The organism is Hungatella hathewayi WAL-18680 (assembly GCF_000235505.1).
In the GTDB taxonomy this organism is placed as follows: Bacteria; Bacillota; Clostridia; order Lachnospirales; family Lachnospiraceae; genus Hungatella_A; species Hungatella_A hathewayi_A.
The window spans coordinates 504,849-620,191 of the sequence record NZ_JH379028.1 but is presented as its reverse complement, the minus strand read 5'-3'; the positions used below and the strand labels follow the sequence as shown (position 1 = coordinate 620,191).

112 protein-coding genes and 2 pseudogenes (1 of these 114 only partly in view) are annotated in these 115,343 nt (G+C 48.8%); 93 read left to right on the top strand and 21 right to left on the bottom strand.

Features of this window, described 5'->3' with window-relative positions; all coding sequences use genetic code 11:
* Positions 1–713: the 3' portion of an AraC family transcriptional regulator gene (locus HMPREF9473_RS18655; RefSeq protein ID WP_006781754.1), read on the top strand. The gene continues 175 nt to the left of window position 1, outside the view; 713 of the gene's 888 nt are visible here — the last part of the coding sequence; its start codon lies beyond the left edge, outside the window; it ends in the stop codon at positions 711–713.
* 2 nt (positions 714–715) lie between these two features.
* On the opposite strand, the gene HMPREF9473_RS18650 is transcribed toward HMPREF9473_RS18655, so the two are convergent.
* Together HMPREF9473_RS18650 and HMPREF9473_RS18645 are read right to left on the bottom strand one after the other, a co-directional pair.
* Positions 716–1,585 carry a TMEM164 family acyltransferase gene (locus HMPREF9473_RS18650; protein ID WP_006781753.1) on the bottom strand — a complete coding sequence of 290 codons (870 nt, stop codon included), beginning with the start codon at positions 1,583–1,585 and terminating at the stop codon, positions 716–718.
* A 42-nt stretch (positions 1,586–1,627) separates the two neighbouring features.
* Positions 1,628–2,239: a TetR/AcrR family transcriptional regulator gene (locus HMPREF9473_RS18645; protein ID WP_006781752.1), complete on the bottom strand. Its 612-nt coding sequence runs from the start codon at positions 2,237–2,239 to the stop codon at positions 1,628–1,630.
* A 293-nt stretch (positions 2,240–2,532) separates the two neighbouring features.
* On the opposite strand from HMPREF9473_RS18645, the gene HMPREF9473_RS18640 reads away from it, so the two are divergent.
* The 11 genes from HMPREF9473_RS18640 to bilS all read left to right on the top strand — a co-directional run bounded on the left by HMPREF9473_RS18640 (position 2,533) and on the right by bilS (position 12,026).
* Positions 2,533–3,045 (top strand): 4'-phosphopantetheinyl transferase family protein, encoded by a 513-nt coding sequence (locus HMPREF9473_RS18640; protein WP_207636804.1) that lies wholly within the window; start codon positions 2,533–2,535, stop codon positions 3,043–3,045.
* Entirely contained in the window at positions 3,023–3,355 is a 333-nt protein-coding gene (locus tag HMPREF9473_RS18635) for an SCP2 sterol-binding domain-containing protein (protein ID WP_006781750.1), read from the top strand. The genes HMPREF9473_RS18640 and HMPREF9473_RS18635 overlap by 23 nt, the downstream gene beginning before the upstream one ends.
* Before the next feature lie 16 nt (positions 3,356–3,371).
* Entirely contained in the window at positions 3,372–4,322 is a 951-nt protein-coding gene (locus tag HMPREF9473_RS18630) for an alpha/beta hydrolase (RefSeq protein WP_006781749.1), read from the top strand.
* Positions 4,323–4,326: 4 nt separating this feature from the next.
* Positions 4,327–5,730 (top strand): condensation domain-containing protein, encoded by a 1,404-nt coding sequence (locus HMPREF9473_RS18625; RefSeq protein WP_006781748.1) that lies wholly within the window; start codon positions 4,327–4,329, stop codon positions 5,728–5,730.
* Between the two features lie 44 nt (positions 5,731–5,774).
* Entirely contained in the window at positions 5,775–6,002 is a 228-nt protein-coding gene (locus HMPREF9473_RS18620) for an acyl carrier protein (protein WP_006781747.1), read from the top strand.
* 22 nt (positions 6,003–6,024) lie between these two features.
* Positions 6,025–7,524, top strand: coding sequence for an AMP-binding protein (locus HMPREF9473_RS18615; RefSeq protein ID WP_006781746.1), 1,500 nt, complete (start codon positions 6,025–6,027; stop codon positions 7,522–7,524).
* 84 nt (positions 7,525–7,608) lie between these two features.
* Positions 7,609–8,388, top strand: coding sequence for a basic amino acid ABC transporter substrate-binding protein (locus HMPREF9473_RS18610; protein WP_034859803.1), 780 nt, complete (start codon positions 7,609–7,611; stop codon positions 8,386–8,388).
* A gap of 70 nt (positions 8,389–8,458) precedes the next feature.
* The gene (locus HMPREF9473_RS18605) at positions 8,459–9,151 is read left to right on the top strand and encodes an amino acid ABC transporter permease (protein WP_006781744.1); all 693 of its coding nucleotides are present in this window, start codon (positions 8,459–8,461) and stop codon (positions 9,149–9,151) included.
* 7 nt (positions 9,152–9,158) lie between these two features.
* A complete protein-coding gene (locus HMPREF9473_RS18600; protein ID WP_034859802.1) occupies positions 9,159–9,896 on the top strand; it encodes an amino acid ABC transporter ATP-binding protein in 738 nt (245 codons plus the stop codon).
* Between the two features lie 139 nt (positions 9,897–10,035).
* On the top strand, positions 10,036–11,403 hold the full coding sequence (locus HMPREF9473_RS18595) for an MATE family efflux transporter (RefSeq protein WP_006781742.1): 1,368 nt from the start codon (positions 10,036–10,038) through the stop codon (positions 11,401–11,403).
* Between the two features lie 119 nt (positions 11,404–11,522).
* Positions 11,523–12,026, top strand: coding sequence for a flavodoxin family protein BilS (bilS, locus tag HMPREF9473_RS18590; protein WP_006781741.1), 504 nt, complete (start codon positions 11,523–11,525; stop codon positions 12,024–12,026).
* Positions 12,027–12,104: 78 nt separating this feature from the next.
* Here bilS and HMPREF9473_RS18585 read toward each other — a convergent pair whose 3' ends face one another.
* Entirely contained in the window at positions 12,105–12,326 is a 222-nt protein-coding gene (locus HMPREF9473_RS18585; protein WP_006781740.1) for a hypothetical protein, read from the bottom strand.
* Positions 12,327–12,738: 412 nt separating this feature from the next.
* Here HMPREF9473_RS18585 and HMPREF9473_RS18580 point away from each other — a divergent pair, with 412 nt between their 5' ends.
* The 15 genes from HMPREF9473_RS18580 (at position 12,739) to HMPREF9473_RS27960 (ending at position 32,111) form a co-directional block, all read left to right on the top strand.
* Complete coding sequence (locus HMPREF9473_RS18580; RefSeq protein WP_006781739.1) at positions 12,739–12,957, top strand: cation transporter; 219 nt, start codon at positions 12,739–12,741, stop codon at positions 12,955–12,957.
* 173 nt (positions 12,958–13,130) lie between these two features.
* Positions 13,131–13,964, top strand: coding sequence for a purine-nucleoside phosphorylase (locus HMPREF9473_RS18575; protein WP_006781738.1), 834 nt, complete (start codon positions 13,131–13,133; stop codon positions 13,962–13,964).
* Positions 13,965–13,998: 34 nt separating this feature from the next.
* Positions 13,999–14,619: a uridine kinase gene (gene udk, locus HMPREF9473_RS18570; RefSeq protein WP_006781737.1), complete on the top strand. Its 621-nt coding sequence runs from the start codon at positions 13,999–14,001 to the stop codon at positions 14,617–14,619.
* A 103-nt stretch (positions 14,620–14,722) separates the two neighbouring features.
* Positions 14,723–15,988 carry a BMP family ABC transporter substrate-binding protein gene (locus tag HMPREF9473_RS18565; RefSeq protein ID WP_006781736.1) on the top strand — a complete coding sequence of 422 codons (1,266 nt, stop codon included), beginning with the start codon at positions 14,723–14,725 and terminating at the stop codon, positions 15,986–15,988.
* 114 nt (positions 15,989–16,102) lie between these two features.
* Positions 16,103–17,641, top strand: coding sequence for an ABC transporter ATP-binding protein (locus tag HMPREF9473_RS18560; RefSeq protein WP_006781735.1), 1,539 nt, complete (start codon positions 16,103–16,105; stop codon positions 17,639–17,641).
* 43 nt (positions 17,642–17,684) lie between these two features.
* Entirely contained in the window at positions 17,685–18,782 is a 1,098-nt protein-coding gene (locus HMPREF9473_RS18555; protein ID WP_034859801.1) for an ABC transporter permease, read from the top strand.
* Between the two features lie 2 nt (positions 18,783–18,784).
* The gene (locus HMPREF9473_RS18550; protein ID WP_006781733.1) at positions 18,785–19,765 is read left to right on the top strand and encodes an ABC transporter permease; all 981 of its coding nucleotides are present in this window, start codon (positions 18,785–18,787) and stop codon (positions 19,763–19,765) included.
* Position 19,766: 1 nt separating this feature from the next.
* Positions 19,767–20,432 carry a Crp/Fnr family transcriptional regulator gene (locus HMPREF9473_RS26460; RefSeq protein WP_006781732.1) on the top strand — a complete coding sequence of 222 codons (666 nt, stop codon included), beginning with the start codon at positions 19,767–19,769 and terminating at the stop codon, positions 20,430–20,432.
* Positions 20,433–20,576: 144 nt separating this feature from the next.
* Positions 20,577–22,589: a flavocytochrome c gene (locus tag HMPREF9473_RS18540; protein ID WP_006781731.1), complete on the top strand. Its 2,013-nt coding sequence runs from the start codon at positions 20,577–20,579 to the stop codon at positions 22,587–22,589.
* Between the two features lie 208 nt (positions 22,590–22,797).
* Positions 22,798–23,520, top strand: coding sequence for a polyphosphate polymerase domain-containing protein (locus tag HMPREF9473_RS18535; protein ID WP_006781730.1), 723 nt, complete (start codon positions 22,798–22,800; stop codon positions 23,518–23,520).
* Positions 23,502–24,176 carry a DUF4956 domain-containing protein gene (locus HMPREF9473_RS18530; RefSeq protein ID WP_006781729.1) on the top strand — a complete coding sequence of 225 codons (675 nt, stop codon included), beginning with the start codon at positions 23,502–23,504 and terminating at the stop codon, positions 24,174–24,176. Before HMPREF9473_RS18535 ends, HMPREF9473_RS18530 begins: the two co-directional genes overlap by 19 nt.
* Positions 24,177–24,254: 78 nt before the next feature.
* Entirely contained in the window at positions 24,255–25,847 is a 1,593-nt protein-coding gene (locus HMPREF9473_RS18525) for a carbohydrate-binding domain-containing protein (protein ID WP_006781728.1), read from the top strand.
* A gap of 242 nt (positions 25,848–26,089) precedes the next feature.
* Positions 26,090–28,921: an excinuclease ABC subunit UvrA gene (gene uvrA / locus HMPREF9473_RS18520; RefSeq protein WP_006781727.1), complete on the top strand. Its 2,832-nt coding sequence runs from the start codon at positions 26,090–26,092 to the stop codon at positions 28,919–28,921.
* Positions 28,922–29,093: 172 nt separating this feature from the next.
* The gene (gene guaA, locus HMPREF9473_RS18515) at positions 29,094–30,638 is read left to right on the top strand and encodes a glutamine-hydrolyzing GMP synthase (RefSeq protein ID WP_006781726.1); all 1,545 of its coding nucleotides are present in this window, start codon (positions 29,094–29,096) and stop codon (positions 30,636–30,638) included.
* Between the two features lie 1,245 nt (positions 30,639–31,883).
* Positions 31,884–32,111, top strand: coding sequence for a hypothetical protein (locus HMPREF9473_RS27960; RefSeq protein ID WP_138669605.1), 228 nt, complete (start codon positions 31,884–31,886; stop codon positions 32,109–32,111).
* A gap of 27 nt (positions 32,112–32,138) precedes the next feature.
* Here the strand turns inward: HMPREF9473_RS27960 and HMPREF9473_RS27955 are convergent, their stop codons facing one another.
* The 3 genes from HMPREF9473_RS27955 to HMPREF9473_RS18500 form a co-directional block, all read right to left on the bottom strand.
* Positions 32,139–32,528, bottom strand: a complete 390-nt coding sequence (locus HMPREF9473_RS27955) for a hypothetical protein (RefSeq protein ID WP_207636803.1) — start codon at positions 32,526–32,528, stop codon at positions 32,139–32,141.
* 520 nt (positions 32,529–33,048) lie between these two features.
* Entirely contained in the window at positions 33,049–34,650 is a 1,602-nt protein-coding gene (locus tag HMPREF9473_RS18505; RefSeq protein WP_006781725.1) for an SIR2 family protein, read from the bottom strand.
* Between the two features lie 51 nt (positions 34,651–34,701).
* Complete coding sequence (locus HMPREF9473_RS18500) at positions 34,702–35,259, bottom strand: helix-turn-helix domain-containing protein (protein WP_006781724.1); 558 nt, start codon at positions 35,257–35,259, stop codon at positions 34,702–34,704.
* A gap of 399 nt (positions 35,260–35,658) precedes the next feature.
* Between HMPREF9473_RS18500 and HMPREF9473_RS26985 the strand changes: the two genes are divergently transcribed.
* The 4 genes and pseudogenes from HMPREF9473_RS26985 (at position 35,659) to HMPREF9473_RS18485 (ending at position 39,520) form a co-directional block, all read left to right on the top strand.
* A complete protein-coding gene (locus HMPREF9473_RS26985) occupies positions 35,659–35,844 on the top strand; it encodes an N-terminal phage integrase SAM-like domain-containing protein (RefSeq protein WP_242830864.1) in 186 nt (61 codons plus the stop codon).
* An 83-nt stretch (positions 35,845–35,927) separates the two neighbouring features.
* Positions 35,928–36,798 (top strand): annotated as a pseudogene (locus tag HMPREF9473_RS28785) (AAA family ATPase); the annotation flags it as partial.
* A 682-nt stretch (positions 36,799–37,480) separates the two neighbouring features.
* Positions 37,481–37,975 (top strand): type III toxin-antitoxin system CptIN family toxin, encoded by a 495-nt coding sequence (cptIN, locus tag HMPREF9473_RS18490; RefSeq protein WP_242830863.1) that lies wholly within the window; start codon positions 37,481–37,483, stop codon positions 37,973–37,975.
* 369 nt (positions 37,976–38,344) lie between these two features.
* Positions 38,345–39,520 (top strand): CD3324 family protein, encoded by a 1,176-nt coding sequence (locus HMPREF9473_RS18485; protein WP_006781721.1) that lies wholly within the window; start codon positions 38,345–38,347, stop codon positions 39,518–39,520.
* A 99-nt stretch (positions 39,521–39,619) separates the two neighbouring features.
* On the opposite strand, the gene HMPREF9473_RS18480 is transcribed toward HMPREF9473_RS18485, so the two are convergent.
* Positions 39,620–39,874 (bottom strand): helix-turn-helix domain-containing protein, encoded by a 255-nt coding sequence (locus HMPREF9473_RS18480; protein WP_006781720.1) that lies wholly within the window; start codon positions 39,872–39,874, stop codon positions 39,620–39,622.
* A 116-nt stretch (positions 39,875–39,990) separates the two neighbouring features.
* On the opposite strand from HMPREF9473_RS18480, the gene HMPREF9473_RS18475 reads away from it, so the two are divergent.
* The 7 genes from HMPREF9473_RS18475 to HMPREF9473_RS18445 all read left to right on the top strand — a co-directional run bounded on the left by HMPREF9473_RS18475 (position 39,991) and on the right by HMPREF9473_RS18445 (position 43,646).
* Positions 39,991–40,206, top strand: coding sequence for a sporulation initiation factor Spo0A C-terminal domain-containing protein (locus tag HMPREF9473_RS18475; protein WP_006781719.1), 216 nt, complete (start codon positions 39,991–39,993; stop codon positions 40,204–40,206).
* A gap of 154 nt (positions 40,207–40,360) precedes the next feature.
* On the top strand, positions 40,361–40,684 hold the full coding sequence (locus HMPREF9473_RS18470) for a helix-turn-helix domain-containing protein (protein WP_006781718.1): 324 nt from the start codon (positions 40,361–40,363) through the stop codon (positions 40,682–40,684).
* Positions 40,685–40,731: 47 nt separating this feature from the next.
* Positions 40,732–41,085 carry a hypothetical protein gene (locus HMPREF9473_RS18465; RefSeq protein WP_006781717.1) on the top strand — a complete coding sequence of 118 codons (354 nt, stop codon included), beginning with the start codon at positions 40,732–40,734 and terminating at the stop codon, positions 41,083–41,085.
* A 52-nt stretch (positions 41,086–41,137) separates the two neighbouring features.
* Complete coding sequence (locus HMPREF9473_RS18460) at positions 41,138–41,572, top strand: hypothetical protein (RefSeq protein WP_006781716.1); 435 nt, start codon at positions 41,138–41,140, stop codon at positions 41,570–41,572.
* Between the two features lie 89 nt (positions 41,573–41,661).
* A complete protein-coding gene (locus tag HMPREF9473_RS18455; RefSeq protein ID WP_207636802.1) occupies positions 41,662–42,171 on the top strand; it encodes a hypothetical protein in 510 nt (169 codons plus the stop codon).
* Positions 42,172–42,189: 18 nt separating this feature from the next.
* The gene (locus HMPREF9473_RS18450; RefSeq protein WP_006781714.1) at positions 42,190–43,179 is read left to right on the top strand and encodes a GNAT family N-acetyltransferase; all 990 of its coding nucleotides are present in this window, start codon (positions 42,190–42,192) and stop codon (positions 43,177–43,179) included.
* Between the two features lie 56 nt (positions 43,180–43,235).
* Entirely contained in the window at positions 43,236–43,646 is a 411-nt protein-coding gene (locus tag HMPREF9473_RS18445) for an SRPBCC family protein (RefSeq protein WP_006781713.1), read from the top strand.
* A 33-nt stretch (positions 43,647–43,679) separates the two neighbouring features.
* On the opposite strand, the gene HMPREF9473_RS27950 is transcribed toward HMPREF9473_RS18445, so the two are convergent.
* From HMPREF9473_RS27950 to HMPREF9473_RS18425, 5 genes and pseudogenes are all read right to left on the bottom strand, one after another.
* Positions 43,680–43,931 carry an alpha/beta fold hydrolase gene (locus HMPREF9473_RS27950; RefSeq protein WP_080568883.1) on the bottom strand — a complete coding sequence of 84 codons (252 nt, stop codon included), beginning with the start codon at positions 43,929–43,931 and terminating at the stop codon, positions 43,680–43,682.
* Positions 43,932–43,938: 7 nt separating this feature from the next.
* Positions 43,939–44,802, bottom strand: coding sequence for an alpha/beta fold hydrolase (locus tag HMPREF9473_RS18440; RefSeq protein WP_198138531.1), 864 nt, complete (start codon positions 44,800–44,802; stop codon positions 43,939–43,941).
* On the bottom strand, positions 44,777–45,439 hold the full coding sequence (locus HMPREF9473_RS18435) for a TetR/AcrR family transcriptional regulator (RefSeq protein ID WP_006781711.1): 663 nt from the start codon (positions 45,437–45,439) through the stop codon (positions 44,777–44,779). The genes HMPREF9473_RS18440 and HMPREF9473_RS18435 overlap by 26 nt, the downstream gene beginning before the upstream one ends.
* Positions 45,440–45,606: 167 nt before the next feature.
* On the bottom strand, positions 45,607–47,397 hold the full coding sequence (locus HMPREF9473_RS18430; RefSeq protein ID WP_006781710.1) for an ABC transporter ATP-binding protein: 1,791 nt from the start codon (positions 47,395–47,397) through the stop codon (positions 45,607–45,609).
* Positions 47,390–49,121: pseudogene (locus HMPREF9473_RS18425) on the bottom strand (ABC transporter ATP-binding protein). The gene HMPREF9473_RS18430 and the pseudogene HMPREF9473_RS18425 overlap by 8 nt, the downstream one beginning before the upstream one ends.
* A gap of 135 nt (positions 49,122–49,256) precedes the next feature.
* On the opposite strand from HMPREF9473_RS18425, the gene HMPREF9473_RS18420 reads away from it, so the two are divergent.
* The 6 genes from HMPREF9473_RS18420 (at position 49,257) to HMPREF9473_RS18395 (ending at position 57,380) form a co-directional block, all read left to right on the top strand.
* Positions 49,257–49,994 carry a MerR family transcriptional regulator gene (locus tag HMPREF9473_RS18420; RefSeq protein WP_006781707.1) on the top strand — a complete coding sequence of 246 codons (738 nt, stop codon included), beginning with the start codon at positions 49,257–49,259 and terminating at the stop codon, positions 49,992–49,994.
* A 93-nt stretch (positions 49,995–50,087) separates the two neighbouring features.
* On the top strand, positions 50,088–50,798 hold the full coding sequence (locus HMPREF9473_RS18415; protein ID WP_006781706.1) for a LytR/AlgR family response regulator transcription factor: 711 nt from the start codon (positions 50,088–50,090) through the stop codon (positions 50,796–50,798).
* Between the two features lie 3 nt (positions 50,799–50,801).
* Complete coding sequence (locus HMPREF9473_RS18410; RefSeq protein WP_006781705.1) at positions 50,802–52,103, top strand: sensor histidine kinase; 1,302 nt, start codon at positions 50,802–50,804, stop codon at positions 52,101–52,103.
* A 189-nt stretch (positions 52,104–52,292) separates the two neighbouring features.
* Complete coding sequence (locus HMPREF9473_RS18405; RefSeq protein ID WP_006781704.1) at positions 52,293–53,753, top strand: family 43 glycosylhydrolase; 1,461 nt, start codon at positions 52,293–52,295, stop codon at positions 53,751–53,753.
* Positions 53,753–56,806, top strand: a complete 3,054-nt coding sequence (locus HMPREF9473_RS18400) for a glycoside hydrolase family 3 protein (protein ID WP_006781703.1) — start codon at positions 53,753–53,755, stop codon at positions 56,804–56,806. The genes HMPREF9473_RS18405 and HMPREF9473_RS18400 overlap by 1 nt, the downstream gene beginning before the upstream one ends.
* Positions 56,796–57,380 (top strand): hypothetical protein, encoded by a 585-nt coding sequence (locus HMPREF9473_RS18395; protein ID WP_006781702.1) that lies wholly within the window; start codon positions 56,796–56,798, stop codon positions 57,378–57,380. Before HMPREF9473_RS18400 ends, HMPREF9473_RS18395 begins: the two co-directional genes overlap by 11 nt.
* An 84-nt stretch (positions 57,381–57,464) precedes the next feature.
* Here the strand turns inward: HMPREF9473_RS18395 and HMPREF9473_RS18390 are convergent, their stop codons facing one another.
* Together HMPREF9473_RS18390 and HMPREF9473_RS18385 are read right to left on the bottom strand one after the other, a co-directional pair.
* Complete coding sequence (locus tag HMPREF9473_RS18390; RefSeq protein WP_006781701.1) at positions 57,465–58,256, bottom strand: class I SAM-dependent methyltransferase; 792 nt, start codon at positions 58,254–58,256, stop codon at positions 57,465–57,467.
* Positions 58,257–58,319: 63 nt separating this feature from the next.
* On the bottom strand, positions 58,320–58,907 hold the full coding sequence (locus tag HMPREF9473_RS18385) for a TetR/AcrR family transcriptional regulator (protein ID WP_006781700.1): 588 nt from the start codon (positions 58,905–58,907) through the stop codon (positions 58,320–58,322).
* A 182-nt stretch (positions 58,908–59,089) separates the two neighbouring features.
* Here HMPREF9473_RS18385 and HMPREF9473_RS18380 point away from each other — a divergent pair, with 182 nt between their 5' ends.
* The 4 genes from HMPREF9473_RS18380 (at position 59,090) to HMPREF9473_RS27445 (ending at position 61,822) form a co-directional block, all read left to right on the top strand.
* Positions 59,090–59,431 carry an arsenate reductase family protein gene (locus HMPREF9473_RS18380; RefSeq protein ID WP_006781699.1) on the top strand — a complete coding sequence of 114 codons (342 nt, stop codon included), beginning with the start codon at positions 59,090–59,092 and terminating at the stop codon, positions 59,429–59,431.
* 96 nt (positions 59,432–59,527) lie between these two features.
* On the top strand, positions 59,528–61,267 hold the full coding sequence (locus HMPREF9473_RS18375; RefSeq protein WP_006781698.1) for a DUF2075 domain-containing protein: 1,740 nt from the start codon (positions 59,528–59,530) through the stop codon (positions 61,265–61,267).
* A gap of 21 nt (positions 61,268–61,288) precedes the next feature.
* A complete protein-coding gene (locus HMPREF9473_RS18370) occupies positions 61,289–61,648 on the top strand; it encodes a nucleotide pyrophosphohydrolase (protein ID WP_006781697.1) in 360 nt (119 codons plus the stop codon).
* A 12-nt stretch (positions 61,649–61,660) separates the two neighbouring features.
* A complete protein-coding gene (locus tag HMPREF9473_RS27445; protein ID WP_157140229.1) occupies positions 61,661–61,822 on the top strand; it encodes a hypothetical protein in 162 nt (53 codons plus the stop codon).
* A gap of 211 nt (positions 61,823–62,033) precedes the next feature.
* Here HMPREF9473_RS27445 and HMPREF9473_RS18365 read toward each other — a convergent pair whose 3' ends face one another.
* A complete protein-coding gene (locus tag HMPREF9473_RS18365; protein ID WP_006781696.1) occupies positions 62,034–62,321 on the bottom strand; it encodes a DUF6809 family protein in 288 nt (95 codons plus the stop codon).
* Between the two features lie 107 nt (positions 62,322–62,428).
* Here HMPREF9473_RS18365 and HMPREF9473_RS18360 point away from each other — a divergent pair, with 107 nt between their 5' ends.
* The 9 genes from HMPREF9473_RS18360 (at position 62,429) to HMPREF9473_RS18320 (ending at position 72,021) form a co-directional block, all read left to right on the top strand.
* On the top strand, positions 62,429–62,659 hold the full coding sequence (locus HMPREF9473_RS18360; protein WP_006781695.1) for a helix-turn-helix domain-containing protein: 231 nt from the start codon (positions 62,429–62,431) through the stop codon (positions 62,657–62,659).
* A gap of 31 nt (positions 62,660–62,690) precedes the next feature.
* A complete protein-coding gene (locus tag HMPREF9473_RS26455) occupies positions 62,691–64,661 on the top strand; it encodes an AAA family ATPase (RefSeq protein WP_006781694.1) in 1,971 nt (656 codons plus the stop codon).
* A gap of 22 nt (positions 64,662–64,683) precedes the next feature.
* Positions 64,684–66,669 carry an LlaJI family restriction endonuclease gene (locus tag HMPREF9473_RS18350; protein ID WP_006781693.1) on the top strand — a complete coding sequence of 662 codons (1,986 nt, stop codon included), beginning with the start codon at positions 64,684–64,686 and terminating at the stop codon, positions 66,667–66,669.
* Positions 66,670–66,761: 92 nt separating this feature from the next.
* Positions 66,762–67,145 (top strand): hypothetical protein, encoded by a 384-nt coding sequence (locus HMPREF9473_RS18345; RefSeq protein ID WP_006781692.1) that lies wholly within the window; start codon positions 66,762–66,764, stop codon positions 67,143–67,145.
* Positions 67,146–67,365: 220 nt separating this feature from the next.
* Entirely contained in the window at positions 67,366–68,589 is a 1,224-nt protein-coding gene (locus tag HMPREF9473_RS18340; RefSeq protein ID WP_148552385.1) for a hypothetical protein, read from the top strand.
* A gap of 61 nt (positions 68,590–68,650) precedes the next feature.
* A complete protein-coding gene (locus HMPREF9473_RS18335; RefSeq protein ID WP_006781690.1) occupies positions 68,651–68,860 on the top strand; it encodes a helix-turn-helix transcriptional regulator in 210 nt (69 codons plus the stop codon).
* On the top strand, positions 68,860–69,936 hold the full coding sequence (locus HMPREF9473_RS18330) for a DNA cytosine methyltransferase (RefSeq protein ID WP_006781689.1): 1,077 nt from the start codon (positions 68,860–68,862) through the stop codon (positions 69,934–69,936). The genes HMPREF9473_RS18335 and HMPREF9473_RS18330 overlap by 1 nt, the downstream gene beginning before the upstream one ends.
* 15 nt (positions 69,937–69,951) lie before the next feature.
* Positions 69,952–71,508 (top strand): restriction endonuclease FokI C-terminal domain-containing protein, encoded by a 1,557-nt coding sequence (locus tag HMPREF9473_RS18325; protein WP_006781688.1) that lies wholly within the window; start codon positions 69,952–69,954, stop codon positions 71,506–71,508.
* Positions 71,509–71,562: 54 nt separating this feature from the next.
* Entirely contained in the window at positions 71,563–72,021 is a 459-nt protein-coding gene (locus HMPREF9473_RS18320; protein WP_006781687.1) for a very short patch repair endonuclease, read from the top strand.
* A 76-nt stretch (positions 72,022–72,097) separates the two neighbouring features.
* Here HMPREF9473_RS18320 and HMPREF9473_RS18315 read toward each other — a convergent pair whose 3' ends face one another.
* Complete coding sequence (locus tag HMPREF9473_RS18315; RefSeq protein ID WP_034859619.1) at positions 72,098–72,313, bottom strand: hypothetical protein; 216 nt, start codon at positions 72,311–72,313, stop codon at positions 72,098–72,100.
* Positions 72,314–72,505: 192 nt separating this feature from the next.
* On the opposite strand from HMPREF9473_RS18315, the gene HMPREF9473_RS18310 reads away from it, so the two are divergent.
* The 7 genes from HMPREF9473_RS18310 (at position 72,506) to HMPREF9473_RS18280 (ending at position 78,060) form a co-directional block, all read left to right on the top strand.
* Positions 72,506–72,709 carry a helix-turn-helix domain-containing protein gene (locus HMPREF9473_RS18310; RefSeq protein WP_006781686.1) on the top strand — a complete coding sequence of 68 codons (204 nt, stop codon included), beginning with the start codon at positions 72,506–72,508 and terminating at the stop codon, positions 72,707–72,709.
* Positions 72,710–72,934, top strand: coding sequence for a helix-turn-helix domain-containing protein (locus HMPREF9473_RS18305; protein WP_006781685.1), 225 nt, complete (start codon positions 72,710–72,712; stop codon positions 72,932–72,934). It begins immediately after the preceding gene.
* 170 nt (positions 72,935–73,104) lie between these two features.
* The gene (locus HMPREF9473_RS18300; RefSeq protein ID WP_242830862.1) at positions 73,105–74,118 is read left to right on the top strand and encodes an HNH endonuclease domain-containing protein; all 1,014 of its coding nucleotides are present in this window, start codon (positions 73,105–73,107) and stop codon (positions 74,116–74,118) included.
* 125 nt (positions 74,119–74,243) lie between these two features.
* Complete coding sequence (locus HMPREF9473_RS18295; protein WP_006781683.1) at positions 74,244–75,692, top strand: DUF1266 domain-containing protein; 1,449 nt, start codon at positions 74,244–74,246, stop codon at positions 75,690–75,692.
* A gap of 28 nt (positions 75,693–75,720) precedes the next feature.
* Complete coding sequence (locus HMPREF9473_RS18290) at positions 75,721–76,257, top strand: tetratricopeptide repeat protein (protein ID WP_006781682.1); 537 nt, start codon at positions 75,721–75,723, stop codon at positions 76,255–76,257.
* 125 nt (positions 76,258–76,382) lie between these two features.
* A complete protein-coding gene (locus HMPREF9473_RS18285; RefSeq protein WP_006781681.1) occupies positions 76,383–77,480 on the top strand; it encodes a tetratricopeptide repeat protein in 1,098 nt (365 codons plus the stop codon).
* A gap of 40 nt (positions 77,481–77,520) precedes the next feature.
* Complete coding sequence (locus HMPREF9473_RS18280; RefSeq protein ID WP_006781680.1) at positions 77,521–78,060, top strand: metalloprotease family protein; 540 nt, start codon at positions 77,521–77,523, stop codon at positions 78,058–78,060.
* A gap of 43 nt (positions 78,061–78,103) precedes the next feature.
* Here HMPREF9473_RS18280 and HMPREF9473_RS18275 read toward each other — a convergent pair whose 3' ends face one another.
* A complete protein-coding gene (locus tag HMPREF9473_RS18275) occupies positions 78,104–78,877 on the bottom strand; it encodes a DeoR/GlpR family DNA-binding transcription regulator (protein ID WP_006781679.1) in 774 nt (257 codons plus the stop codon).
* 246 nt (positions 78,878–79,123) lie between these two features.
* Between HMPREF9473_RS18275 and HMPREF9473_RS18270 the strand changes: the two genes are divergently transcribed.
* From HMPREF9473_RS18270 to HMPREF9473_RS18210, 13 genes are all read left to right on the top strand, one after another.
* A complete protein-coding gene (locus HMPREF9473_RS18270; RefSeq protein WP_242830861.1) occupies positions 79,124–80,152 on the top strand; it encodes a hypothetical protein in 1,029 nt (342 codons plus the stop codon).
* A gap of 55 nt (positions 80,153–80,207) precedes the next feature.
* Positions 80,208–81,011 carry a BtpA/SgcQ family protein gene (locus tag HMPREF9473_RS18265; protein ID WP_006781677.1) on the top strand — a complete coding sequence of 268 codons (804 nt, stop codon included), beginning with the start codon at positions 80,208–80,210 and terminating at the stop codon, positions 81,009–81,011.
* 142 nt (positions 81,012–81,153) lie between these two features.
* A complete protein-coding gene (locus tag HMPREF9473_RS18260; protein ID WP_006781676.1) occupies positions 81,154–82,368 on the top strand; it encodes a BMP family lipoprotein in 1,215 nt (404 codons plus the stop codon).
* A gap of 81 nt (positions 82,369–82,449) precedes the next feature.
* Positions 82,450–84,000, top strand: a complete 1,551-nt coding sequence (locus tag HMPREF9473_RS18255; RefSeq protein ID WP_006781675.1) for an ABC transporter ATP-binding protein — start codon at positions 82,450–82,452, stop codon at positions 83,998–84,000.
* The gene (locus HMPREF9473_RS18250) at positions 83,997–85,100 is read left to right on the top strand and encodes an ABC transporter permease (protein WP_006781674.1); all 1,104 of its coding nucleotides are present in this window, start codon (positions 83,997–83,999) and stop codon (positions 85,098–85,100) included. The genes HMPREF9473_RS18255 and HMPREF9473_RS18250 overlap by 4 nt, the downstream gene beginning before the upstream one ends.
* Positions 85,097–86,065, top strand: coding sequence for an ABC transporter permease (locus HMPREF9473_RS18245; protein ID WP_006781673.1), 969 nt, complete (start codon positions 85,097–85,099; stop codon positions 86,063–86,065). The genes HMPREF9473_RS18250 and HMPREF9473_RS18245 overlap by 4 nt, the downstream gene beginning before the upstream one ends.
* 55 nt (positions 86,066–86,120) lie before the next feature.
* Positions 86,121–87,110: a carbohydrate kinase family protein gene (locus tag HMPREF9473_RS18240; protein ID WP_006781672.1), complete on the top strand. Its 990-nt coding sequence runs from the start codon at positions 86,121–86,123 to the stop codon at positions 87,108–87,110.
* Positions 87,091–87,504, top strand: a complete 414-nt coding sequence (locus HMPREF9473_RS18235) for a hypothetical protein (protein WP_006781671.1) — start codon at positions 87,091–87,093, stop codon at positions 87,502–87,504. The genes HMPREF9473_RS18240 and HMPREF9473_RS18235 overlap by 20 nt, the downstream gene beginning before the upstream one ends.
* The gene (locus HMPREF9473_RS18230) at positions 87,495–88,295 is read left to right on the top strand and encodes a hypothetical protein (RefSeq protein ID WP_006781670.1); all 801 of its coding nucleotides are present in this window, start codon (positions 87,495–87,497) and stop codon (positions 88,293–88,295) included. Before HMPREF9473_RS18235 ends, HMPREF9473_RS18230 begins: the two co-directional genes overlap by 10 nt.
* Before the next feature lie 15 nt (positions 88,296–88,310).
* Positions 88,311–89,114: a secondary thiamine-phosphate synthase enzyme YjbQ gene (locus HMPREF9473_RS26450; RefSeq protein ID WP_006781669.1), complete on the top strand. Its 804-nt coding sequence runs from the start codon at positions 88,311–88,313 to the stop codon at positions 89,112–89,114.
* Positions 89,115–89,138: 24 nt separating this feature from the next.
* Positions 89,139–90,299 (top strand): SIS domain-containing protein, encoded by a 1,161-nt coding sequence (locus HMPREF9473_RS18220; RefSeq protein ID WP_006781668.1) that lies wholly within the window; start codon positions 89,139–89,141, stop codon positions 90,297–90,299.
* Between the two features lie 12 nt (positions 90,300–90,311).
* Complete coding sequence (locus HMPREF9473_RS18215) at positions 90,312–90,740, top strand: YjbQ family protein (protein ID WP_006781667.1); 429 nt, start codon at positions 90,312–90,314, stop codon at positions 90,738–90,740.
* Between the two features lie 37 nt (positions 90,741–90,777).
* Positions 90,778–91,767, top strand: coding sequence for a hypothetical protein (locus tag HMPREF9473_RS18210; protein WP_006781666.1), 990 nt, complete (start codon positions 90,778–90,780; stop codon positions 91,765–91,767).
* An 86-nt stretch (positions 91,768–91,853) separates the two neighbouring features.
* Here the strand turns inward: HMPREF9473_RS18210 and HMPREF9473_RS18205 are convergent, their stop codons facing one another.
* Together HMPREF9473_RS18205 and HMPREF9473_RS18200 are read right to left on the bottom strand one after the other, a co-directional pair.
* Positions 91,854–92,594 (bottom strand): hypothetical protein, encoded by a 741-nt coding sequence (locus HMPREF9473_RS18205; protein ID WP_006781665.1) that lies wholly within the window; start codon positions 92,592–92,594, stop codon positions 91,854–91,856.
* Positions 92,595–92,634: 40 nt separating this feature from the next.
* Positions 92,635–94,581 (bottom strand): leucine-rich repeat domain-containing protein, encoded by a 1,947-nt coding sequence (locus HMPREF9473_RS18200; RefSeq protein WP_006781664.1) that lies wholly within the window; start codon positions 94,579–94,581, stop codon positions 92,635–92,637.
* A gap of 497 nt (positions 94,582–95,078) precedes the next feature.
* Between HMPREF9473_RS18200 and thrS the strand changes: the two genes are divergently transcribed.
* The 12 genes from thrS (at position 95,079) to HMPREF9473_RS18140 (ending at position 110,567) form a co-directional block, all read left to right on the top strand.
* Positions 95,079–97,013 carry a threonine--tRNA ligase gene (thrS, locus tag HMPREF9473_RS18195; RefSeq protein ID WP_006781663.1) on the top strand — a complete coding sequence of 645 codons (1,935 nt, stop codon included), beginning with the start codon at positions 95,079–95,081 and terminating at the stop codon, positions 97,011–97,013.
* 282 nt (positions 97,014–97,295) lie between these two features.
* Positions 97,296–98,936 (top strand): Na/Pi cotransporter family protein, encoded by a 1,641-nt coding sequence (locus HMPREF9473_RS18190; RefSeq protein WP_006781662.1) that lies wholly within the window; start codon positions 97,296–97,298, stop codon positions 98,934–98,936.
* A gap of 173 nt (positions 98,937–99,109) precedes the next feature.
* Entirely contained in the window at positions 99,110–99,952 is an 843-nt protein-coding gene (locus tag HMPREF9473_RS18185) for an RNA polymerase sigma factor (protein ID WP_006781661.1), read from the top strand.
* A gap of 13 nt (positions 99,953–99,965) precedes the next feature.
* Positions 99,966–100,649: a DUF2461 domain-containing protein gene (locus HMPREF9473_RS18180; protein ID WP_006781660.1), complete on the top strand. Its 684-nt coding sequence runs from the start codon at positions 99,966–99,968 to the stop codon at positions 100,647–100,649.
* 189 nt (positions 100,650–100,838) lie between these two features.
* Positions 100,839–102,749: an OPT family oligopeptide transporter gene (locus HMPREF9473_RS18175; RefSeq protein WP_006781659.1), complete on the top strand. Its 1,911-nt coding sequence runs from the start codon at positions 100,839–100,841 to the stop codon at positions 102,747–102,749.
* A 3-nt stretch (positions 102,750–102,752) separates the two neighbouring features.
* Entirely contained in the window at positions 102,753–103,109 is a 357-nt protein-coding gene (locus HMPREF9473_RS18170; RefSeq protein WP_347509283.1) for a PqqD family protein, read from the top strand.
* 168 nt (positions 103,110–103,277) lie between these two features.
* The gene (locus HMPREF9473_RS18165; protein WP_006781657.1) at positions 103,278–104,393 is read left to right on the top strand and encodes a C45 family autoproteolytic acyltransferase/hydolase; all 1,116 of its coding nucleotides are present in this window, start codon (positions 103,278–103,280) and stop codon (positions 104,391–104,393) included.
* A gap of 100 nt (positions 104,394–104,493) precedes the next feature.
* Positions 104,494–105,372: an AraC family transcriptional regulator gene (locus HMPREF9473_RS18160; RefSeq protein WP_006781656.1), complete on the top strand. Its 879-nt coding sequence runs from the start codon at positions 104,494–104,496 to the stop codon at positions 105,370–105,372.
* A 138-nt stretch (positions 105,373–105,510) separates the two neighbouring features.
* Complete coding sequence (locus HMPREF9473_RS18155; RefSeq protein WP_006781655.1) at positions 105,511–105,894, top strand: BlaI/MecI/CopY family transcriptional regulator; 384 nt, start codon at positions 105,511–105,513, stop codon at positions 105,892–105,894.
* Positions 105,887–107,203, top strand: coding sequence for a M56 family metallopeptidase (locus HMPREF9473_RS18150; protein WP_006781654.1), 1,317 nt, complete (start codon positions 105,887–105,889; stop codon positions 107,201–107,203). Before HMPREF9473_RS18155 ends, HMPREF9473_RS18150 begins: the two co-directional genes overlap by 8 nt.
* A 394-nt stretch (positions 107,204–107,597) precedes the next feature.
* The gene (locus HMPREF9473_RS18145; protein ID WP_034859613.1) at positions 107,598–109,559 is read left to right on the top strand and encodes an endonuclease MutS2; all 1,962 of its coding nucleotides are present in this window, start codon (positions 107,598–107,600) and stop codon (positions 109,557–109,559) included.
* A gap of 81 nt (positions 109,560–109,640) precedes the next feature.
* Complete coding sequence (locus HMPREF9473_RS18140; protein WP_006781652.1) at positions 109,641–110,567, top strand: helix-turn-helix domain-containing protein; 927 nt, start codon at positions 109,641–109,643, stop codon at positions 110,565–110,567.
* Positions 110,568–110,787: 220 nt separating this feature from the next.
* Here the strand turns inward: HMPREF9473_RS18140 and HMPREF9473_RS18135 are convergent, their stop codons facing one another.
* Both HMPREF9473_RS18135 and HMPREF9473_RS18130 read right to left on the bottom strand, forming a co-directional pair.
* On the bottom strand, positions 110,788–111,216 hold the full coding sequence (locus HMPREF9473_RS18135) for a PH domain-containing protein (RefSeq protein WP_006781650.1): 429 nt from the start codon (positions 111,214–111,216) through the stop codon (positions 110,788–110,790).
* Positions 111,217–111,274: 58 nt separating this feature from the next.
* Positions 111,275–111,592 (bottom strand): helix-turn-helix domain-containing protein, encoded by a 318-nt coding sequence (locus tag HMPREF9473_RS18130; protein ID WP_006781649.1) that lies wholly within the window; start codon positions 111,590–111,592, stop codon positions 111,275–111,277.
* 237 nt (positions 111,593–111,829) lie between these two features.
* Between HMPREF9473_RS18130 and HMPREF9473_RS18125 the strand changes: the two genes are divergently transcribed.
* The 4 genes from HMPREF9473_RS18125 to HMPREF9473_RS18110 all read left to right on the top strand — a co-directional run bounded on the left by HMPREF9473_RS18125 (position 111,830) and on the right by HMPREF9473_RS18110 (position 115,233).
* The gene (locus HMPREF9473_RS18125; protein WP_006781648.1) at positions 111,830–112,282 is read left to right on the top strand and encodes a hypothetical protein; all 453 of its coding nucleotides are present in this window, start codon (positions 111,830–111,832) and stop codon (positions 112,280–112,282) included.
* 99 nt (positions 112,283–112,381) lie between these two features.
* Positions 112,382–112,966 carry an HD domain-containing protein gene (locus tag HMPREF9473_RS18120; protein ID WP_006781647.1) on the top strand — a complete coding sequence of 195 codons (585 nt, stop codon included), beginning with the start codon at positions 112,382–112,384 and terminating at the stop codon, positions 112,964–112,966.
* A 110-nt stretch (positions 112,967–113,076) separates the two neighbouring features.
* The gene (locus HMPREF9473_RS18115; protein ID WP_006781646.1) at positions 113,077–113,817 is read left to right on the top strand and encodes an SH3 domain-containing protein; all 741 of its coding nucleotides are present in this window, start codon (positions 113,077–113,079) and stop codon (positions 113,815–113,817) included.
* A gap of 66 nt (positions 113,818–113,883) precedes the next feature.
* Positions 113,884–115,233 (top strand): MATE family efflux transporter, encoded by a 1,350-nt coding sequence (locus HMPREF9473_RS18110; RefSeq protein WP_006781645.1) that lies wholly within the window; start codon positions 113,884–113,886, stop codon positions 115,231–115,233.
* The last annotated feature ends 110 nt before the right edge of the window (positions 115,234–115,343 follow it).

The window sequence follows — 115,343 nt, the reverse complement described above, 5'->3', positions numbered from 1 at the left end:
ACTATTACGTGAACGGCGAGCATGTGGAATTGGGCAGGGGAGAGGGGATTTTCGTTAACTCCAGGGTTATGCATTACGGCTATGCGGCCCGGAATGAAAACTGCAGCTTTATCTGCCTGTTGTTCCACCCGTCCCTGCTGGCCTCCTGCCAAAAGGTGTTTCAGAGATATGTGGAGCCGGTTTTGGAGGAGAGGAGGACTTCCTATCTCTGCCTGAATCGGCAGGGGCAGGGGGACATCGTAAAGCGGATTTTAAATATATGGGAGATGAAGGAGCAGCAGGCTTCCTGCTACGAGATGGAGGTGATTGGCGCGCTGTATTCGCTGTGGCATTTGGTCAGTGACATGACCGGGCAGATGACGGGAAGTCCGGAACGGGAGCCGTCCGCGGATGTCACGGCGCTGCGGCGGATGGTTTCGTTTATCCGTCTGCATTTCCGGGAGGAGCTTTCGCTTCAGAATATTGCGAATGAGGGGAATGTCTGTAAGAGTAAATGCTGTAAGATATTTAAGGCGCAGTTAGAGCAGTCGCCGATTGATTACCTGAACAGTTACCGGCTGCATATCAGTGCGGATTTGCTGAAGTATACTTCCATGACGGTCTCGGATATTGCGCTGGAATGCGGATTTAATCATTTGAGCTACTATTCCAGGCTGTTTTCCAGAAGCTATGGCTGTACTCCGCGGGAATACCGCCGCGGGGAAATGACGTAGGCTCATGATTTTTTATGCTTCTGTGCCAGGAATTGGAGATATCCAAGTCCCATATGGCAGAGAAAGCCGCCGAGACAGATGCTGAGCAGATAGATGAAAATGCCGGCGCCGGTTCCGTACAGGATGGAAATTTTGTCAAACACGACCTGGGTCACCGGGTAGTAGGGCGAGATGTAGAACATGTCGGCGGCGCCGTGGGTCATGGTGTTGATGGCGGTGGCGATGAGGCAGAAGATGGCGAACAGCGGGAGCATCTGCAGATAGGCGGTCAGGCTGTGGGCAGAGGAAGCTGCGGCCGTGGCGGTTTCCGGTGGGGCAGAAATGTGACGATTGGGGGCCGGCGTGGCAGAGGCATGGCCGTCTGCGGCGGCGTCCGCGTCCGTGCTTTGGGCGAAGGTGATGAACAGGCTGATAAAAACCAGCATGATGTGCCACGATAGTCCGTGAAGAGTCAGGGTCCAGTAGGGGTGAAGAAGGCCGGATGGCTCAAGCAGGGCCATGACGCCGCCTAAGAGGCCGAAATCCTGGACGAAGGTGGTGAGTATCCTGCCGAATGCATTTCCACGGAAGAGGGGAATGAGGAGGCAGAGATACATGGGAAGGCTGCAGAGCTGGAAGGGAAAATACCACCAGTCGTAGCGTCCCTGACCGACGATGTAATAGATAAACAGCTGTTTGTACAGCTCGCTGAGGGCCAGTACCAGGCCGCACAGAAAGAGAATGCGGTAGTAGGAGCGCCGGTTTAAGCCCCGCAGGCTCCAGGCCAGGAGGACAGCGCAGAGAATCCCCGTAATGGCAAACACCACGTGAAAGGCCGAGTATGGCACCGGCGGTACCATGGGCCAGGCGGTTTTCAAAAGCCAGTTTTTCATCGGCGGATTCCTCCTTTCTCGTTCCGGTTGGCGGATATCTGTCTAAATCCGCAGAAATTCCAGATTCTCCGGGGCAATCTCCATGCTCTTTGCCTGCATCCAGGAAAAGGCCCGAAGCAGGTTCTGAATCTCCTCCGCGGAGGCGGGGCTTAGATGGTTGTCCAGCTTCACGGTCAGAATAATCAGGACGATTTCCGCTATCTCCTGGGGATACTCACAGGTCAGACTTCCCTCCTCCATTCCCTGGAGGATGATATCCGAGAGAATCGGTTTCAAATTCTTAATCAAAAAACTGATAAATTTCTGGTGGGTCAGGGCGCTCTGCTGCAGTTCCATAAAGCTGCTGCACTCCTCCTGACGCTTCAACTCCGAGGAAGCCTCAATACAGGCCCGGAAGATGATTTCCATTTTTTTGAAAGCAGAGATATTGGCTGTGGTTGCCAGTTCTTTGCTTTTTTCTATGGCCATGGAATAGGAACGCTCAATCACGGCCTCCATAATATCATTTTTGGACGGAAAGTAATAATAAATACTTCCCTTCCCAATTCCCGCCTTTCTGGCGATGTCGCTGACGGATATGGCGTTGCCGGAGGACTCGTTCATCAGCTCCTGCATGGCGTCCAGTATCATGTCGCGTTTTGTTTTCTCCTGCATTCGTTATTACCCCCATCATTTGCTGCCTGTTGTTTTTCGCTATAAATTATGAATACAGATAAGTATAGCAGAAATGGAGGGGAAAAACCATACTTGACTGGCGGTCGAAAACGTGATATCTTATGCGTATGATGGTTTTCGACCGATGGTCGAAAAGCGTCGGTTTCTGGAATGCCGAAGGAGAGGACGAAAAAGCCATGATTTATCTGACTGCTTATGCCGGAGAGGGACAACAGCTGGGACAGCAAAACAGAAGACAACGGGAGCATATACTTGGAAGAACACTGCTTAACATGGGGTTACAAAGAGAATATGCTCTTTTTTTGTCCCAATTAACCGTAAAAACAGGAAGATATGGAAAACCCTATCTGGAGGAGCGTCCGGAGATTCAGTTCAATATCAGCCACTGCGACGGCCTGGCTGCCTGTGCCTTACATAACCGGACGGTTGGTCTGGATGTGGAGGTGATACGGCCATTTTCAGAGCGGCTGGTGAAAAAGGTGCTGACGGAGGAGGAACTGGCCTCGCTGGGAGGCCGGGAGATGACGCCGGAATTGTTTTTCCGCTACTGGACCTTGAAGGAGAGTTATCTGAAGGCCAGGGGAACCGGTCTGGCGGCTTCCATGAGGGAGATATCATTTTCCTGGAAGGCGGACGGGAATGTGGAGAGCAGCAGCGAGGAGTATGTATTTTATCAGAAATGTCTCTGGGGGAAGTATCTGATTGCCGTGTGTACGGCCAGAGATTCGGACGGGGACGAGGAGGAAAAGGAGAGAACGAGTGATGACATACCAGGAGATTTTTGAGAAGGCAAAGAATATTTTTATGAAATCGGATGTGAGCGGGATTCAGGAGAAGCTGGCGTTTCAGTTTGATATTGTTGGCGAGGGCGAAGGCATTTTCTACGCGGAGGTGAAGGACGGCGTGCTGTCCGTGGAGCCATATGAGTATTACGACAGGGATGCGGTGTTTACCTGCACGGCGGAGGTGCTGTTCAAGATTGCGGAGGGAAAACTGGACCCGGTGATGGCGTTTACCCTTGGGAAGCTGAAGGTGGATGGGAGTATTGAGAAGGCATTGAAGATTAAAGATATGATTAGAAATGCAGAGGAATAAAAACAGGAGGAACCGGATGGGATTATGGAAATGGATTCTGGGGCTGGGAGTGATTGGCGCCGTGTCGGAGTACGGCATTGCCCGTTATTTTTTTAACAGAACGGTGCTGAGGAACAATGCAAAACGGGAGCGCACCACGAAGATGGCGGGGACCAACTGGGATGATTATATTCCCAATATCCGCGCCTGCCGGGAATGGCTGGAGGCGCGGGAGTGTGAGGATGTGTCCGTGGTGTCCGGGGATGGGCTGAAGCTGGTGGGGAGTTATTATCCGGCGGCTGGGGCCAGGCGCACTGTGCTGTGTTTTCACGGCTACACCAGCGAGGGGCGGAATGATTTTCCCTGCATCGCGAAATTCTATCTGGAGCAGGGGTACAATGTCCTGCTGGTGGACGAGCGGGCACATGGCAGAAGCGAGGGAATTTACATAGGATTTGGATGTCTGGACCGGTACGATGTGTTGACCTGGCTGGATTATCTTCTGGCAAGGTTTGGGACAGAGCAGGAGTTCATCCTCCATGGAATGTCCATGGGCGGGGCCACCGTGCTGATGAGCAGCGGCTTATCCCTGCCGCCCCAGGTAAAGGGAATCGTGTCCGACTGCGGATTTACTTCCGCCTGGGACGTCTTTACCTCAGTGCTTCACAACATGTACCACATGCCGGCATTTCCCATCATGCAGATATCGGACCGGATGGCGAGAGAGAAGGCTGGCTACGGGCTGGCGGAGTGCAATGCCGTGGAGGAAGTGAGAAAGGCCAAAGTCCCCATTCTGTTTATCCATGGGGATGCGGATACGTTCGTGCCAAGCCGGATGTGCCATGAGTTATATGACGCCTGCGCGTCGGGAAAGAGCATCCTGATTATCGAGGGGGCGGCTCACGCGGAAGCCTACCACAAAGATACCGAGGCATATGAGGGCGCATTGAAAAAGTTCCTAAACGAACTGGAAAAGAAGGAGGACTGACACCATGAGGAAGACGAGAAACGGCTATCAGGTATATCCCCTGACGGCGGCGCAGAAGCTGCACTACTATTGTCTGAAATACTGCCCCAAGAAGCAGGTGCTGAACATTGGAAGCAGCCTGACCATCGAACAGGATTTGGACTGGAACCTGCTGAAGGAGGCCATCTACCAGGCATATGACCGCTGTGAGTCCATGCGCCTTCGGTTTACCGAGGACAAGGAGGGCAATGTCTACCAGTACGTGGCGGACAGGGAAGAGCGGGACATCGAGCATTTTGATTTCACTGGCTGGCAGGAATGCCACGCCAGGGAGAAGCTGGAGGAGTGGACCCAGACGCCTTTCGACACTTACGACTGCCCCAGAAACCGGGTGGTGATGATAAAAATGCCGGATGGCTTCCAGGGCGTGTACCTGCTGGTGGACCATTTGACCATGGACGCCCAGTCCCTGATTGTATTTTTAAAGGACGTCATCGAGCTCTACTGCCACATGAAATATGAAGGAATCGACGAGCCGAAGCCCATGGCTTCCTATATCAAACAGCTGGAGAAGGATTTGGCCTACGAGGCTGGCTCCGACAGCCAGAAGCGGGATAGGGAATTCTTTGAAAAACGGATTGCCGCCTCGGAGCCGGTATTTGCGGATATCTTCGGGATGGAGAAATTGAAGGCGGAGCGAAAGGCCCTGAAGAATCCAAAGCTGCGGGCGGCCACCAACACCTCCGACAATGTGGAGGCCAATATCACCACCTTTCATCTGGAAGCGGAGCCATCCATGGAGCTGCTGGACTTCTGTGAGAAGAACCGGGTGTCCATGGTCTGCCTGCTGATGATGGGCCTTCGCACCTATTTGCAGAAGGAAAATCATGAGGACGACATTTCCATCACCACGACGATAGCCAGACGGGCCACATTGTCGGAGAAGAAGTGCGGCGGCTCCCGCATCCACTGCTTCCCCTTCCGCACCACGGTGCCGAGAGAGGACACCTTCTTGGAGGGCGTTCTGAAAATCCGGGATGAGCAGAACCAGTATTTCCGCCATGCCAACTATAACCCGGTGGATTACTATGGCTTCCGCCAGCAGCATTACGGGTTGAAAAACGGGCAGACCTATGAGGCGCTGAGCCTGACTTACCAGCCCATGAGCCTGAAGACCGACGGGCTGGAGCGTCTGGGGGACATCCGGTACCAGACGGAGCGCTACACCAACGGAGTCGCGGCCCACACCCTGTATCTGACTGTGATGCACCGGGCGTCGGATAACGGGCTGGATTTCAGCTTTGAGTATCAGACCGGTGTGGTGACACCGGAGAAACTGGAGTCCATTTACTATTATCTCTGCCGGATTCTGTTCTGCGGCGTCCGAGTACCGGAGGTCGCGGTGGGGACGATTATAGAGGAAATATAGAAGAGATACCGGAACCGATAGAACATACATAGAAGGAGAGAATTATGATAGAGAAATTAAAGGAAATCATTGTGGAATATGTGGATGTGGACTTGAATTCCATCACGGAGGAATCCCGGTTTATGGAGGATTTGGGTTTCAATTCCTACGACTTTATGGCCATGATTGGCGAGATTGAGGAGACCTTCGACATCGAAGTGGAGGAGCGGGAAGTGGTAAATGTGAAAACCGTCGGCGAAGCCGCCGCCTACATAGAGGCGCTTCAGGATTAACATAGAATGGGGAGGAATCGATATGCCAGTTGAGACAATGAAAGATATCATTGATTATGGGGCGAAGACCTACAAAGGCCAGTCCGCGTTCCGCTATAAAGTGAGAAAGGAAGTCATCAGCAAGACCTACGAGGATGTAAAGCGGGACAGCGAGTCCGTCAGCTGCATTCTGAAAAATATGGAAATGCTGGGGAAACACGTGGCTGTCATCGGCCCCACCAGCTATGAGTGGATTATCAGCTATTTCGGCATAGCAAACAGCGGCAGCGTGGTGGTGCCGGTGGATGTGCAGCTTCCGGCCGCCGATGTCTGTGAGCTGCTAAACCGGGCGGACGTGAGTGTACTGATTTACGATGAGCTGCGGGCGGATGTGGCGGACATGGCCAGGACGGCCTGCGAGGGCATCAAGTACATCATTTCCATGCAGAGCGAGCTGCCCAAACTGCTGACGGAGCAGGGGGGCAGCTTTGAGGAGAAGCCGGACAAGGACAAGCTCTGCGCCATTCTCTTCACGTCGGGGACTACCGGCAAGAGCAAGGGCGTGATGCTGACCCACAAAAACCTGACGGACAATGCCACCTGCCTGGACATGAAAATACCAGCGGGCTCCGTGTCCATGACCCTGCTTCCCATCCACCACGCTTACTGCTTTACCATGGACATTTTAAAGGGACTGTACATCGGCCTGACCATCTGCATCAACGATTCCATCATGCACGTGTCCAAAAACATGAAGCTGTTCAAGCCGGAAATCATCCTGCTGGTGCCCATGGTGATTGAATCCATCTACGGAAAACTGCGGGATTCCGGAGGACTTCTTCCCAAGAAAATGGTGGCGAAGGCGGCATTTGGCGGAAATCTTCACACCATCTGCAGCGGCGGCGCTTACCTTGACCCGGAGTACGTGGACCGGTTTCAGGAATACGGCATCACCGTGCTGCAGGGCTACGGCATGACGGAGTGTTCCCCGGTTATCAGCACCAATCTGGAGTGGAACTGCAAGAAGGAGTCTGTGGGGAAACTGCTGCCAAACTGCGAGGCGAAGGTGGTGGACGAGGAAATCTGGGTCCGCGGTTCCAGCGTGATGATGGGCTATTACAACATGCCGGAGGAGACCGCCGAGGCGCTGGAGGACGGCTGGCTGAAAACCGGAGATTTGGGGTATGTGGATGAGGACGGTTTCGTCTTCATTACCGGAAGGAAGAAGAACTTAATCATCCTGGCAAACGGGGAAAATGTCTCCCCGGAGGAGCTGGAAAACCAGCTGAGCCGGAGCCCTTTGGTGAAGGAAGTTTTAGTCTATGCCGGGGAGCGTGGAATCCAGGCGGAGATATTCCCGGATTTGGATTATGCAAAGAAAAAGCATGTGAAAGATTTAACAACTGCCCTCCAACATGTGGTGGACGACTACAACGCTTCGGTGCCTCCATTTAAGAAAATACTTCAAATGCTGGTAAGAGAGACAGAATTTGAGAAAACGCCTTCAAAAAAATCAAGAGGAATCAATCTAACACTTGATTAATTCCAAAAATCATTTATAATGTATAACTAGCGGTGTTGCATAATTATGCACCGCTAGTTCGTTTATATGAGGAGGAGAATTATGATGAAAAGAAAAGTAATGGCAATCGCAATGGCGGCATGTATGGCAGTGGCCATGACAGCATGCGGCAGTTCAAAGACAGATGAGACAACAGCGGCAGCGAACAACGAGGCGGCAGGCGGCGTCCTGACCATGGCTACCAACGCGGAGTTCCCGCCATATGAGTACCATGACGGCGGCGAGATTGTGGGAATCGACGTGGAGATTGCAAGAGCAATCGCTGAGAAGATGGGCATGACCCTGGAAGTGGAGGATATCGCTTTCGATTCCATCATCCCGGAGATTCAGTCCGGCAAGGCAGACATCGGCGTGGCCGGTATGACCGTTGACGAGGACCGTTTACAGAATGTAGATTTTTCTGACCCATACACAACATCATCCCAGGTTATTATCGTGCAGAACGACAGCGAGATTGCAGGTCCTGACGATCTGGCTGGCAAGGCAATCGGCGTTCAGCTGGGAACCACCGGCGACATCTACGCTTCCGACTATGAGGAGCAGGGTTCCACCGTTGAGCGTTACAGCAAGGGATTTGAGGCAGTTCAGGCGATGATGCAGGGCAAGATTGACGCCGTGGTTATCGACCAGGAGCCGGCCAAGGTTTTCGTATCCGAGAACGAGGGCATCAAGATTCTGGATGAAGCATTAACCGTGGAAGAGTATGCAATTGCCATCAAGAAGGGCAACACCGAGCTGGTGGAGAAGGTTAACTCCGCTCTTGCAGAGTTAAAGGATTCCGGTGAGCTTCAGAAGATTATTGACAAGTATATCTCTGCAAACTAATACACACCATAACAGATATTAAGGAAATCCACGCCTGCATGTGCAGACCTGGAAAGGTAGGAAGGGTAGTATGTTAGATAATTTTAAGGCTTCGTTTTATCAGAACTTTATTCAGGATGACCGATGGAAATACATCGTGGACGGCCTGGGTAATACATTAAAAATTACATTTTTTGCCGTGTTAATCGGTATTATTCTGGGCTTTCTCATCGCGGTGATTCGCTCCACCTATGACAAGACGCACAGACTGGGCTTTTTAAATGCCCTCTGCAAGATTTATCTGGCGGTAATCCGCGGAACTCCGGTTCTGATTCAGCTTTTGATTATCTATTTCGTGGTATTCGGCTCGATGAAGATTGACAAGATTCTGGTGGCGGTTATGGCCTTCGGCATCAACTCCGGCGCCTACGTGGCGGAGATCTTTCGAAGCGGCATCATGTCCATCGACAACGGTCAGTTTGAGGCGGGGCGGAGTCTGGGATTTAATTATACCCAGACCATGATTTACATTATCATGCCACAGGCGTTTAAGAACGTGCTGCCGGCGCTCTGTAACGAGTTTATCGTGCTGCTGAAGGAGACCTCCGTGGCCGGTTACATTGCCATCCAGGATTTGACCAAGGGCGCGGATATTATCCGAAGCAGGACGTACAGCGCTTTCATGCCGCTGATTGCGGCGGCCATCATCTACCTTGTGATGGTCATGATATTTACTTACTTTGTGCAGAAGCTGGAGAGGAGGTTGAGAAGCAGTGACCACTAATCGAATGATGGAAGGCGAGCCTTTAATCCGGGTTCAGCATCTGGGCAAGAAATTTGGCAGTATGGAAGTTTTGAAGGATATCAGTGTGGATATTTATAAGGGGGATGTGGTCTGTGTCATCGGGCCGTCCGGCTCCGGAAAAAGTACATTTTTGAGGTGCTTAAACCGGCTGGAGGAGGCCACGGACGGAAGCATTTTTTTCGAGGGCGTGGACATTGTCGACGCCAAGACGGATATCGACAAGCACCGTCAGAAGATGGGCATGGTGTTCCAGCAGTTTAACCTGTTTCCCCACATGACGATTATGAAGAATCTGACCATCGCTCCCGTGAAGCTTCAGGGCGTGTCCCAGAAGGATGCCGAGGCGGAAGCCATGCGGCTCTTGGAGCGGGTGGGACTGGCGGACCGGGCGGATGCCTATCCAAGCCAGCTGTCCGGCGGACAGAAACAGAGGATTGCCATCGTGCGCGCGCTGTGCATGAAACCGGATGTGATGCTCTTCGACGAGCCCACATCGGCCCTGGACCCGGAGATGGTTGGCGAGGTCCTCAATGTCATGAGGGACTTGGCCGACGAGAAGATGACCATGGTGGTTGTCACCCACGAGATGGGATTTGCCAGAGAGGTGGCGACCCGTGTGATGTTCATGGACGAAGGGTATTTCATGGAGGAAAATGCACCGGCGGAATTCTTTGAGAATCCGAAAAATGAGAGACTGAAGAACTTTTTGAGTAAGGTACTGTAACGTGTGAGTGCGGAAACTTATAGAAATTTAAGAATTCGAAGACAGACCAGAGGGTTTCAAATCCTCTGGTTTTGTTGTATACTGATAGAAGTGGGCTGCGAAAAGCGGCTCAGACGGATTAGAAAGAAGGGTTTTATGTATGGCTAATGACAAAGATAAACTGGGGACGGCGCCGATTGGCAAACTGATGTTCGAACTGGCGGTGCCCACCGTATTTGCGCAGATTGTAAATCTCCTCTACAACATGGTAGACAGAATTTACGTGGGAAGGATTCCGGGAACGGGCTCCATGGCCTTGGCCGGATTGGGAGTGGCGTTTCCTATTATTTTGCTCATATCGGCGTTTTCCGCGCTGGTAGGCATGGGCGGGGCTCCGCGGGCCTCCATCTGCATGGGGCAGAAGGATAACGAGGGCGCGGAGAGAATATTAGGAAGTTCCACTGCCTTTTTGATTGTGTTATCTATCGTGCTGAGCGCCATTTTCCTGATTGTGAAAGAACCTCTTTTGATGATGTTCGGCGCCAGCGAAAATACCATCGTCTATGCAAACCAGTATCTGGGAATATACCTGATTGGCACCATCTCGGTTCAGGCCGCGCTGGGATTAAACCAGTTCATCACCTGCCAGGGATTTGCCAAAACCGGTATGATGACCGTCCTGATTGGCGCCATCATCAACATTGTGCTGGACCCGATTCTGATATTCGGTTTCCACATGGGCGTGTCAGGAGCGGCGCTGGCCACGATTATCAGCCAGACGGTGTCAGCGATCTGGGTGGTGGTGTTCCTGTGCAGCAAAAAGAGTGTGTTAAAAATACGCAGAAAATATTTCAAACTGGACCGGGCTATCCTGGCGCCGGTGCTGCTGCTGGGGGTATCCCCGTTTATCATGCAGTCCACCGAGTGTCTGGTGCAGCTGACGTTCAATACCGGAATGCAGAAGTTTGGAAATGATTTCTATGTGGGGGCGATGACCATCATTTTCAGTCTCTCCCAGATGCTGTTTCTGCCAATCCAGGGGATTGCCCAGGGGGCGACGCCGATTATCAGCTACAATTATGGTGCGGGAAATGTGGAGCGGGTGAAGAAGGCGTTTCAGCATCTGCTAGCCGCCGCTATGGTGTTTACCGTTGTGGGCGCCGGAAGTTTCCTGCTGTTTCCGGGACTGTTTGTCTCGTTGTTCAGCAGTGACCCGGAGATTATCCGCGTGGCGTCCCACGGGATGCGCATCTATTTTCTGGGATTCACCATCTTTGGAGCCCAGATGGCCTGCCAGCAGACGTTTCTGGCTCTGGGGGAGGCGAAGATATCCGTATTCCTGGCCATGCTGCGTAAGATCGTGCTGTTGATCCCGCTGGCGATTATTCTGCCGAGACTGGGGCTTTCCACCACGGGACTGTTCCTGGCGGAGCCAATCTCCGACGTGCTGGCTGTTGTGACCACGGTTGTGATGTTTAAACTGAATTTCTCCAAAATTCTGGCGAAGGCCGGTGCTCAGAAGGCGTGAATCTAAAATTACTCTAAACATACATAAACATTTCGGGAGATGTATTGAATTATGCTTCTGATAGGTATAAAGTTAGGGTAGAGCGTAAAAAGAGCACAGATAGAAAGGAGGCCTCTTTTATGGATTATCTGGTTGTATATTCAAGCAAAACCGGAAATACAGAAAAAGTAGCGATGGCAATATTCAATGCTCTGCCGGGGAAGTCGAAGGACGTGCAGAGGGTTGAGGAATTGAAGGGGGAGGCTGATACGTATTTCGTTGGATTCTGGAATAACCGCGGAACCTGCAGTGGGGAGATTGTGGAACTGCTGTCCGGGCTGTCGGGAAAGAAAGTGGCTCTGTTTGGCACCTGCGGCATGGGCGGAAGCCAGGAGTATTTTGACACGGTGGTGAACCAGGTGGAAGCCTTTATACCGGATGACTGCGAGTACTTAGGTGCCTTCATGTGCGCTGGCAAGATGCCTCCGCAGATTCTGGAGAAATACAAACAGATGCAGAAGGTCAATGACAATCCCCAGGTGCGGATGATGATCAAAGCCTACGAGGAAGGGATGCTCCATCCCAACAACGATGATTTCAGACATGCCAGGGAGTTCGTGGAGCAGGTAATTGGGAAAGAATGATGAGAGAATCAGATAGATAGAAAGAAGGAGGAGGCCGATGGACTGCGGCCTCCTTTTGCGTACTATATGAAAGAATTATCAATTTGAAAATCCAAATTCCTGATACAACTGTTGTAGAAATTCAGGGTTTTCGGCTGCCCTTACGATATCATCCAGCCGCTGGCATTCTTTTAATTTCAGAATCAACTGGCTGTAGCGGGTGGCTTCCGCTTTCTTTCCTTCTTCGCTTCCCCGGGATTCGGCTCTCAGCTCCGCTTCCTGGATTTCATCTGCAAATATTTCTCTGATTGCGTCGCACATATATTTTCCCTCCTCCACTTCCTATTCCAGCTCAATCTGAAGAATGGCATAAAACCCCGGATGCCATTGCAGGTTCTTTTGCTCCATCCATCTCTCCTTTTATTATAAATAATTAGTCTGTAACTGGCAAGATTTTTTTCAATCACCTCCGGTTGTGTGCGTCTTCATAAACTGCGTTAAATTGGAAAATAAGGCTGATTCAGCCTGGACCCGGAAATGTCCGGGGTTGAAACAGATATGTAATAGAATACATATCGATGTAGTGATGATACCATGCAAAAGGAAACTTGTCAATTGAGAAAAATTATCTGAGAAAACACTTGATTTTTTCTGAAAATGAGTTATAATCCAATATATGAACAATTATTCATATGTGATAAATAGGAACCGTGGAATGAGGAGGATAACTTCAATGAAGAAGAAATTTAAACTGGAAGATTTGGACTGCGCCAACTGTGCGGCGAAGATGGAGGCTGCCATCAACAAGATTGAGGGAGTGGAGAAGGCGACCGTCAGCTTTATGACCCAGCGCCTTGTTATTGAGGCCGATGAAAGCCGGTTCGATGATATTATGAACCAGGTTGTGGCCGTGTGTAAGAAGGTGGAACCGGATTGCACGATTTTGATGTAAGAAGAATTGACTGGTAGTGAAATAGAGTAGAAACGACAGAAGCAGAGCCAACCAGCAGGCCCTGCTTCTATTTTTTTGCCATGTTTTCTTGAAGCCATATTCCGATTGTGATAAGATATGGAGAGAATTGCAATGCCAGGAGTATAGAAAACATAAAAGATGGAGGAATGACAATGAGCGCAGTTTATGAGAAGTTGATGAAATGTCTGGAGAGTGTGAGGGCGCAGGTGGATTTTGAGCCGGAGGTGGCGTTGGTGCTGGGGTCCGGACTGGGGGATTATGCGGAGGAGATTGATATCCGGGCGACGCTGGATTATCACGATATTGAGGGCTTTCCGGTGTCCACGATTCCGGGGCATAAGGGACGGTTTGTGTTTGGATATGTGGGGAAGGTGCCGGTTGTGATTATGCAGGGACGGGTGCATTTCTATGAGGGGTATCCCATCCAGGATGTGGTGCTTCCGGCGAGACTGATGAAGCTGATGGGAGCGAAGGTGCTGTTTTTGACCAACGCGGCAGGCGGCGTGAATGGGAACTTCCATGCGGGAGATTTTATGCTGATGAACGATCAGATCAGCACCTTTGTGCCATCCCCGCTGATTGGAGAGAATATTGAGGAGTTCGGGCCACGGTTCCCGGATATGAGCCAGGTGTATGATAAGGATTTGCGGGAATTGATCAAGACGACGGCGGGGGAACTTCAGATTCCACTGCAGGAGGGCGTCTATATCCAGCTGACTGGTCCGGCTTATGAATCTCCGGCGGAGGTGCGGATGTGCAGGACGCTGGGGGCGGATGCCGTGGGTATGAGCACGGCCTGCGAGGCGCTGGCGGCCAACCATATGGGAATGAAAATCTGTGGTATCTCCTTCATTTCCAATCTGGCTTGTGGAATGACGGACGAGCCGTTGAGCCACAAAGAGGTGCAGGAGGCGGCGGACAAGGCGGCTCCTCTGTTTAAAAAGCTGGTGACAGCATCCATTGAAAAGATTGGAGCCGGGCTGTAAGGATGAGTACAAAACAACAGGCGGGGTGCAAAAGATGAATACGATTATTATAGGAATTGCCGGCGGAACCGGTTCGGGGAAATCGACATTTACCAACAAATTAAAAGCATTTTTTCAGGATGACGTGGCGGTGCTGTACCACGATAATTACTATAAGGCCCAGGACGAACTGGAATTTGAGGAGCGGAAGAAGGTGAATTATGACCATCCGGACGCCTTTGAGACGGAGCTTCTGCTGGAGCAGCTGACCCAGTTAAAAGAAGGAAAGGCGATAGAATGTCCTGTTTACGACTACACCCAGCATAACCGCTCCAAGGACGTGGTTGTGGTGGAGCCGAAGCGGGTGATTCTGCTGGAGGGAATTCTGGTGCTGGCGGACCCGAAGCTGCGGGATTTGCTGGATATCAAAATCTTCGTGGAAGCCGACGCGGACGAGAGAATTCTCCGTCGGGTAATCCGGGATGTGAAGGAGCGGGGGCGTGACATCGAGGGCGTGGTGGAGCAGTACTTGACGACGGTGAAGCCTATGCACTATTTATACGTAGAGCCAACCCGCCCTATGGCGGACATCGTGATTAACAGCGGCATGAATGAAGTCGCCTTCCAGGTGGTGCGGAATCATATTGAAAAAATATTAAAGGACACTGATTTATAATTACAGCTTATAAATAATTTCATAAGTAAACTAGTTGTAAAATTTGTCAGAAAATGGGATAATCGACGGGTATTGATTAATCAATTCGAGGAGGAGAAAAGAAATGAGAAAAATCATAAGCGTCGCATTATCTGTTGTTATGGTTTTGTCCTTAAGCGCCTGCGGTTCATCCAAGGATGCGGGGACGACGGCTGCGGATACTGCTGCCACAACGGCTGTCGATACCACCGCCACAGGTGAGACCGAGGCAGTGACGGAAGCTGCCAAGACCGCAGGGATTGCAAAAGAAGATTTGAAGGTTGGTTTCATCTACATTGGCGATGAGAATGAGGGCTATACTGCCGCTCACTACGCAGGCGCCATGGATATGAAGAATGCCCTTGGCCTGGATGACAGCCAGTTGATTTTCAAATGGCTGGTTCCGGAGGATGAGACCTGTTACGATGCAACAGTTGATCTGGCTGACCAGGGCTGCAATATTATTTTCGGCAACAGCTTCGGTTTTGAGTCTTATATGATTCAGGCCGCCGAGGAGTTCCCGGATGTTCAGTTCTGCCATGCGACCGGTTATCAGGCGAAGATGAGCGGACTGCCAAATATGCACAACTATTTTACCTCTGTTTATGAGTCCCGCTACGTATCCGGTGTGGTTGCCGGTATGAAGCTGAACGAGATGATTGCAGATGGTACAATTACAGAAGACACCGCGAAAATCGGTTATGTCGGCGCGTTCCCATACGCGGAGGTGATCAGTGGTTATACCTCCTTCTTCCTGGGCGTGCGTTCCGTATGTCCATCCGCTACCATGGATGTGACCTACACCAACAGCTGGGCCAGCTTCGATTTGGAGAAAGAGGCCGCTGAGGCTCTGATTGCTGACAAATGTGTGTTAATCAGCCAGCATGCGGATACCACCGGCGCAGCCACAGCCTGTGAGGCCGCTGGCGTTCCGATTGTGGGCTACAACATTTCCATGATTGCAACCGCTCCAAACTGGGCGCTGACTTCCGCTTCCATCAACTGGGGTCCCTATGTGACCTACGCGGTTGAGAGCGTGATGAACGGCGAGACCATCGTGGTTGACTGGTGTCACGGCTATGCCGAGGGCGCGGACAAGATTACCGAGCTGAACGAGAAGACCGTTGCCGAGGGAACGGCTGAGAAGGTAAAAGAGGTTGAGGATGCCATCATCGCCGGCACTCTTCATGTATTTGATACTTCTACCTGGACGGTGGACGGAAAGACTTATGATTCTTATGAGAAAGATGGAAATGAGTACATTTCCGACGGATATTTCCATGAGTCCGAGTTTGCATCCGCACCGGCCTTTGACATCAAGATTGACGGAATTAATGACTTGACAAACTAATCATTTTCAGAGCTTAAGGCGGAGCTGCCCGGTGTGCGTGAGTACACCGCCGTTCCGCCTTTTTATCAATTCATGGGAGAGAAAATCCTGTGAATCTATGGAGGGGTGCGGCCTGTGGAACAACAACATACTGCGATTGAATTGAAGAATATTACAAAACGGTTTGGAAAAGTGGTGGCCAACGACAAGGTCTGCCTGTCGGTGAAGAAGGGGGAAATCCTCTCGATTCTCGGAGAAAACGGCAGCGGCAAGACCACGCTGATGAATATGCTTTCCGGCATTTATTATCCCGATGACGGGCAGATATTTGTGGATGGAACTGAGGTGACCATCGCGTCCCCGAAGGATTCCTTCGCTTTGGGTATTGGTATGATTCATCAGCATTTTAAGCTGGTAGATGTGCTGACCGCAGCAGAGAACATTATTTTGGGCCTGCCGGGGAAGGAAGTGCTGGACATGCAGAGCGTGTCCGCCAAAATCCAGGAGCTGGTGGACCGGTACGGATTTGAACTGAATCCCGACGAGAAGATTTACAACATGTCGGTGTCCCAGAAGCAGACCGTGGAGATTATCAAAGTGTTATACCGGGGGGCGAATATCCTGATTCTGGATGAGCCGACAGCGGTTTTGACGCCCCAGGAGACAGAGAAACTGTTTGCCGTGCTGCGCAACATGAGGGCGGATGGCAGGTCCATCATCATCATTACCCACAAGCTCCACGAGGTGCTGGCGCTGTCAGACCGGGTATCGGTGCTTCGAAAAGGCCAGTATATCGGCACGGTGAACACCTGCGAGGCGACGGCGGAGTCCCTGACGGAAATGATGGTGGGGAAAAAAGTGAATTTGAATATAGACAGACCAGAGCCTGCAAATCCGGTGAAACGGCTGGAGGTGCGGGGGCTTGGCTGTGTGAATAAAGAGGGATTTGCGACCCTCAAAGATATCAGCTTCACCGCCAACAGCGGGGAAATCCTGGGGATTGCCGGAATCGCCGGCAGCGGCCAGAAGGAGCTTCTGGAGGCCATTGCGGGACTTTTGCCGTTACATGGCGGGGAAGTGGTCTACTATCCGCCGGAGGGCGGGGAGGAGCTGCTGTCGAAGAAGTCGGCGGCGGACATCCGCAAGCTGGGCGTGAAGCTGTCCTTCGTGCCTGAGGACCGTCTGGGCATGGGCCTGGTGGGCTCCATGGACATGACGGACAACATGATGCTGCGGGGCTACAACGAGGGCCGGGGCCTGTTTGCGGACAGGAAGAAGCCGAAACAGCTGGCCGAGCGGATTATCGAGGAGCTGGAGGTGGTGACTCCCGGAGTGACGACTCCGGTGCGGAGACTCTCCGGTGGAAATGTACAGAAGGTGCTGGTGGGGCGGGAGATTTCTTCCAACCCTACGGTATTGATGGTGGCCTACCCGGTGAGAGGGCTGGACATCAATTCGTCCTACACCATCTACGGACTGCTGAACGAGCAGAAGAAGCAGGGCGTGGCCGTGCTGTGCGTGGGCGAGGATTTGGACGTGCTGTTGGAGCTGTGCGACCGGATTCTGGTACTCTGCGGCGGTCAAATCAGCGGCATTGTGGACGGCAGAACCGCCACCAAGGAGGAAGTCGGACTTCTGATGACGAAGACGGGAAAGGAGCAGGAGCATGAGTAAAGGTGTGGAAAATGGAATAGGCGGGAGCAGCGGACAGCCGGTCATGGCGGGACTTAACCGGGAGCCATTGGCCCACATTGCAAAGCGGGACGAGATTCCCATGTGGAAGGCCTGGACCATCCGCCTGATTGCGGTGCTGCTGTCACTGGTGGTCTGCGCGGTTGTGATATTCGGGCTGACAAAATTAAATCCCATCGAGGTATATAAAGCAATTTTCAGCGGGGCCGTGGGGACGTCCAGACGGACCTGGGTGACCATAAGAGACGCCATGGTGCTGCTGTGCATCGCCATCGGCCTGACGCCGGCATTTAAGATGCGGTTCTGGAACATCGGGGCCGAGGGACAGGTGCTGGTAGGCGGCGTGGCGACGGCGGCCGTGATGATATACGGCGGCGATTCCATGCCTACCTGGCTGATGTTTCTGGTGATGATTGTGTGCAGTATTGCAGCCGGCATGGTGTGGGGACTGATTCCTTCTATTTTTAAGGCGGTCTGGAATACCAACGAAACGCTGTTCACGCTGATGCTGAATTACGTGGCCATGCAGATTGTCACCTTCTGTATCGTGTTCTGGGAAAATCCTTCCGGCTCCAATACGGTGGGCATCATCAACTCGGCGTCCAAGGCCGGATGGCTGCCGTCCCTGTTTGGGATGACCTACGGGTGGAACGTGGTGATTGTGCTGGCCCTCACCCTGGGCATGTATATTTATCTGAAATACAGCAAGCAGGGCTACGAGATTGCGGTGGTCGGCGAGAGCGAGAACACGGCCAAATACGTGGGAATCAATGTGAAAAAGGTGATTATGCGGACCATGGCCATCTCCGGCGGCATTTGCGGAATCGCCGGATTTATTCTGGTCAGCGGAGCCAGCCACACCATCTCCACCAGCACGGCCGGCGGGCGGGGGTTCACGGCGATTATCGTGGCCTGGCTTTCCAAGTTCAACGCCTTTGCCATGATTTTGGTGTCCTTCTTCCTGGTGTTTATGCAGAAGGGGGCCATGCAGATTGCATCCCAGTTCAATCTGAATGAAAATGCTTCCGATGTCATCACCGGAATCATCCTGTTCTTCATTCTGGGTAGTGAATTTTTTATCAATTATAAAGTAGAGCTGCGCGGCAGACGTAAGGAGGGCTGATGATGGGATTGATTGTTATTTTTATTCAGAAAGCGATTGCCCAGGGCATCGGGATTCTTTACGGGGCGCTGGGGGAGATTGTGACGGAGAAGTCCGGCAATCTGAACCTGGGCGTGCCGGGGATTATGTATATGGGCGGTATCGCCGGGCTGATGGGAGCATTTTTCTATGAAAATGCCGTGGAAAATCCCAGCGGGCTCGTGGGGCTGCTGATCTCCTTTGTGTGCGCCTTTGCCTGCGCGGTGGTGGGCGGCCTGATTTACAGTGTGCTGACGATTACGCTGAGAGCCAACCAGAACGTGACCGGCCTGGCGCTGACGACCTTTGGCGTGGGATTTGGCAACTTCTTTGGCGGCTCCTTATCCCAGCTGGCCGGCGGTGTGGGCCAGATATCCGTGGCGGCCACCGGGGCGGCGTACAACGCGAAGATTCCGGGGCTGTCGAAGCTTGGAGTCATTGGTGATGTGTTCTTCTCCTACGGATTTTTGACCTATCTGTGTATCGTGCTGGCGGTGGCGCTGGGGTGGTTTCTGACAAAGACCAGAAAGGGTCTGAACCTGCGTGCCGTAGGCGAAAACCCGGGAACGGCGGACGCGGCCGGCATCAGCGTGACCAGATACAAATACCTGGCGACCTGCATTGGCAGCGGCATCAGCGGCATCGGCGGACTGTACTTCGTCATGGAGTACTCCGGCGGCACCTGGACCAACAATGGATTCGGCGACAGAGGGTGGCTGGCCATCGCGCTGGTTATCTTCGCGCTGTGGAAACCGGTCAATGCGATTTGGGGCTCGATTCTGTTTGGCGGACTCTACATTTTATATCTGTATATTCCGGGGCTTGGCAGAAGCACCCAGGAGATATTTAAAATGCTGCCTTATGTGGTAACGATTGTGGTGCTGATTATCACCAGCTTCCGGAAGAAGCGGGAGAACCAGCCGCCGGGAAGTCTGGGACTTCCGTATTTTAGGGAAGAGCGGTAGTATGGGTGAAAAGGGACATTCATATAGAGATTTAAAAAATGATTTTACCGGTTATGAGCCGCTGCTAAAGCGTCTGGCCACCTGTGAACTGTTGATGGAACAAATCATAACCTATGAAGAGATGAGGGAATTGGGATATGCCGGGTATTACATCGTGGACGGCCAGTGCCGCCTGATGGTATCCGGCCCCGGAGGCGCGGAGAAGATTGGGGCGGTGCTGAAACGTGGAAGTTTTTTGCAGCTTTATTCCAAAAGCATGCTGTCCCGGGCTTCCCAGTGCTTTTATACGGAGCCCTATCCCACGGTGCGGATGCTGGCTTACGATGAGACGGCGTTTATGAATCTTCTGAGGAGCGAGCCGGAACTGACGCTGAAACTGCTGGGGTTTTATGAGAATTTATCGGCATCCCTTCTCTGTGATTTGAGGGATGCCCTGTTTTGTGATGGGAAGAAGCGGGTGTGCAATCTGTTGTTTGACATGTCCATGGCCAGAGGGGCCGACGTCATTCACATTTCCCAGGAGGAAATATCCATGTATGTGGGGCTGGAGCGCAGCAATGTGGCCCGGTGCTTAAAGCAGCTGAAGCAGGAAGGGATTGTGGAGACAGGGCGTGGAAAAGTGAAAATTGTGGATAGGGAGAAACTTGGCGGGCTGGTCAATATGTAGACAGCCCGTTTTTATGGATTTTAATTGTTAAAAAAATATCAGAATTTTGCTAAACTGTGTTGTCCGACACAGAAACCAGGTCCGGACTTTTTGTAAAATAGCTGGGTATCATGCAGGATATTACAAAAAGACGGAGGGAGATTTATGAAAAAGAGCATGAAGAAAATCATAGCGGCGGCTTTGACGGCGGCAATGATGGTATCGATGGCAGGCTGTTCCAAAAAAGCGGACACGGCCATGACAGAGACAACGACAGCGGCACAGACGGAGACGGAAAGCCAGGGGGAAGCGCTTTATACACCGGGCACCTATACGTCCGAGCAGCAGGGAAATGGCGGTCTGATTCCGGTAACGGTGGAGTTCAGTGAGACAGAGATTCTGTCTGTCACCATCGGCGAGAATAAGGAGACGGCAGGACTGGCGGACCCGGCATTGACCAGAATTCCGGAGGAGATTGTAGCAGGACAGACCTTAAATGTGGACGCTGTCAGCGGCGCAACCATCACCAGTGAGGCCGTGCTTGCGGCGGTGGCCGACTGTGTGGCCCAGGCTGGCGGTGATGTGGAAGCCCTGAAGGGAAAAGAAGCGGCGGCAAAGACGGCCGGAGAAGATATTGAGAAGACCGCGGATGTTGTGGTCATCGGCGGAGGCGGCGCCGGTCTGGCGGCGGCAGTCAGCGCGTCTGCAAACGGTACAAGCGTGATTCTGATTGAGAAAGGTTCCGCACTGGGCGGCAACACCCTTCGTGCAGGCGGCGCTTACAACGCGGTGGATGAAGTCCGCCAGGCGGCAGTCGATATGGATGATTCCCAGATTGCGGAGTTGAAGGGAATTCTGGAGCTGGATGAGAAGGAGGTGGCCGAGGAGTACCGGGAGACGCTGAAGACTCTGAAGGGACAGATTACCGAATATCTGGCCGGGGACACCAGCAAGCTGTTCGATACGGTGGAACTTCATACTTATCAGACCTACAAGGGCGGGGCAAGAACCGGCCTGGACGGCACGGAAATCCATGGCAATTTTGATTTGGTCAACACCCTGACCACCCAGTCCCTGGATGCATTGGAGTGGCTGGTAAGCGGCGACGAGGAGACGGAGATTACCGACAATATTGGCACCGTGCTTGGCGGTTTGTGGCCGCGTATGCACAGCCTGAGCACATCGGTGGGACACGGCTTCATTTCCCCACTGGAAAAAGAGTGCAAGAAGAATGGCGTGGAAATCATGATGGATACTGCCGGCAAGAAGCTGATTGTGGAGGACGGCAGAGTGACAGGCGTGGAAGCGGAGCAGGCGGACGGAACGAAGGTGACGCTGCATGCCGGCAACGGTGTGATTATGGCCACCGGCGGTTACGGAGCCAATCCTTCCATGGCGATGGAGTATGATAATTACTGGGGTGTTTTGACGGAGGATATGCCGACGACCAACACAGCTCTGGCAACCGGAGACGGAATTGTCATGGGCAAGGAGGCAGGCGCCAACCTGGTTGGCATGGGATATATCCAGTTGATGCCGAGTTCCCATCCGGAGACCGGTTCCCTCTCCGGCGGCCTGTGGGGCAGTGCGGAGGAGCAGGTATTCGTGAACAAAGAGGGAAAACGTTTTGTCTCCGAGTATGAGAGCCGCGACGTGCTGGCAAAGGCGGCGCTGGAGCAGACAGACGGCATGTTCTACATTATCTGTGACCAGGAGTCCGCAGGCAATCCACAGCGTGGCGGACAGAACAGCTGGGGAAATGATATCGACTCCCTGATTGCGGACGGAAGCGTGCTGACTTCTGACACCCTGGAGGGTCTGGCAGAGCAGATTGGCTGTGACGCGGATGTTCTGGTGGCCGAGATCGAGAAATACAACAGCTATTGCGAGAGCGGTGTGGATGAAGATTTCCAGAAGGTGAAGCTGGGCGGCAAGATTGATGTGGGTCCGTTCTGGGCCACACCAAGAAAGCCATCTATCCACCATACTATGGGCGGTCTGGAGATTAACACTGACGCTCAGGTACTGGATGTGGACGGAAATGTAATTCCCGGTCTTTATGCGGCCGGCGAGGTAACCGGCGGTATCCATGCCGGGAACCGTGTGGGTGGTAATGCACTTCCTGATATTATCGTATTTGGCCGGATTGCGGGACAGAGTGCGGCGGCTGGGAAATAAAATGAATGATTGTTAAGTGAATTGCGGGAGAGCTGGAATCGGAGCATTTGAGGAGAGAAAATCAAATGCGCCGGTTTCGGCTCTTATTAGGTTCAGAGAAGTTGTTTTTCACTTACTTTTCACAGATTTTACAAAGTTTCGACGCAAAATCCCGTTATAGTTTTTATGTGACATACAGTTGGAAATGATGGAAGGAGTGACCGGAAAAATGCAGGAAAGCAGTCAGGTGTTTCAGCGGATTGAGAAGAAATATCTGTTGGATGGGGAGCAGTACCGGAGGTTTTTGGAGGGGATGGCGCCCCATATGGAACTGGACCGGTATGGGCTTCACACCATCGGAAACATTTACTTTGATACGGAGGAGGATGCTCTTATCAGAACCTCCCTCGCCAAGCCGCCTTACAAGGAGAAAATGCGGCTGCGGGGCTACGGGATTCCCGGGGACGGGGATTTGGTGTTTCTGGAGTTGAAGAAAAAGTGGGAAGGAATTGTTTACAAACGGAGGGTGGCCATGACACCGGAGGAGGCGGAGCGGTATGTAACGGAGGGAATCTGGCCGCTGCCGGAGAAGCAGATGAGGAAGGAAATGGATTACTTCATGAAGTATTACCGGCCAAGACCCAAGGTTTATCTGGCCTATGACCGGATGGCTTATTTCGGAAAGGAAGACGGGGAACTGCGTCTTACCGTGGACCAGAGAATCAGGAGCCGGGAAAGAGCGCTGGATTTGCGGGCCGGAGATGAAGGGGAATTATTGTTTGAGGAAGAGCGCTATCTCATGGAGATTAAGGTGCCGGAGGCGTATCCGCTGTGGCTGGCGCATCTATTGTCAGAGCTGGAGATTTATCCGGTGTCATTTTCCAAATATGGGATGTATTATAAGAAGAGAACAGAAGAAGAGAGGAAGCGAATATGTTTACAAGTATCTTAAACAGTGGGGAAGTGAGTCTGAGCATGAGCGAGGCGGGACTCTGCGTGATCGCGGCCATCCTGCTGGGGCTGGTAATTGGATGGGTCTATATGGCCTGCGGGAGTTATTCCAAGAATTTTGTGGTGACGCTGGTCATGCTGCCGGTGTTGATTCAGATTGTGATTATGATGGTCAATGGAAATCTGGGAACCGGGGTGGCAGTCCTGGGAGCGTTCAGTCTGATCCGGTTCCGCTCGGTGCCTGGCTCGTCGAGAGAAATTGTCAATATCTTTTTCTCCATGGCGGTGGGACTGGCGGCAGGAACCGGGTATCTGACCTTTGCGCTGTTTATCACGGCGGTGGTCTGTCTGGTGCAGCTGGCCCTGTATAAGAGTGGATTTGGGGAGAAGAAGAATGGGGAAAAGCTGTTGAAGATTGTCATACCGGAGAATTTGGATTATGAGACAGTGTTTGACGATATTTTTGGAGCATTTACGAAGACGGCGGAGCTGGAGCGGGTGAAGACGACCAATCTGGGGAGCATGTATGAGCTGGATTACCGGGTATTTTTGAAGGAACCGGGGATGGAGAAGGAAATGTTAGATGAGATTCGGTGCAGAAATGGAAATCTGACGGTGGTCTGCGGGAGAACGATTGGCGGCAGAGAGGAATTGTAGAGAGCCGGGCAGTGTAAAGTGGATAAGGCTGGCTGGAAACAGCAGAGAATCAAATGACAGGCGAGAGGAGCTATGGAAATGATGACAAAACACAGAAGGTGGAAGACCGGGGCCGTGTGTCTGGTGGCGGCGGCCGTTGTTCTGAGCGGATGCCATTCCGGGAAAACGGTGACGGCGGAGAGTCAGACAGAGAGTAATGCGGAGAACAATTCAGAGAAGAATTCAGAGAACAATGGGGCAGGAACATCCGGGAATCCAACGGATGCTGGGGCCGGAAAGATAGATTCCTTTATGATTGGAGAGACGGAGGTGAAGCTGGAGGACGACGATTACTACTCGGACTGGTCCGGGGATGACGTGACTTACATAAAGCTGGCGGACGCGGCGGTTTCCATAGGGGGAAATGGGGCCGAGGCGGATGGAAATGTGGTCAGAATCACAGATGGCGGCACTTATGTGCTGTCTGGCAGCTGGTCGGACGGCTCGGTGCAGGTGGATGCCGGGGACAAGGGCACCGTGCGTCTGGTGCTGAATGGAGTGGAGATTCACAGTGAGGAGTCAGCGCCTATTTATGTGATGAAGGCGGATAAGACGGTGATAAGTCTGGAGGACGGGACGGTGAATACGCTGTCCGACACGGAGGGACTTGTCTATACGGATGAGGAGAAGGAGGAGCCCAACGCCACACTGTTCAGCAAGAAGGATTTGACGATTAACGGGACCGGGACGCTGGTGGTAAATGCGGCATTTAACCACGGGATTAACGGGAAGGACAATGTGATTCTGATGAGTGGGAATTACCAGGTGACGTCGGCCCGCTCAGCATTTAAGGGAAAGGATTTGCTGGCGGTGCTGGATGGAAGTTATGAGATTACGGCCGGAAATGACGGCATGCACTCGGATGGGAATCTGGGGATTTTCGGCGGGACGATTGAGATTCTGGAAAGCGTGGAAGGGCTGGAAGGAGGAACGATACAGATTGCGGACGGAGATATTTCCATCAAGTCCTCGGATGATGGGATCAATGCGTCCAGTGATGAGGAGGATGTCACCCCGACGCTGTATATCAGCGGGGGAACGGTTGCTGTGGATGCGGAAGGCGACGGCATTGACAGCAATGGGAATTTCTATATGACGGATGGCGATGTGACGGTTTACGGGCCGGTCAGCAACGGGGACGGCGCACTGGATTATGACGGTGTGTTTGAAATGTCCGGCGGACAGCTGGCAGCGTTTGGAATGAGCGGGATGGCCCAGGGAGTCAGTGCTGGGTCCACCCAGAATGCGTTGATGATGACTTATCCTAAGGAGCAGGCGGCCGGGACGGAAGTGGTTTTGAAAAATGGGGCCGGTGAGGAACTGTACCGCTGGAGCGGGGCGAAAGCCTTTAATTCGCTGGTGATTGCTGTGCCGGAGCTGACGACAGGCGAGAGCTATGTGCTGGAGACCGGGGAGAGCCAGCTGGAGTTTGTGCTGGAGAGCGCCATGACCTATCTGAATGAGAATGGAGTGACGGAAGCCGCCAGCATGAGGCCCATGGGCGGAAAAGGCGGCATGGGCGGCGGGCCGGGAGGCCAGCGGCCGGATGGCAGTGGAGATGAGAGGCCGGAAGGACTGCCGGAAGGAGGAAAAGGCCGGAGACCGGAAGGACTGCCGGAGGGAACCCCTTAGGTTTAGCAGCTTCCAATAAAGAATGAGAGGTGCTCTGTGAGCTTCGGCCGCAGAGCATTTTTCTGTCTGAATCATTCTTCCGCACCATACCCAATCCCGGGAATTGGGAAAACTGGAAAAAGCGAACAAATGTTTGCAATTTACGACAAGATGTGCTATGATGGTTCCCATAGGACTTTCAAAATACAGATATGAAATATATCATGCGAACAATACAGGTTACAAGTAAGAGGAGTTAAATCATGGCAAAGCAGTACATCAAGATACGTGGTGCCAATGAGCACAATTTGAAGAACATTTCCCTGGATATCCCCAGAAATGAACTGGTGGTTTTGACCGGTCTCAGCGGTTCAGGTAAATCTTCCCTGGCTTTCGATACTATCTATGCGGAGGGCCAGCGGCGTTACATGGAATCCCTGTCCTCCTATGCGAGACAGTTCCTGGGCCAGATGGAGAAGCCGGATGTGGAGAACATCGAGGGATTGTCCCCGGCCATTTCCATTGACCAGAAATCCACCAACCGGAACCCCCGTTCCACCGTTGGTACGGTGACTGAGATATACGATTATATGAGACTTCTGTATGCCAGAATCGGTATCCCCCACTGCCCGGTCTGCGGGAAAGAGATTAAGAAGCAGACGGTGGACCAGATGGTGGACCAGATTCTCTCCATGCCGGAGGGAACCAAGATTCAGCTGCTGGCTCCGGTGGTCCGTGGGCGGAAGGGCGAGCACGCCAAAATTCTGGAGCACGCCAGAAAGACCGGCTATGTGCGTATCCGCATTGACGGCAACATGTATGAGCTGACGGAAGAGATTAAGCTGGACAAGAATATCAAGCACAATATCGAGATCGTGGTGGACCGTCTTGTGGTGAAGCCGGGGATTGAGAAGCGAATGACGGATTCCATCGAGACAGTGATGGAACTGGCGGACGGTTTGATGACGGTGGATGTGGTCGGCGGAACGCCGGTGAACTTCAGTCAGAGTTTTTCATGCCCGGACTGTGGTGTCAGTGTGGATGAGGTGGAGCCGAGAAGCTTCTCTTTCAACAACCCGTTTGGCGCCTGTTCGGAGTGTTTTGGCCTGGGATACAAGATGGAGTTCGACGAGGACCTGATGATTCCCGACAAGAGTCTGAGCATTGATGAGGGTGCCATTGTGGTGCTGGGATGGCAGTCCTGTACCGATAAAGGAAGTTACACCAGGGCGATACTGGATGCGCTGGCCAAAGAGTACAAGTTCAGTCTGAGCACGCCGTTTGAGGATTATCCGAAGAAGATACATGACATTCTCATCTACGGAACCGGTGGGAAGGAAGTCAAGGTATATTATAAGGGACAGCGTGGGGAGGGCGTGTACGACGTGGCCTTCGAGGGCCTGATTGCCAATGTGGCGAGACGGTACCGGGAGACATTTTCCGAGTCCTCCAAGGCGGAGTATGAGAGCTTTATGAGAATTACCCCATGTCCGGCCTGTGGCGGGAAACGTCTGAAGAAGGAATCCCTGGCGGTGACGGTTGGGGATATGAATATTTTTGACGCTACCAATATGTCCATTGTGAAGTTCCGGGAGTTCATGGACGGGTTGAAGCTGACCAGCATGCAGGAGGCCATCGGCGCCCAGATTTTGAAGGAGATTCGGGCCAGAATTTCCTTCCTGATTGATGTGGGGCTGGACTATCTGTCTCTTTCCAGGGCAACGGGAACCTTGTCCGGCGGCGAGGCGCAGAGAATCAGGCTGGCGACCCAGATTGGCTCCGGACTGGTGGGCGTGGCCTACATTCTGGACGAGCCAAGTATCGGACTTCACCAGAGAGATAATGATAAGCTGCTAAAGACCCTGCTGCACCTGCGGGATTTGGGCAACAGCGTGCTGGTGGTGGAGCATGACGAGGACACCATGATGGCGGCGGACTATATCGTGGATATCGGTCCGGGAGCCGGAGAGCACGGAGGCCAGGTGGTGGCCTGCGGTACGGCGAAGCAGATTATGAAATGCAAGGATTCCATTACCGGTGCGTATCTGAGTGGCAGGATTAAGATTCCGGTGCCGGAGGAGCGGAGAAAACCGACCGGATACCTGACAGTGCGGGGCGCCCAGGAGAATAACTTAAAGAATATTGATGTGAAGATTCCACTGGGGATTATGACCTGTGTGACCGGCGTGTCCGGCTCCGGTAAGAGCTCGCTGGTGAATGAGATTGTGTACAAGTCGCTGGCGAAGAAGTTGAACCGGGCGAGAACGATTCCCGGTAAGCATAAGAAGATTGAGGGTGTGGAGCAGCTGGACAAGATTATTGATATCGACCAGTCGCCGATCGGGCGGACGCCAAGGTCCAACCCGGCCACCTACACCGGCGTGTTTGATATGATTCGTGATTTGTTTGCGTCCACCTCCGACGCGAAGGCCAAAGGGTACCAGAAGGGCCGTTTCAGCTTCAATGTGAAGGGCGGACGGTGCGAGGCATGCAGCGGCGACGGCATTATCAAGATTGAGATGCATTTCCTGCCGGATGTGTATGTGCCATGCGAGGTCTGCGGCGGCAAGCGGTATAACCGGGAGACGCTGGACGTGAAGTATAAAGGAAAGAGCATTTACGACGTGCTGAATATGACGGTGGAGGAGGCGCTGAAATTCTTTGAGAATGTGCCATCCATTTACCGGAAGATTGCCACGCTCAATGATGTGGGACTTTCCTATATTAAGCTGGGGCAGCCGTCCACGGAGCTGTCAGGCGGTGAGGCCCAGAGAATTAAGCTGGCTACGGAGCTGAGCCGGCGCGGGACGGGCAAGACCATCTATATTCTGGACGAGCCGACGACCGGACTGCATTTTGCGGATGTGCATAAGCTGATTGAGATACTGCGCAGACTGTCGGAAGGCGGCAATACGGTGGTGGTGATTGAGCATAATCTGGATGTGATTAAGACGGCGGATTATATCATTGACATCGGGCCGGAGGGCGGCGACAGGGGTGGAACCGTGATTGCCCAGGGAACGCCGGAGGAAGTGGCCATGGTGCCGGAGTCCTACACGGGGCAGTATGTGAAGAAATATTTGAATCTGGAATAAGAGTGCCAGGCGATGGCGCGGCAGGAAAAAATGACTGAAAAAGTCTTCCTGCCGCGCCATATTTCTACAAAAAAATTCATGAGATAGTATTGTAGAAGTGGGAACGGATATGCTATACTAGGTAAATTGAAAAAAGAAGCAGGATAACGATAAGCATACAGGAGGAATCTTTGTGAACAGAGAGAAAATCATTGTCATTGATTTTGGCGGCCAGTACAATCAGCTGGTTGCGCGCCGTGTAAGAGAAAGCCACGTATATTGTGAAATTTATTCTTATAAAACAGATATCGAGACGATTAAGGCCATGAATCCTAAGGGAATCATTTTGACAGGCGGTCCCAACAGCTGTTATGAGGAGGGCGCGCCAACCTATTCGAGAGAACTGTTTGAGCTGGGCATCCCTGTTCTGGGACTCTGCTACGGAGCGCAGCTGATGATGCACGTGCTGGGCGGCGTGGTGACAAAGGCCCCTGTGCGTGAGTATGGCAAGATAGAAGTCACTGTGGACAAGAGTTCGAAACTGTTTGGCAATGTGTCGGAGAAGACCATCTGCTGGATGAGCCACAACGATTATATTGAGAAGGCAGCTGACGGCTTCCGGATTATCGCCCACACCCCGGCCTGTCCGGTGGCGGCTGTGGAGTGCGTGGAGAAGAAGCTGTACGCCATCCAGTACCACCCGGAGGTGCTTCATACCCAGGAAGGATTTAAGATGCTGTCCAACTTTGTGTATGAGGTGTGCGGCTGTGCCGGCGACTGGAAGATGGATGCATTTGTGGAGAACACCATCCAGGCGATTCGCGAGAAGGTTGGAGATGGCAAAGTGCTCTGCGCGCTGTCTGGCGGCGTGGATTCCTCCGTGGCGGCTGTGATGCTGGCGAAGGCGGTCGGTGGGCAGCTGACCTGCGTCTTCGTGGACCACGGGCTGCTCCGCAAGAACGAGGGCGACGAGGTAGAAGAAATCTTCGGGCCAAACGGGAACTATGACTTAAACTTCATCCGTGTCAATGCCCAGGAGAGATTTTACGAGAAGCTGGCCGGAGTGACAGAGCCGGAGGCCAAGAGAAAAATCATCGGCGAGGAGTTCATCCGTGTGTTTGAGGAGGAAGCCAAGAAGATTGGCAAGGTGGACTTCCTTGTTCAGGGTACCATTTACCCAGATGTGGTGGAGAGCGGCCTCGGCGGAGAGTCCGCCGTAATCAAATCCCACCACAACGTAGGCGGATTGCCGGATTTCGTCGATTTCAAAGAGATTATTGAACCGCTGCGCGACTTATTCAAAGACGAGGTGAGAAAAGCCGGCTTAGAGCTCGGCATTCCCGAAAAACTAGTCTACCGCCAGCCCTTCCCAGGCCCAGGCCTCGGCGTCCGAATCATGGGAGAGGTAACGGCTGAGAAAGTAAAAATCGTGCAGGATGCCGACGCCATCTACCGCGAAGAGATAGCCGCCGCCGGCTTGGACAAGAGCATTGGCCAGTATTTCGCGGCACTGACGAATATGCAGTCCGTCGGAGTCATGGGCGATGAGAGAACCTATGACTATGCGATAGCGTTGCGGGCAGTGAACACCATCGACTTCATGACCGCCGAATTCGCAGAGCTTCCATGGGAACTGCTTGGAAAGGTCAGCAGCCGGATTGTCAACGAGGTGAAACACGTGAACCGGGTACTGTATGACTGTACCGGGAAGCCGCCGGCGACCATAGAGTTTGAGTAAGTATTGTTCCCATCCCACCGGCTCCAGCTCAATTATCCGGTCGAAAATAGAATAAAGTAAAAACAAAGCAGAAGTATCAGGACTTAACAATCCCGGTACTTCTGCTTTTTGTTTTCCGTCTTTCCTTTCCAACTAATTTCTGCCCTTTGCCTTCTGTTCACTCTCTGTTTTCAAAATAGAGAAAGAGCAAATCGGAAAGAAAAATAGAAAAGGAAAACACCAGAAAACAACGTATTTACAAGGAAAATTCAAATCCAGAACAAATCCAAACAAAACTCAACCTGTTTTTGTTCCTGTTCTTTGGTTGTGACAGTCTCAAATGATGTGGCTGATCTAAAGCTGAAAAAAGAGCAGATAAGAAGGCAGAAAAAACATATCTGTATTTCAAAAATGATAATAAATCCGAAAAAAACCGGGAAAAGAATGGGCTGTTTTGGATGGGACAAGAGGGCGAATTTCGATTGCACTTGAACAAAGTTTGTTCCCATCTCACCGGCTCTCAACCTTTATCCAGTCGAAAATAGAATAAAGTAAAAACAAAGCAGAAGTATCAGGACTAACAATCCCGGTACTTCTGCTTTTTGTTTTCCGCCTTTCCTTTCCACCCAATTTCTGCCATTTGCCTTCTGTTCACTCTCTGTTTTCAAAAAGAGAAAGAGCAAAAAGGAAAGAAAACTGGAAAAGAAAAACACCCGGAAACAACGTATTTACAAGGAAAATTCAAAACCAGAATCAATCTAAACAAAACTCAACCTGTTTTTGTTCCTATTCTTTGGCTGTGACAGTCTCAAATGATGTGGCTGATCTAAAGCCGGAAAAAGAGCAGAGAAGAAGGCAGAAAAACACATCTGTATTTCAAAAATGATAATAAATCCGAAAAAAGCCGGGAAAAGAATGGGTTGTTTTGGGTGGGACAAGAAGGCGAATTTCGATTGCACTTGAACAATTGTTGTTCCCATACCACCGGCTCTCAACCTTTTATCCGGTCGAAAATAGAATAAAGTAGAAACAAAGCAGAAGTATCAGGACTAACAATCCCGGTACTTCTGCTTTTTCTTTTCTGTCTTTCCTTTCCACCTAATTTCTGCCGTTTTCCCTGTGTTCACTCTCTGTTTTCAAAATAGAGAAAGAGCAAATCGGAAAGAAAACTAGAAAAGAAAAACACCAGAAAACAACGTATTTACAAGGAAAATTCAAATTGAGAACCAATCCAAACAAAACTCGACTTGTTTTTGTTTCTGTTCTTTGGCTGTGACAGTCTCAAATGATGTAGCTGCACGAAAGCCGGAAAAAGAGCAGAGAATAAGGCAGAAAAAGCACATCTGTATTTCAAAAATGATAATAAATCCGAAAAAAGCCGGAAAAGAAAGGGCTGTTTTGGGTGGGACAAGAGGGCGGATTTCGATTGCACTTGAACAATTGTGTTCAAGTGCAGCTGAAAAGAGTCAAACAATCCAGCCGAAAATAGAATAAAGTCGCATAACAGAGCGTCAGGATTTTTTATCCTGGCAGCTCTGCTTTTTGTTTTCCGTCTTTCCTTTCCACCCAATTTCTGCCGTTTGCCCTGTGTTCACTCTCTGTTTTCAAAATAGAGAAAGAGCAAATTAGAAAGAAAACTAGAAAAGGAAAACACCCGGAAACAACGTATTTACAAGGAAAATTCAAAATCCAAAACCAATCCAAACAAAACTCAACCTGTTTTTGTTCCTGCCATTTGGTTGTGACAGTCTCGAATGATGTGGCTGCACGAAAGCCGGAAAAAGAGCAGAGAAAAAGGCAGAAAAAACAAGACTGAAAAGCTAAAAATAAAGAAAAAAGAGAAAACAAAAAGGCTATTTTCAGTTGGACAACTGGGAGAGTTTCAATGGGACTTGAACAAATTGTTCCCATCCCACCGGCTTTAACTTAATTATCCGGTCGAAAATAGAATAAAGTAAAATCAAACAGAAGTATCAGGACTAACAATCCCGGTACTTCTGCTTTTCCTTTCCACCCAATTTCTGCCCTTTGCCCTGTGTTCACTCTCTGTTTTCAAAATAGAGAAAGAGCAACTCGGAAAGAAGAATCGAAAAGAAAAACACCCGGAAACGACGTATTTACAAGGAAAATTCAAAACCAGAACCAATCCAAACAAAACTCAACCTGTTTTTGTTCCTGTTCTTTGGTTGTGACAGTCTCAAATAATGTGCTGCACGAAAGTCGGAAAAAGAGCAGAGAAGAGGGCAGAAAAAACATATCTATATTTCAAAAATGTTAATAAATCCGAAAAAAAGCTGGGAAAAGAATGGGCTGTTTTGGGTGGGACAAGAGGGCGGATTTCGATTGCACTTGAACAATAGTAGACAGGGAGCCGGAAAGCCGCTTAAATAGCGGACTTTCTGGCTCTCACTTTGTTTTGTGATACCTATTTTTAGTTTGACCTTATATAAGAAGTCAATTCATTTACTATTTTTTTAACGAAAGCTATTACATTTGCTGCTTCAGATTTATTGATTGATATATTTGTATGAACTAAGTTGTTTCTGAGAGAGATATAATCTTTAATTTCGTTAAATGATATATTGTGTAAAATCTCATTTTTGTATAGAGCCTGTAGCATCATATTAAGAGAATAATGGTGCGAATAGTTGTCTAATTTTATATTTGATTTACGTATACTTTCTTCTAAATATCGAAATGCAGATATAGAAGCAGCATTAAATTCTTTTTTTTCAAATAACCTCATGGCTTCTTCTATGCCGTCAAATGGATAATCTTTAATATACATATCTATGTGATTTTGCAATTTAAGTAGGAAATCTTCATCATCTAATGTTTTGTAATAAATTATAGAGTGTTCTTTTATCTGAATGTCTATTATAGAGCCTTCATTAGCAATAAGAATAATGTGCTTTCTATTTTTTAGCAAAGTAGTCAATTCCCACATAACATTTGAATTATTTTGTGTTAAATCAATTAAAGCTAAATTTGTTTTTTCAATAAGAAGTTCGCTTTTAGCCAACCAATTATCACCAGGATAAAGTATCTCATCAAGAGTTATAGGTGTTATAGAATAACTTGATAGAAGTGGAAAAATATTTTCCTTAATTTGTGAAAGTCTTTGATGAGGGGCCGCAATGTAACATAAGCGATTGACTTCGTCTGGGAGTATTAGCTCTTCTTTAACTCTGTTATCTGTTGTTTGAAATAATTGGGTACTGCTTTGAGAAATTAATTCCTTTATTTCCTTAAAAAAAGCTTCCAAAATTTGGGGATAGTTTTCCTTTTTACCGGGTAAATTTATAACTTTAATATTACGTCTTTCAAATCGAGCTATTTCAGTCTTACTTGCGTCAACCATAACGCAATACGCCAGTTTTTTAAGATTACCTAGTCGGCTATTTATAATTTGCCATAAATTTCTAGTATCATTGTCATCAAAACTGTACCCTACTAAAAATAGAGTTTTTGTAATGAATAGATTAGAAATGTATGTTGCCAATAATTTATTATTATCTAAAAAAAAATCATAATCTTGTTCAGTAATGACCATATTGTTTGGATGGTTAAAATCGCCATGCAATTTAATTAATTTTGTAGAGTCTTTCATATTGATTGATAATTTTTCTTCCGAAACGATTACCGAAACAGGACGTTTGCTTAATTGTAGAGATTCATCCAATAGAAAATCAAAATTAGTAGTACATATGGTGTCATAAAAAATATCACAGAAAGCCATATATGTGGGACTTGGCTGAATTTCATAAATATGTAGTTCTTTTACTAATAACTCAATCAATTTTATTCGAGAATATTCACTTTCAAATATAGATAAAGCATCTAAAGCATTGGTATATTCATAGTCCATTATATACGAGGCTACATTATGACCTAACTGATTCCAATCAGGCATACTTATGCCAGAAGGAATAATTGCATTTTTTGAAAAGCCAGCACCCACTATTGGAATTACGTTATTACCGACAAAATCCTCTTGTAAAGTTCTAGGAATGTATTGTAAATATTTTGACATATGAAATTCCTCCGTATTTGTTCATTCGAGTAAGAAATCTTACATCTTTATCTATTTATAACTGTTATTTTTCTCATCATTCCCATTTTCATCAACACTGCTACTGGTAGCAGGCCAATTCAATTTCCATTCCATATATTCATCTTCTGAAATTTCATTATTTTTCAACTGCTCTTTTCGCAAACACCATTCACGCATAAAATCGTTGACCAAACCATAATCAATCCACATACCGACAGGAGGATGTGCGGGCCATTCGTCATTATCATAGTAGCGCACAGACTTATCATCAGAAGCGTTACACTTCCCCGGATTTCTGACAAACTGAAACAGATGAAACGTATTCCGATTATCTTCATCAAGCCAAAGAAAAGTCAACATAATATCTTCTGCAGAACCCGGCGTTACTCCGACAAAATGAATATCATTGATGTTCAGTATTTTTGCCATTTCGATAAGTGTATCATTCTTTGGAACCCGATAGCCGGATTCATACTGTGCAACCCGGACATCTGCATTTCTTTCTTCATATCCCAATTTCAAACCTAATTCACGTTGCGTTAAACTGCGAAAAGTACGAACGCGCTTAATACGTTCCCCTAATGTCATAGATTTATCCAGTCCTGTCTATTCTAAAATCACAAAGGTATCAATCTTAGAAATAGTATAGCACAATTAAAATAACATAACAACAAAACTTATCATAAATGCTAAGTTTAATAAAAAAGATAAGTTTAACAAATAAGCTATTGATAATAGCAAAAATGCTAAGTATAATACAAATACGGAATTTAACAAAAAAGCTAAGTAAAAAGAAAGGACATTTGTATGAAGAATGAATTATTTGTAATAGCAGGAGAAATAGAGAGGATTTAGGAGTTTCCAAACTGTTTGTCTATAAATTGGTTAGGCAGATGAATGAAGAACTGGAAACAAAGGGCTTTATTATAATTGTCGGGCGTGTAAGCAGAAGACAAGAAAGCGTTAGAGTGGGAACACCATTTTAGAATGAAAGAGGGTTCTGATTTGGATATGACGTTTACAGAATTTGTGGAAGCTTACACTAGAGATATGAAGCCAAAGCTGAAGCATAACACATGGTTGACAAAAGGGCATATCATCCGAACAAAATTACATCCTTATTTTGACAATAAAAAGATGTGCGACATTCGCCCTAAAGATATTATCCAATAGCAGTTAGGATACAAAAGAATGAGCGGAACACACAAATATCTAACAATCAGCTTTCGCGTATCACCTAGAGAACGGCAGGAAATATCATTCAAGGCAATCTGGGAGACGGAAAGACCACATTGGTACTCAATATAGCGACAAAGATGTCAATAAAGAGAGGGATTAGACTGTGAAATGAAGCTTACAGAGCCATTAAATGTAATTTACCAAAGTGCGGAGGACGGGCTTGCCGATACGGTAAAACCTCGACTAGAACTGGTAGGAGCAGATGGTGAGAGAATTTTTGTCATTGATGAAAGTAAAAATTACTTTCTATGATAGATGAACGGGTAGAAGAAGCGGTTAAAAAACCAAGGTAAGATTGCTGATTTTAGACCCCATACAGCCCATTTAGGCGGTGGAATGGATATGAACCGGGAAATGAAGTAAGGGATATGACAAAGAAGCTGGCGGCACTGGCAGAGAAGTATCAATGTGCGATTGTATTTGTCGGACATATGAATAAAGTGCAGGAAATAAGGCAGCATATCGGGACATGGGTTCCATGGATTTTTTTTGTCGTGGCAAGGAGCGTCCTTTTAGTAGGCAGGATAGAGGGAGAAGCAAATATCAGAGCGGAAGTACAGATAAAGAATAATCTGGCAATGTTCAGACATCCAAAGGCTTTTGAGTTATCGGAAAATGGATTCTGCTGGCTGGATGATTATGAAATTACGGCAGATGAAGAGTTGGGAGGTCTTGCACCAAAAGCCAATAAAATGGAACAGGCAAAATGCTTGCTTCGTGAACTGGCAGAAACTAATAATTCCATGCAGAGCAGTGAGATTGTTAATCTCGCAGATGAGCATGGCATATGAAACAGACACTGGAAAATGCAAAAAGGAATTGGGGATTCGGGTAAAGAGAATAAATAATTCGTGGTATTGGAAACTGGATAAAATCAGAGCGGGATAAATAAACAGCGCAACAATGCAAAGAATAAAGAGTTTGCAGTCTTGGCAGTGCGGTCTTGTGAATTGTAAGGTAGCAAAAGTGTTAGACATCACATTTCTGCGGTATTGAATGGAAGAACAGGTAAAATACGATAGCCAAAGTATTGGCGGCAATAAAGCGGCCGGTACAGCCGCAATAGCTAATAGATTGGGTATGCTTATCATAGTAGATAAAGGCAAATAATAATGAAATACGCAATTTAACCCAAATAGAGCCGGAATGCCGGTAGGGTATTAGAAAACGTCTCGAACGCGTAGGAAAAACCTTGAAAAACAATCAAAAACTCAACAATTATGTTATGTCTGTATGGAGTTTGAGTATCTGCCTATTTGATTATAGTAATTCTGATGTCAGATGATTCCTTGGTTTTTTTGCCATATTCTTTTTATTCTGATTATTATAAAAAAGTAAGTTTTAGTAGCCATTATGTTTTGTGATATATTTTTGAAATAGTGCGTTAAAACCGTCATCTGGTGTGTAATATTGATTCTCTTCGCGTGAGATGTCCGATAAGAAAAGAATGATTTGCAGGATATGCATAGATAGTCGAGTTTCAGCATTAAATTTTAATAGAAAGCCCTATTGACTTTCCTCTTTGTGCTTGCTAAGATATAAGTACAGAGAGAGTTTACCACTGACCGATATGTGGTATATAAATGGTCGGGTTGTAAGTTTACCGCTGACCGATATGCGGTATATAAATGGTTGGGTCGAAAGTTTAGTCCTTCGCCACAAGGCGGGGGACTTTTTCTATAATGAGGACAGGCAAATGAAGAAAACTGGATTTTATATTATCAAAGATAAATTTTTTGAGGATATGCCAGATCCGTATCTTAAGGGAAATAAGGCAGGTAATAGACCTCATTATTACTGCTTTGAAGATACGAATACCGGGATATACTGGATGATACCATTGTCCAGCCGCGTTGATAAATATAGGCAGATTATGGAGAAAAAGGAAAAAGCCGGTAAATCTTGCGATATTATCCATATCGTCAAACTGGATAATAACCGAGAGAGTACATTTCTGATACAGGACATGTTTCCGATAACAGAGGACTACATAGAACGGGAATATACAATCGCTGGAAATCATCTGATGTTGACGAGCGAGCATGTTGCCAGAGAAATTGAGTAGAAAGCAAGAAAAGTCTTGGGTATGTTGAAACGTGGTATCAAGTGTACTCCAACACAGCCAGATGTTATGTCAATATTAGAGAAGCTGAGAGAACACAGATAAGTTTTTTTGCTGGTGTAATAATTACATAATGCTAGTTCCATGTGGATAAGAAACAATTATCCAGCCGAAAATAGAATAAAGTGAACGCAAGCAGAAGTATCAGGATTTAACATTCCGGATATCTCTGCTTTTGTTTTTTAGGTTTTTCTCTCCCGGTTCCGTCTGCCATGATTATATTTTTTCTGACTCAAAGATAATCAAACCAGTTTGGAGTTCTATGATACAATAAAGATAATCATTTAGGATGGCACCTTAGGAGTTGATAATATGAAATACAAAAATGCCAATATTGTATTGCCAAAGGAGTTAATAGAGGAGATTCAGAAGTATGTGCAAGGAGAATATTTATATATCCCGATAAACAACCAATACAGGATGGAGTCAGTCACAGACTATAAAATAGAGTTGGTAAAGCGGGATGCGCATATTTATACAAAGTATTTAGAAGGGATGAGTCAGAAACGCTTATCACAGATGTATCATCTATCAGAATCGAGTATTAGGAGAATTGTTATGAAACAGCGGAATCAATATCAGTTGACAGGTACTAAAATCGGGAAAGTCCTTTTTCATTGGGGATTGGAAAATGATAAAGTGAAACAGATATATGACACGGTCTGGCAGGTGGGAGACCGTTATGTGTTGAAGGTATATCAAGATTCGGAAATGTTGGAAAGAAATCTGAATGTATTAAATATATTAGAGAATATGAATATTCCGGTTGGTGGAGCAATAGCCGCCATTGATGGGAAGCAATATGTAACAGAGGATGGCGTTTTCTATCTCCTGTCGAAGAAACTTACGGGCAGTAATCTTGTACGGATTTGTAATATTAAGGAACTTGCTCTGCAGATGGGAGAGATTATCGCGAACCTCCATATTGCCTTTAAAAAATGTGAAGATACATCTGTGTTTTGGAACAATCATTTATTGGATGAAATGAATGGCTGGGTCAAACAGAATTTTGAAGAGAGTAATTGGAACTATATAGACAAAGAGTCATATGAAAATATTGTATCAAAGTTAACCGAAGTTTCTGGTGAACTTCCGGTCCAATTGATTCATAGGGATATTCATTTTGGCAACTTTTTGTTTGATCATGGAGTGTTTTCGGGTTACATCGATTTTGATTTAAGCCAAAAGAATATCCGTATCTTTGATATCTGCTATTTTTTGCTTGGACTGTTGGTGGAAAAAGAAAAATTCGGTTTAACAGAAGAGCAGTGGTTTGAATTTGTAAAATATGTTTTTATGGGGTACGAGAGTAAGCTGGAATTATCGGAAATAGAAAAGAAATCGGTACCCTGCGTGATGGAATGCATAGAGCTCCTTTTTGTTTCCTATTTTAATTCCATTGATGACCGGGCTTGCGCTGAAAGTGCCTACGGAATCTTTAAATTTATTGAGAATCAGGAACATAAGATATGGAAAAGTATCAAGTAAGAAAATTTACAGGGCTGGCAGGTGAATAAATTCTGCCGGCTCTGTTTTTTAATGGACTATAAAAAAATACCCTAGATTGTATCAATTCACAATCTAGGGCTATTTGTTATAGGTTAAGCCATTAAAGATAGTATTATAATCCGTATGGAAAATTTCAGCCAGCGCTATTAATTCACTGATACGGATATTATAAGTTCCGGCCTCTATTTGTGCATAGATGCTTTTGGATGTTGATAAATTGCGAAGCTGTAATTGGGCAACAACCTGTTCTTGAGTTAGGCCAGCATTATTGCGTAATTTTCTTAAATTATCTCCAATAGAAATATCTTGCACCTGCTTTAATTTTTGTGGCATAAGTGGTTTTCCAACCCTTTCGCTTGATATATGATAGTTTTATATTGATTCTAGTATAAAATCCCTGTATAATTGCAATTAATAGATTTCAAAAGAAGGAGTGGCGTTATTTAATTATGAGAAAAATTAAGTTTGAAGAAATGATGAGAGCGATTGGACAAAGAGAGGGAATCAGTGCTAGTGAGGTAGAAAGAGAAATTCAGCTGGCTATTGACTTGGGGTTTAATAACCGCGATGAGAAGGTAAAGGCTGAATGGGCCAAGATTCCGTTTAAGGGGGAACGCCCGACACCGCAGGAAGTTATTGAATATATGTGCAAAAAGCTGAGATAAAAGTAACAAAAGATAATTAGGCAATGCGCTTATTTTTTTTAATGCTATACTACTCAAGTATAAAGTATTATACTTCTACTAATAAAATCTAATAATATCCTGCAATAACGGGTAAAATGTAAGCAACATATGTCAGAAATGAGGTGTAGGTTGCTTGCTAGATGAGAAGTATATTGCGAGTCGCATAAAGGAGCTCTGTGATAAAAAGCAGATGACTATGTATGCGCTATCCAAGAAAACGGATATAAGTCAGTCGTCTTTATCAAATTTGATGAAAAGAGGAAGTACACCTACTTTTTATACACTGGATCGAATCTGTGATGGACTGGGAATTACACTGGCACAGTTTTTCTCAAATGATACTGGAAAGCAGGAATTATCATCAGAACAAAGGAAGGTATTGGAAGTTTGGGAAACTTTGACTGACAAAGAGAAAGAAGCGGTTGAAATTTACGTGAGAGGTATGAAATTAAAGTAAAAGCAGCCTGATGAGGGCTGCTTTTTGCGTATTTGCCGGAAAGGCAAATGATGAAGAAGGTTCTTGTATTAGCCATGGTGCTGTTGCTGTCAGGCTGCATTTCGGTGGGTGAGAAGGAGGAGAGGCATTCATCTATGGTTGTTACGGTGAATGGGGAAATTGCTTCGGCTTATCGGGATGGAGAAGATGTAACAGAGAGAAGAAAATTTTTGAAAGAGCAGATGGAAGGTACAATTTGTCGTTTCTTGAATCGTGACAGGGAGGAGTTGGAGTTTGATATGTTCTGTTTGCTGGGGGAGGATAGAATGACGATGGATGTTATAGTGAATGAAGTATCATATACATTTACTTGTAATACAAATGGGGATATAATTAGGGTAGGAAGAACAGATGAAACATGACCTGCCAGAGTTGAAAAAGTAATTAGTTAATCGACATTTGTGAGGAAAGTACATGGAAAAACTATATGCGGAATTTCTTCTATGGGTACATAGATTTCATTCAGGGAAACGGTATGAAGAATTGCTCGATGAGATGTTTCTGAGCGATTTAAATAATGAATTTCTACTGGATTTAGAAGAATGCTCCACAAATCTGCTTGATACAACGGGACGTTTTATGCGCTATTGGTCGTATGAACACCATGAATTAGATATACCCATATTTGGTAAATACCTGTTTTCCAGTTTGGAGCTTGCTTATAATGCAAATGCGATGAGTATTGAGGAATTCGGTAGAAGATGTTATCTATTATGGCGGGATTTACCTCCTTCGGTAGATCATACAGAGCCATTCTTGATATTGTGCTATGCTGACGATTGCTTATCCTATGGAGATGAGGCACAGACGAGGAGATTTTACGAAGAGGCATTTGCATTTTATAAATGATATGACGTTCAGTTTGCTGGGAAAGTGGCGTTAATTGTAGGCGAAACCATGTTTGTTCGTATGGGCGGATAAGATGTAGATTGAGAAGATTGAAAGGAATTATTATGGGGTATAGTCTGGGGCCAAGAGTTGATTCAGATTGCGATATCATTCGTATATCAATCAGTAATGTTATCGATACAGATCATGTTTATACTGTTTACAAAGATGGCACCCCATTCCTGGAAGTGATGGCACCTCGGTGCGATTGGAACCCATTCAATACGGCGTGTATCTTTCAAAATTACTTATGCATCGGTTTGGGCGATAGTGTGTATTTTGCATCAATGAAAACAAGAGAAGTAAAAAGAGCAAGTGTTTCCCTATATTTTGGATACTTTTACAAATATAAAAATAGATTGTATGTGGCCTCTGGGGAGCAGTTGTACTGTTTCGATAATGCCTGCGAACTCGTGTGGATTTCTGATAGTATTGCTGTGGACGGCATTACCATTCATCAAATCACAGATGACGGCATAGAGGTTTCTTGTGAAATGGACCCGCCAGGCGGCTGGGTTTGGCGCACGTTATCTTTAGAAGATGGAAAAGAATACAAATAAAACTTGGAGAAAATATTTATGAAAACAAATCTGATCATAGTCGAAGGACTTCCGGGCAGCGGAAAAAGTACAACAGCCAGGATGATTGCCGATGAACTTGAGAAAAAAGGAAAGCAGGTCGTATGTGTGGATGAGGGCGTTAAAGAGCACCCCGCTGATTATGCCGATTATGATTTCCCCGATTTCGAAACGGAAAGAGCCATGATACTTGAAAAGTGGCGCTCATTTGTGAAGGGTGCAAGCGAAGATATCATTTACGTTTTCAACTGCATTTTCCTGCAGAATCCCATGTGCGAGACGATGATGCGTTTTGGCATGGAAGAGGCGGCTTCGGAAACATACATTGCCGAGATAGCGGAAATTATCAAACCAATGTCACCTGTCATTATTTACATAGACCAGCCAAATGTGAAGGCTGCGATTGACAGTGTGCTTGATGAGCGTGGAAATGGCTGGCTGAAGGCCGTGACAGACTATCATGTTTCCCAAGGATACGGAAAACAGAATCATCTGTCCGGTTATGACGGGTATATCAAATGCCTGGAAGAGAGAAGAAACCGGGAGCTGAACATTTTGCGCTCACTGGACATAGACAGCTACACAATAAGCCAGGATATCACCACCGATGAGTTTGCAGCATTGTTTGCCTCAGCTGGCTGGAACTGTCCCACAAGGGAGCAGATGGAGCTTGCAATCAAAAACAGTACCAAATCATTTGTTGTCCGTCATAAGGAAATGCCAGTGGCGACAATCAACTGGCTTGGTGATTATGGAATGCACTGGTTTATGAAAGAATTTATCGTGCACAAAGATTATCAGGGGCAGATGATAGGAACTTTACTGTATCGGTTCTCTGAAAATTTCATCAAGAGTACTATGAAGGCTGATTGGAAGGTGTGTATTGATTTGAAATCCTCCAAAGGAAAAGAAAACTTTTATCACAAACTGGGATTTCAGACCATGACAGAAGATGAAAATGGTAGTGGGATGGAGAAAATATTAGAATGATAACATATTAACAAAGTAAACGATGACAATGGTGATGATGCAAGGAGGAAGCGAACATGACAACATCCACGATTAAGGTTACTATCCCATGTGACATTCATAAAGTCTGGGAAACGGTATCGTCGGTTGAGCGTTATCAGACATGGCGAAGCGATGTGGGCAAAACAGAGGTGACAGATGAAAAACAGTTTATAGAATATACCCCAAATGGCTACCCAACCACGTATACGATTACGAAGGTAGAACCGCACAAACGCTGGGAGCTTGATGTGGAAAACAGCTATACAACAGGACATTGGACAATTGTTTTTGAGTCCCAAGGCAGCGAAACACAAATCGACTTCACCGCGAGTGTAACAGCGAAACAGCTCTCCACGAGACCAGTTGGTAAAAGCGTATTTGAACAAACATATCTAAAAAAGGCACAGGCACAATTTGCAGCAGATTTAAAGAAAGCGCTCGGTTAAACCTTCCGGTTTGGCGGGCGCATAAACAGGGAATTACTTTTCCAATGCAATCTCTCGGAAAATCTCAATAAACTTTTCCGGTTCCTCCATATTGGGAGAATGAGCAGAATTAGAGAATGAAAAGTACTCTTTCTCAGGAGCTTCTATGACTTCCAGATATTGTTCAGCAAGAGTTTGAGATACCATGTAATCATAATCACCCTGCATAATATAAAATGGTATCTCAAATTTTGTTGATGAGAGAAACAGGTTATCGTTTAAGACGGCCGGAAACAGATGTACCATGGAATAATCAGCGCCAAGAAACCACTTTATTTTTTCTATCCCATGTGTAACCCTTAAAAACAAAAAGTGATTTTGGAATGTCGGTTGGGGCGAGTCCCCGGTGTAGGTGCCCGATTCCGTATCGATTGAGCATATTCGTCCTGCCTTTTACAAGGTAATCCAATGTTGGAAAACCAGCTGCATCCGGGTCATATTCCTTTAGCTTTTCCATAACACTCCGGTCGTTTATTTCTTCAGCATGGTTTTGTATATAATCATAAGCCAGCCGTTCGGATTCGACCTGATTTGTAACCTGACCGATGCCGATATAGACAAGATAGTTTTCGGGATATTTTTCAATGGTTTTAACACCAAGATATGAGCCCCAGGAGTGTCCAATGAGGTATATTTTATCCTGGTTGAAACGAGATTTAAGATATTCTGTCACCTCGTGCGTATCTTCTACCAGCTGCGCTGTCGTCATCGTTGCGGGGTCTATCGTTTTTGTGTAGGACATACCCGAACCGCGCTGGTCCCAATAGCAAACGGTAAAATACTTTTCAAGGCGGTTTTGCTTTTCCAAGTAGGTTATAAATTGCAGCATGGGTGTTCCAGGGCCGCCGTGCAGGTATAGGATCACAGGGTTTTGAGGATTCTCCCCGCGGATAAACATGCCCTGCCTGATGCCATTGATTTCAACCCAAACTTTTTCGGAAATAGAACCAGGGATTACATTTCCCTGCTCGTCTTTTAGCGGTGGAAGCTTGCCGGGGCTATTGATAAGGATTATCAGCAAACCGATGATAATGACACCAATTAATAAACATAACATCATGACAATGTTCCTCCTTGTGCGAGAAGCCCTCTTAATGCTTCTTTTCATCAGTTCCATGTCTCACCTCCAAAAATCCAATCACAGCCTTGGCTAATGTCTGAAACATGATCGAAATATCCTCTCCTTGTGCCGAACCGGCTGCCACGTTCTGGGCAATACCGTCTATAAAGCTGTTGATAAACAGGATCATGGACTGGACAGGGATTTGTGGGTAGAAAATTCCTTTTTCAATATGATTCAGGACAAATTCTAAAATTTTGTTTTGTGCATAGGCAAGACTTTGCTTAAATTTCAACTGTGGGAATATCGCGGCCCTTTTTTCAACATCGTAGGCATAAAAAACCGTTAATTCAAAACAGGTTTTGCCGCCAACAGATTTTAACAGTTCCTCAATATATTTGCCGATTGCAATGATACATTCGGAAAGGATTTCCGTTTCTGTTCCCTCTGATTGGAGCAGGAGATCGATATTCTGTTCCAATAGATGATAGGTCGTGTTTTTATTGATGTATTCCACAAAGATTTCATCAATACTCCTATAATAATGATAGATGATTCCCTGGCTGAAACCGGCCTTTTTGATAATGTCCCGCATGGTTACGGAGTATAACGGTTTTTCCTTTAATATTTCCCCAGTACATGTTAAGATGTAATTCTTTTTATCTGTCAGGTAATCCTCCGTAACTCTCGGCATATTGGTTCTCCTTTTTTAAATTGACACAGTGTCAATTTAAAGTCTATATCATGAAAGCCATTTTGTCAAGAAAACAGAGAAAGTTTTTCAGGCAGACAAACAGCCCCCGGATATGATGATAATATCAACATACCCAGGGGCTGTTTATTCATTTGATTCCTATCACATTACTCCGCCTGGCTCCACGCAAACTGGGAGTTATACAGCTGCTCATAATACCCCTTCTTCGCCATCAGCCCATCATGCGTCCCCATCTCCTCAATATCCCCATCCTTCAGCACCAGAATCAAATCCGCATTCCGGATGGTGGACAGCCGGTGGGCAATCACAAAGCTGGTGCGGTCCTTTAACACCGTGTACATCGCGCTCTGAAGCATTTTCTCCAATCTGGTATCCACAGAGGATGTGGCCTCGTCCAGTATCATAATCTGCGGGTTTTTGAGAATCGCCCTGGCGATGGTCAGCAGCTGTTTTTCCCCCTGGGAAATGTTGCTGCCTTCCTCATTGATCACCATGTTATACCCCTGGGGAAGCGTCCGGATAAAATGATGCACGTTGGCCATCTTGGCTGCGTCAATTACCTGGTCCTTCCGGGCGTCTAAATTTCCATAGCGGATATTATCATAAATCGTTCCGGAGAACAGCCAGGTATCCTGAAGCACCATGCCAAACATGGAGCGAAGCATTTCCCTGTCCATATCCCGGATATCCACGCCGTCCACGAGAATCCGTCCGCCATTGACATCGTAGAACCGCAGTAACAGATTGATAAGCGTGGTTTTCCCGGCGCCCGTAGGCCCCACGATAGCCACCATCTGCCCCGGCTTCACCGTGACATTGAAATCCCGGATAACCGGTGTGTCATCGTAAGCAAAGCTCACATGCTCAAAGGTAACTTCCCCTTTCGCCGGCGCCAGGAGCGGCACAGGATTTGCCACCGGCTCTTCCTCCGGCTCATCCAGAATCTCCACAATCCGCTTCAGACCCGCAAACGCCGCCTGAATCTGTGCGGACAGCTGGGACACCTGGGACAGCGGATCGTTGACCTGCCAGATATAGCGGATAAACGCCTGCAGATCGCCCACGCTCAAGGTGCCGCCGAGAATCGAAAAGCAGCCAATCACCGCAATGATTCCGATGGAAAGGTAAGTCGTCAGAGAAATCAGCGGGCTCATGAGAGAGGAGAGAAACTGCGCTTTAAATGCATGCTTCTGAAGTCTGCTGTTCACTTCCGCAAACTGCGCCCGCGCCTCCTCCTGCCGTCCAAAGAGCAGAATCTCATTGTAGCCGGTGTACAGCTCCGTGATGGCGCCGTTCATATCCCCCAGGGAATCCTGCTGCGCCTTAAACTGTTTCTGGCTGATTTTCACCACCCCGCGGCTGATGAGAATGCCCATGGGGATAATCAGTACCGCAAAGCAGGCCATAAATGGATTGATGGAAAACATCATCACCAGTGCCATCGTCAAGGTGAGAATCCCGCTGATTACCTGGGAAAAACTCTGCTGCAGCGCGTTTGACACCGCCTCCACGTCGTTGGTGACACGGCTTAACACATCGCCAAAGGTATTGGTGTCAAAATACCGGACCGGAAGCCGGCGTATTTTATTCTGCACTTCATTTCTCAAATCGTGCATGGCATGCTGGATGGAGTTGGTCAGGCAGAAGGCCCCCACAATCTGCGATGCCGTCTTGATCAGGTAGATGACAAGCAGTCCTCCCAAAATGTTCCGGATAACCCCAAAATGAACCTGTGCTCCCGGAATCCCCGCCGCCATCCCGGCCACATCCGATGCCAGCTGGCTGGTGATCATTCCCTCAATTTTCGGTGCGATGGTCATAGCCGCCACGCTGACGATAATCATAAACACCGCTCCAAAAAACTGGAAACGGTAAGGGGCCAGAAACGGTTTTAATTTTCCCAGAGTCTCCCCGATATGTTTTAACTTTTTACGCATGGGCCAATTCCTCCTCACTCAGCTGTGACAGGGCAATCTCACGGTATACCTGACAGGTTTTCAGCAGGTCCCGGTGTGTCCCGGTCCCCACCACCGTGCCCTCATTCAGCACAATAATCTGGTCCGCGTCCATAATGCTGGAAATGCGCTGGGCCACGATCATGACGATGGCATCCGAAGTCTCTTTCTTCAGCTCCCGGCGCAGCTTCGCGTCCGTTTTAAAATCAAGGGCCGAGAAAGAATCGTCAAACACATACACATCCGGCCTTCGCACCAGCGCCCTGGCGATGGACAGACGCTGCCGCTGTCCCCCGGAAACGTTGGTGGCATTTTCCGTAATCGTTTCGTCAAAGCCGCCTTTTTCCATAATAAAATCGTAAGCCTGTGCCGTTTTGGCGGCATGAATCAGCTCCTCCATGTCAGCGTCCTTCCTGCCATACCGCAGATTATCCGCAATCGTGCCGGTAAACAGCATGGCCTTCTGCGGAATAAACCCGATGCAGGAGCGAAGCCGCTCCAAATCATACTCCCGGATATCCGTGCCGTTTATCAGCACATGTCCGGCGCTGACGTCGTAGGCCCGTGGAATCAGGTTAATCAGCGTACTCTTGCCGGAGCCCGTACTTCCGATAAATGCAATCGTCTCCCCGCGTTTCACGGAAAACGAGACATCTTTCAACACCGCCTCCTCGCCGTCCGGGTAGACAAAGGCCACATGGCTAAACTCAATCTCATCAATCCCATCCAGCGGACAGACATCCTTCTTGGGACTGTGAATCAAAGGCTCCGTCTCCAGCACCTTCCGGATACGCCCCGCGCTGACCGCCGCCTTGGGATACATCATAAACACCAGACAGAACAGCATAATGGAAAACATCACATGGAACAGATAGTCCATAAATGCCACCAGGGCCCCAATCTGCAGTGTCCCGCTGTTAATCATCCGGCTGGCAATCCAGTAAATGATCATGCCCGCCAGATTCATCAGCAGAAAGAAAATCGGCTGCGTCACACTCATCAGCTTAAACAGCTTTTTCGAGTACCCCATATAGGAAGAGTTTGCTTCATCAAACCGCTTCTTCTCGTAGGTGTCATTGGTAAACGCCCGGATCACCCGGATACCGCTCAAATTTTCCTTGGAAATGCGGTTGATGGACTCCAGTGACATCTGCTGGTTTTCACTGAGCGGCTTGGAAATCCGGGCCACCAGAACCACCCCGCCCACAATCAGCGGAATGGTAGCCAGGATGACAACGGATAAACTTAAAGACGCCCTCAATACCAGAAAAATGACTTCCGGCCATCATGACCGGAGTCATGAGAGCGGTCCGCAGCAGGATGTTTAAAAACATCTGAATCTGAAACGCGTCATTGCCGGTTCTGGTAATCAGGGAGGCGGTGCCGAAGCTGTGGAATTCGCTGTGGGAGAATTCCTGGGTCCTCTGAAAGATATCGTTCCGGATATCTCTGGTCACCGACGTGGACAGGTATGCGCAGCAATAGCCCAGCAAAATGGTGCCGCCCGCTCCGGCCACGGAGATGACGGCAATCACAAGCCCCATGCGCCAGATATAGGCGCTGTCCCCACGGCTCACGCCGTTGTCAATCATTTTCGCCACAATGGTGGGAATCCCCAGCTCTACCAGGGCAAAGCCGAAGACGGAAACCACATTGAGCAGGAACATTTTTTTGTAGTTTTTCAAATAACGGATGATCAGTTTCATGAAACATTCCTCCCGCCTGAAACGTTGTAACCGTTTTGTTTTTCAGGCTATCTTGACATTTTACTCTTGACAAAACTGTCGTGTCATCCTAGCATAAACTATAAGGTTACCTTATAGTCAAGAGGAAGATGAAAAATGCAGGAAAAATATTTTACAACTGGAACATTTGCAAAGATCTGCCATGTGGAAAAGCATGTGCTGCTTCATTATGAAAAGATAGGGTTATTTCGGCCGGCCATCCAGATGGAGAACGGCTACCGCTATTACTCCATTCACCAGTACGATACCTTCATCGTGATACGGACCCTGAAAAATCTGGGGATGTCGCTGAATGATATCAAGATTTATCTGGAAAAGCGGAATCCGGAGCTGTTTTTGAAGCTGATGGATGAGAAGTACGAGGACGCCCAGCAGGAAATCCGCAGGCTGGAGTCCATGAAGGAGATGATTCGGAGGCTGAAGGAGGAGACGAACCAGGCGCTGCTAAGCCCCCGCGAGATTCAGCTGGTGGAGATGCCCGGAGAATCCCTGCTGCTCTCGGAGGATTTGGAGGGGAAGACCAGCGACAGCTTTGCGGCCTTTATGGAGGCCTACATTTGCTTCTCCGGCGGAGACCCGTCCAACATCCCGGAATTTGTGGGAAATATGATTACGGTGGAGAATATCAGGAGCGGAAACTACCTAAGCTATTCCTATTTCTTCACACCGGTGAAAAAGAAAAGGGAAAAAACGGCGAGCGCAAAAAGGGAACCTACCTCTGCGCCTACCACCGCGGCATGTACCAGGACATCGGCAAGACCTACCAGACCATGCTGGACTATGCCAGCCGCCACCGCCTGGAGCTGGGAACCTATGCATATGAAGACTACATGATAGCCGACATCGCCCAGAAAGACCCGGCGGGGTATATTACCAGGATATTGATAGAGGTGGTTGATGACAGAATCGATGAGGAGAGGATAGAACATGTATAAGATAGCAATAGTAGAGGACGAGCCGGAGTACCAGAGCCAGCTCAAGCGCTATATTCAGGCGTATGAGAAGGAGCATGAGGACTGTTTTGATGTCCATGTTTTTTCCGACGGGCTGGATATTCTGGACAATTATACGGCGGATTATGATATTATTTTTATGGATATCCAGATGAAGCATTTGGACGGGATGAAGACCGCGCAGAGTATCCGGGAGATGGATGGCAATGTGATTTTGATTTTTATCACCAATATGGCGCAGTTTGCCATTCAGGGATATGCGGTGGACGCCCTGGACTACGTGTTAAAGCCGGTGTCCGAGTTCGCATTTGCCCAGCAGTTGGGGAAGGCGGTTCGGAAATTGAAAATGAGGAACCACGATACCCTGACCATTATCCAGGGTGGAAATATGATAAGACTTCCCATCTCGCAAATCAGCTACGTGGAGAGCCAGGGGCACAATATCATGATTCACTCGGAGCGGGGAGTTTACACCATTCGAAGCACCATGAAGGAGATGGGAAGCAAGCTGGAGAACCAGCATTTTTCCAGATGCAACAACTGTTTTCTGGTGAATCTCCAGCATGTGGAGCAGATAGAGCAGAACCGGGTCATCGTGGCGGGCGAGGAACTGCAGATCAGCAGGCCCCGCAAGAAAGCATTTATGGAAGCCCTGACGGACTACGTGGGCGGGGAGAGAGGATAGCGCATGCAGGACATACCAAAGCTGTATACGGCGCTGGCCGAGTGGCTGGCGTGTCTGGTATACATTCTTCTGTTGAAAAAACGGTTTGATAAGTACAGGACGGCCGGCATCCTGGCGGCGGCCCTACCGCTGCTCTGCATCCTCCAATACTACATCGGCGTCCTTCCGGTGACCTTCTGGATCCCCCTGATGATTGTGGCGATGCTGTTCATGTACGGCCTGATTCTGCTGTGCTGCCGCGTCACCTGCACCGGGGCGGCTTTCTGCTTCTCATTGGCATTTATCACGGCGGAGTTCGTGGCGTCGCTGGAGTGGCAGCTCTACTCCTTTTTCGCGACCAGGGGATGGAATTCCTGGCAGGTGCGGCTGGCGTTTCTGGTGTTCTTTTTCGGCTGTCTTTTTGCAGTCATTTATATCATAGAAAAGAAATATCTCTCCAAGGAAAAACGCCTCACCGTCAGCGTGCGGAGCGCCGGTGGTTTTCTGCTGTCGGCCATCGCAGTATTTCTGATGAGCAACGTCAGCTATGTGTACTCCAACACCCCCTTCAGCGGCACCGGTGGAAACGAGGTGTTTTACATTCGGACCCTGGTGGATTTTGCAGGACTCATTCTGCTTATCGCCCAGCAGGACCGTCTGCGGGAAATCCAGCTGGAGAAGGAACTGGCGGCCACCAACACCATTTTGCTCCGGCAGTACGAACAGTACCAGCAGTCCAAGGAAAGCATTGAGCTGGTCAACCAGAAATATCACGATTTGAAGCACCAGATAGCGGTGATTCGCGCGGAGCAGGACGAGGAGAAGCGGAATACCTATCTGGAGGAAATGGAGTCCGGCATCCACATGTACGAGGCCCAGAATAAGACCGGCAATTCGGTGCTGGATACCATCCTGACGGGGAAAAACATGTACTGCGTGCAGCACAACATCAATTTCACCTGCGTGGCGGACGGCTCCCTCATTGATTTTATGGATACCATGGACATCTGTACCATATTTGGAAATGCTTTAGACAACGCAATTGAGAGCGTGGAGAAAATCGAGGACGCCGGGAAACGGATTATCAAGACGGCCGTGTTTGCGCAGAATGGGTTTCTGATGATCCGGTTTGAGAATTACTTTGAATCAAAGATAAATATGAAGGATTCCTTCCCAGTCACCACGAAAAAGAATCAGGAGTATCACGGCTTTGGGCTGAAAAGCATCAAGAAGATTACGGAAAAATATGGAGGAACCATAACGATACACGCGGAAGACCAGTGGTTCACCCTGCGGATACTGATTCCCATGGCGGGAAAACAATAAAGATTTATCAATAAAACCTCTGTACGGATGCGGAACAGCAGTTCCCCAAACCCCCTCCGATACAGAGGTTTTTTGAACTATTCCAGTGCAGAATTTGACTGGAAAAAAACAGGTTATGACAAAAATGATAAAAAACAGATGGTTTGTGATAGATTATGGCTATCAGAAAAATGAAGGGAGGTGCAGAGTGTGAAAAAGCAGGCGTTTAACCCCTATTTGCCAGGGTATGAGTATATTCCGGACGGCGAGCCCCATGTGTTTGACGGCCGCGTTTACGTGTACGGCTCCCACGACCGTTTTCAGGCGGGGATGTTCTGTTTAAATGATTACGTGTGCTGGTCGGCGCCGGTGGACGATTTAGGTAACTGGAGATATGAGGGCGTTATTTACCACAAAAACCAGGACCCGAAAAATAAACTAGGCCTGCACATTTTGTTTGCACCGGATGTGGCGAGAGGGGCGGACGGCCGTTACTATCTCTATTACGCGTTTGATTTTATGGGGGTGATGGGAGTAGCGGTGTGCGATACCCCGGCGGGAGAGTACCGGTTCCTGGGCCATGTGAAGTACAGGGACGGCGTCATCTGGGGCAGAAAATCAGGGGACAGTTTCCCGTTTGATCCGGGAGTCCTGGTGGATGACGACGGGAGAGTGTATCTTTATTCCGGTTTCTACAAGCCGGTTCCTGGAATTGTCACCGGCGGAAAGCAGCTGAAGTTCGAGGGCGGCTATGTGCTGGAACTGGAGAGCGACATGGTGACCATCAAGACACCGGCGAAGCTGCTGTTTCCAAAGAAAGGGCCGGGAGCATTTCCGGGACATGAATTTTTTGAGGCCAGCTCCATCCGGAAGTACGAGGGGAAATACTATTTTGTCTACTCCTCCAAATGCAACCACGAGCTGTGCTATGCCGTCAGCGACAGGCCGGACGGCGGATTCACCTACGGCGGAGTGCTGGTAAGCAACTGTGACGTGGGGGTGAACGGCATTACCGATGAGAGCCATGCCGCTAACTATGCCGGAAATAACCACGGCGGAATGCTGTGTCTGAATGGCCAGTACTATATCTTTTACCACAGACACACATGCAGAACGTCATACAGCCGGCAGACCTGTGCGGAACCGCTTCGGCGGAATGCGGACGGAAGTTTCCAACAGGCGGAAATGACCAGCTGTGGGCTGAATGGCGCCCCCCTCCGGGGGAAAGGACGCTACGAGGCCAGGATTGCCTGCAATCTGTGGTGTGATAAGGGAACCGGGCGGTACGATGTGAAGCATTCAAAGAAACGGTATGCCCATCACCCGTATTTCACCCAGAGTGAGAAGGATGGCAGCACCACCGCCGTTCAGTACATTGCCAATATGGGCAGCGGCGCGGTGGCGGGCTTTAAGTATTTTGCAATGGAGGATGTCAAATCCATTCATCTGGAGGTGAAGGGCACGGCATCCGGGAACATGCTGGCGGCACGGGACAAGGAATTCACGGATATATTGGCGGAGATTCCGGTCCAGTTGCTGGCAGGCCAGCGAAAAGTATGTTCAGGAAATGTGAGAGTTAAGAACGGAGTATTTCCCCTCTATTTTAAATATGTGGGGGAGGGAACCATTGATTTTATCGCGTTTACATTAGAAACGGAGGAGAATGGGTAATGGAAAAGAAAGACAGGAAATGGCTGAAGCCGCTCATCATCTGCGTGGTGATACTGGCGGTTATCGGTCTGGCATATAAGGCTCTGATGAGCTATCTTGCAAGCCGGTCGGTCGTGTTGACCACCGGGGATATTCTGGCTACACTTAGCACCTTATCAACGTATTTGACTGTGCTGGGAATCATCCTTGCGGCGGCCATTATTGTGAGCATCGCAGTATTTAAGATGAAAAAACCGTTGAAGTCCATCATCCGCTGGCAGGCGCTTGTCGTGTCGGTTTTGTCAGTTACGGTTGTGGTAAATATGGTCTGCATGGGACCGGAATACGCGCTGATTAACAATGCTTTAGGAGAGCAGTATTTCCTTACCGAGGATACGATTTCGGCGTCCGAGAAACTGGTGGAGGAAATCGCGGAAGAGGGAATGGTGCTTTTGAAAAATGAGGGAGGCGCGCTTCCGCTGGCTGACACCACGAAGCTGAATGTGTTTGGCTGGTCCTCCACCAACCCGGTCTACGGCGGCACCGGCTCCGGTTCTGTGGATGTGACCACCTGTGTGACCCTGCTTCAGGGCTTGAAAAATGCAGGATTTGAGCCAAACGAGGCCCTCTCGGATTTCTACACGGGATACCGCGGCGACAGACCCCAGGTCGGCATGGGCGGCCAGGACTGGACCATACCGGAGCCTACAATGGAGGAGTATGATAATGCCGGCATTTTTGAACAGGCGAAAGAGTATTCGGACACGGCGGTGATTGTCATTGCCAGAACCGGCGGTGAGAACACGGACCTTCCCACCAGCATTACCGATGAAGATACATACAAGGAGACCGGCGGCTGGGCGGGAGCAAGCGGAGTCCGCTACACCACCAACCCGGATGATGTGGCCCCGGAGAAATCCCTTCTGGAACTGAGCAACCGGGAGCAGGCCATGGTGGAGCGGGTGACCAGTGAGTTTGACAACGTGATTGTGGTCGTGAACTCCTCAAACGCCATGGAGCTTGGCTGGCTGGAGCAGTACGATTCCATCAAGGGCGCCGTCTGGTGCGCTGGCCCTGGGCAGACCGGATTTAACGCTTTGGGAAGAATTTTAAACGGCACGGTGAATCCGTCCGGCAGACTGGTGGATACCTTTGTCTATGATTTGCACGCCATTCCGGCCATCAACTATGTGGCGGATTTACAGTATGACAACACCCACGACATGGTAAACGCGTCACCGGATGGATGGCTGAACGCAACGTTTACCAACTATGCGGAAAGCATTTACGTGGGATATAAGTATTATGAGACAGCGGCGGCAGAAGGGGCGATTGACTATGACAAGGTGGTGCAGTTCCCATTCGGATACGGGCTTTCTTACACCAGCTTTGAGCAGTCCATCACGGACTTGAAGGACGACGGAAACCAAATTACCGTGACGGTGGAGGTGAAGAACACCGGCAGTACGGCGGGCAAAGACGCGGTGGAGGTCTATATGACGCCTCCCTACACCAACGGAGGCATTGAGAAGGCGGAGGTGAACCTGATTCAGTACGCCAAGACCGGAATGATAGAGCCGGGGGCGTCGGAGACGGTCAGCGTCAGCTTTGCGAAGGAGGATATGGCGTCCTATGATTACAGTGGAATCAAGGCCAAGGGCGGCGCGTATGTGCTGGAGGCAGGGACTTATGATATCACGGCCCGCTCCGATTCCCACACCGTGCTGGATTCCAGAAGCGTGACGGTTGAGAAGGATATCATTTACAATGAGGAGCATGACGGAGGCCGTTCCAGCGATAAGATTGTGGCGGAAAACCGGTTTGATTATGCGCTGGGAGATGTGACATACTTAAGCCGTGCCAACCATTTCGCCAATTATAAGGAGGCGATGGCGGCGCCGACGAATTTCAGCATGAGTGACGAGGTGAAGGAAGGCTTCTACTGCCAGGCCACCTATGACGCGTCCCTTACGGATGACGCAAATGCGGTCATGCCGGTGACTGGGGCGAAAAACGGCCTGAACTTCCGGGAAATGACAGGCGTGCCCTACGAGGATGAAACATGGAACAAGCTGCTTGACCAGTTGACGGTCAGCGAGATGAACGCGCTGATTGCCACTGGCGGATATGCCATTGCCAAAGCGGACTCCATCGGACTTCCGGCGTTTGTGGAGTGTGACGGGCCGGCGGCAATCAAGAACAACTATACGGGCCAGTCAGGAACTGCTTTCCCGGCGGCGACCATGATTGCGGCCACCTGGAGCCAGGAGCTGGCGGAAAAGCGCGGTGAGATGATGGGACGGCAGTGCCAGGACATGAACGTGGTTGGATGGTATGGACCGGCCATGAACATTCACCGGACTCCATTTTCAGGGAGAAACTTTGAGTATTACTCGGAGGACGGCGTTCTTTCAGGATATATGGGCGCGTCTGAAATCATTGGGGCCAGAAAATATGGCGTGCAGACGTACATGAAGCATTTTGCATTGAATGACAGTGAGATAAACCGGACCAAGATGCTCTGCACCTGGACCAATGAGCAGGCCATGCGTGAAATTTATTTAAAACCATTTGAGATGTCCACAAAGATGGGCCAGACCACGGCGGCCATGACTTCCTTCAATTATATCGGCAATGTGTGGGCGGGGGCGAACTCCGACCTGTTGCAGACGGTTCTGCGTGATGAGTGGGGATTTGAGGGAGTGACGGTCAGCGACTGGTTCAGCGGGAATAAGGATGGTTATATGCTGGCGGATTCCGCCATCCGTGTCGGCGGCGACAAGATGCTCTCTTCCCAGGGCGACCCGAAAGCCTATGTGAGCAATACGGACAGTCCGGCGACAGTGACCGCTATGAGAAACGCGGCACACAATATTCTGTACAGCGCGGCAAATTCCAACGCCATCGATGAGCGGAACTTCCAGACACCTGGCTGGGTGAAAGCCTTTATCACGGTTGATGTGGCAGTGGGAATTCTGCTGGCATTGCTGGAGGTGTACGCGGTGATGCAGTTTATAAAGAAGAAAAAAGAAGAGAACGAGACGGTAAAGGTAGAGACAGTCCATGAGCAGTAATAAAATCGTGAGATCGTGGAAGGCGTTTGAGCAGAAGCATCACGCCATCGCGCAATTCCTGGTGTTCTTCGTGGTCTGCAACGGCGTGACGGTTCTCCAGATGATCCTGATGCCGGTGTTAAAATGGATGTTTGGATTTACGGATATGGTGAACACGAATTTCCAGTGGCTTTCGGTGGGAACGAATCTGAACGGGACTCCCTACTATGTATTTGATTATGCTGCCGGGGCGATTGCCTCCGGCGGCGGAGGGGGCCTGGCGTATTTCCTGGCAGTGGAGATAACGATGGCTATTGCGCAGGTGATTAATTTCATAACCCAGCGGAAGGTGACATTCAAGGCGGAGGGCAGTGTGTGGAAGGCGGCGGGATGGTACGTGCTGGCCTACATCGTCATTACCGTCGGTGCGGCGGCCCTGCAGGGATTATACAAGGCGCCGATTTATGGCTGGTTGATGGGAAAACTGGGAGAGGGCGCCGGAACGACCGTGGCGGACGTGATTACGATGCTGATCAACTGCGCCATATCCTTCTGGGTGTTCTTCCCGCTGATGAAGTGGATTTTTAAAAAATGAGAGAGACGGCCCTGGGCCTGTGATGGAAGTGATATCATGGGGCTGGGGCCGTCTTTTTTTGTGCGTGTGTGCGGAAATTTATGGTTATTTTCTGAAAATGTCCAGGGAATGGCTGGTAATGCCTAGCATATCTTCCCGCTCACAGGTGGCGAAGTGGTAGGTTAAGTATAAGTTAAAAGTATGGTCGTCCATGGCATCCACGGCTTCCCGCATAAATAAAGCACAGCCATCCGACGCGATGTAATGCAGCCGTGTCACGGGGAATACGGACATTAAATCATCAATGTCTTCCTTGCGGACGAGTTCAAATAAATCTTTGGGCTGGGAGGTGGCGGCAAAGGTCTGAGGGTCAAGCAGGCCGTTTTCTATATATTCTGCCACGTTGATATTGCCGCGTTTAAAACCTTCGTCGAGGAGACAGCCGTCGGATATCACATAGGCGGCAAAGATAACTCCACCCGGTTTGGTTACACGGATGGCTTCTCCCAGAGCCTGCCGTTTTTCCTCCTGGGTGTAAAGGTGGTAGAGTGGGCCGAGGAGCAGCGTGATGTCGTAGTGGCTGTCAGGGAAGGTGGATAAATCCATGGCATTGTCCTGGGTGATTGTGACGGACTCGCCGGCCTGGGTATGCTGTTGAAAAATCTCAATATTGTGTTCCACCAGTTCCACGGCGTCTACGTGATAGCCCTGGCGGGCCAGCGCGTGGGAATAGCGGCCGGTACCGGCGCCGATTTCGAGAATTCGGTCGCCGGGGGTGATGTATTTTTCGATATAGCGCATGGTGGTAAGGAATTCTACGCTTCCATGCTTTCGCAGCAGTCGGCTGTCTTCATCGTAGTGATTGTAGAAGTCGGTTAAATATGAGCTGGGTTTCATGTGATATTTCCTTTCTGTTGGCAGTGTGTGTCTGCGGTGGCATTTGTCTGTGGACTGGAATGGTTAAAGTGATAGATCCCAGTCTGGTTTTTCCTGTTTGATAAAAGCTGTCAAGGTATTCTGCACCATGGCTTCTGCACCAGCCCTGTTTAAAGTAAATTTTTTCGTCGCGGCCAGGACGGCAATGCCGTGGGTGTAGAGGAATAAGTCTAAAAAGATGACCTTGGCGCGTTCCAATTCGATGTCGATGGTTTCTGAAAACGCTTTGGCGCGTTTTTCATTGTCTATCTCGCGGTAGAAGTCTCCCGCCTCAGTCATGTTCAAATCCATGTCGTGGATGAATAACAGTTTGAACAGATGAGTTTCCTCCTGGGCGAATGCGATGTAGGAGAGTGGGAGGAGGAGATAGGGACTGACGTCTTCCGAATGGCCATAATTCGTGACGAATTGCTCATAGTATTCGTAGGCGAATGAGAGAAAGTCAATTTTCAATTCCTCCATGTTTTGGTAACAGGTGAAAATTGGGCGGGTGGAGCATTGCAGGTGGTTTGCGATGCTTCTTGCATTGACCGTATCGAAACCTGTGGTCTGTGTGATTTTAAGGACGGTTTGGAGAATCATTTCTTTCGTTATCTTGGCTTTTGGTGGCATGTATGGGTTACCTCCAGATTGAAATGTTGTTGGATTACATATGTTGTGTAACAATTGTTGCATATTGGCGGGGATATGTCAAGAGGAGAAATTTATTTCAAACTGGAGATTGTCCTGTGAATGTGATAAAATTATCAGAAATTATGAATACAAATATAGAAGGAAACAGGGAGGTTTCATGGATGAATATACAGATTTTTGGCAAAAAGAAATGTTTTGACACGAAAAAGGCGGAGCGTTATTTTAAAGAGCGGAATATCAAATACCAGCTGATTGATTTGAAGGAAAAGGGCATGAGCAAGGGGGAGTTCGCCAGTGTGAAACAGGCGGTTGGCGGCCTGGAGGTTATGCTGGATGAAAAATGTAAGGATCAAGATGCGCTATCACTGATTCAATATCTTGCTGCCGAAGATAAAGATGAGAAGGTGCTGGAGAACCAGCATGTCTTGAAAACCCCGATTGTCCGGAACGGAAAGAAGGCCACGGTGGGGTATCGGCCGGATGTGTGGAAGGGATGGGAGTGAGATGATTTAGAAACTCCAATTTACTTGGAGGGGGAAAAAGGATATAATAAATCAAGATGATTTGTCAGATAATCCTGATGGGAGGTACAAAAGAAAATGAAACAGATCAATGAACCTGTAGTTCATAAAATAAAAGATAATCAAAAGGAGATTAACAATCTGAGAGGCAGTTTGGATGGTGATGAACGGAAAAGCGAATTATTGCTGGATTATCCAACTGTCTATATTCATCATTGGAAGAGGAAAGACGACAAATATGAGGTGTACATAGGCGAAGCGAATGATGTTGTAAAGAGAAGCAGACAGCATCTTGGGTTAGCTTCGAAGGGAGACGACTGGCATAAGCAATTGAATGGAAAACATGCGGAGTTGTTTATTATCGGGCACGATCATTTCAACAAATCACTTACCATGGATTTGGAGAATCGATTTATGGATTTTATGGTGGGTCTGTCAACCGTGCATAAAGTTCACAATAAAAGAAAAAATCCGCAGTATAAATATTATACTTCTGATGAAATGGACATCATTTTTAGAAAAATATGGAGTGAGCTGATGAAGTGGAATCCGATGCTTTTTTTAGAAAGCCATCATGTTCTGGATTCCGCAATGTTTAAGGCATCACCTTTTCATGATTTGACGAAGGAACAGCAATATGTAAAAGAGATGGTGATAAAAAGGGTTCAGAATGCTCTGAAACGAAAAGAAACCGGTCAGTTGATTTTTATAGCGGGAGAGGCCGGAACCGGTAAGACCGTATTGATCAGCAGTCTGTTCTATGAATTGAATTTTCTTGAAAATGGTAATAATGCGGAAGATATCTCCTGTTATTTAGTGGATAACCATAAGGAACAGGTGACTGTCTATGAGCAGATTGCGAAAAAATTAAATTTAGGAAATGGAAAAGAGGTGGTAAACAGAGCGCCTCACTTTATAAAGAAACATGAGGTGGAGGAGCCTGTGGATGTCGTATTGATAGACGAAGCCCATCTGCTTTTAACACGGGGCAGCCGGTATTACCCAGGGAAAAATCAATTATCTGATATCAGACAGCGTGCCAAGGTTGTAGTAGCGGTGTTTGACAAACGGCAAATATTAAGAGCTGAGCAATATTGGGAAAGCCAGGATATTCGTATGCTGGAAGGAGAGGCAAAGAGGAAGAAAAATTATTTTAAATTAGAAAAACAGTTAAGGATTACCGGAAGTGAAGAAACGGTAAAATGGCTGAATCAGTTTACAAAGGCGGGGAAACTTGAAAAAATTCCCAAGGATGATAACTATGAAATAAAAATATGTGATACGCCGGAAGAACTGGAAGCTATGATAAAAGCAAAAGCCAGAATATCAAAAACGAAATTGTCCAGAATCATAGCGACATATGACTGGGAATATAATGGAGATTCGGAACCGGAGGATGGGACGAAAGAGGTCTGGGAAGTCAGCATTGGAAACTGGAAGAAACCCTGGAATCTGCAAACGAAGCTGTCGAAAACGGAAAAGGAAGAGATCAAGACATTATCCTGGGCTGAACAGCCACAAACAATAGATGAAGTCGGGTCCACCTATACCATACAGGGATTTGATTTATGCTACGCCGGGGTGATTTTAGGGCCTTCCGTGAAATATAAAAAAGGGAAAATTGTATTCGACCCGGAGTGCAGCAAGAATAAAGATGCGATTACTTCCAGATTATTGAGCGATGGCACCAGAAAGAAGTTTGGCAAGGAATTGATCGGTAATGAAGTAAATGTATTGATGACGCGGGGCGTTCAGGGGATATACATTTATGCCTGTGATGAAACATTGAGGGAAGCATTAAAAAATGCGCGCGGCTAAAAGAGGAGAATAAAAAAAGATATGACAGATAAGACGTTAGCGGAATTAACGGAACTGGTGCAGCTATTTTGTGAGGAACGTGATTGGGATAAATTTCACAATCCAAAGGACCTCGCAATAGGACTTTCAACGGAAGCCAATGAGCTGTTGGATATTTTCCGGTTTAAATCAGAAGATGATATGAGAGAAATCATGGAGAACCCAGAGAAACGCGAGCATGTGACGGAGGAACTAGCAGATGTATTTTTCTTCCTTTTACGTTTTGCACAGATGAATCAGATTGATCTTTGTAATGCTTTGACGGACAAGCTTGGAAAAAATGATAGGAAATATCCGGTTGAGAAAATTAGGGGGAAGAATTTGAAGTATACGGAAATATAGAAATAAATTATAATGATTTTTGGTTGGGAGAGAGTTCATGATGAAAATTCTCCATTTGTAAAAATAGCACGCATTAAAAATGAAAATCTGGAAATGTTGAATGCCAGTATGACAGAAGAGCAAAAAGATTTGTTGGAAGCCTATTTTGATGCCGATACAAAAATAAAGAAATGATTAATTTAGAGCGATTTACGTATGCATTTCATCTTGGTGCACAGTTAATGGCAGAAATGATGCAGGGGCGGGAGCAATTGTTGATGGAATAAAGAGTTTCGCCTAGGATATATTAGTTTAGTAACAGTAATTAGCTGGAAGATTAGTGGAAACAGAATAAGTATCGTGTGATGGGGAGCCTATGAAAAGCAGGCTCCCTGTTTTATAACCTTTATTCATCATCCTGATTTGTGGGGGCCGAATATACTTCTGCCATCATTCGTATGGCAATACTGAAACCGTCAATAAAGGTCTGCTCCATTTCATATGGGAGTAATGACAGATTTTCATCAATCATTTGTATGAATTCACTTTTCAATTCCTCAGGTAATTTCTCAAGAAAAGCAGAATAAGAATGAAATGCTTTATCACGATTTGTTCTATATTCTTCAATGGTTGTCTTAAATTCAGCATATGGATATAATTCCCCATGATACAGCTGGTCTAAAACTCGTTTCATAATAATCCTCCTTATGCGATTGTTTCTATATAGTGACAAGCTTATCATAAATCATAACTATACTCAATATAAAGTTACTAATTGGTCACAAAATTGGAGGTATAGTTATGCAATGGATTTTAAGGGATATCCCGATTGGCAGAAATATACAGACCGTGCGCATGTCGAAAGATATGACACAGGAGGAAGTCGTAGGACAACTACAATTGATGGGAAGCCAGATGTCGCGGAGTACGCTGGCTAATATTGAGGCGGGAAGACGGAATATAAAGGCTAGTGACTTGAAGGCGTTGAAGATGTTGTTTGAAGTGGATTTTGAACAATTTTTTGAGGAATAAATTAAGGCTAAAGAAAATGAGGTGAAGTGATATGAGTGACAGCATTGATATAATGAGCTTGAATCAGGATCAGCATCAAGCATTGGTCTGCATGTTTTTCGCGATGCTTCCAAAGACAGATAAACGATATAAAAAAAGAATAGAATATTGGGAAGTTTTACAGAAACGATTTAATAAAAAAGTAAGTACCTATAGGTTTGTAAAAGATACCTTTGATTTATATTTTCCTGCTAATAATCGAGCGGGCTGGAAGGGTGAAAATACTCTCTCTAAAAGAGGAAAAGAGTATAAAGAAATCTATGATATGTATGGGGACTACGATGTAGATGTCATTGAAAAAGCAGTAGATGAAATAATTAACCTATACTCTAAAGATAATATATCTTACATTACAATGAAATGTGGAATACCAGATATTGTGCATGCAATGATAAATGGTGACAAAGAAATAACGATTGATGGGGTGAATAGACTACAAGAAGAGCTGCAAAATGATAGAATTGTTTTTGTAACATTAGGTGGAGACCGCGGTAAAAAAGAAGTAGATTGGGAACCAGGTTTTTATGGCATCGCCCATATTATAAAACCGCCATACGATTTTGGTTACAACGGAAATAAAAAGTATTTCAAATTTGATATCTGTATGGATTGTACATTTAAACGGGCATATAGACGAGAAGAATTTTTATATTACAGAGATACATTTGATGCAACTTATATTGGACCGGAATTATCGAGAGACCCTTCCCAGGCGATTAGCAGTTTAGATGATGCAAAAGCGGCGGCAGTTATCAGGGCAGTCATAGATAAACAGCCAGAACTGAAGGATGAACTTGGTAATATATTTCCAAAAGAGTTTATGGATAGAGTACTGGGAGCTGTTAGAATATTGATTCCATCAGTAGCAGCGTATGGTGAAACAATGAAAGATGCATATGATTCATATAAAACTGAGACCGAAGCAGTTCAAGAAAATGAGTATATTCCTATCATTTATAATACAAGTTTTAAATCAAAGTATGAGCGAAACCGAATTGTGTTCGGGGCTCCAGGTACCGGAAAAAGTTTTAAATTGAAAGAAGATTCAGAAAAATTATTGGAGGCATCCTCCGGAAGCGTTGAAAGAGTAACGTTTCATCCAGATTATACATATTCGCAATTTGTTGGGACATATAAACCAGTATCTGATATAGAGGGTGCTATCAGTTATAAATTTGTTCCAGGCCCATTTATGAGAGTTTATGTTGAAGCCCTGCGAAGTGGCAGAACCGGGGAGCCACAGCCGCATTTGTTACTTGTAGAGGAAATTAACAGAGCCAGGGTAGCAGCAGTTTTTGGAGACATTTTTCAACTTTTAGACCGCAATACCAATGGCGTCAGTGAATATGAGACACAGTCTTCTGAGGATATACGAAAATATTTAGCAGAGGAACTTGGCGGGACACCAGATAACTATCCAATACTTAGGCTGCCTGATAATATGTTTATATGGGCAACTATGAACAGCGCTGACCAGGGGGTATTTCCTATGGATACGGCATTTAAGCGCAGGTGGGATTTTGAATATATTGGAATCAATGATTCAGAAGAAAAGTTGAAATATTCAAATGGCAAAGACTATGTAATACCTATTGGCTTAGGAGAGGGCAGACGTTATATCAAATGGAATGTTCTCCGTAAAGGAATAAATGAAATTCTTACGGATGAATGTAAAGTGAATGAAGATAAGCTGCTGGGGCCATTTTTCCTTTCAAAGAATTTGCTGGTAAATGCTGTTGATAATATGGAAAAAGAAGATTCATTTGTAAAAGCATTTGAAAGCAAAGTAATCATGTACTTATTTGAAGATGTAGTGAAAATGAGTCCGGAAAAAATCTTTAAAGGACATTTCAAACAGAATGGCAAGAGGATATATTCAGAAATATGCAAGTCATTTGAAAAAGATGGAATAGGAATCTTTGATTTGGACTTGGAAGTAAGTGACATAAAGAATATTGATTAAGAAGTAAAGAGAGGCGAACCACGTGGGCAAAGGATTTTTTCAAGAGCTGAAGCATTACACACTTTACGCGATTTCAAAAGAATTAGAGTCTGATTTAGAGGAAACAAAACGCCTTGTGGGTATTCTCAAGAAATATGGGATTGTTAAAGCGGTAAATAAGTTAAAGCCAGAATATGAAGAACTGTCTAATCAAGATATTGTATTAACTGGTGTAGTAGAAAATGCAGCTGATATTGAGTACGTTTTCGATTTTGTGGGCGTAGTTGTATTAGAAAGTCATGTTTTTAAATGTTATCCGAAATATATTTCATCAACAAAAGAACCTATACTGCAGTTGAAAAAAGTACTAAGGGTTATAGAAAAATACAATTCCAAAGAGCAGTTGATTTATTTGTTTAATGGTGAAGATGATAACAGAATATTTAATCACCTGGCGGTTTCACTACATTTATTGGAAGAATATTTTACATATGGCTTGTATACCAACCAACATGAAATCATTGAAACAAACGGAGACGGAGAAATTCTTTGGGATAAGACCATCAATGAAACATATGCTTTGATACAGAATGACCGTCCTTATTATGTGGAATTGCAGACACATAATCGTATGGACAATGACATGGATTATTTTAGAAGGCTGCATGAATGTATATTGTCGACTTGTTCACGGGAATTGAAGCGGATGGGCATATTTGATTTGTTTGATATTTCAGATGCTGAACTTACAGACACAGTGGTAGAGGATTTTGGAGATAAAGATTATATATTATACAGACTTCAAAATGAAATTAAGGTTCAGTATGTAACAAGAAAGCAGAATTTGTTAAAAACGTTATATACTTATATAGCGAATCATAAGACAAACGAAAATGATGTTAGTCTCAGCCTTTATGGAACCAATAGCTTTAATCTTATTTGGGAAGAAGTTTGTGCTGATAATTTTGGAAGTATTTTATATGAAACATTGGAAAATATTGAAAAGAAGCATTATTTACCGATGCCTTTGGTGGATGTATATAAATCAAATAAGTTTAAGAAAAAGAAGTTAATCAATATCATAGACAGTCCAGTTTGGTACAAGAATACCCCTGCTGTATATGATGATAAGATTGACACGTTGAAACCAGATTTGATTTGCAGCTATCCATGTAATGATCATGGGGATTATTGTTTTGGCATCTATGATGCAAAGTATTATCGAATTGATTTTAAAGAACAGAAATCAGGCTGGAAAGTGACGGGACAGCCAGGGGTTGGAGATGTAACGAAGCAGTATCTGTATCAATTGGCATACGAGGATTTTATTACGAAACAGGGATTTCATTATGTTCAGAATATGTTTTTATGTCCTCAAGAAGAAGCAGATAAAAATTATGGCTATGTAGAATTGAAAATGCTCCACACCATTGGCGGGAAGACACTTCAAAATATAGCTGTTGTAAAATTATGTGCAGAGGAAATGTATGATTATTATTTATCGGGTAAACAGATAACTAATATAGTGGATTATATCCCTCAGGCTGCACAGAAATCTCTGGCAGAACAAAACTTTGCAGGAAGAATGATGGCATATTCGCGACGAATAAGAAATAGTAGTTATGAAGCAGAAAAAAAATTAAAGATGGGTGCAGATAAGGGGAAAATTATTTATCCTAATCAATTGAAAAAAGAAATAGGTGCAAAACTCATTTATGATGCAATTTGTCCAGTTGCAGCAGAAACATACTATGGCTTTGCTCCATATGAAGGAAACTATGGAAGTATGGTGGCAGAAGAGCAGGGGAATTCTTATAGTAAATGCAGTCAGATTGCCGACGCAGCAATTGATATAGAAAAACAGGTAAAACTGTTGGATGATGTAGATATCTTTGATATTGAGCGCGTGAAAGACGTATTAAAGAAAAGTTTTGAAGGAAAAGCAGAAATTAGATGCATGGTGGAAGGAAATAGTATGGACAAGCTGTGTAAAATAATTATGGAGTTGATAAGAGATATCTATTTATAACTGCAGTATCAGTAATTATATATTTGGACAATAGCTATCGGCGTTAAAATATGATAAAATGAAATTATATTAAAAAGAATGGAGTTGATGGTATGCCAAAGGCAGGAGATATGTATGTTGTGGAAATTGGTGAGGCGCACATTAATTGGGGCGAACATAGAAATCCAACAAATAGGGCAATGATTTCTGGAGAATCATATGTAAAGATTCCGTCTGATGCAGCTAGGAGATTTGGACTTGTTAGAGGAACTACATATATGGCACATTTTACAAATGGATTTGACTCATTTCCAATTAAGGCAGCAGGAAATGGTCCTTTTGAGGATGGGATTCAATATGCAAAGCAATTTGAAGGAATAGGTGCAGGAGCTTGTAAAGCATTTACACCATGGTATGAAAGCTGTAATGCTGAGGCTGGAAATAAAGTCCGGGTAGAATTCTTATCATCTGTTGATGTTCAGTTTACAATAATTTAGTGTGTTGAAATATTAGAAAATATTAAGAGCTTGGAACTTTTTCAAGCTCTTTTTCATTATATATTTTTAAAATAACAAAATAAAAGGAGAAATTAAAATGGATTTTATGTTATCAATATGGGGTGGTTTTACATGTTGCTTATTATTATTGTCAATCCCATGTGCGAGATGTTATATTAAAAATGATTTCTGAAATTACGGCAACATTCGATTGTTACTAATGATAAAAAGATGGGGGAATCCTTTTTCTGTATATAGTTTAACACTATCCATAGTAATAGGGATGGTATCTTTTGGAATGTTTCTTTATTTAATGAATTCAATGTTTGTTTTTTTAAAAATTTTAGTAGGTGTATGGCCTCTGATTAACTCAAAGATTTCTTTAAAAGGAAACAAGTTAAAGTCGGTTTGGATAGCTTGTTTTGTATGGCTGATATTGATTGTAGGAACTCAATTATTAGATACAAAATTACAGTTAATTGTTGAAAATAATTATATGAGTGTTGCCTTTCTATTGGCATTATTTATTACTATAAGTTTTTATTCTATAATAAATTTATTAAATTTATATAAAGAGCATAAAAATACTGAGGTACGAATAGGAATGAGAAAGGATTTGATTTGGAGAATATCTAAAATTAAATTAGATGATTTAGATGTATTTGAATTAATAAAAAATAGTGAAAAGTTTTACGACCAATTTTTGAAATATTATAAAAAAATTCCTGATATATTTAACATTGAATATGCGAATCTTCACGGAAGATATAAGTTTAATTGGTATAAAAATGCTAGTAAAAAAATGAAATTTTTTTTTGTTGCTAATATCCTACTACTCTTCATCTTAAGTCGAACTAATATCGAATATACAATATATATAACTTTAATGATGTTTGTGTTTGTTATAAATATAATTGTTTTAAAAAAGTTAGATGAATCTTACTTAGAAAGCTTGGCTATAAGATATTTCTATGACGACTGGGGATTTTGTGTAAGTTGCGCTAAAAAAATAGAATTTGTTGGCAACATTGAAATGATTGAAGTATCAAAGTATCATCATTTCATACATTCAATATTAGATATTGCAGCTTTTAACAGAGCGATTTATATGAAAGATAAATTTTATAAAACAAATGTTATAAGTTTGGTATCTAAAAATATGCTGGAGTTAACTTCGAATTACCAATCTAAAAATAAGAATTGGGTACAATATATTCCATTATGGATTACAGCTTTATTTGATTATGATTTAAATGGTGAAATAGAATTTGATATTTGCAAGAAGTTTCAAGAATGCTGTGAGAATGAGTATGAAAGGGAATGTATTAATGTTTTTTTATACAGTTTTTGGACATATATTACGCGTGTAATGCCAGCCGATGATAAGTCTTCCCTTGTCTTTAATTTCATGAAATATATTGAAAGAGATAGAGAAGCAAGCTAATAAAATATTTTGACAATATCAACAAATTCGTTTATAATATTGATATTAAGGGAGGGCTGTTATGACAATATCGGAGCAGATAAAAGTATTATGTGTGCGCTGTAATATTAGTGAGGCGGAGCTGGCCAGGAGACTGGGAAAGTCTCCTCAGAGTTTTAATTCTAAGATGAAGAGAGGCAGTTTTACAATATCTGAATTGGAAGAAGTAGCGGATGCTATGGGGGTAGAATTTAAGAGAAAATTTATATTGGCGAATGGAGAAGAAGTTTGATGAATGCAAATGAAGTGAAAGAGTTTCGATTGGGAGAATTGTTCTGCGGGCCAGGTGGGCTTGCGCTTGGAGCAATGACAGCGCGTATTAGTGACCCGGAATATAAAATTATTCATAAATGGGCGAATGATTATGATGCAGATACATGTAAAACATATCGAAGAAATATATGTCCAAACGATGAGGAGAGTGTTATCTGCGGAGATGTAAGGAAACTTGATATAGAACCACTGGGCGATATTGATGCGCTGGCATTTGGATTTCCTTGTAATGATTTTTCGGTTGTTGGAGAACAAAAAGGGTTTGATGGTACATTTGGTCCTTTATATACATATGGGGTTAAAGTTCTTAAGCGATATCAGCCATTATGGTTTTTGGCTGAAAATGTGGGAGGATTAAAAAGCGCCAACGAGGGACAGGCGTTTAAAAAAATTCAAGAAGATTTAGTCAAAGCTGGATATAGAATATATCCAAATCTCTATAAGTTTGAAGAATATGGAGTACCTCAGGCGAGACACAGAATGATAATCGTGGGTATAAGAAAAGATTTACCCTATGAATTTAAAATTCCTAGTACAGAACCGTATAAAGATAAGGATATTTCATGCAGAACTGCTATTGAAGTACCTGAAATTCCAGCAGATGCTCCTAATAATGAATTAACAAAACAGTCTCCACAGGTAGTAGAAAGATTATCATACATAAAACCAGGTCAAAATGCTTTTACGGCTGATATACCTGAAAGACTGCAGTTAAAAGTGAAAGGTGCTAAAATCAGCCAAATTTATAAACGGCTTTCTCCAGATAAACCTGCTTATACAGTAACGGGTTCTGGAGGAGGTGGAACACATATTTACCATTATGAAGAGCCTAGAGCGCTTACAAACAGAGAGAGAGCAAGGCTGCAGACATTTCCAGATAATTTTGTATTTGAAGGCTCTAAGGAATCTGTGAGAAAACAAATTGGTATGGCAGTTCCGGCAGATGGTGCCAGAATTATATTTGAAGCAATTTTAAAAACTTTTGCAGGTATTCCATATGACAGCATGGCTCCATATATTGGAAGCGGTGATTGATAAAGGGGTGATTTAATGCTTAATTATTGGTGGGTAACAAGGCCGAAAAGGAAACTTAATTCGATACCAGAAGTATTGGCGGCGTTTACAGATTTATTGCTTAACCAAGAATGGGATGGGCAGAGAGACTCTCATCTCGCCTATGAAAATGCACTGGAAGCCGCTGGTTTGAAAAGAAAAGGAGAACGACGTGACCAGACAGGAGGAGGAGCGAGAACATACAAAGCGTGGCTGGTCAGCCTTGGGCTGATTTTTACTCAGGAGGCTACGGGGAAAATAAAATTGACTTTAGCTGGAGAGGCAATCATGAATGGCGATTCTCCAGTAGAAGTGTTGACAAATCAGATATTAAAGTATCAGTTTCCATCAGCTTTTTCAATTGGGCGGGGAGTACAGGTGGCAGAGCGGTTTAAAATCAGGCCATTTCGGTTCCTATTAAAATTACTTAATGATGATAGGATACAATATCTTACCGAGGAAGAGATTGCCAAAATTGTTGTAACGGAAGCTGAAAACGAAAGTGATAAATGTTATAGTTATATAGTTAATCGAATTATACAATACAGAAATTTTGGAGATGCATGCCTCGAAGTGGATTTCTTTGAAAAATATCAGTCATCAAAGGGAGAAGTTAATCCTGACCATCCGTTTAGCCATTTGATGGATTTAGCGAATACAATCGTAAATTGGCTGGAATATACTCAGCTTGCAAAACGTGATGACGGGAGAGTGGCAATACTTGATGAAAAATATGTAGAAGTCCAAAAAATTTTAAGTGATATTCCTCATTTTATTGATAGACCCGAACAGCATGAATATTTTCAGCGAAAATATGGAATTGACCCAAAACATAAAAAAGATAATCGAAATCTTATCATGACTCAGACCATAACGGCAAGAGTAATCGCTAAGCAAAAAGTAATGCAGGCTTACATAGCTGAATCGCTAAAAAGGCCAATTACAAAAATAACGCCTCAAGTAGTTGATTATATCGTTCAGCAGACGGGGATTGATGATAAGACAGTAGAAAATATTTTGATTGAAACATATCCGAATGGTTCCATAGGTGGTTTCATGACTAAATATTTTGAAATGGCATTTAAAGGGCGTGATGAAGCGACTGAGTTTGAAAAGGCCACAGCAGAGCTGTTTCAGGATGTTTTTGGATTTGAAACAAAACATGTGGGTCCGATTGGATTGACACCAGATGTTTTGCTGATATCTGACTGTGCTGGATATCAGGCGATAATTGACAATAAGGCTTACCACAAATATACAATTAATAATGACCATTACAATCGTATGGTACATAATTATATTGGTAATATGAATAAATACAGCTCTTCCAATAATGCTTTAGCATTCTTTTCTTATATTGCAGGTGGATTTGGCAGTCATATTGATAGTCAAATTAAATCGATTGCTGATGCAACAGGGGTTAATGGTTCAGCAATGAGTGTGACGAATGTTATAAAAATGGTAGAGCAGCATAATAAACAGCCTTATTCTCACGAAAAGATAAAAGATATTTTTAGTGTAAACAGACAGGTTTTGATGAATGATATTATTTGACAATATGCGTTGTTTCAGTTTATAGATAATATATCTGATGGAGACTGATGGTTTATGGATAATTTAACAAAGGAACAACGAAAAAAGAATATGAAGCATATTCGAAACCGGGATACTAAAATTGAAGTACTGCTTCGCAAAGCTCTTTGGGAAAAAGGTTACCGGTATCGTAAAAATTATGAAAAATTACCAGGGAAACCAGATATCGTTTTGACGAAGTATAAAATTGCAATTTTTTGCGACGGAGAATTTTTTCATGGCAAGGATTGGGAAATACTGAAACCCAGATTGGAAAAAAGTAATAATAGTACATACTGGCTTAGCAAGATTTCGAGAAATCGTGAGCGGGATGATGAAGTAAATAAACAATTATTATTTGAGGGATGGACGGTTATTAGATTCTGGGGGAGCGATATTAAACATCATACTGATGAATGTGTCAAAGTAATAGAAGAGGCCATATTTGATATTAAATTGCAGGATGATATCTTATTTGACCAGCATCAATCATAAAGGTAGCAAAGTGATTACCGCAGTAAGGGAATAATGCTTAATTAATCTCTTCCTGCGGTATTTGATTGCATAATCATCAAATTTCTTCCTTATTCTTCAATACATCAGAACATTTCAATTCCATTTCTCTTAAAACACTACCAGTTTCCATATGAATTTTTTGTAAGATTTGAAAAGCCAAACGTCGTTCGTTCCAAATCATATGTAAGAAAATAGCAAGTAGATTAAGCAATAATAAAAGTGGTATAAGTGATTTTTTCATTTTAGCTGTTCCTTTCAACATCGTATTCATTTAGAAAAATATAAAACAAGAAATACTCTCTACAAATCATAACATAATTCTCTGTAAATATCTACATAATTTAACACCTGTTTAAAATAACACATGTGGATATTAGAACATGCATAACATGACATCTACTGAATACAATATATTCCAGTTATAATAGATGCAAGTAGATACAGTATAGAGGAGAAGACAAGGATGATAAGTTGTAAGCCTTTGTTTGAAACAATGAAGAAAAAGGAAATAACCGGGTATAAGCTTGTAAAAATGGGACTTCCTGAATCGACGTATCATTCGATAAGGCGTGGACATGGAATGTCATTAAATACATTGAACACATTATGCGAAATACTGGATTGTGAAGTAACGGATATCATCGAGTATGTCAAAGAGGATAAATAGATGATTAGCTTTGACCCAATGTTTAAAACAATGAAGAAAAAAGGAATAACCGGATATAGACTTGTAAAAATGGGATTTTCCCAGTCGACATATCACACTATTAAGAGGGGCCGGGGAATGACGTTGAATACCCTGAATACCTTGTGTGAAATGCTGGATTGTGAAGTGTCCGATTTAATCGAATATGTAAAAAAACAAGATGACAGTGTCACGGAACAGGAATGAAATAAATCTGAATCTGTGGCACTGTTTCTATAAAGAATTATCAGCAAATTACCGGAGGATATCTGATGAACTTACCGTACTCTGAATCTGGAGATGTAAAGGTTGAAGCCCTATCTCACATTTTTGACAAAAAAAGCGAATCCTATAAATTATTCTGGTTTCAGGCAATCGTGAACAAGGTCCTGGAAGGCCGGCGGGTACTGTCATACGACGAATTGGTCAATGAAATGATTGCGGATTCCTGGTATATGGTGACGGAATATAAGTTGAACCTGGGTCCTTCGGACAATTTGGAATTGTTAGTGCATTATATTCACGACATCAGTGGAATGAAAACGAATGAGAAGAAGGAAACAATCTTAAACTTTTTAAGTTCATGCAGTGATAAAAAAGTGGCTTCCTTAAAGCGGAAGATCACCAATCATGTTCCGTACCGGCTCCAGTCCGCCTTCATGGAAGAGATGGTGGGGAAAAAGGCGTGGGATGTTTCGGAGAGTAAGCAGATTGAGAAAATCAATAAAGAGAGACTGTTAATGTACTATATTTCCGATTTGGCTGGCATGAAGACTACCATATTGATGCAGCCGATGTGGTGTGATTATCTTATCAAGAACCAGGAAATTGTGAAGGGATGGATACAGTATCATCTGATTATATATCTGCAAAGAAGAAATCCCGATGTGCCCGGAATTATCGAGAAACTGAATCCTCCGCTGAGCAGAAAGCTGAATGATATCATGAAATATTGGAAACTGCTTATGAAATTGGGACCTGTGCGCGAAATATATTCTAACAGGGAACTGACCGAGAAGGAGATTTCCATTGACCATTTTGTACCTTGGTCCTATGTTGCCCACGACGAGTTTTGGAATTTACACCCCACGACGGTGAGCATAAACAGCCAGAAAGGGAACTCTCTGCCGAACTGGGCGAAATATTTTCCGGCCTTGGGGGAATTGGAATATTTTTCTTATGAGATGATGTGGAAATATGACGCTGTCCACGCTGAATTTGAAAAATGCGAGAGGCATCATGTAAACAGCAATGATGTGCGGATGAAACTTTATAGAGCGGGATTAGGCAGGGACGAATTCTGCTCTAATTTGGAACATATTTTACTGCCTGTGTATGAATCCGCGAAAAATGCCGGTTTTGGGAATTGGCTGGGAATTACTAATGGGTGATAAAGAAGAAAATGGACAAAGTGTTATCAAAATCGTATTAATAGGGTTTGCAATTTTCATGTTATGAGTTTATAATATAGACATTATGATTAAAACAGTAACAGGAAAGGCAGACGACGGATATCATGGCGTCCAGGAAGTTAAAAAGTCAGATTTCACATGCGGTGATACATATTATAGAATCTTTTATTATCTTTGCAATCTGCGCGTACTGTAGTGTCGGTGTTTACCTGAACGGGGCGGGGACCAGGGGGAAGAGTTTTGGTCTCAAAAAAGTGTTCGCAGACTGGATTTACAAAATGGAAGACCAGGGCAATGAGATACTTGTGAAGGGCATTCTGCTGGGAATGTTTGGCGTGGCCGCCGCATATGGATTGATTGCGCTGATTTATTATCTGCTGCATCTGACGCCAGGGAGGACCAGGCTTGGAAGGTCTGTCAGGAGGCAGGCGGCGGCTTATGAGAAACTGCCGGAATTGCTGGAACTGATAGACGCGGATATGGAGCGGGAGTCGCAGGCATTTGGGACGGAGCTTAGAATCGGGTTACAGTGGATGCTGGGTGAGGAGGCCATGCGGCTCAATCGGGTACAGCGGATGTTGGTGGAAGAGGGCTGGAACCGGAACAGACTTACGGTGACGGACAGGGATGTGAATAAGCTGGAGATTTCTTTTTCCTCAAAGGAGAATCTGGAGCAGGCGGTGCGTTTCCTGCAGCGGAAACTTCCGGAAGTTCCGGTGGATGGACTGCCGGAAGGGTTTGTGGCGGCAACGTGGGAATATCCTGCCAATGACTCGGCAGAAGAGGAAGTGGCCGGAGGGGCTGATGGCCAGAAACTGGCGGAGAAGGAAGAGATGAGGGCCCTTGCTTTTGCGGCTCCGCTGCGGATGGTCAATTTTGAATACGATAAAGAATTGGGCTCCAGCACGGTTTCAGAGAAAAAGCAGGCAAAAATGCGGAAGGAATTGAAGAAAAAGTGGAATATCGGGAGCAGGGAACAGCTTATCTCGAATATTGAACACTGTTATCTGGGAGAAAAAACGGCAAAATATGATGCGCTGTTACCGATATTTTTGATTTCCGATATGGAAGAAAAACGGGAATTTTTAAAACAGCAGAAGCTGGACGATGACTGGCAGAATGTCTTTTTTCAAATGATAGAGAAGGCGCAGTCATTGTTTGAAAAGTATGGTATCCGTTTCCCAGGGCAGGGGGACTCCCTTTATGCGTGGGAGCTGGCGGAAGCGGCCGTATTTGCGGTACACGGAGCGGCTGCGGGGTATCTGACCGGCGAAGAGGAGCTTGCCAGGCTGATGGAGACAGGGAGAATAGCGGAGCGTTTTTATCACTCCTGGGAGGAATATGCGGGAGCATTTCTTCTGGGAGATTTTTTCGATACATTTTTTCAACAGAGTTCGGCGTCCCACGCGGAGATTTATATGGCTGGAAAAAGTGAGGTAAAAGAAGTCCGCCAATTTTTAAGGGACAAAACGTATATGGCATGTCCGTTTGGAGCAAGTGGCAGTGCGTCTGGAAACCTTCCAAAACATTACCGTTCCGAACAGTACATATAAAAGAAAAAGTCAAAAAGGAGATAAGAAAATGGAAAATGCAGGACTGATGAGCTGGCATGTGGAGCGCAGCGAAGAGGAGATTGCAGAAATGAAGGAGCTGGCAGAGCAGGGAAATGCCGCGGCTCAGACAGAGTATGGGAAATGTCTGTTATTTGGAAAAGGTGTGGAAGTGGATGGCGATGCCGCCTACGCGCTGTTTGAGAAAGCGGCGGAGCAGGAAAGCGAGATTGCCAAAATGTATATGGGACACTGCCTGTTATACGGAATCGGCGTGACGAAGAGCGAGGGAAAAGGATATACCATGCTGGATGACGCGCTGAATTACAATTATCCGAATTCCGGCAGCAGCCAGCCCCAGGCAGGTTATTCCAATTTTCAGGAGGAAGACCTCTGCCAGCTGTTCTGGGACCTGGGAGACGCGCTGGAAAATTCCCTGGGCGTCGTGCGCAATTACCGTGTGGCCTGCTACTATTATGATATGCTGAATTCCTGGGGACACCCGGAAGGAGCAGAGCGCAGGGCGAATTTTAAGAAATTCCTGTTCTTTTATCGTAAAATTAATTGATTGTTATAAGAAATATTTTTCATCCTCAATAATCTGGAGTGCCGGCAATTCTTCCGGGCGCTTCGGATTGTTGAGGATGAACTGTTTATACGTATCCACTGAATAGTAAGAGGGAGAAAAAGTTTATGGACGAAAGAGAAAATATGGAGACTGACCAGTGGCATTTTCCGGGGGAGCCTTGTAGGAAATGTGGTTTGAGAGAGATTGATTACAGTGAGAACAAGAATTCCATTTTGTGTTCCGAATGCCGGGAGGAGCTGATAAAATATCCGTTCCCGAAGAAAATGATTCTGGCGGCAGTGTTGGTACTGGTTCTTGTGATTGTGGCGATGGCGAGGACGCCGGGGATTATTCGGATGTATCAGATGTATTCTCAAGCGGAGGAGCAGGCGGATGGCGGAGATGTTTATCCAGCTATTTTAAATCTTCAGACGGTGCTTGAATCCTATCCGTCTTCCATTCCAGCTGCGGTGTCGATGACGGACATTGCCATGGAGCATGGATACTACGATGTGGCGACCTATGCATTGAACAACTATCTGGTAGGGAAGGAAATAAATGACAGTACTTATGCCAGGTTGATGAGGTATACGGATAAGCTGAACCGGTATTATGACACGGAGGATCAGGTAGAGCAGTTGTATGCCTCTGCCGGTGAAGAAATGGGACAGGAAGTCAAAGAGGAGGACCTGGACGCAGTCATTGAAGCGATGAGAGAAAAATTGCTGGATATGACGGAACGCGAGGATTTGGATAAGGGACTGCTCTATTATTATCTGGCTTCGCTGGCGGTGGATGAGAAAGATCGTATGGAATATCTGGAAGCCAGTGTGAAAGCAGACCCGCTGCTGGGATTTCCGGAGGTGGAACTGGGGACATACCGGAGGAGCATCGGTGACCTTGAAGGGGCCAGGGAGTGTTACATTTCCGTTTTGGAAAATGATAGGAATAATACCGCGGCCCTGCGTGCCATGGGAATCCTAAAAATGCTGGAAGGCGATAAGGAAAGCGGGCTTTCAGATGTGCGCAAGGCGTTTGAATTGAATCCTGATGAAATGTTCGTGAGGGAGACTCTGGTCATTGCATTGATGGAGTGTGGGCTGAAGGAAGAAGCGGACAGTTTACTGTCGCAGTTTGAGGGCGAAGGGATAGAGTTTGATGATGATTTTTCCACTTACTTAAACGGCGATGTCAGTTTGTATGATTACTATGTCGGCAGATGACAGGTAAGAAATGATTGTGAAAACAAGGAGGAGTAGAATTATGCTTATCATACCAGGATTTTTGGTAGCGGCAGTTACGTTTCCAGGTGTCATAGTACATGAATTTGCGCATCAGTTATTTTGCAGAATCTTTCGTGTGCCGGTATACGATGTGGTTTATTTTCAGATGAAAAATCCCTGCGGTTATGTATCGCACGAGCCTGTGGACCGTCCCCTGGCTTCCTTTATGATATCGGTGGGGCCGTTTCTGGTTAATACGGTGCTGGGGATGCTGATCGTGTTTCCTGCGGCGATTGAGTTGTTTCAGTTTAGGGTGTATCAAAATGTAATGTCGCTGCTGTTAGGCTGGCTTGGCATCTCCATATTGATGCATGCCTTTCCAAGTACCGGGGATGCGAAGGTGATGGTTCAGTCCATTTTAAAAAATCCGGATGTGAACCTGTTTGCCAAAGTGATAACAGCGCCAGTGATTGGCCTGGTCTATCTTGGAGCGGTCGGCTCCATGATGTGGCTGGATTTTCTCTATGCGGCGGCCATGGCTATGGTGCTGCCTAATTTGATTGTGATGATGATGAAGTAATGAAGAAAGAGGGAGGTAAAAAATATTACCGCCCTCTTTCCACTTACGCCAACACAATCTCCAACCCCGGATACCTCCCCGCCAGCCGCTCCAGCGCCCCCTCATTCTCCTCGGTCTTCACCGTGATCAGCACATTCAAATCCTCGTAATTACAGTACGTATAAATCCCATTACACATAAATTTTGAGGAATCGGCCATGCCTACGACTTTGGTGGCGGAGTTTATCATGTTTTTTTTGATGTCCAGGAAGTGGGGGATGGAGACGGTCAGGCCGGGGCTGTTGAGAAGTCCGTTGGTCCCCATAAACGCGATGTCGGCATTGATGTCCTTGAAGTAGGAGGCAGTGTTGATTCCAAATAAAACCTTGCTGTAATGGTGCAGAACGCCGCCAGGCATGAATATCTGGTTGTTGTTGTAGAGGGCCTGGGCGATGTCGATGGCGTTTGTCACGATGTTGATGTCCTCAAAGTCACTGCGCTGATTCAGCTCTTTTGCAAATTCCAGCACCGTCGTTCCCGAGTCCAGAAAGATGGAAGAGTGGGAATGAACCAGCTCCAACGCCTTGCTGGCGATTCTTTGTTTCTCATCATAGAACAATTCTGTTCGCAAATGTCCATTATACTGAACATGATATTCGTCATTGAACAGGGCATAGCCGCGGGTTCTGGTTATCTGGTGCTTTTCCTCAAGGACCAGTAAGTCCCGCCGGATGGTGGTGGGCGTCACGTTCAGGATGGACGCCAGTTCCTCCACAGATATCTTTTTCCGCTGCATCAAGAGCTTCATAATATGGTCCAGTCTCGACAAATTTCCCATATCACCCCTCCTTAATTCCCATAGATTACCATAAGTATATCATACGAAATTAAAAAATGACATGATGTATGATATTATTTCACAAAAAAACATAAAAATGTTCGAAATGTATGATTTCATGATTATCGTTGTAAAATATTGACAAAATATGGAAAAAGTAGGAAGATAAACATACAAAACAAACAAAAAATATTGGAGTTACGAACAAAAGAAAAGAAATTACAAACATTGCGAACATCATGGGCGATGGATGAACTGGGAGGGGTAAATGTGAATTTGACGATTGGAACTGCTATATTTCTCACGCTGACGGCCACATTCCTGTTTGCGTTCTGGTATCAGGCGCTGAAGCATCTGGGGGATTACCCGCTGGCCGGGTTTGTCATGTGGCTGTACATTTCCAGCTTCCTCACCATTCTGGCAGCCAACAAGGCGCTGGGTGTCCGGGACATGCCGGCGGGAATCGGGGCGGAGCTAGCCGGCAAGGGGCTGGCGGCCTTCGGGGTGTGTCTGGGTGGCGCGGCCATGACTTACGGGCTGATTGTCTCCCTGATTCACATGAAGGAGTTTGGCATGATAGCCAACCAGGCCATCTCCGGAACGGTGGGGGCGATTCTGGGACTGGTTCTCACCTTTGTGGTGGGCGGCCTGTCGAAAAATGTTTCCCTGTTCCTGGTTCTGTTGTCGGCGGTGGTGCTGATTGGAGCCAGCGCCATCTTACAGTATTCCAGCGTGATCAAGGAAGGGGTGATCAAGGAGCAGAAGCAGGAGGTGACGGCGGAGAAGCTGGGCTCCCTAAAGAAGCAGAACCGGATGCTGATATTCAGCAATGTGCTGATGCTGGGTTACTCGGTGGCCTACATGCTGGGGACAAAATCGGACCTTCATCCCAACGGATTTCCGGCCCTGCTGTGTGTGCTGCTGCTGTCCATCGGTTCCCTGTTTGCCGCGCTGAGCTACGCGGCGGTCTCCCTCACCAGGAATCACCAGTGGAGACAGGCCATCCTTCCTCCCAACAAGCTGCCGATCCTCATGGCGCTGGGAGCGGGAATCTGCCACTACGGCGGGAACCTGATGCAGATATACGCCCTGCCCCTCCTGAGCGCTCCGGTGTCCAACCTGCTGCTGAAGACAAGCAGCCTGTGGACCTACCTCTGGGGAGTGGTTTACGGGGAATATAAAGGGGCTATCCGGAAATCGAAACTGTATCTGGCCCTGGGAATCGGCGCCTATGCAGTGGGCATTGTCATCCTGACCTACGCCCTGTACGCATAACATGATTTTTAATTTTAACTACATAACCAACCAAAGAAAGAGAGGGATAAAAAATATGTTTCGAGAAGCGCATGCAAACAATGAAAAATTGATTTTAGGGCTGATTCACCTCCGCCCCATGCCAGGAACCCCGTTTTACCAGGAGGGCGACTATGAAGCCTCCATCAAAAAAGCCGTCAAAGACGCCAAAGCCCTGGAAAATGGAGGCGCATCCGGCTGTCTGATTCAGACGGTGGACAAGGTCTATCCCACCGGGGATGACAGTGACTATGTGCGGGCGGCCTGTCTGTCCGTTATCGCCAGCGAGGTAAAAAAGGCCGTGGGCCCTGATTTCAAAATCGGCGTCCAGCTGATGTGGAACTGCATCACCCCGTCGCTGGCCGTGGCCAAATCCGTGCAGGCGGACTTCACCAGATGCACCGCCCTGGTAGGCCAGACGGCGTCCCCCTTCGGCGGCGTGATAAATGCGGACCCGCTGAAGGTGCTGGAGTACCGGAAGAAGATTGACGCGGAATCGGTGAACCTGCTGGCGGAGATTGCCGGCTACCACTTCCACGGCGGCTACGACAAGGAAGCCCTGTTGAGCCGTGTGGCGTCAGCCGTCATGGTGCGGGCCGATGCCGTGGAAATCATGAGCAAGGACGAGGAAATCAACAACCGGATGGAGCAGGATATCCGCGGGGCCTACCCCGATCTCCCCATCATTCTGGGGGGCGGCACCGACGTGGCAAGCGCCAGAAGCCGTCTGAGAAATGCGGACGGCGCCCTGGTTGGTCGATGCTTTGAGGGTGAGAACTGGGGAGAGGGCATAGATGAGAGCATCGTCGCGGCCTACATGAAGGAAGTCCGGAGTATATAAACTTTTATGAGATTCCAGTACAGGAATGTAACCCCAGGAACTGCAGTCCCTGGGAACTACAAAGCCCAGGAACTACAACCCACAGGAACTTCAGCATGGCAACATGCCTGAATCATATATTCAACCAAAAAGGAGGAAGAACATGAGAAACATGAAGAAAATCGCGGCATTACTTTTGACGGCGGCTATGGCGGTATCTATGACCGGATGCGGTGGCGGCGGAACCAAGGCAACGGAGGCAGCCGGCACCGAAGCGCCCAAGACAGAGGCGCAGGGCGACAAAGCAACCGACGCAGTGACGGAAGCGGCCGAGGCCGCCGGTGTCAAGGAAGGCGGAAAGCTGTTATTCTTCGCCATCCAGAACATCGGTGACTATGGAATCAACGACCTTGGCTATTTCGCATCCCAGGACATTGCCGAGAAGTACGGACTGGACTTAACGCTGGTAGAGGGCAGCAACGACGCGTCTGTCAGAACCACCAGCCTTCTGGACGCTCTGGAAACCGGCGATTACGACTACTGCATCACCGCCAGCTGGTACATCCTGGATGACCTTCTGGCCCAGGCCAATGAGTTTGACACCAAGTTTATCATCTATGATACCAACCCGACCCTGGATTTGAGCAATTATCCGGGATGCTACGGCATCAGCTTCCGCCAGGATGAGGGCTCCTTCCTGACAGCGGTGTACCAGTGTCTCATGAGCAAGACGGGACAGATTGGCGCCGTGGCTTCCCAGGACGCCCCAATCTTAAACGATTTCCTGACCGGCTGGCTGGCAGGCGTGAAGTACTTTAACGACAACATGGGCGGCAATACCAAGTATTCCGTAGCCTATCTGTCCGATTCCACGGTGCAGGGCGACTATGAGACCGCCTCGGTTCTCTACGGAGCCAACTGTGATATTGTATACAACATTGCCGGAACCTACTGCCTGGGCGCGGCCAAGGCATGTGCGGAAGCCGGAGGGACAGAGAACGGCAGATATCTGGTGGGTGTTGACTATGACCAGTACTCCGTCTTCTCCCAGAGCAGCAACACCGACGTGGAAGGTTATGAGAACTTGGTGACCTCCATGGAGAAGAAAATCCGGGAATCCATCGTGTCGGCATTTGACCAGATGGCGGGAGAAAACTGCGAGATGAGCAACCACAGATTCTCACTGGCCGACGGCGGCGTGGGACTTGCCTACAATGAGAACTACCACAAGCTGACTCCGGAGGATGTCCAGAAACAGCTGACAGAGGTGGAGAACAAGATTAAGAGCGGTGAGATTAAGGTTCCAAGCTATTTTGATTTTGATGATTATGATCAGTTCAAGGAATTCAGGGATAATCCTGACGCGCGGATTAACTAGTCATCATAAGTAACGGTTTCTGAAGACACGGGCCGCCACGCCGATGTGTGTGGCGGCCTGTTTTTAAAGGTGGATGGTGCTATGGCAAAAGAACTTTTAAGAATGGAAGGAATCACCAAGATATACGGCAACGGATTTATGGCCAACAAGGACATTTCTTTCTCAGTCAACGCGGGGGAGATTCACGCGCTGATTGGGGAAAATGGAGCCGGCAAGACGACGCTGATGAAAATCCTGTTCGGCCTTGAAAACTGCCAGGAAGGAAAAATCTTTATCCGCGGGGAGGAATGCCACATTGCCAACCCGCTGGACGCAATCGCCAAGGGAGTTGGCATGGTTCACCAGCATTTCATGCTGGTGCCAAACTTAACGGTGGCGGAAAATATTGTGCTTGGAATCGAGCCTGGACACGGCCAGATATTTGACCGGAAACAGGCCATTCAGATGACGAAAGAGGTGTCGGAGAAATACCAGCTGGCCGTGGATCCCAACGCCCTGGTGCGTGATTTGAGCGTGGGGTTAAAACAAAAGGTGGAGCTTTTGAAGGCGCTGATTCGTGGCGTGGAGGTGCTGATTCTGGATGAACCCACGGCGGTGCTGACGCCCCAGGAGACCAGGGATTTGTTCCGGCAGTTGAAGATACTGCGGGAGCACGACTACGGAATCATCTTCATTTCCCACAAGCTGGAGGAGATTATGGAGTTGTGCGACTCGGCCACGGTTCTCCGCCACGGCAGGGTCAGCGGAACCATCGCCAGGGCGGACATGGATGAAGTGAAGCTGTCCAAGCTGATTGTGGGCCGTGACGTGGTCAGTGAGGTGGAGAGAAATGAAGCCGACTGCGGGGAGACGGTGCTGAAGGTGCGGAATCTCTCCTACGTGGATGATGTGGGAAAATGTCTGGTGAAGGATGTGTCCTTCGGCATCCGGGCCGGGGAAATCGTCGGGATTGCCGGTGTGGAGGGCAACGGGCAGACGGAACTGTCGGAGATGATCACGGGACTTCTCCCCATTGCGGAGGGGGAGGTGGAGATCAACGGCTCCACCACGAAGGGGCTGAATATCCGGAAAATCCGGGATTTGGGACTGGCCCACATTTCCGAGGACCGGATGACCTACGGGTGCGCGCCGGATTTGTCGGTCTATGACAACCTGGCCTCGATTTATCTGGACAACCAGAGCTTTGTGAAGGGACTGTTTGTGAATAAGAAGGTGGTGTCCGAGTATGTGAAGGGGTGTATCGAGGAGTTTGAGATTGCCTGCGACTCGGAGGCCAGCCCGGTGCGGATGCTGTCCGGCGGCAATATCCAGAAGGTGATAGTGGCGAGGGAATTTACCAGCGGGGCCAATTTAATTATCGCGAACCAGCCCACCAGAGGCATTGACGTGGGGACGGCCGCGCTGATTCACAAGCTGCTTCACCGGTACACCAGGGAGAAGAAGTTTGCGGTGCTTTTGATTTCCTCGGATTTGAATGAGGTGTTGAATCTGTCCGACCGCCTGCTTGTGATGCGGGGCGGGGAGTTTGGCGCCCAGTTTACGGACGTGTCCAAGGTGACGGACGAGATATTGGGGGAATACATGCTAGGCATCAAGAAAATGACCTCGGAGGAAAGGGGTGAGCTGTATTGAAAAAGGTTCAGAGAGTGGAGTTTATCTATGAATTGCTGCGGGTAGTGCTGGGACTGGTGATTGCCTATGTGGTAACGCTGGCGCTGATTGTCATCACGTCGGACACGTCGCCGGCGGATATTATCAAAAACTTTGTGGTGGGACCGTTTACTAACAGCCGCCGGTTCGGACAGCTAATGGGGAAATTTATCCCCTACGTGCTGTCGGGATGCGGCATGTGCTTTATTTACAGCTGTGGGCGGTTCAGTTTAATCGGGGAAGGCATTATCAACTTCGCGCCGATTGTGGCCTGTCTGGTGCTGTTCCGCTCCGGGATGTTTGACGGTCTTCCCTGGATCATCGGGATAGCGGTTCTTCTCATCGTCTGCTGCGTGGTGGGCGGCGTACTGGCCCTGATTCCGGCCTACGGGCGTGAGAAATATGACACCAGCGAGATGGTGACGTCCATCATTATGAATTACCTGCTGCTGTTTTTGTCCATGTGGATACTGAAGCTGTTTTTGGCGGACCGCTCCCAGAGCTTTCTGTGCAGCCCCCTCTATCCGGACAACGCCAGGTTCTTCCAGCTGATACCGAAGACCAACCTTCACGCCGGCATTTTCATCAGCATCATCGGTTGGGTGATTGCCTGCCTGATGTTTGGGAAAATGCGGATTGGAGCCAAAATCCGTATCTGCGGCGCCAACGGCATGTTTGCCAAGTATTCGGGGATTAACACGAAGAAAACGCTGTATCTGGCCCAGCTTATCGGCGGAGTGTTTGCCGGGGCGGCGGCCTGTGTGGACGCCTTTGGCATGTATACACGGTATCAGTACAATGTGCTGACCAACATCGGCATGGACGCCCTGATTGTGGCGGTTATCGCCAGGAAGAAACCGGTGTTTATCCCGCTGGCGGCGTTTGTGCTGGCCTATGTCAGGACCTCGGCGGTTATCCTGAATCTGTCCTCCAACATTCCGGTGGAGTTCGTCAACATGATGCAGGCGATTCTGATTCTGTTTATCGCGGCTCAGAGCTTTTTGCAGAAGTCCAAGGAGAAGGTTATCTTTAAACTGTCCTACGAGGAAGAGGAAGCGAAGAAAGGAGGAAGTGCGGCATGACATTGGAAATGATTGAATCTTTTCTGTTCTCGGCGCTCCGGATTTCCACGCCGTTAATGTATGTGGCTCTCTGTGCGGTGGTCTCGCAGCAGGGCGGGCTTCTCAACATGGCGGCGGAGAGTATGATGCTGACCAGCGCGCTGACCGGCGTGATTGTCAGCGCGGTCTGTCAGAATCTGTGGCTTGGGATTCTGGCTGGGGCCTTGAGTTCCATGCTGATTACGCTGTTTTTGTGTTTTGCAACCTTTGTGATGAAGGTGGATTTGTATCTGATGTCCATCGCCATGAATACGGCGCTGATGGGTGGCACCATCTATGTCATGTGGGCGGCCACCGGCTCCAAGGCCAACACGGCGGCCTACTATGCCTCCCTTCAGATGCCCCAGATTCAGATCCCAATTATCAAGGATATCCCGTTTTTGGGAGCGGTGCTTTCGGGACATAACGGGTTTACGTATCTCGGATGGATCATGATTTTTGCGGTATGGTTTTTGATTTTCCGGACGAAGCTGGGACTGCGCATCCGCTCGGTGGGGCAGAATCCCCAGGCGGCGGAGTCGGTTGGAATCAGCCCGCGTAAGATTTATACGATTTCGTTTCTGATTGCCGGTCTGATTGCCAGCTTTGGCGGCATGTTTTTGTCCATGGGATATCAGAACATGTTTATCCGGGAAATGACGGGCGGCAAGGGCTTTATCGGGATGGCGGCGGCCACGATTGCCAACGCGTCACCGGTGGGAGCGGCCCTCATTTCCGTGGTGTTCGGTCTGGCGGACGCGGTGACCAATTACTCCAAGCTGTATATCACAGACGCCCAGTTTTTGGCGGCCATGCCGTATCTGATTACGGTTATCCTGCTGTTTGTGCTGTCGGCCATGCGGCAGAGGATGGACGTGAAGCGGCAGCATAAGAGGAGACTGGCGGCGTTGAAGGCCCAGGAGGAGATGGCGGCCGGGGAGCCGTGATATTTACCATATCAGATTTATCATGTACGGAAAAAGAGTGTATCAGGAGGTTAGTATGGACTATGTGATTGCGGGAAATGTGATGATTGACACGGTCCGCTTTCCCGATGGCCGCCAATCGGATGGCGACCATATCGGGGGACCGGCTACCTTTGCATATTCCGGGGTGAAATTGTGGACAGACAGCGTGATGCAGTGCAGCAATGTGGGGGAGGATTACCACAGACTGTTTGATGAGTGGATGGAGAGGAACCAGGTGATTGGCGACGGCATCAAGGTGAAGGTGGAGCACTGCAACCACTCCTTTATCGTGTTTCAGGAGGATGGAACCTACAAGGCCGACCAGGGAGTGAAGCGGTTTCGCAGTGACTGGATTCAGGACTTTGGTTATATGAAAACGTCGCCCCAGGAGATTGAGGTGTGGACGAAGGGCGGCGGCGTGAAAGGCGTATACATTGCCCAGAACGTGGACCGGGTCTTCTGGAGGGATATGCATGAGATAAAGGCCAGGGATGGGTTCAAGCTGATGTGGGAGATTGAGGGGCCGAGCGCTTACCTAAGCTATATGGACGAGGTGATGAATGCGCTGAGGGACGTGGACATTTTCTCCATCAATATCCAGGAGGCCAGAAATCTGTTCGGCGTGGAGACGGAGGAGGAATGTATTGGGAAGCTCCAAAAGCTGCCGGTGGACATGACGCTGTTCCGGGTGGGAGAGAGGGGGCTGTATTCGGTTACGCCCAGGGAAGCCTACTATCTTCCTCCGGCGCCGTCGGATGAGATTGTGGACCCCACCGGCTGCGGCAACACGTCCACCGGGGCGGCCCTCTACGCTTACGGGGAGGGGTATGACCCGCTGATGGTGGGAATTATGGCCAATGTGGCGTCGGCCCGGAATATCAGCCAGTTTGGGGTGATACCGGATATGCTGGGGGAGCGGGAGCGCTCCTGGGCCCAGGCCAGGGAGCTGTATGACAGGTATCGAAAGGAATATGCCGGGAAACTGGCAAAGGAGGGGTACGGACATGGATACTGGAATCAATAAAAAGGATTATGCCAATCCGCTGGGGAATCAGGTTCTCAGCCTGGTGGATTTGGTGGACGCCCAGCTGGACATCTGTTTTTCGGAGGAGGTTCTACATCCGCTTATGTCCATGGCGGAGATATTTAATGTGAGGAAAATCTATATTACCGGGTGCGGGGACTCCATTGCGGCGGCCGGTGCCATGGCTGGCGTGCTGCTTGCTTACACGGGGGTGTTTCACTGCGAGGCGGTGGAGCCCATGGAGTTTGCGCGGTTTATGAAGCTGGAGGACGTGGGAAGCGGGGAGCCGGACAGCCCGCTGGTGATTGCCATCAGCGCGGGGGGCGGCACCGCCAGAATCAGGGAGATTCTGAAAAAAGGCCAACGAGATGGGGGGCGTTTACCATGCTTCTGACCAACAACCGGGAGAGTCTGTCGGCGAAGGAGGCGAAGCGGGTGTTCTTCTTAAACACGCCGAAAATGCCGGAGGATTTCCCGGGACTCCGCTCCTATTTTGCGGGGATTGTGGGTCTTGCGGCCCTGGCCTGCCGGATGGGGCGGGTCAGAGGGATTCTGCCGCCCGGGGCGGAGCTGGAATTCCAGAAAGCGATTCGTGGCTATGTGCACAGTTACCGTGAAGTGATGGAGAGTATTGATGAGCAGATGTTTGAACTGGCCAAGACCTGGAAGGATTTTGAGCGGTTTGATTTTATCGGGGATGGACCGGAGCTTTACTCGGCGTTGTTCTGCCTGGAGAAATTTGTGGAGGTGACCGGAGTGACGGCGAACCACGACGACTCGGAGGACTGGTGCCACATTGATTACCACGTGAAGAACCCGGAGACGGTGGGAACCGTGCTGTTTGCGGATAAGCATGCTCCGGGCTATGGAAGGGAGCGGGAGACGGCCAGAGCGGCCTGCGGGATTGGGCGTCCGCTTCTGGTGGTCACTAACGGGGAGAGGGAAGATTTTCCGGAGGAGGCCCATGTGTGCGTGATACCGGATACACCGGAGGGGTATCGCTGGCTGATGCCGCTGATGGACTACGCGCCGGTGTCTCTGCTGGCCGGATACTGCAGTACCCTGGCGGGGCGGAAATTCTTTAACGAGTTTGACACTACCCTTCACGAGTACAATGGCGGCGGCCGGTTTATGAATCCGGATATCATGACCATGAAGAGCAGTCAGATCGAAATTCATCTGTAAGGAGGGGGCTGGCATATGTACGTTAGAAAGACAGTGGACACGGCATTTGGCGGTTATCCTTCCATCACGGAGGAGGTCCGCGGGGCGGTTGCGGAGAGCGGCGTCCGGGAGGGCTACTGCGTCGTTTCCCTGGAGGGGGCGTCGACGGGACTTGGCATTACCTCCTTCTGGGACAAGAGAGGGCTGGATGATTTGATGGATGAGATAGGAAGGAATCTTCCGGCCCGGGTGGATTATCACAGCCAGACATCCCCCTTTGACGTGTCGGGAAATGTAAAAGGGGCTGTGGTGGGCAGAAGCGCCATGCTGCTGGTTCACGAGGGGAAGCCGGTGCTTGGCTCCTCCCAGGGGCTGGTGCTGCTGGAATTTGACGGGCCGCGGCAGAGAACCTGCCACATCCAGGTGGTGGAGGCGGGGCTGGAGCTTGACAGCTATCAGGTGAAGACCTGCTATATGGGGATGCACGACATCACGGACGAGGTGAGGCGGAGCGTCGCCAAAAGCCGGGTGCGCAATGGCATCTGCCATATCGCCCAGCTTCACTCCACGGCGGGGCTGCTGCTCTGTTCGAAGGAGGAAGGGGCTAGGCGGGATATCATGGAGGATATCGAGCAGTTAGTGCCTACCAGGGCAGATTTCAAGCACCGGGAGACGGCGGCGGACGCCGGGGGCCATGTGAAGACGGCCATCACGGACAGCCAGCTGTCGCTGGTGATTGAGGATGGGGAACTGGCGCTGGGGGAAGGTCAGGCGGTGGTGTTTGCGGAGTATGACGGTCCCAGGCCCAGAACGTTTTATGTGGGCGTGATTCACGGGTAAACGGATAGAGAGAGGGATGAGAAGATGGAGAGATTAAAGTACGATAACCAGCTGCGCAGGCAGTGTTTCAACATCCCGGTTATGTGCCAGGAGCAGGTGGCCGGAGTGGTAAAGGGGGTGGCGGAGTCGGTGCCGGCGGAGGTTCTGAAGGGCATCCGCCGGGTGATTGTGACCGGCTGCGGGGATTCCTATCTGGCGGGGATTGCCAGCATTCCGGCGTTCAAACGGTATGCCGGGGCCTTTGCCTCCCAGTTTACCGCGGTGCGGTGTATTGAGGCGGCCAGATATACGGAGATAGAGGAGCAGCAGGCGGCGGGGACGCTGCTGGTGGGAGTCAGCGCGTCCGGCGGTCCCACCAGGCTGGTGGAAGCGCTCCGCAATGCCAGGCGGAAGGGATGTCACACGGTGATTGTGACCAACCACGCAGATTCCCCCTGCGCCAGGGAGGCGGAGTATTCGCTGATTGTCAACACACCGGATTTTCCGGAACCGGGGCCGGGGCTTCGCAACTACTATGCGTCGGTGCTGGGGCTGTTCGGGCTGGCGGCGGCCATGGGGGAGGCCAAAGGGACCTGCCCGGAGGGCGCTATGGCGGAGCTGATGGAGAAGGTGCGGGAGCTGGCAAAAGAATATGGAGAGCGGCTGGAGGAGATCGACGGGCAGATGTTTGCGCTGGCCGGCAGATGGAAGGAGCACCGGGCGGTGGAGACGGTGGGGGACAGCACCTCGTTTGCCACTTCCTATTTTGTGGGTGCCAAATATGTGGAGGCGGCTGGAATGATGGCGTCCACCACGGACACGGAGGACTGGTGCCATGTGAATTATTTTAAGCATGACCCGGAGCTTCTGGGGGTGATCGTCACGGCCCATGGCGGGGAGCCGAACCAATCCCGCGTACTGGAGACCATTTCCCAGGCGGAAGGGGTTGGAAGGCCGGTGCTGCTGGTGACGGATGAGTCGAAGGAGGAGTACGGCGTCAAAGGGCGGGCGGAGGTCTGCACGGTTCCGAAGGCGCCAGCGGGATATGAGTTCCTGGCTCCGCTTTTGGATTACCTGCCGGGGACGCTGCTGGCGGCCTATGTGGCGGCGTACCGGGAGGAGCCGTATTTCAGAGGTGCGGATTCCAGGCAGAGACAGTCGAAGGTGGGCTGCACGATTAAGGACAGCGAGATTTGGGCTGGTTAGGAGGCTGGGAGAATGAGAGAGAAGGTTCTGTTATGCAGGCCCGGAATGGGGGAGATTACGGATACGGTGATGGCGGCTATTGTGCGCTCCGGGATACGGGAAGGAGTCTGCGTTGTCACGGCTTTGGACGATAAGGCGGCCGTGGTTATGACCAACCGGGAGAAGGCGGATATCCGGCAGGATATTATGGAGGATTTGGATCGTATGGTTCCGGCCAGGGTGAACCGGCGGGGATGGATGGCGGGTGAGGTGGACGATGGGGCTGCGGAAGTCATAAAGGCCGCGTTGTCCGCCGCCGCCAGGACGAAAGCGGCGGTGACCGGCGGCAGTCTGGACGTCATAATCCATGAAGGAATGCCGTTACTGGCCCCTGACCAGGGAATCTTTGCTGTTGATTATCGGGGCGGCGAAGAGGTGGAGCTGGCCATCCTTTGCGGCTAGAGTCTGATACGTACCAAAGACAGGAGGTCCGGGCTATATGGGAACGTATTTTTCGGTGGAAGTTTCAATCGTCCTCACACTGATGGCGGCGGCCATGTGGGGAAGCTGGATGCAGATTACGAAGCATCTGGACGGGTATCCCATATCGGGGATTATCTTTTTGATGTACGGTTTTTCTTTTATTTTTATCTGGGGCGTGACCCTCATCGTATCGCCCTATCTCCTGGAGATGGGGATTCTTGAGACGACCCTGGAAAACAGGGCCACGGTGCTGCGGATTCTCTATGGAGGCGGGCTGATGTCCCTGGGACTTTATTTCTCCCTGACGATTATCGGCGAGGTGGGACTGCTGTTGTCCACCACCATCAGCGGCGGTGTGGGCATTGTGCTGGGGTTACTGACCTCCATCAGTGAGGAGGGACTTCCCGATGGGAAATACGGCCTCCTGCTGATAGTCCTCACTGCCGTGGTCCTGCTGGTGGCCGGCCTTATCTGCAACCTGGCCGCCGAGAAGCGGGACCAGGAACTGTATCACGCTAAGAAGAGAAAAAGTGTGGTGACAGGCCGGGTGCTGGTTCTGATGCTGCTGACCGCCATCTTCACCAACGGATGGAGCGTGGGGACGGCGGCCGGAACGGCCAGAGGGTTTGCGCCGGTGCTGACCTGCGCTTACATGGTTACCGGGTCCTTTCTCAGTGTGGGAATTCTGCTGGGCATCAAGTTTACGGTAAAGCGGGAGTGGAAAAAGGTCCTGTGTATCGGCACGGGGAAGAAGCCGATTCTCTTGAGCGCCATTGCCGCCGTCTGCCACTATGGCGGCAATCTGATATCCATCTATTCCATGCCGGCCATCAGTGCGACGCTGTCCTTCCTGTTTGGCAAGTCCGCCAACGTGTGGACGATTTTCTGGGGGATATATTATAAGGAGTTCGCCGGAATCAGCGGGAAGACGAAACGTCTGTTGTGGACGGGAATTTTGCTATATTTTGTGGGAATCGGATTTTTGGGGATTTACCAGCTGGCTTGAAAACACGAGATAAAAGAAACAGGAAGAAGGGCCTCCGCCATATCACTGGCGGGAGCCCTTCTATTAACGTCGCGTATATGTATCATTTATCCTTCCCGCGCCGCCCGGAACAGTGCGGCAACCTCTGCCGGCTGGGTCACGCAGTCATAATTCTTTCCGTCCACCGTAATCTTTCTCACCGTAATCACCCCAGGATTCCTCTTGGCAATCTCACTTACCAAAGACTCGGCGAACTCCTTGTTGGGACTCTTGCAGTAATATCCCTCCCCGGAGCTGTTGACAGTGAACAGAAGCGGGTCATATTTCTGGCCGTTGATGTAGGGCTTTGCCTCATAGAAAACGGCGGCCATGTCCTCCACCCGGTGCAGACCGGAGTATTTTAACGGCAGCATGTAGGGCAGTTTGAACCAGTGGTCCGTGAGAACGGCGGCGTCACGCTTGTTCTCCGTGCTGAGGGTCCGGCCCGGGCTGAACAGCATCACGGTGCCGTTGGCGAACTCCCGGTCAAATTCCTCCAGCATTTCCCTGGAATAACCGCTTCGTTCCACGTAATAATCCATATAGGCATTGAGCCGTTTGGCCTTCATGAGGACGCCTGGGACGACCATAATGGCGCCGATTACGCAGGAAATTGCAACCACCACAATTCCCTGAAACATCATATCCATGAAAAATAACATGGCTCCAATCAGAGCGCCCATCACGCCCAGCATGAAGCCTCCGGCCATCAGACCCGCGCCTGCGCCAGCATAGCTTCTTGTGTATTTCAGATGGCTTCCATCCCGCATCAAACTGCTTTTTATCTTATCATCCGCTGTTACTACCATAATGAGAGTTCCTCCAGAATATTTATTATTTTATATGATATTATTTCAAAATCAGCACATCATCTCCCAGCACCCGGTAATTCTCAATGGGGTTACCGGTACTGTCCACCATTTTCAGCGCCTTTAATGTCTCAAGCGGCTTTAAATCCGTCACATAATTTCCGCTGATGTTGAGGGTCTCCAGCGCTCCCAGGGAGGATGCGAAATCCACATTGGTCAGGGTGTTGTCCGCCAGACTCAGGTTCTTTAAATTCGGGTAATTCGTCAGGAAATCCGTGTGCTCATCCAGGGACACCTTGTCATAGTCGATGGAATAAATCCCGCCGCCGCCGGAAATCTTCACGTTGGTGTAAAATTTCATCCCATCCATTTCCAGGGTGGTCAGGGACTCGTTGACGGCCAGCTTCGAGAAGTTCAGCTCGCACTCCATCCCGTTTAAGTACAGCTCCTGAAGGGTTGGAATCAGGAACAGGGAGGAGACATCCTCATAGGTGGAAACCCCGCTCAAATCCAGAATCTCCAGCCCCGGAATCCCGCCCACGAAATTCCAGTTTGCCAAATCCCCGTACACATGGGAGCAGTTTAATTCCTTTAATCCGGTCAGCCCTGCAAACGCTCCGGTGTCACTAATCTGGCATCCGTCCAGCGTCAGTGTCGTCAGCTGGGGCATATTCCGCAGGAAGCCAATATTGTCGAACCCGGAAACCGTCAGCTCGGTCAGTCCCGTCAGCCCGTTTAAATCCGGCTCCGCACAGCCGTAGGGGATATCCAGGAACAGTTTCTGCAGCCCGGTCAGTCCGCTGATGGCGCCGCAGTCCTTCATTTCCCCGCACCGGTCAATGGAGAGGGAAGTCAGGGTGGTGTTGCCCTCCAGCCCGTTCACATGCAGAATGCTGGTGTCCTCCAGGGTCAGGGAGGTCAATTCCGGCATCTTGGACACAAATCCGATATCCCGCAGGCCTTCCGACTCAATAGAAAGCTCCTTCAGCCAAGGCATTACCGACAGCACGGAGAAATCCGTCACGTCGTCGCAGTAATCCAGGGTCAGGGAGGTCACGTTCTTCAAGTTTGCCAGCATGGTGATGTCCGTCAGATGTCCGCCGTAGATGGACATTTTCTCCGCCCCGGTAAAGGCGGTGATGCCGTCTAAGGATTCCAGACTGGCCGTGATATTGACTTCCTTTAACTGGGCCGCCGCATCGCCGAGACGCTCTGCCAGTTCCGCCGGAGAGTCGCTGTAACAGCTGATTCCCTGTATCGGAAGACCGCTCAAATCCCCGGAGGAAATGCTGCCGCTCAAATCCAGCTTTTTCAGTCCGGTGAACCGGGCCAGCTGGGAGGTGTCAAGCTTAGCCGCGTCCCTGGAAAGAGGCACCCAGGTGAGGGAGGCCGTGTCGGAGGTGTAGGGATCATCATAGCTGTATCCTACCGCCAGCACACTGCCCATATCCGTATATTTCGTTGCCAGCCACTGGAATTTCTCCAGCTCCTGGGGCGTGATTTCGTCCGCCGGCTTTCCGCAGGCCGCCTCCGCCATCATGGCAAATGCTCCCGTAAACGGGGTGTCCGGTATGGAGGAGAAATCCTCTTCCTCTTCCCCCATCACCTCCACGGCCTGTGAGTCCATCATAATGTCAGATTTCTTGGGATGGTCCATGTTCCAGCGCCGGATCAGTCCCTTGGCGTTGATGGCAAAGACCAGTACCAGCCCGATGCATACCAGGGCAGTTCCCCGTTTCCAGCCGTAAGGCTCCCAGCCGGTGGCTTTCTTTCCGCCGGAGGAACCGGAAGTCCCGGAGGATGACGAGCCGGAATTCTGAGGCGCGTACCAGTTTGGCGGCGGTGTTCCCAGCCGTGCGTGGTCGCTGCCGGCGTCCTCGATGACATATTTGGTGTGGCAGTATTCACAGACGGCAATATTCGGGTTGTTTTCGTCGAACTTTAAAGTACCGTTGCAGGCGGTACATTTTAATTCTGTCATTTTCATACGTTTGTCCCCTTCGAAGTTTCATATTTTGATAATTTTGTAACAAAGTAATGCTGCATAACCTCTATTATACCAGAGAAACGGGGCGGAGAAAACGTTTTTTGGAAAGTTTTGCAAACCTTGACACCGTTCCAACTTTGCACTATAATTTATGCAGCACGTAGATGAGAAAAGTACCATATGGAAGGCTTCCAGAGAGGGATGCGGGGCAGATATCTGCCAGGCTGAGAGTATCCCAGCGGACCGTGTGAGGAAAACCAGCTCAGAGTGGCCCCAATCAGGTCCGGTGATTCCGTTATCATCACAGATGAGATGTTCCATGACGGCCGTCCGGCCCATGGGATAATAAGGGTGGAACCGCGAATGAACTATTCGCCCCTTGCGTTGATAGAAAGCGCAGGGGGCGTTTTCTATTGCAGAATTATCAATCAGGATTGATTTACATGATGCATGGCGGATGCAGGGACAACCTGCGGCCAGGAAAGGAGAACAAAAACATGAAAATCACATTAAAAGACGGCTCTGTGAAGGAGTACGCCGAGGCAAAATCGGTGTTAGACATCGCAAAAGACGTGAGCGAGGGTCTGGCGAGAGTGGCATGCGCCGGGGAGGTGGACGGCGAGCGGGTGGATTTGCGGACCGTCATTGACAGGGACTGCGCGCTGAACATTCTCACCTTTGAGGACAAGGGAGGGCGTGACGCCTTCCGCCACACCGCTTCCCACATTATGGCCCAGGCCATCAAGCGTCTGTACCCTGAGGCGAAGCTGGCCATCGGCCCGTCCATCGACGATGGCTTCTACTATGATTTGGATATCGAGACCCCTATCACCACCGAGGATTTCCCGGCCATCGAAGCCGAGATGAAGAAGATTGTGAAGGAGGATTTGCCGCTGGAGCGCTTTGAACTTCCAAGGGAAGATGCCATCCGGTTCTTCCGGGAGAAAAACGAGCCCTACAAGGTGGAGCTGATTCAGGACCTTCCGGAGGACGCCGTCATCAGTCTCTACCGCCAGGGGGGATTCACGGACCTCTGTGCCGGACCCCACCTGATGTCCACCAAACCGGTGAAAGCCATCAAACTGATGAAAAATGCCGGCGCCTACTGGCGTGGCGATGAGAAGAACAAGATGCTCACCAGAATCTACGGCACTGCCTACACCAAAAATGCGGATTTGGAAGAGTATGTCACCATGCTGGAGGAGGCGAAAAAGCGTGACCACAGAAAGCTGGGCAAGGAGCTTGGCTTATTCATGTTCACCGACGAAGGCCCCGGTTTCCCCTTCTTCCTGCCAAAGGGAATGGTCTTAAAAAACACCCTGATGCAGTACTGGCGGGAAATCCATGAGCGGGAGGGCTATGTGGAAATCTCCACCCCCGTCATGCTGAACCGCCAGCTTTGGGAGACCTCCGGCCACTGGGACCACTACAAAGAGAATATGTACACCACGGTCATTGACGGGGAGGACTTCGCCATCAAGCCAATGAACTGTCCGGGCGGCATGCTGGTCTACAAGTCCCAGCCCCACTCTTACCGGGAACTGCCCCTCCGTCTCGCCGAGGTGGGCCTGGTGCACCGCCATGAGAAATCCGGCGCCCTCCACGGCCTGATGCGTGTCAGATGCTTCAATCAGGATGACGCCCACATTTTCATGACACCGGAGCAGATTCGGGATGAAATCAAGGGGGTGGTCCGCCTGATTGACGAGGTTTACCGCCTGTTCGGATTTAAATATTTCATCGAGCTGTCCACCAGACCGGAGGATTCCATGGGAAGCGACGAGGACTGGGAGATGGCCACAAACGGCCTGCGTGACGCCCTGGAGGATATGGGGCTGGACTACATCGTCAACGAGGGGGATGGCGCCTTCTACGGACCGAAGATCGACTTTCATCTGGTGGACGCCATCGGCAGAACCTGGCAGTGCGGTACCATCCAGCTGGATTTCCAGCTGCCACAGCGGTTCGAGGCCGAGTACAACGGAGCTGACGGGGAAATGCACCGGCCCATCATGATTCACCGTGTCTGCTTCGGCTCCATCGAGCGGTTTATCGGAATTCTGACGGAGCATTTTGCAGGAAAATTCCCTACCTGGCTGGCGCCGGTGCAGGTGAAGGTGCTTCCCATCTCCGACAAATATTTAGACTACGGCCATCAGGTGATGAGCCGGCTGAAAGCTGCCGGTATCCGCTGTGAGATGGACGACCGGGCGGAGAAAATCGGCTACAAAATTCGGGAGGCCAGAAACGAGCGTGTTCCCTACATGCTGGTGGTGGGCCAGAAGGAGGAGGAGAGCGGTCTGGTGTCGGTGAGAAGCCGCTACGAGGGCGACGAAGGGCAGAAGGAGATTGACGCCTTCATCAGCGCGGTCAGACAGGAGATTGATACGAGAGAGCGCCGGGAGGAGAAGGCGGTAGAAGAGACAAAATAGTGACGGCCGGTAACCGGCAGTGAATATAAAAAGGAATTGCAGGTGTCATCGTGGCCTGTGATTCCTTTTTGCATTGTTAAATATTTGTCAATAAAACACTGTTTTCCCAGCATTTTTCCTCGTTATGTAAAATCCAGGTTAAATATACGTTAAATATCATCGCCCCCTATTGAGTGTTTTCCCTGTTTCTGGCTATAATCTTTGTGGAGCAGGATTTTACATACTGCTAATCTAAATTTAACAATCATTAAAAAAAGAAAAAGGGAGAACGGGAGAACATTTATGAGTATAATAGGGGTATTTAGTCTCCTGGGAGGGCTGGGGCTCTTCCTGTATGGGATGCAGATGATGAGTGGAGGTCTGGAGGCCGCGGCGGGCAACCGGATGAAACAGATTCTGGAGAAGCTGACGGCCAACCGGTTTTTGGGCGTCATTGTGGGCGCCGGCATCACGGCGGTGATTCAGTCGTCCTCCGCCACCACGGTCATGGTGGTGGGGTTTGTCAATTCGGGAATGATGACGCTGCGCCAGGCGGTCTGGATTATCATGGGCGCCAACGTGGGTACGACCATCACCGGACAGCTGATTGCGCTGGACGTGGGAGCCATCGCGCCGCTGCTGGCATTTATCGGCGTGCTGATGGTGGTCTTTATTAAGAAGCTGAAGGTGCAGCACTACGGACAGATTGTGGCCGGGCTTGGCATTCTCTTCATCGGCATGGGCATGATGAGCGACGCCATGGTGCCGCTGCGAAACTCCGCCGCGTTTGTGGATTTGATGACGAAATTCTCCAACCCGCTGCTGGGCATTCTGGCGGGAGCCGTCTTCACGGCGGTAATCCAGTCATCCTCCGCCTCCGTCGGCATTTTGCAGGCGCTGGCAGTCAGCGGGGTGATTGGCCTGGACAACGCGGTATTCGTGCTGTTCGGACAGAATATCGGTACCTGTATCACGGCCGTGCTGGCCGCCGTTGGCACCAGCCGCAACGCGAAGCGGGCCACGGTCATCCACCTGATATTCAATGTGTTCGGCACCGTGCTGTTTACCATCATCTGCATTGCCTTCCCGCTGACTTCCTTTGTGGAGGGCCTGACGCCGGGGAATCCGCCGGCCCAGATTGCCAACATGCATACCCTGTTTAATATTGCCACCACCATACTGCTGCTGCCCTTTGGCACAAAGCTGGCACGGCTGGCGGAGCGTCTGCTGCCGGAGCGTCCCGGCGAGACCAGCGGCGTGTATACCCTGGAGTTTATGAAACAGGCGGATTATCACGGGGAGCTGTCCATCGGCGCCTCCGCCATTGCCATCAACAGCGTGCGGAATGAATTGGTCCGCATGGCGGATATGGCGAGGGAAAATGTGGATATGAGTTTCCGTTCCATCCTGGAGCGCAAGCCGGAACTGGCGGCCCTTGTGGAGGAGCGGGAGGAGTACGTGGACTATCTGAACCAGGAAATCACCAAAGGCATTTCCCGGATGATCGTCAACGAGACCAACGACAGGGACTCGGAGTTGATCAGCGCGCTGTTTAAGGTGACGGGCAACCTGGAGCGGATCAGCGACCACGCCATGAACCTGGCCGGTTACGCCAAGCTGATGGACAAACTTCACATCACCCTGTCCAAGTCGGCCAGCGGGGAGGTGGAGCAGATGCACCGGGTCAGCCTGGAGGCCATGAATACCATGTCCTGCATCCAGGACGAGCCGGAGGAATTGTTCCGTCAGATTGAGGAGCTGGAGCAGAGAATTGACGACATGACCGCCATGTTCCGGAAGAGCCAGATTGGCCGTCTGCGGGAGGGCAAATGCAACGAGGAGGCCTGCGTCATTTACTCGGAAATGCTCACCGATTTCGAGCGTATCGGGGACCATATCCTGAATATCGGCCAGGAGATGAAGGGCTGTCCGTCCGGCGTTTAATTGATTTATGACAGGAAGAATCCGGGAAAACCGTGCTGCTTTGACGGTTTTTCCGGAATTTTTTGTGTTGGGCAGAAAAAGATGGTAAAATATTGTCACAACCGACCTTTTTTGTTGTCTAATAGGAAAAAGGAGGAAAATCACATGGAAAAATACGGATGGAGGAACTATTTATGAATCAACAGGAAACAAACCGCCTCATAGATTTGGCCCTGGATGGAAATGCGGAAGGGCTGGAGCAGCTGCTGGCCAGCGTCCAGGACATGGTATTCAACCTGTCCCTGCGGATGCTTGGGACTGTCCCCGACGCGGAGGACGCTGCCCAGGATATTCTGGTGCGCATCATGACCAGTCTCTCTACCTTTCGGAAGGAGAGCAGTTTTCAGACCTGGGTGTACCGCATTGCCACCAACTATTTAATCAATTATAAGAAATCCATGTTTGCCAGACAGCCCCTGGATTTTGAGTTCTATGGAAATGATATCAAGTACGCCGCCGTTGACGAGACGGAGCAGCTGGTGGACGAGATGACCAGGGAGACCATGGCGGAGGAACTGAAGATGTCCTGCACCAATGTGATGCTCCAGTGTCTGGACGCCGAGAGCCGCTGCATCTTTGTGCTGGGGACCATGTTCAAGGTGGACAGCAAAATTGCGGGAGAAATCCTGGATATGACGGCGGAGAATTACCGCCAGCGGCTGTCCAGAATCCGCCGGAAGGTGGGAGATTTTCTGGCGGAGTACTGCGGGTTGAGCGGAAGTGGCTGCTGCTCCTGCAAAAAACGGGTGGGCTACGCCATTGCCCAGCACCGCATCAATCCGGAGAGACCGGACTTTTTACAGTTGAAACCAGTAGACAAGGGAACCATGTCGGAATTTAAAAACGAGATGGAGAAGTTAGACGAGCTGTCCCTGCTGTTTGAGGAGCTGCCGGACTATCAGTCGCCCGCGGCGGTGAAGGAGCGGATATCCGCCCTCATCCAGTCGTCCCAATTCCAGGCCATTCAGAGCCTTTAGGAGGAAGAGTCGTATGAGCAGTCAAATATTAACGTACTTATCTGCGCTTGAGCAGAACAATGACAGGGAGTGGTATCACGCCCACAAGGCGGAACTTACTGAGGCCAACCGGGAATTTGAGGAAATCATCGGGGGCCTGATTGCGGAGATTGGGAAGGTGGACGGGAGTATTTTGTATAACGTACCAAAGGATTTGACGTTTAAGCTGGTGCGGGATACCCGGTTCAGCCACGACAAATCGCCTTATAACCCGTCCTTCCGGTGCCACATCTCATCGGCGGGAAAATTGCCGATTCCGGTGGGATATTTTCTGTATATCCAGCCGGGGAACCGCTCGTTTTTGGGAGGCGGACTTTTTGCGGACATGTTTAAGGATGCCACCGCCATGGTGAGGGACTATTTGTCGACTCACGGGGAGGAGTGGGAGGAGATTATTCAGGAAGAATCCTTCCGGCAGAAGTTCCAGGTCCAGGGCACGGCCCTCAAAAAGGTTCCGGCGGGCTACGACAAGGAGAGTCCACAGGCGGAGTTTTTGAAATTTAAGAGCTGGTTTATTGAGGACCATTTTGAGGATGGGCTTCTGGAGGATAAGGATGAGTTTATCCGGTATGCAACGGAGCGGTTTCTGGCTATGAAGCCGTTTAATGATTATCTGAACCGGGCGCTGGCGCATTTTACCATGCCGGCGAGACCGTAAAAGGGTTATGAAACCGCATAGCGATTGGCAATCAGGAACAATCAAGAGCATGATCAAAGGCAGGCGCTAATTTTATGGGCGCCTGCTTTTTTGCTACCTTCTGGCAAATTATCTAATTGGGTTGCACAATTCAGACAAATTGACTATACTAATAAAGCTGACATCAAGAGAAGAAGGAGTAAAGACATAATGAACGAGCAAAAAGAGTTTAAACCGTATATACCGGCCGACAAAGTGACGCCGGAGATTACCGTGACATCGATTGTGATGGGGATCATTCTGGCCGTGGTATTTGGGGCGGCCAATGCCTATCTGGGTCTGCGTGTGGGCATGACCATCTCCGCCTCCATTCCGGCGGCCGTGATTGCCATGGGCGTGATTCGCCGCATTATGCGCAAGAAATCCATTCTGGAGAGCAACCTGGTTCAGACCATCGGCTCTGCGGGGGAATCCCTGGCGGCGGGGGCGATTTTTACGCTGCCAGCGCTGTTTCTGTGGGCAGGCGAGGGCAAGATGGAGACGCCAGGCATTCTGGAAATCACGCTGATTGCGTTTATCGGCGGAATTCTGGGCGTGCTGTTTATGGTGCCGCTGCGCAACGCGCTTATCGTGAGAGAGCACGGCATTCTTCCCTATCCGGAGGGAACGGCCTGCGCGGAGGTGCTGCTGGCCGGTGAGGAGGGCGGCGCCAACGCGTCCACCGTATTTGCCGGTATGGGGATTGCGGCTATCTTTAAATTTATCATCGATGGACTGAAGCTGGTGCCAAGTGAGGTTTCTTTCCGTGTGAAAGGGTATGCGGGGGAGATAGGAACCCAGATTTACCCGGCGGTTATGAGTGTGGGTTATATCTGTGGGCCGAGGATTTCCTCCTACATGTTTGCCGGCGGTATCGTGAGCTGGCTGGTATTGATTCCGGCCATTGTGCTGTTTGGTGCGGATTTGACCCTGTATCCGGGGACGGAGCCCATTGGGCAGATATTCGCGGAGGGCGGCGCCGGCGCTATTTGGGGCAGCTACATCCGTTACATCGGCGCCGGCGCGCTGGCGGCCGGCGGCATTATCAGCCTGGTGAAATCCCTGCCTCTGATTATCCGCACCTTTCGGGACGCCATGAAGGGCCTGACGGGAGCCAGGAGCGAGGGTGGCAGCCGGACCAGCCAGGATTTGAATATGAAGCTGATTATCATCGGCATCGCGGTTCTCACCCTGTTAATCTGGCTGGTGCCGGTGATTCCGGTGACGCTGATGGGGGCCATCATCGTGGTCATCTTCGGATTTTTCTTTGCCACCGTGTCCTCCAGAATGGTGGGACTGGTGGGAAGCAGCAACAACCCGGTGTCCGGTATGGCCATTGCCACATTGCTGATTGCCACCATCATTTTGAAAATGACGGGCGATAGCGGAATTCACGGCATGCAGGGGGCGATTGCCATCGGCTCCATCATCTGTATCGTGGCGGCCATTGCCGGGGATACGTCCCAGGATTTGAAGACTGGCTACCTGCTGGGGGCAACGCCGAAGAAGCAGCAGATTGGTGAGTTTATCGGCGTCATTTCGGCGGCATTTGCCATCGGAGGCGTGCTGTATCTGTTGAATGCGGCCTGGGGCTTTGGCTCCGAGGAGCTGGGCGCGCCGCAGGCCATGCTGATGAAGATGATTATCGAGGGCGTGATGGAGAACAACCTTCCGTGGGCCCTGGTGTTCATGGGCGTGTTCCTGGCCGTGGCGGTGGAAGTGGTCGGGATTCCGGTGCTTCCCTTCGCCATCGGCGTGTATCTGCCGGTCCAGTTAAATGCCTGCATCATGGCCGGCGGCCTGGTGCGTCTGGCCTTTGACCGGATGAAGCGGGAAGAGAAGGAGAAAGAGACGATTGTCAGCGACGGCCTGCTCTACTGCTCCGGCATGATTGCCGGGGAAGGTCTGGTGGGAATCCTGCTGGCCCTGCTGGCGGTGTTCGGACTTGACAAAGCCATCGATTTATCCGGGATGCTGAATCTGCCGGCGGCGTTTTCCAACATCGGAAGTCTGGTGGTGTTTGGTCTGGTGATACTGACGCTTCTCAAGTTCTCTCTGTGGAAGAAACGGAAAACGGTATAGGTGATGATGGGAAAGAATAAGAAAATGGGCAGTGAAAATTACCTGGACAAAATCCCCATGAGGCCGGAGGGAATCTCCTGGTCCACCGATGAGGCGGGGATTGTGACCCTGGATATTGAAAATACCGGCGCGTTCAACCGGATTGCCCAGAAGCTGTTTCACAAACCAAAGGTGAGCCATATCCATCTGGACCAGATGGGCAGCTATGTGTGGCCGCTGATGGATGGGGAGAGAAGTCTCCTGGATTTGGGCAAGCTGGTGGAGGCGCAGTTCGGTGACGAGGCTTCGCCGCTCTACGAGCGGCTGGCCAAATACATGCAGATACTGGACAGCTATCATTTTGTGAAGTGGAAGCAGTAACTATGGAATGCCGCGGGCACCTGCGAATGTGCAGATGCCTGCGGCATTTTCCCGTAAAATATGATATAATTCCAGTTAGGGTGCGGTGAAAATCGCAGAAACTATCATGAATTTTATTTCATTTTCTCCTACAATAGCAGTATCAAAATGAGTGAGGAGAGAAGAAACATGAAATGTATGACAAAAACCATGGAACTTGCGGGGAGCAATTATGAGATTGGGAGAAAACTGGGGGAGATCGTTGCGGGAGTTCCGCAGCTGCGGGCGCTGCACACGGCGGTCTATCCGGGGAGCGGGGAGGAGAAGGCGAAGGAGGCCATGGCTCTGTTTGAGCGGTGGTGTCCGGGGTTCAATGAGGAGCTTTCAGGGTTCGCGGAGGTTCTTCAGGTGCCGGCCAGCCAGCTTGCCTTCTATGCGACGACGAACCTTCGCCCTAACTGCAGCCAGATTGCGGTGCTGCCGTCCATGACGGAGAGCGGGGAACCGTTGCTGGCGAGAAATTATGAATTCAATCCTATGTTTGAGGATTTTACCCTTGTGAGGACCAGTGTTCCTGGGAAATACCGGCATATGGGGACCAGCGTGTTTCTGTTTGGAAGAGAGGACGGATTCAATGAGTGCGGGCTGGCGGTCACCATGAGTTCCTGCGGTATGCCGGTGGGAGCGGAGCAGGGGATGCGCCGGACGAAGGTGAATGGATTACAGTACTGGGCGGTTATCCGGGCGCTGCTTGAGAACTGCCGGGACGTGGAGGAAGCCCTTGCCTATGTGAAGGAGATGCCGATTGCATTTAACTTGAATTTAATGCTGGTGGACAAGAGCGGGCGGATTGCGCTGGTGGAGACACTGGACGGCCGCATGGCGGTGAAACGGATACCGGAGGATGGCGGGGAGCAGTATTTGTGCGCCACCAACCATCAGGTGATACCGGAATTAATCGCCTGTGAGCCGGTGGCCATGCGCCACTCCCTTCAGCGGTATCACTGGATTCGGGAGAAGATGGATCACAGCGATAAGGTGGGCAGAGAGCAGTTGAAGGAGATGCTGCTGTCCATGTACCCGGAGGGGATGTGCTGTCATTTTTATGAAGCATTTTTCGGGACAACCAAGAGCATGGTCATCAGCCCGGCGGCCGGGACGATTGAGCTGTGCTGGGGCGGGGAGGCCGCCAATGGCTGGAAGGTGTATGGAATTGAGGAGCCGCTTCAGACTTCCATGACGGAAATCGAGGTTCACAATGTGCCGTTTCAGAGGGAGTTTGGGGAGTTTTTGCCGATCGAGTAGAAGAGGAACGGGCAGTAGAGCAGGAATACACAGTAGAGTAAGGGAAACAGGGCAGCAGCAAACAGAACAGCAGCAACAAATAGAAAGGAACAGTTGTCATATGAACTACCTGGATACATTACAGCGGGCCATCGTATATATTGAGGAGCATCTTGGCGAGAACATCACGGTGGAGGAGGTGGCCCATGCCACGGGCTACTCCTACTACCATCTCACCAGACAGTTCCAGGCGGTTCTCGGGGAGAATATTGGCAGCTACTTAAAGGGCCGCCGTCTGGCGGAGGCGGCCAAGCGGCTCATCTATTCCGAACAGCGGATCATTGACATTGCCATGGAGTACGGTTTTGAATCCAGCGAGGCGTTCAGCCGTGCCTTCAAGGCGGTGTACCGGATGAGTCCCAGCGTGTACCGGAAAAACCGTCTGGATTTAATCATCAGCAACAAGGAGAAGCTGGGCGAAGAGCTGATCAGGCACCGGGCCGCCAGCATCACCGTCCATCCTAAGCTGGTGGAGCTGCCCGACATCAAAGCAGCGGGCCTGCGGGGCCGGACTACCCTGCGGGACAATGTGATTCCCAAGCTGTGGCAGGAATTCATGGCGGTGCGAAATGAGATTCCCCACCCCAAAGCCGGCGGCCTGGGTCTTGGCATCTGCGAGGCGTGCCGGGAGGACAACTCCCTTCTCACCATGAACGATGATATTCTGTTTTCCGAGGTGGCCGGGATTGAGGTGGATTCCTTTGAGGACCTGCCGGAGCCGTTCGTGGCAAAGACCCTGAAAGGGGGACGCTACGCGGTGTTCACCCACAAAGGCAGCCTTGGAAGTCTTAAGAAAACCTTTGATTACATCTGGGGAACCTGGGTCTTCAACACGAAAGAGCTGCTGGATGACCGGGAAGATTTCGAGGGGTACGATGAACGTTTTTTAGGATTTGACAATCCGGATTCCGAGATGGATATCTATATCCCCATCCGGTAGATGGCCGGCCGATGAATCATATCGGCCGGTTATTTTTTGTAACGAAATCCAGGGATTGACAATAGTATAACAAGATGTTATTCTATTATCAGAAGCTAGAATAACACTATGTTATACAAACCAAGGAGTGAAACAACAATGGAGCAGCAGATATCGGATGCGGAACTGGAAATTATGAAAATCATATGGGCAAACGGCGGACCGGCTCTCTTTGCCAGCATCATGGAGGAACTGGCGGTAAAAGGCAAAACCTGGCAGAAAAATACGGTCATCATGCTGCTGTCCCGCCTGATGGACAAGGGGTACCTAAAGGCAAAGAAAACAGGGCGCAGAAACGAGTACACCGCTCTTGTATCGGAGTCAGAATACCAGACGGCGCAGACGAGAAATCTGTTGAACAAGGTCTATGAGGGAAATGCCAAAGGTCTTGTTTCCACCCTGATTCAGAGTGATTTGCTGACTGACGAGGAATACAGGGAATTAAAAGCCATGCTGGAGGGAGGGAACCGGGCGGATGAATGATGTGTTCAAGGTATTTCTGTCCCTGTCCCTTTCCGGCTCCCTGATGATTCTGATTCTGTTCCTGGGCAGACATTTCTGGAAAGACCGGATAAGCAGGCAGTGGCAGTATTATATCTGGCTGCTGGTCATTGCCCGGCTGCTGCTTCCCTTTGCCCCGGAAATGAATCTGGTGGGACATGTGCTGCAGACCGTTGATTCCACGTCTTCCCAGACGGAGCCCCAGCCACAGCAGTGGCCGATTCAGGAGCAGGATGGGAACAGCAGACCGCAGAGTCAGGCTTTTGACAGCCAGCCAATCCAGGATATCGTGACGCTGCTGGCCAATCATCTCTGGCTGGTCTGGCTGGTGGCCGCCCTGCTCCTTCTGGTGCGGAAAATCACCGTCTACCAGAGCTTCGTACACTATGTAAAAGCCGGGTGGAAGCTGGTGGACGATGTAGAACTGCTGGACCATTTCTCGGTTCTGGCCGGTGAGGCAGGGGTGAAAATGCCGGTGGAACTTGGCGTCAATCCCCTGATCTCCTCCCCGCTTTTAATCGGTTTTTTCCGCCCCTGCATCGTGCTTCCGGGCACTGACATCTCGGAACATGACTTTCGCTACACGGTCCTGCACGAACTGACCCACTGCCGGCGGCGTGATATGTTTTACAAATGGCTGGTTCAGGTGACGGTTTGTCTGCACTGGTTTAACCCGCTGGTGTACGTGATGAGCCGGGAGATCAACAGGGCCTGCGAATTTTCCTGTGATGAAGCGGTTATCAAAACGCTGGAGGATGGCGGCCCGCAGGAGTATGGAAGGACATTGCTCCATGCCATGAATCAAGCCGGAACTTATGGGGAGACGCTTGCGTCTGTCACATTAAACGAGAATAAGGAAATGTTAAAAGAAAGGATTGGTGCCATTATGAGTGCGAAAAAGAAATCAGGATTAAGGACGGCAGGTACACTGCTGTTGACGGTAATGCTGCTGTGTGCGGCGGCCTTTACCGGGGCTTACGCGGCGACAGCGGAGGATGGGGTGCCAGATGGAGTAGTTATAAATTTAACGAATAATCCGGGACAGACAAACATTATCCATTCCTCCAGTTTTGAGGCGGAGGATGGACAGGTGCTGACGCTGGAAATCAAGTCCAATGTGAAGGGTAGTGTGGATTTGTTTTTGTTCTCCCCGTCCTACGAGGAACAGCGGATTACAATCGGCGGCAGTGATGAGACCAGAACGGTCAGCCTGTCAAAAGGAACCTGGGCTTACAACTGCACCGGATTTTTTGACAGTGGAGATATCACGATTGTCGGAACGATTCAGTAACATGCAGACAGCAGGCCGCCGGAGCGGAATCGGAGAGATTTCGGTTGACAGGCGGCCGCTGGCTGTGTATACTATGGATTAGTATAAAACAGAAAGGGGAGAATTTTTTGTTAAGTGTTTCTATGATGGAGAGTAAATAAATTTATGAGTCGTATGCGGAAAGCGTCTGGTGTTTCAGGCTGTTTTTGGCATGCCATAAATCCATGATAGAATTGCACAGCACAGAAAATCTCTTTCTCATATTCCCGGAGTAGGACCTATGTGGCATGTTATTGTGGATGCTCATAGGTTTTTTTATTCTCTTTTTTATGTGTAGATTGGCAAAGAGCGATAGAGAAGTCGACGGAGCATAGCAGGTTGACAAAATTTGACAGATAGGAAAGAGGAAGAAACATTGAATCGAACAACATTTGAATTATTAGGATATGGTAACATTGTTGAGGAATTGAGGGAATATGCGGTGACGCCGAAGGGGCGGGAGATGGCGGGGGAACTGGCGCCATTTTTGTCGGAGGCGAAGCTGAGGAAACACATGAGGGACACCACCCAGGCCAGGCAGCTGCTGGACGCGCTGGGGGCGCCTCCATTTCCGGCCATGGAGCACGTGGAGGAGTATGTGGAAAAGGCGGTGAAGGGAGAACTTTTACTGCCGGAGCATATGGAGCAGATTGGATTTTTCCTGGTGGCCGTGCGGCGGATGCAGGTGTATCTGGAGAAGGGGAAGGATAGTGAGATTGGTCTTGCCTTTTACGGGGATAATCTGGCGGAGGTCCGGGAGCTTCAGGAGGAGATTGCCCGCTCGGTCCGTGGCGGCAGAATCGACGATTACGCCTCCAACGGACTGCGGGATATCCGGCGGGAGATTCAGACGCTGGAGGGCAAAATCAAGGAGAAGGCGGAGAGCGCGCTGCGGGCCGGCAAGGCCTATGTGGCGGACTCCTTCGTGGTGAACCGCAGCGGGAGAGTCTGCATTCCGGTGAAAAAGGAGTACAAATCCAAGGTACCGGGAATGCTGGTGGACAAATCCTCCACCGGCTCCACCCTGTTTATCGAGCCTCAGGCGGTGGCGAAGCTGCGGGAGAACCTGGAGCTTTGCCGGATTGAGGAGGACACGGAGGAGCGGAGAATCCTCTACACGCTGATGGATAGGATTGCGGAGCATGAGGCGGAGATTCTGGAAGACATCCGGGTGGTGGTTCTGCTGGACTTTATCTTTGCAAAGGCCAAACTCAGCGCCAGAATGGGAGCCATAGAGCCGAAGCTGAACACGGAGCGGTATATCCGGATGAAACAGGCCAGACATCCCATGCTCCGGGAGGAGGAATGTGTGCCGCTGGACTTTGAGATTGGCCGCGGCATCCGGGGAATTGTTATCACCGGGCCAAACACCGGGGGCAAGACGGTGGCCATGAAGACGGTGGGCTTGTTGAGTCTGATGGCCTGCTCCGGTCTCCACGTGCCCTGCGAGAAGGCGGATATCGCCATGAACAGCCAGGTGCTGTGCGACATCGGGGACGGGCAGAATATCTCCGACAACCTGTCCACATTTTCGGCCCATATCCGCCAGGTCAATGAGATTCTTGGGACGGTCAACGAGGAGAGTCTGGTGCTGCTGGACGAACTGGGTTCCGGCACGGACCCGGCGGAGGGAATGGGAATCGCCATTGCGGTTCTGGAGGAACTCCGTAAGAGCGGCTGTCTTTTTCTGGTGACCACCCACTACCCGGAGGTGAAGGAGTACGGGGAGCGACATTCGGAGATTGTTAATGCCAGAATGGCCTTTGATAGGGAGAGTTTAAGGCCTCAGTACCGGCTGGAGATAGGAAAGTCGGGGGACAGCTGTGCCCTGTACATCGCCAAACGGCTGGGCGTGCCGGACGAGGTGCTGCTGATGGCGGCCAGGGAAGCCTACCGGGAGCAGGCGGACGGGCTGATTCGGGAATTGGAACTGGATACCGGAAATGCTGTGGATACCGGGGATGCCGGAAAGGGGCGAAAGAATGCCTGGAAGCAGAAGACCCCTCATATAGAGAAGCAGGTTGCGGTGAAGCGGGAGGCAGTCCACGGGGAAACATTTACCAGGGGCGACAGCGTGACGGTGTCGCCGGAGCAGGTGATTGGCATCGTGGTGAAACCGGCGGACCGGAACGGGGATGTGCTGGTGCAGATTCAGAAGGAGAAGAAGCTTATCAGCCACAAACGGTTGAAACTGAAGGTGGCCGCCAGTGAACTGTACCCGGAGGACTATGATTTCTCCATCATTTTTGACACCGTGGAGAACCGGAAGGCGAGACACCAGCTTGGCAAGGGATATCAGGCGGGGCTGGAGGTTCCAGTGGAGGAAGCATTAAAATAGCAGAATAGGAAAAGAAATATGACTGACGGCATTTTATAATGGGATTACCACGTGGAGGAAACTTAGAAACAGGGGGTGGAGATGATGGAAAGGGAATCGGTTGTGCTGGAGAGCATGCTCTACATCGACAGGCATTTGGCGGAGGAATTGACGGTGGAGGAGATAGCGGGCCACGCCGGGTATTCCGTATTTCATTTTTCCCGAATGTTTCGGGAGGAAGCGGGAGTGCCGGTGATGGAATATGTGAGAAAACGGCGGCTGATTCGGGCGTCGGAGGATATTCTTGGCGGCAGGAAGGTGCTGGACGCGGCATTGGACTGGGGGTATCAGTCCCACAGCGGGTTCACGAAAGCATTTACTGGGGAATTCGGTTTTCCACCCGCCCTGTTGAGAGGATTCCGTATGCAGATGACGGAAATTCAAGGAGGGAATGCCATGAGTCATGTATTTTTGGAAGAGACTGGGAGCCATGAATCGAAGGAGGAACTGTACGACAGGCTGTGGGCTTCCATCGGGGAGCAGGGACTGGATTATGAGAGAGGGCGGATAGAGAAGGCGTATGAGTTCGCCTGCCGGGCCCATGAGGGGCAGAAACGGTATTCGGGGGTTGAGTATGTGACGCACCCCATCAATGTGGCCATTCTGCTGACGGAGATGGAGGGAGATGAGGACACGGTGGTGTCCGGGCTGTTGAGTGAGGTGCTGGTGAAAACGGAGATTACCCCGGGGGAGCTGGAACGGGAATTTTCTCCACGGATTGTGAAGATTTTAGAGGCGGTAAAGTTGTTTGCGCCAGGGCAGGTGGATATGACGGAGTGGGAGGCCGTGCTTGTGAAACTGGCCGGCCGCCTGCACAACATGAGGACGCTGGAAGCCATGAGCCGGGAGGCGTGGGAGAAAAAAGCCAGGGAAACCGTGGAATGGTATCTGCCGATTGCCAGGGCGATTGGAAATGAGAAGCTGGCAGCAGAATTACATGATTTGTCATTAAAATATCTTGGGATATAAAACAATCCCCAGGCAGTCCGTCGGTGGTATGACGGAAAGTGCCTGGGATTTCATTTGTCAAAAAATGTGGCAATGCCGGACTGTCGTACAGTGCGACGATGCCAGGCTATCGTACAGTGTGGCGATGCCGTGCTATCGCATAATGCAGCGGAACGACTGATTGACAAGGCATTATGACTCCAAAGAACGGATAGCGCATTTCAGCATAGAGAAATAATCTTTAATGCTCATCTCCGTCATCTTCATCATAGTCCTGGTGGTCGTCATCCACATCGGCGATATCCTCATCCTCACTGCTGTGCATATACTCCCTCGCGCTGACCCGGTTGCGCATGCGCTCCTCCTCCACCTTGCCGGAGAGCAGTTCCTTCACGTGATCGCTGTGCTTGATGTTGGTGATTTTCAAACATTTCAAATCCAAATCCGTGCTGTCAACATGGATAGTGCCCAGCCCGAAGATGCGCTGAACCAGGTTTTTGCTCAGGCTGATATTCAGGATGCGGTACAGCCGCACTTCCTCTTCCTTAGTGTTGAGAAATCCGGTCTCCACAAAGAGACGGCCCTCATCCATGCCATACTTGGTGAAGGTCCACGGAAGACCGCACCACAAGCGTTTTCTGTCATACCAAATCATATTTTCTTTCTTCATATCCCTGTTCTCCTTCCATATCCATGCACCGGATATCTGCCGCTGTCACTTCCGTCTTCTATTCCTCGTCATCCGACAAAATAATGCGGGCGAGTCTCATCTTTTCCTCCTGGGAAAGGTTGTTCTTGCTGCGGGTGTAAATCGTGATGACATCGTTGTAGGTGGGCTTGCTTTCCGCCTCCCCGCCATCGTCAAAATCGTCCAGAGACAGCCCCAGCACCCTGGCAATGGCCTTGAGCGTCTCCAGCTTCGGGTCCTTTGTGGCCCCGCTTAAAATCTTGTTGAGAGTCCCCAGTGGGACGCCGGACCTTCTGGAAAGCTCTTCCGTGGTAATGCCCAGTTTTTTCTTATATTCCGCTATCTTTTCTAACCCCATCTGAGTAAACCTCCTTATGATAACAGTTTACCGGGAAAGAATAAAAAAGTCAAACTAAAATTAATACTTAACGGTAAAAAATCGGTTGACATTTACCGTTAAGTATAGTATTTTAGATACACAGCTTACCGTTAACGGTAAAATTTAGTGAAATACAAAAACCAAACAAATGTTCGATAAGAACAGTATATCATTGCCGGGTAAGTGTGTCAATGAAAAATATGGAGGAGGATGACGATGGACAGAAATGCATTTATTCAGTACAGCGAAGTGAAGGAAGAGATAAAGGATATCAGAAAACGAATCGTCAAGCTGGAGAAATTTCTGAGCGCCCCACACCAGGTGGCCGACACGGTGAAGGGAAGCAGAAAGGACGGCACCTACGGAAACATCCGGATTACCGGCTATCCGGTGCCGGAATTTTACTCCAAGAAGAAAATGCTGGAGCTGTTAAAAGACCGGTTAAAGACCAAGGAAAGGGAGCTGCTGGGGCTGATGTGCCAGGTGGAGGAGGATATCGAGAGCATTGACAAGTCCGATCTGCGAACCATGTTCCGCCTCTATTATCTGGACGGCCTTCCATGGATCAAGGTGGCCCAGAAGATGAACGATTTGTTCCCCCGGAAACGGGTGCCCTACTCGGAGGACAGCTGCCGGATGCGGAATAACCGGTTTTTTGCAAAAATTTAGTAAATATATATTTAAACATTCTTAAATAGAATTTTCTCCCATCCTATGATAAAATGGAAAAAGAAACAAACCAACAAATAATCATTCGAGGTACAGTAAATGGAGAATATTGCTAGTTACATCTCCTTCATCCAAGAGGCGGAGAAGTTGAAGTCTATTCTCCGCACCGCCTGGAGTTCCAGCGGGCGGGGGGAGAGTACGGCGGAGCATAGCTGGAGGCTGGCTTTGCTGGCGGGGGTGGTTTTGACGGAGTATCCGGGATTGGATGGGCGGAAGGTTTTGATGATGTGCCTGATTCATGATATGGGTGAGATATATGACGGAGATATTTCGGCGGCATCACTGCCGGATGCGGGTGAGAAGTATCAGATGGAGCTTGACGCGGTGCGGCAGGTGTTTGGGCTGCTACCGGAAGGGCAGCGGGATGCGATGATGGCGCTGTGGCAGGAGTACAATGACAATTCCTCGCCGGAGGCCCACCTGGTGAAAGCACTTGACAAGGCGGAGACCATCATCCAGCACAACCAGGGGAAGAATCCCCCGGGCTTTGACTATGATTTCAATCTGGAATACGGCGCTGCCTATTTTAAGGACGACCCGTTTCTCCAGCAGATGAGACGACAGCTGGACGAAGAGACCGACAAGCGCTGGCAGGAAGAAAAAAGCCACGTCCAGTCTACATAGAGACTGCAAGACATGCAGAAAATCGAAACAGAAACGAAGAAAATCGACATTACAATCGATAACATCACACAAATAAACAGATACGATACACGACAATGGAGGAGACACGTATGAAAAAAATGGCGGTATTAGGCGGAGTAGTGATAGTGCTGATAGTGGTGATAAAAATCGGCAGCATTTTCATTTCCCCATCCACAAAGGACCCGACGGAGGGACAGACCAGCACCGAGGAGACGTTTCAGACCGTTCCCATCACACCGGGAATGACCACCGCGGCCCGGGAGCCGGTGACCATAGAGATAGACAATGACAACGGCAGCGGCAATGGCAGTGGCGAAACCGACGCCCTGGAAACGCTTCCGGTAGAGACATCGGAAAGCCTGACACCTCAGGGCTCCGGCCAGGCGTCCGCATCGACCACGGCGGCCGGCACGAAGGCGGCCACGACCACCAAAGCGGCGTCCACAACCAAGGCAGCAGCCAATTATACCGTAAAAGATATCGAGAGCAAGACCATGTACGCCACCAAGAGCGTCCGCGTCCGTGAGAGCGCATCTACCGACTCCGCCGTAGTGGGCGGTCTGACACCGGGACAGGACGTGAAGGCCACCGGAGAGACCAGCAACGGCTGGATTCGCGTTTCCTACAACGGAGGCTCCGCTTACGTGTCAAAATCCTACCTGTCCACCACCAAACCGGACACGGCGAAGGAGACCACGGCGGCCAAGAAAACCACCGGCAACAGCAGCAGTAACACCACCAAGACAACAAAACCGGCACAGGAAAGCAGCGCGGCGGCTCCAACGACGGCGGCTTCCTCCGATGAGACTATCGCGCCGTTCCCGGGCTAAACCGGGGAATCGGCAGTATGCACCAATTCGAGACAGAAAGGCAGTCAACGTAACAGGTACAATGACATGACAAATGATTTGACAAAAGGGAGTCCGCTCAGGCTCATCATCGGGTTCATGATACCCACGTGCTTAGGCAACTTATTTCAGCAGTTTTACAATCTGGCAGACTCCATCATCGCCGGGCGTTTCATCGGCGTGGATGCATTGGCGGCCATCGGCAGTACCTCCTCTTTAATCTTCCTGGTCATCGGATGGTTAAATGGGATCACCAGCGGCTTCGCCATCATCATCGCCCAGCAGTTCGGCGCGAAACGGTATGACAGGATGCGCCATTATCTGGCCCAGTCCATCTACCTCTGCGTGGCGTTTGTCGTTGTAATGACCATAGGGCTTTCTATCCTGAATTATCCCATTCTCCGGATGATGAATACGCCGGAGACTATCATCGGCGAGACCGGCTCCTACATGGCCGTCATCTACGCCGGACTGGTGGTGACAGCCGCCTACAACGCGCTGGCCGCCGTGCTGCGCGCCCTGGGAGACGGAAAGTCGCCCCTGTATTTTTTGATTATATCGGCGGTGCTGAATATTATCATGGATATTGTGTTTATCGTGTATTTCCGGATGGGCGTGGTTGGATGTGGATATGCCACCGTTATCGCCCAGGCGGTTTCCGCACTGCTCTGTCTGCTGTACATTATCAAAAAGTTTGATATTTTAAGGCTGCACAAACCGGACTTTGAGCCGTCGGCCAGGAGCATGGGCCAGTTGCTTGCCATCGGCATTCCCATGGGACTGCAGTTTTCCATCACGGCTATCGGAACCATCATTGTCCAGGGGGCTATCAACGTGTTTGGCTCGGTCTACATCGCCGGATTTTCCGCCGGAGGCAAGATACAGAACATTGTCTGCACCGTGTTTGTGGCCTTTGGCGCCACCATTGCCACCTTCGTGGGGCAGAACCGTGGGGCCGGCCGGATGGACCGGGTGAAGGAGGGCGTCAAAGTGACCCAGATACTGATTCTTATCTGGAGTGCGCTGATGATGTTTGCCATCCATTTTTTCGGAAAATATCTCATCATGATATTTGTGGACCCAGCGGAGACCCAGGTGATGGAAGCGGCCCTCACCTATTTCCGGATGGTGTCCTGGTGTTATCCCTTCCTGGGAAGTATTTTTCTATATAGAAATGCACTTCAGGGCCTTGGCTACGGCCTGGTGCCTATGCTCGGCGGCGTCTTCGAGCTGCTGGCCAGGGCGGGAGTGGTTGTGGTTATCAGCGGAATCGCCGGCTACGCAGGTGTCTGTCTGTCCGACCCAGCCGCCTGGATGGCCGCTCTAATCCCCATCGTGCCGTATTATTTTTATAAAATGAAGAAGGCGGATTCCATTTTGAGGGAAAGTAGATTATAATGGAACGTAACAGTTCAAGACGGCGGGGATATGGCTGGCCAAGGCGGCGTCAAGCTAGCTTGTAAGCCTCCTTGGCCAGCCATATCCACATCGGAGGAACCTCCGATGCT

What these genes read in the sequence shown, in the direction of transcription:
- HMPREF9473_RS18650 (WP_006781753.1), bottom strand. Translation starts at nt 1,585, where the DNA reads ATGAAAAACTGGCTTTTGAAAACCGCCTGGCCCATGGTACCGCCGGTG.
- HMPREF9473_RS18645 (WP_006781752.1), bottom strand. Translation starts at nt 2,239, where the DNA reads ATGCAGGAGAAAACAAAACGCGACATGATACTGGACGCCATGCAGGAG.
- HMPREF9473_RS18640 (WP_207636804.1), top strand. Translation starts at nt 2,533, where the DNA reads ATGGGGTTACAAAGAGAATATGCTCTTTTTTTGTCCCAATTAACCGTA.
- HMPREF9473_RS18635 (WP_006781750.1), top strand. Translation starts at nt 3,023, where the DNA reads ATGACATACCAGGAGATTTTTGAGAAGGCAAAGAATATTTTTATGAAA.
- HMPREF9473_RS18630 (WP_006781749.1), top strand. Translation starts at nt 3,372, where the DNA reads ATGGGATTATGGAAATGGATTCTGGGGCTGGGAGTGATTGGCGCCGTG.
- HMPREF9473_RS18625 (WP_006781748.1), top strand. Translation starts at nt 4,327, where the DNA reads ATGAGGAAGACGAGAAACGGCTATCAGGTATATCCCCTGACGGCGGCG.
- HMPREF9473_RS18620 (WP_006781747.1), top strand. Translation starts at nt 5,775, where the DNA reads ATGATAGAGAAATTAAAGGAAATCATTGTGGAATATGTGGATGTGGAC.
- HMPREF9473_RS18615 (WP_006781746.1), top strand. Translation starts at nt 6,025, where the DNA reads ATGCCAGTTGAGACAATGAAAGATATCATTGATTATGGGGCGAAGACC.
- HMPREF9473_RS18610 (WP_034859803.1), top strand. Translation starts at nt 7,609, where the DNA reads ATGAAAAGAAAAGTAATGGCAATCGCAATGGCGGCATGTATGGCAGTG.
- HMPREF9473_RS18605 (WP_006781744.1), top strand. Translation starts at nt 8,459, where the DNA reads ATGTTAGATAATTTTAAGGCTTCGTTTTATCAGAACTTTATTCAGGAT.
- HMPREF9473_RS18600 (WP_034859802.1), top strand. Translation starts at nt 9,159, where the DNA reads ATGGAAGGCGAGCCTTTAATCCGGGTTCAGCATCTGGGCAAGAAATTT.
- HMPREF9473_RS18595 (WP_006781742.1), top strand. Translation starts at nt 10,036, where the DNA reads ATGGCTAATGACAAAGATAAACTGGGGACGGCGCCGATTGGCAAACTG.
- bilS (WP_006781741.1), top strand. Translation starts at nt 11,523, where the DNA reads ATGGATTATCTGGTTGTATATTCAAGCAAAACCGGAAATACAGAAAAA.
- HMPREF9473_RS18585 (WP_006781740.1), bottom strand. Translation starts at nt 12,326, where the DNA reads ATGTGCGACGCAATCAGAGAAATATTTGCAGATGAAATCCAGGAAGCG.
- HMPREF9473_RS18580 (WP_006781739.1), top strand. Translation starts at nt 12,739, where the DNA reads ATGAAGAAGAAATTTAAACTGGAAGATTTGGACTGCGCCAACTGTGCG.
- HMPREF9473_RS18575 (WP_006781738.1), top strand. Translation starts at nt 13,131, where the DNA reads ATGAGCGCAGTTTATGAGAAGTTGATGAAATGTCTGGAGAGTGTGAGG.
- udk (WP_006781737.1), top strand. Translation starts at nt 13,999, where the DNA reads ATGAATACGATTATTATAGGAATTGCCGGCGGAACCGGTTCGGGGAAA.
- HMPREF9473_RS18565 (WP_006781736.1), top strand. Translation starts at nt 14,723, where the DNA reads ATGAGAAAAATCATAAGCGTCGCATTATCTGTTGTTATGGTTTTGTCC.
- HMPREF9473_RS18555 (WP_034859801.1), top strand. Translation starts at nt 17,685, where the DNA reads ATGGCGGGACTTAACCGGGAGCCATTGGCCCACATTGCAAAGCGGGAC.
- HMPREF9473_RS18550 (WP_006781733.1), top strand. Translation starts at nt 18,785, where the DNA reads ATGGGATTGATTGTTATTTTTATTCAGAAAGCGATTGCCCAGGGCATC.
- HMPREF9473_RS26460 (WP_006781732.1), top strand. Translation starts at nt 19,767, where the DNA reads ATGGGTGAAAAGGGACATTCATATAGAGATTTAAAAAATGATTTTACC.
- HMPREF9473_RS18540 (WP_006781731.1), top strand. Translation starts at nt 20,577, where the DNA reads ATGAAAAAGAGCATGAAGAAAATCATAGCGGCGGCTTTGACGGCGGCA.
- HMPREF9473_RS18535 (WP_006781730.1), top strand. Translation starts at nt 22,798, where the DNA reads ATGCAGGAAAGCAGTCAGGTGTTTCAGCGGATTGAGAAGAAATATCTG.
- HMPREF9473_RS18530 (WP_006781729.1), top strand. Translation starts at nt 23,502, where the DNA reads ATGTTTACAAGTATCTTAAACAGTGGGGAAGTGAGTCTGAGCATGAGC.
- HMPREF9473_RS18525 (WP_006781728.1), top strand. Translation starts at nt 24,255, where the DNA reads ATGATGACAAAACACAGAAGGTGGAAGACCGGGGCCGTGTGTCTGGTG.
- uvrA (WP_006781727.1), top strand. Translation starts at nt 26,090, where the DNA reads ATGGCAAAGCAGTACATCAAGATACGTGGTGCCAATGAGCACAATTTG.
- HMPREF9473_RS27955 (WP_207636803.1), bottom strand. Translation starts at nt 32,528, where the DNA reads ATGGGAACAATTTGTTCAAGTCCCATTGAAACTCTCCCAGTTGTCCAA.
- HMPREF9473_RS18505 (WP_006781725.1), bottom strand. Translation starts at nt 34,650, where the DNA reads ATGTCAAAATATTTACAATACATTCCTAGAACTTTACAAGAGGATTTT.
- HMPREF9473_RS18500 (WP_006781724.1), bottom strand. Translation starts at nt 35,259, where the DNA reads ATGACATTAGGGGAACGTATTAAGCGCGTTCGTACTTTTCGCAGTTTA.
- HMPREF9473_RS26985 (WP_242830864.1), top strand. Translation starts at nt 35,659, where the DNA reads ATGAAAGAGGGTTCTGATTTGGATATGACGTTTACAGAATTTGTGGAA.
- cptIN (WP_242830863.1), top strand. Translation starts at nt 37,481, where the DNA reads ATGTGGTATATAAATGGTCGGGTTGTAAGTTTACCGCTGACCGATATG.
- HMPREF9473_RS18485 (WP_006781721.1), top strand. Translation starts at nt 38,345, where the DNA reads ATGAAATACAAAAATGCCAATATTGTATTGCCAAAGGAGTTAATAGAG.
- HMPREF9473_RS18480 (WP_006781720.1), bottom strand. Translation starts at nt 39,874, where the DNA reads ATGCCACAAAAATTAAAGCAGGTGCAAGATATTTCTATTGGAGATAAT.
- HMPREF9473_RS18475 (WP_006781719.1), top strand. Translation starts at nt 39,991, where the DNA reads ATGAGAAAAATTAAGTTTGAAGAAATGATGAGAGCGATTGGACAAAGA.
- HMPREF9473_RS18465 (WP_006781717.1), top strand. Translation starts at nt 40,732, where the DNA reads ATGATGAAGAAGGTTCTTGTATTAGCCATGGTGCTGTTGCTGTCAGGC.
- HMPREF9473_RS18460 (WP_006781716.1), top strand. Translation starts at nt 41,138, where the DNA reads ATGGAAAAACTATATGCGGAATTTCTTCTATGGGTACATAGATTTCAT.
- HMPREF9473_RS18450 (WP_006781714.1), top strand. Translation starts at nt 42,190, where the DNA reads ATGAAAACAAATCTGATCATAGTCGAAGGACTTCCGGGCAGCGGAAAA.
- HMPREF9473_RS18445 (WP_006781713.1), top strand. Translation starts at nt 43,236, where the DNA reads ATGACAACATCCACGATTAAGGTTACTATCCCATGTGACATTCATAAA.
- HMPREF9473_RS27950 (WP_080568883.1), bottom strand. Translation starts at nt 43,931, where the DNA reads ATGGTACATCTGTTTCCGGCCGTCTTAAACGATAACCTGTTTCTCTCA.
- HMPREF9473_RS18440 (WP_198138531.1), bottom strand. Translation starts at nt 44,802, where the DNA reads ATGGAACTGATGAAAAGAAGCATTAAGAGGGCTTCTCGCACAAGGAGG.
- HMPREF9473_RS18435 (WP_006781711.1), bottom strand. Translation starts at nt 45,439, where the DNA reads ATGCCGAGAGTTACGGAGGATTACCTGACAGATAAAAAGAATTACATC.
- HMPREF9473_RS18430 (WP_006781710.1), bottom strand. Translation starts at nt 47,397, where the DNA reads ATGCGTAAAAAGTTAAAACATATCGGGGAGACTCTGGGAAAATTAAAA.
- HMPREF9473_RS18420 (WP_006781707.1), top strand. Translation starts at nt 49,257, where the DNA reads ATGCAGGAAAAATATTTTACAACTGGAACATTTGCAAAGATCTGCCAT.
- HMPREF9473_RS18415 (WP_006781706.1), top strand. Translation starts at nt 50,088, where the DNA reads ATGTATAAGATAGCAATAGTAGAGGACGAGCCGGAGTACCAGAGCCAG.
- HMPREF9473_RS18410 (WP_006781705.1), top strand. Translation starts at nt 50,802, where the DNA reads ATGCAGGACATACCAAAGCTGTATACGGCGCTGGCCGAGTGGCTGGCG.
- HMPREF9473_RS18400 (WP_006781703.1), top strand. Translation starts at nt 53,753, where the DNA reads ATGGAAAAGAAAGACAGGAAATGGCTGAAGCCGCTCATCATCTGCGTG.
- HMPREF9473_RS18395 (WP_006781702.1), top strand. Translation starts at nt 56,796, where the DNA reads ATGAGCAGTAATAAAATCGTGAGATCGTGGAAGGCGTTTGAGCAGAAG.
- HMPREF9473_RS18390 (WP_006781701.1), bottom strand. Translation starts at nt 58,256, where the DNA reads ATGAAACCCAGCTCATATTTAACCGACTTCTACAATCACTACGATGAA.
- HMPREF9473_RS18385 (WP_006781700.1), bottom strand. Translation starts at nt 58,907, where the DNA reads ATGCCACCAAAAGCCAAGATAACGAAAGAAATGATTCTCCAAACCGTC.
- HMPREF9473_RS18380 (WP_006781699.1), top strand. Translation starts at nt 59,090, where the DNA reads ATGAATATACAGATTTTTGGCAAAAAGAAATGTTTTGACACGAAAAAG.
- HMPREF9473_RS18375 (WP_006781698.1), top strand. Translation starts at nt 59,528, where the DNA reads ATGAAACAGATCAATGAACCTGTAGTTCATAAAATAAAAGATAATCAA.
- HMPREF9473_RS18370 (WP_006781697.1), top strand. Translation starts at nt 61,289, where the DNA reads ATGACAGATAAGACGTTAGCGGAATTAACGGAACTGGTGCAGCTATTT.
- HMPREF9473_RS27445 (WP_157140229.1), top strand. Translation starts at nt 61,661, where the DNA reads ATGATTTTTGGTTGGGAGAGAGTTCATGATGAAAATTCTCCATTTGTA.
- HMPREF9473_RS18365 (WP_006781696.1), bottom strand. Translation starts at nt 62,321, where the DNA reads ATGAAACGAGTTTTAGACCAGCTGTATCATGGGGAATTATATCCATAT.
- HMPREF9473_RS18360 (WP_006781695.1), top strand. Translation starts at nt 62,429, where the DNA reads ATGCAATGGATTTTAAGGGATATCCCGATTGGCAGAAATATACAGACC.
- HMPREF9473_RS26455 (WP_006781694.1), top strand. Translation starts at nt 62,691, where the DNA reads ATGAGTGACAGCATTGATATAATGAGCTTGAATCAGGATCAGCATCAA.
- HMPREF9473_RS18345 (WP_006781692.1), top strand. Translation starts at nt 66,762, where the DNA reads ATGCCAAAGGCAGGAGATATGTATGTTGTGGAAATTGGTGAGGCGCAC.
- HMPREF9473_RS18340 (WP_148552385.1), top strand. Translation starts at nt 67,366, where the DNA reads ATGATAAAAAGATGGGGGAATCCTTTTTCTGTATATAGTTTAACACTA.
- HMPREF9473_RS18335 (WP_006781690.1), top strand. Translation starts at nt 68,651, where the DNA reads ATGACAATATCGGAGCAGATAAAAGTATTATGTGTGCGCTGTAATATT.
- HMPREF9473_RS18330 (WP_006781689.1), top strand. Translation starts at nt 68,860, where the DNA reads ATGAATGCAAATGAAGTGAAAGAGTTTCGATTGGGAGAATTGTTCTGC.
- HMPREF9473_RS18325 (WP_006781688.1), top strand. Translation starts at nt 69,952, where the DNA reads ATGCTTAATTATTGGTGGGTAACAAGGCCGAAAAGGAAACTTAATTCG.
- HMPREF9473_RS18320 (WP_006781687.1), top strand. Translation starts at nt 71,563, where the DNA reads ATGGATAATTTAACAAAGGAACAACGAAAAAAGAATATGAAGCATATT.
- HMPREF9473_RS18315 (WP_034859619.1), bottom strand. Translation starts at nt 72,313, where the DNA reads ATGAATACGATGTTGAAAGGAACAGCTAAAATGAAAAAATCACTTATA.
- HMPREF9473_RS18310 (WP_006781686.1), top strand. Translation starts at nt 72,506, where the DNA reads ATGATAAGTTGTAAGCCTTTGTTTGAAACAATGAAGAAAAAGGAAATA.
- HMPREF9473_RS18305 (WP_006781685.1), top strand. Translation starts at nt 72,710, where the DNA reads ATGATTAGCTTTGACCCAATGTTTAAAACAATGAAGAAAAAAGGAATA.
- HMPREF9473_RS18295 (WP_006781683.1), top strand. Translation starts at nt 74,244, where the DNA reads ATGGCGTCCAGGAAGTTAAAAAGTCAGATTTCACATGCGGTGATACAT.
- HMPREF9473_RS18290 (WP_006781682.1), top strand. Translation starts at nt 75,721, where the DNA reads ATGGAAAATGCAGGACTGATGAGCTGGCATGTGGAGCGCAGCGAAGAG.
- HMPREF9473_RS18285 (WP_006781681.1), top strand. Translation starts at nt 76,383, where the DNA reads ATGGACGAAAGAGAAAATATGGAGACTGACCAGTGGCATTTTCCGGGG.
- HMPREF9473_RS18280 (WP_006781680.1), top strand. Translation starts at nt 77,521, where the DNA reads ATGCTTATCATACCAGGATTTTTGGTAGCGGCAGTTACGTTTCCAGGT.
- HMPREF9473_RS18275 (WP_006781679.1), bottom strand. Translation starts at nt 78,877, where the DNA reads ATGGGAAATTTGTCGAGACTGGACCATATTATGAAGCTCTTGATGCAG.
- HMPREF9473_RS18270 (WP_242830861.1), top strand. Translation starts at nt 79,124, where the DNA reads ATGGATGAACTGGGAGGGGTAAATGTGAATTTGACGATTGGAACTGCT.
- HMPREF9473_RS18265 (WP_006781677.1), top strand. Translation starts at nt 80,208, where the DNA reads ATGTTTCGAGAAGCGCATGCAAACAATGAAAAATTGATTTTAGGGCTG.
- HMPREF9473_RS18260 (WP_006781676.1), top strand. Translation starts at nt 81,154, where the DNA reads ATGAGAAACATGAAGAAAATCGCGGCATTACTTTTGACGGCGGCTATG.
- HMPREF9473_RS18255 (WP_006781675.1), top strand. Translation starts at nt 82,450, where the DNA reads ATGGCAAAAGAACTTTTAAGAATGGAAGGAATCACCAAGATATACGGC.
- HMPREF9473_RS18245 (WP_006781673.1), top strand. Translation starts at nt 85,097, where the DNA reads ATGACATTGGAAATGATTGAATCTTTTCTGTTCTCGGCGCTCCGGATT.
- HMPREF9473_RS18240 (WP_006781672.1), top strand. Translation starts at nt 86,121, where the DNA reads ATGGACTATGTGATTGCGGGAAATGTGATGATTGACACGGTCCGCTTT.
- HMPREF9473_RS18235 (WP_006781671.1), top strand. Translation starts at nt 87,091, where the DNA reads ATGGATACTGGAATCAATAAAAAGGATTATGCCAATCCGCTGGGGAAT.
- HMPREF9473_RS18230 (WP_006781670.1), top strand. Translation starts at nt 87,495, where the DNA reads ATGCTTCTGACCAACAACCGGGAGAGTCTGTCGGCGAAGGAGGCGAAG.
- HMPREF9473_RS26450 (WP_006781669.1), top strand. Translation starts at nt 88,311, where the DNA reads ATGTACGTTAGAAAGACAGTGGACACGGCATTTGGCGGTTATCCTTCC.
- HMPREF9473_RS18220 (WP_006781668.1), top strand. Translation starts at nt 89,139, where the DNA reads ATGGAGAGATTAAAGTACGATAACCAGCTGCGCAGGCAGTGTTTCAAC.
- HMPREF9473_RS18215 (WP_006781667.1), top strand. Translation starts at nt 90,312, where the DNA reads ATGAGAGAGAAGGTTCTGTTATGCAGGCCCGGAATGGGGGAGATTACG.
- HMPREF9473_RS18210 (WP_006781666.1), top strand. Translation starts at nt 90,778, where the DNA reads ATGGGAACGTATTTTTCGGTGGAAGTTTCAATCGTCCTCACACTGATG.
- HMPREF9473_RS18205 (WP_006781665.1), bottom strand. Translation starts at nt 92,594, where the DNA reads ATGGTAGTAACAGCGGATGATAAGATAAAAAGCAGTTTGATGCGGGAT.
- HMPREF9473_RS18200 (WP_006781664.1), bottom strand. Translation starts at nt 94,581, where the DNA reads ATGAAAATGACAGAATTAAAATGTACCGCCTGCAACGGTACTTTAAAG.
- thrS (WP_006781663.1), top strand. Translation starts at nt 95,079, where the DNA reads ATGAAAATCACATTAAAAGACGGCTCTGTGAAGGAGTACGCCGAGGCA.
- HMPREF9473_RS18190 (WP_006781662.1), top strand. Translation starts at nt 97,296, where the DNA reads ATGAGTATAATAGGGGTATTTAGTCTCCTGGGAGGGCTGGGGCTCTTC.
- HMPREF9473_RS18185 (WP_006781661.1), top strand. Translation starts at nt 99,110, where the DNA reads ATGAATCAACAGGAAACAAACCGCCTCATAGATTTGGCCCTGGATGGA.
- HMPREF9473_RS18180 (WP_006781660.1), top strand. Translation starts at nt 99,966, where the DNA reads ATGAGCAGTCAAATATTAACGTACTTATCTGCGCTTGAGCAGAACAAT.
- HMPREF9473_RS18175 (WP_006781659.1), top strand. Translation starts at nt 100,839, where the DNA reads ATGAACGAGCAAAAAGAGTTTAAACCGTATATACCGGCCGACAAAGTG.
- HMPREF9473_RS18170 (WP_347509283.1), top strand. Translation starts at nt 102,753, where the DNA reads ATGATGGGAAAGAATAAGAAAATGGGCAGTGAAAATTACCTGGACAAA.
- HMPREF9473_RS18165 (WP_006781657.1), top strand. Translation starts at nt 103,278, where the DNA reads ATGAAATGTATGACAAAAACCATGGAACTTGCGGGGAGCAATTATGAG.
- HMPREF9473_RS18160 (WP_006781656.1), top strand. Translation starts at nt 104,494, where the DNA reads ATGAACTACCTGGATACATTACAGCGGGCCATCGTATATATTGAGGAG.
- HMPREF9473_RS18155 (WP_006781655.1), top strand. Translation starts at nt 105,511, where the DNA reads ATGGAGCAGCAGATATCGGATGCGGAACTGGAAATTATGAAAATCATA.
- HMPREF9473_RS18150 (WP_006781654.1), top strand. Translation starts at nt 105,887, where the DNA reads ATGAATGATGTGTTCAAGGTATTTCTGTCCCTGTCCCTTTCCGGCTCC.
- HMPREF9473_RS18140 (WP_006781652.1), top strand. Translation starts at nt 109,641, where the DNA reads ATGATGGAAAGGGAATCGGTTGTGCTGGAGAGCATGCTCTACATCGAC.
- HMPREF9473_RS18135 (WP_006781650.1), bottom strand. Translation starts at nt 111,216, where the DNA reads ATGAAGAAAGAAAATATGATTTGGTATGACAGAAAACGCTTGTGGTGC.
- HMPREF9473_RS18130 (WP_006781649.1), bottom strand. Translation starts at nt 111,592, where the DNA reads ATGGGGTTAGAAAAGATAGCGGAATATAAGAAAAAACTGGGCATTACC.
- HMPREF9473_RS18125 (WP_006781648.1), top strand. Translation starts at nt 111,830, where the DNA reads ATGGACAGAAATGCATTTATTCAGTACAGCGAAGTGAAGGAAGAGATA.
- HMPREF9473_RS18120 (WP_006781647.1), top strand. Translation starts at nt 112,382, where the DNA reads ATGGAGAATATTGCTAGTTACATCTCCTTCATCCAAGAGGCGGAGAAG.
- HMPREF9473_RS18115 (WP_006781646.1), top strand. Translation starts at nt 113,077, where the DNA reads ATGAAAAAAATGGCGGTATTAGGCGGAGTAGTGATAGTGCTGATAGTG.
- HMPREF9473_RS18110 (WP_006781645.1), top strand. Translation starts at nt 113,884, where the DNA reads ATGACAAATGATTTGACAAAAGGGAGTCCGCTCAGGCTCATCATCGGG.